Annotated in this window: 93 protein-coding genes (1 of these 93 running past the window's edge); 31 read left to right on the top strand and 62 right to left on the bottom strand. The window is 43.0% G+C overall.

Annotated elements, in window-relative coordinates; translation table 11 throughout:
• The 3 genes from ectA to phhA form a co-directional block, all read right to left on the bottom strand.
• Window positions 1-197, bottom strand: the 5' portion of a protein-coding gene (ectA, locus tag F9817_RS07060; RefSeq protein WP_161154250.1) for a diaminobutyrate acetyltransferase. 352 nt of this gene lie to the left of the window's left edge; 197 of the gene's 549 nt are visible here — the first part of the coding sequence; the start codon lies at window positions 195-197; its stop codon lies beyond the left edge, outside the window.
• A 532-nt stretch (window positions 198-729) separates the two neighbouring features.
• Window positions 730-1,071, bottom strand: coding sequence for a 4a-hydroxytetrahydrobiopterin dehydratase (locus F9817_RS07055; RefSeq protein ID WP_161154249.1), 342 nt, complete (start codon window positions 1,069-1,071; stop codon window positions 730-732).
• Between the two features lie 16 nt (window positions 1,072-1,087).
• Window positions 1,088-1,870, bottom strand: coding sequence for a phenylalanine 4-monooxygenase (gene phhA, locus F9817_RS07050; RefSeq protein WP_161154269.1), 783 nt, complete (start codon window positions 1,868-1,870; stop codon window positions 1,088-1,090).
• Between the two features lie 191 nt (window positions 1,871-2,061).
• Here phhA and F9817_RS07045 point away from each other — a divergent pair, with 191 nt between their 5' ends.
• Window positions 2,062-4,047: an acetoacetate--CoA ligase gene (locus F9817_RS07045; RefSeq protein WP_161154248.1), complete on the top strand. Its 1,986-nt coding sequence runs from the start codon at window positions 2,062-2,064 to the stop codon at window positions 4,045-4,047.
• Window positions 4,048-4,294: 247 nt separating this feature from the next.
• Here F9817_RS07045 and F9817_RS07040 read toward each other — a convergent pair whose 3' ends face one another.
• The 8 genes from F9817_RS07040 to F9817_RS07005 all read right to left on the bottom strand — a co-directional run bounded on the left by F9817_RS07040 (window position 4,295) and on the right by F9817_RS07005 (window position 11,410).
• Window positions 4,295-5,683: an ATP-binding protein gene (locus tag F9817_RS07040; protein WP_230389678.1), complete on the bottom strand. Its 1,389-nt coding sequence runs from the start codon at window positions 5,681-5,683 to the stop codon at window positions 4,295-4,297.
• A gap of 19 nt (window positions 5,684-5,702) precedes the next feature.
• Window positions 5,703-6,359, bottom strand: a complete 657-nt coding sequence (locus F9817_RS07035; RefSeq protein ID WP_161154246.1) for a response regulator — start codon at window positions 6,357-6,359, stop codon at window positions 5,703-5,705.
• The gene (locus tag F9817_RS07030; RefSeq protein ID WP_161154245.1) at window positions 6,359-6,997 is read right to left on the bottom strand and encodes a tetratricopeptide repeat protein; all 639 of its coding nucleotides are present in this window, start codon (window positions 6,995-6,997) and stop codon (window positions 6,359-6,361) included. The genes F9817_RS07035 and F9817_RS07030 overlap by 1 nt, the downstream gene beginning before the upstream one ends.
• Window positions 6,998-7,008: 11 nt before the next feature.
• Window positions 7,009-7,818: an SDR family oxidoreductase gene (locus F9817_RS07025; protein WP_161154244.1), complete on the bottom strand. Its 810-nt coding sequence runs from the start codon at window positions 7,816-7,818 to the stop codon at window positions 7,009-7,011.
• An 11-nt stretch (window positions 7,819-7,829) separates the two neighbouring features.
• Window positions 7,830-8,513 carry an iron-containing redox enzyme family protein gene (locus F9817_RS07020; RefSeq protein ID WP_161154243.1) on the bottom strand — a complete coding sequence of 228 codons (684 nt, stop codon included), beginning with the start codon at window positions 8,511-8,513 and terminating at the stop codon, window positions 7,830-7,832.
• 29 nt (window positions 8,514-8,542) lie between these two features.
• Window positions 8,543-10,003: an AMP-binding protein gene (locus tag F9817_RS07015; protein WP_161154242.1), complete on the bottom strand. Its 1,461-nt coding sequence runs from the start codon at window positions 10,001-10,003 to the stop codon at window positions 8,543-8,545.
• Window positions 10,000-10,617, bottom strand: coding sequence for a thermostable hemolysin (locus F9817_RS07010; RefSeq protein ID WP_161154241.1), 618 nt, complete (start codon window positions 10,615-10,617; stop codon window positions 10,000-10,002). Before F9817_RS07010 ends, F9817_RS07015 begins: the two co-directional genes overlap by 4 nt.
• Window positions 10,618-10,828: 211 nt before the next feature.
• The gene (locus F9817_RS07005; protein WP_161154240.1) at window positions 10,829-11,410 is read right to left on the bottom strand and encodes a class I SAM-dependent DNA methyltransferase; all 582 of its coding nucleotides are present in this window, start codon (window positions 11,408-11,410) and stop codon (window positions 10,829-10,831) included.
• A gap of 196 nt (window positions 11,411-11,606) precedes the next feature.
• Between F9817_RS07005 and F9817_RS07000 the strand changes: the two genes are divergently transcribed.
• The gene (locus F9817_RS07000; protein WP_161154239.1) at window positions 11,607-12,485 is read left to right on the top strand and encodes a LysR family transcriptional regulator; all 879 of its coding nucleotides are present in this window, start codon (window positions 11,607-11,609) and stop codon (window positions 12,483-12,485) included.
• 185 nt (window positions 12,486-12,670) lie between these two features.
• Window positions 12,671-13,564 (top strand): cation diffusion facilitator family transporter, encoded by an 894-nt coding sequence (locus tag F9817_RS06995; protein ID WP_161154238.1) that lies wholly within the window; start codon window positions 12,671-12,673, stop codon window positions 13,562-13,564.
• 33 nt (window positions 13,565-13,597) lie between these two features.
• Here F9817_RS06995 and yddG read toward each other — a convergent pair whose 3' ends face one another.
• The 4 genes from yddG to F9817_RS06975 form a co-directional block, all read right to left on the bottom strand.
• Complete coding sequence (gene yddG, locus F9817_RS06990) at window positions 13,598-14,518, bottom strand: aromatic amino acid DMT transporter YddG (RefSeq protein WP_161154237.1); 921 nt, start codon at window positions 14,516-14,518, stop codon at window positions 13,598-13,600.
• Window positions 14,519-14,601: 83 nt separating this feature from the next.
• Window positions 14,602-15,171 (bottom strand): sugar O-acetyltransferase, encoded by a 570-nt coding sequence (locus F9817_RS06985; protein WP_161154236.1) that lies wholly within the window; start codon window positions 15,169-15,171, stop codon window positions 14,602-14,604.
• Window positions 15,172-15,408: 237 nt separating this feature from the next.
• On the bottom strand, window positions 15,409-15,813 hold the full coding sequence (locus F9817_RS06980) for an OsmC family protein (RefSeq protein ID WP_161154235.1): 405 nt from the start codon (window positions 15,811-15,813) through the stop codon (window positions 15,409-15,411).
• Window positions 15,814-15,848: 35 nt separating this feature from the next.
• Window positions 15,849-16,427 (bottom strand): exopolysaccharide biosynthesis protein, encoded by a 579-nt coding sequence (locus F9817_RS06975; RefSeq protein ID WP_329604855.1) that lies wholly within the window; start codon window positions 16,425-16,427, stop codon window positions 15,849-15,851.
• A gap of 948 nt (window positions 16,428-17,375) precedes the next feature.
• Between F9817_RS06975 and F9817_RS06970 the strand changes: the two genes are divergently transcribed.
• Both F9817_RS06970 and F9817_RS06965 read left to right on the top strand, forming a co-directional pair.
• Window positions 17,376-17,849, top strand: a complete 474-nt coding sequence (locus tag F9817_RS06970; RefSeq protein WP_161154234.1) for a dCMP deaminase family protein — start codon at window positions 17,376-17,378, stop codon at window positions 17,847-17,849.
• A 170-nt stretch (window positions 17,850-18,019) separates the two neighbouring features.
• Window positions 18,020-19,849: a putative bifunctional diguanylate cyclase/phosphodiesterase gene (locus F9817_RS06965; RefSeq protein WP_237476196.1), complete on the top strand. Its 1,830-nt coding sequence runs from the start codon at window positions 18,020-18,022 to the stop codon at window positions 19,847-19,849.
• Between the two features lie 30 nt (window positions 19,850-19,879).
• Here F9817_RS06965 and F9817_RS06960 read toward each other — a convergent pair whose 3' ends face one another.
• Window positions 19,880-22,591, bottom strand: a complete 2,712-nt coding sequence (locus F9817_RS06960; RefSeq protein WP_161154233.1) for a hybrid sensor histidine kinase/response regulator — start codon at window positions 22,589-22,591, stop codon at window positions 19,880-19,882.
• Between the two features lie 669 nt (window positions 22,592-23,260).
• On the opposite strand from F9817_RS06960, the gene F9817_RS06955 reads away from it, so the two are divergent.
• Window positions 23,261-24,811 (top strand): EAL domain-containing protein, encoded by a 1,551-nt coding sequence (locus F9817_RS06955; protein WP_161154232.1) that lies wholly within the window; start codon window positions 23,261-23,263, stop codon window positions 24,809-24,811.
• A gap of 90 nt (window positions 24,812-24,901) precedes the next feature.
• Here the strand turns inward: F9817_RS06955 and F9817_RS06950 are convergent, their stop codons facing one another.
• Window positions 24,902-26,683, bottom strand: a complete 1,782-nt coding sequence (locus tag F9817_RS06950) for an ABC transporter substrate binding protein (RefSeq protein ID WP_161154231.1) — start codon at window positions 26,681-26,683, stop codon at window positions 24,902-24,904.
• Between the two features lie 576 nt (window positions 26,684-27,259).
• Between F9817_RS06950 and F9817_RS06945 the strand changes: the two genes are divergently transcribed.
• Window positions 27,260-27,967, top strand: coding sequence for a GNAT family N-acetyltransferase (locus F9817_RS06945; protein ID WP_161154230.1), 708 nt, complete (start codon window positions 27,260-27,262; stop codon window positions 27,965-27,967).
• Window positions 27,968-28,038: 71 nt separating this feature from the next.
• On the opposite strand, the gene F9817_RS06940 is transcribed toward F9817_RS06945, so the two are convergent.
• From F9817_RS06940 to F9817_RS06930, 3 genes are all read right to left on the bottom strand, one after another.
• Entirely contained in the window at window positions 28,039-29,289 is a 1,251-nt protein-coding gene (locus F9817_RS06940; protein ID WP_161154229.1) for an L-lactate MFS transporter, read from the bottom strand.
• Window positions 29,290-29,441: 152 nt separating this feature from the next.
• The gene (locus F9817_RS06935) at window positions 29,442-30,170 is read right to left on the bottom strand and encodes a LytR/AlgR family response regulator transcription factor (protein ID WP_161154228.1); all 729 of its coding nucleotides are present in this window, start codon (window positions 30,168-30,170) and stop codon (window positions 29,442-29,444) included.
• Window positions 30,171-30,173: 3 nt separating this feature from the next.
• On the bottom strand, window positions 30,174-31,814 hold the full coding sequence (locus F9817_RS06930; RefSeq protein ID WP_161154266.1) for a LytS/YhcK type 5TM receptor domain-containing protein: 1,641 nt from the start codon (window positions 31,812-31,814) through the stop codon (window positions 30,174-30,176).
• Between the two features lie 307 nt (window positions 31,815-32,121).
• Between F9817_RS06930 and F9817_RS06925 the strand changes: the two genes are divergently transcribed.
• A complete protein-coding gene (locus tag F9817_RS06925) occupies window positions 32,122-32,643 on the top strand; it encodes a DUF2058 domain-containing protein (protein WP_161154227.1) in 522 nt (173 codons plus the stop codon).
• A gap of 64 nt (window positions 32,644-32,707) precedes the next feature.
• On the opposite strand, the gene F9817_RS06920 is transcribed toward F9817_RS06925, so the two are convergent.
• From F9817_RS06920 to F9817_RS06905, 4 genes are all read right to left on the bottom strand, one after another.
• On the bottom strand, window positions 32,708-33,313 hold the full coding sequence (locus F9817_RS06920; protein ID WP_161154226.1) for a histidine phosphatase family protein: 606 nt from the start codon (window positions 33,311-33,313) through the stop codon (window positions 32,708-32,710).
• Between the two features lie 52 nt (window positions 33,314-33,365).
• Window positions 33,366-33,686, bottom strand: coding sequence for a hypothetical protein (locus F9817_RS06915; RefSeq protein ID WP_161154225.1), 321 nt, complete (start codon window positions 33,684-33,686; stop codon window positions 33,366-33,368).
• A 291-nt stretch (window positions 33,687-33,977) separates the two neighbouring features.
• Complete coding sequence (locus tag F9817_RS06910; protein ID WP_161154224.1) at window positions 33,978-34,769, bottom strand: hypothetical protein; 792 nt, start codon at window positions 34,767-34,769, stop codon at window positions 33,978-33,980.
• On the bottom strand, window positions 34,763-35,353 hold the full coding sequence (locus F9817_RS06905) for a Pvc16 family protein (RefSeq protein WP_161154223.1): 591 nt from the start codon (window positions 35,351-35,353) through the stop codon (window positions 34,763-34,765). The genes F9817_RS06910 and F9817_RS06905 overlap by 7 nt, the downstream gene beginning before the upstream one ends.
• 462 nt (window positions 35,354-35,815) lie before the next feature.
• On the opposite strand from F9817_RS06905, the gene F9817_RS06900 reads away from it, so the two are divergent.
• The 13 genes from F9817_RS06900 (at window position 35,816) to F9817_RS06840 (ending at window position 55,696) form a co-directional block, all read left to right on the top strand.
• The gene (locus tag F9817_RS06900; RefSeq protein WP_161154222.1) at window positions 35,816-37,375 is read left to right on the top strand and encodes a phage tail sheath family protein; all 1,560 of its coding nucleotides are present in this window, start codon (window positions 35,816-35,818) and stop codon (window positions 37,373-37,375) included.
• A gap of 76 nt (window positions 37,376-37,451) precedes the next feature.
• The gene (locus tag F9817_RS06895; RefSeq protein WP_161154221.1) at window positions 37,452-37,922 is read left to right on the top strand and encodes a phage tail protein; all 471 of its coding nucleotides are present in this window, start codon (window positions 37,452-37,454) and stop codon (window positions 37,920-37,922) included.
• A 78-nt stretch (window positions 37,923-38,000) separates the two neighbouring features.
• The gene (locus F9817_RS06890; protein ID WP_237476195.1) at window positions 38,001-38,459 is read left to right on the top strand and encodes a phage tail protein; all 459 of its coding nucleotides are present in this window, start codon (window positions 38,001-38,003) and stop codon (window positions 38,457-38,459) included.
• A 1-nt stretch (window position 38,460) separates the two neighbouring features.
• Window positions 38,461-38,640, top strand: coding sequence for a hypothetical protein (locus F9817_RS06885; RefSeq protein ID WP_161154220.1), 180 nt, complete (start codon window positions 38,461-38,463; stop codon window positions 38,638-38,640).
• A gap of 1 nt (window position 38,641) precedes the next feature.
• Window positions 38,642-39,292, top strand: a complete 651-nt coding sequence (locus tag F9817_RS06880) for a CIS tube protein (protein ID WP_161154219.1) — start codon at window positions 38,642-38,644, stop codon at window positions 39,290-39,292.
• A 13-nt stretch (window positions 39,293-39,305) separates the two neighbouring features.
• Window positions 39,306-41,096, top strand: a complete 1,791-nt coding sequence (gene vgrG, locus F9817_RS06875) for a type VI secretion system tip protein VgrG (protein WP_161154218.1) — start codon at window positions 39,306-39,308, stop codon at window positions 41,094-41,096.
• 15 nt (window positions 41,097-41,111) lie between these two features.
• Window positions 41,112-41,411 carry a PAAR domain-containing protein gene (locus tag F9817_RS06870; protein ID WP_161154217.1) on the top strand — a complete coding sequence of 100 codons (300 nt, stop codon included), beginning with the start codon at window positions 41,112-41,114 and terminating at the stop codon, window positions 41,409-41,411.
• A gap of 28 nt (window positions 41,412-41,439) precedes the next feature.
• Window positions 41,440-41,883, top strand: coding sequence for a GPW/gp25 family protein (locus F9817_RS06865; protein ID WP_161154216.1), 444 nt, complete (start codon window positions 41,440-41,442; stop codon window positions 41,881-41,883).
• Between the two features lie 3 nt (window positions 41,884-41,886).
• Window positions 41,887-45,852 carry a baseplate J/gp47 family protein gene (locus F9817_RS06860; RefSeq protein WP_161154215.1) on the top strand — a complete coding sequence of 1,322 codons (3,966 nt, stop codon included), beginning with the start codon at window positions 41,887-41,889 and terminating at the stop codon, window positions 45,850-45,852.
• Complete coding sequence (locus F9817_RS06855; protein ID WP_161154214.1) at window positions 45,852-46,688, top strand: hypothetical protein; 837 nt, start codon at window positions 45,852-45,854, stop codon at window positions 46,686-46,688. The genes F9817_RS06860 and F9817_RS06855 overlap by 1 nt, the downstream gene beginning before the upstream one ends.
• A gap of 5 nt (window positions 46,689-46,693) precedes the next feature.
• Window positions 46,694-49,072: a hypothetical protein gene (locus F9817_RS06850; RefSeq protein ID WP_161154213.1), complete on the top strand. Its 2,379-nt coding sequence runs from the start codon at window positions 46,694-46,696 to the stop codon at window positions 49,070-49,072.
• Window positions 49,069-53,241, top strand: a complete 4,173-nt coding sequence (locus F9817_RS06845) for a contractile injection system tape measure protein (RefSeq protein ID WP_161154212.1) — start codon at window positions 49,069-49,071, stop codon at window positions 53,239-53,241. Before F9817_RS06850 ends, F9817_RS06845 begins: the two co-directional genes overlap by 4 nt.
• Window positions 53,242-53,251: 10 nt before the next feature.
• Window positions 53,252-55,696 carry a hypothetical protein gene (locus F9817_RS06840; RefSeq protein ID WP_161154211.1) on the top strand — a complete coding sequence of 815 codons (2,445 nt, stop codon included), beginning with the start codon at window positions 53,252-53,254 and terminating at the stop codon, window positions 55,694-55,696.
• A gap of 608 nt (window positions 55,697-56,304) precedes the next feature.
• Here the strand turns inward: F9817_RS06840 and F9817_RS06835 are convergent.
• Complete coding sequence (locus F9817_RS06835) at window positions 56,305-56,661, bottom strand: hypothetical protein (RefSeq protein ID WP_161154210.1); 357 nt, start codon at window positions 56,659-56,661, stop codon at window positions 56,305-56,307.
• 708 nt (window positions 56,662-57,369) lie between these two features.
• Here F9817_RS06835 and F9817_RS06830 point away from each other — a divergent pair.
• Complete coding sequence (locus F9817_RS06830; RefSeq protein ID WP_161154209.1) at window positions 57,370-58,332, top strand: transposase; 963 nt, start codon at window positions 57,370-57,372, stop codon at window positions 58,330-58,332.
• 321 nt (window positions 58,333-58,653) lie between these two features.
• On the opposite strand, the gene F9817_RS06825 is transcribed toward F9817_RS06830, so the two are convergent.
• From F9817_RS06825 to F9817_RS06795, 7 genes are all read right to left on the bottom strand, one after another.
• Window positions 58,654-59,574: an RNase A-like domain-containing protein gene (locus F9817_RS06825; protein WP_161154208.1), complete on the bottom strand. Its 921-nt coding sequence runs from the start codon at window positions 59,572-59,574 to the stop codon at window positions 58,654-58,656.
• A gap of 41 nt (window positions 59,575-59,615) precedes the next feature.
• Entirely contained in the window at window positions 59,616-60,338 is a 723-nt protein-coding gene (locus F9817_RS06820; protein WP_161154207.1) for a hypothetical protein, read from the bottom strand.
• 406 nt (window positions 60,339-60,744) lie between these two features.
• Complete coding sequence (locus F9817_RS06815; RefSeq protein ID WP_161154206.1) at window positions 60,745-61,551, bottom strand: reverse transcriptase domain-containing protein; 807 nt, start codon at window positions 61,549-61,551, stop codon at window positions 60,745-60,747.
• Between the two features lies 1 nt (window position 61,552).
• Window positions 61,553-62,011: an eCIS core domain-containing protein gene (locus F9817_RS06810; protein WP_161154205.1), complete on the bottom strand. Its 459-nt coding sequence runs from the start codon at window positions 62,009-62,011 to the stop codon at window positions 61,553-61,555.
• 68 nt (window positions 62,012-62,079) lie between these two features.
• The gene (locus F9817_RS06805; RefSeq protein WP_161154204.1) at window positions 62,080-63,450 is read right to left on the bottom strand and encodes an ATP-binding protein; all 1,371 of its coding nucleotides are present in this window, start codon (window positions 63,448-63,450) and stop codon (window positions 62,080-62,082) included.
• 212 nt (window positions 63,451-63,662) lie between these two features.
• Window positions 63,663-65,060: an APC family permease gene (locus tag F9817_RS06800; RefSeq protein WP_161154203.1), complete on the bottom strand. Its 1,398-nt coding sequence runs from the start codon at window positions 65,058-65,060 to the stop codon at window positions 63,663-63,665.
• Window positions 65,061-65,291: 231 nt separating this feature from the next.
• Window positions 65,292-66,431 (bottom strand): ornithine cyclodeaminase family protein, encoded by a 1,140-nt coding sequence (locus F9817_RS06795; RefSeq protein WP_161154202.1) that lies wholly within the window; start codon window positions 66,429-66,431, stop codon window positions 65,292-65,294.
• A gap of 263 nt (window positions 66,432-66,694) precedes the next feature.
• On the opposite strand from F9817_RS06795, the gene F9817_RS06790 reads away from it, so the two are divergent.
• Entirely contained in the window at window positions 66,695-67,528 is an 834-nt protein-coding gene (locus F9817_RS06790; RefSeq protein ID WP_161154201.1) for an AraC family transcriptional regulator, read from the top strand.
• A 128-nt stretch (window positions 67,529-67,656) separates the two neighbouring features.
• Here the strand turns inward: F9817_RS06790 and F9817_RS06785 are convergent, their stop codons facing one another.
• The 5 genes from F9817_RS06785 to F9817_RS06765 form a co-directional block, all read right to left on the bottom strand.
• The gene (locus F9817_RS06785) at window positions 67,657-69,153 is read right to left on the bottom strand and encodes a DHA2 family efflux MFS transporter permease subunit (RefSeq protein ID WP_161154200.1); all 1,497 of its coding nucleotides are present in this window, start codon (window positions 69,151-69,153) and stop codon (window positions 67,657-67,659) included.
• A gap of 12 nt (window positions 69,154-69,165) precedes the next feature.
• Entirely contained in the window at window positions 69,166-70,356 is a 1,191-nt protein-coding gene (locus F9817_RS06780) for an HlyD/EmrA/EmrK family protein (RefSeq protein WP_161154199.1), read from the bottom strand.
• A 21-nt stretch (window positions 70,357-70,377) separates the two neighbouring features.
• The gene (locus tag F9817_RS06775; RefSeq protein WP_161154198.1) at window positions 70,378-71,826 is read right to left on the bottom strand and encodes an efflux transporter outer membrane subunit; all 1,449 of its coding nucleotides are present in this window, start codon (window positions 71,824-71,826) and stop codon (window positions 70,378-70,380) included.
• Entirely contained in the window at window positions 71,823-72,323 is a 501-nt protein-coding gene (locus F9817_RS06770; RefSeq protein ID WP_161154197.1) for a MarR family winged helix-turn-helix transcriptional regulator, read from the bottom strand. Before F9817_RS06770 ends, F9817_RS06775 begins: the two co-directional genes overlap by 4 nt.
• A 450-nt stretch (window positions 72,324-72,773) precedes the next feature.
• Window positions 72,774-73,151 carry a DUF1294 domain-containing protein gene (locus tag F9817_RS06765; RefSeq protein ID WP_161154196.1) on the bottom strand — a complete coding sequence of 126 codons (378 nt, stop codon included), beginning with the start codon at window positions 73,149-73,151 and terminating at the stop codon, window positions 72,774-72,776.
• Between the two features lie 294 nt (window positions 73,152-73,445).
• Between F9817_RS06765 and F9817_RS06760 the strand changes: the two genes are divergently transcribed.
• From F9817_RS06760 to F9817_RS06750, 3 genes are all read left to right on the top strand, one after another.
• Window positions 73,446-74,075 (top strand): helix-turn-helix transcriptional regulator, encoded by a 630-nt coding sequence (locus F9817_RS06760; RefSeq protein ID WP_161154195.1) that lies wholly within the window; start codon window positions 73,446-73,448, stop codon window positions 74,073-74,075.
• A gap of 95 nt (window positions 74,076-74,170) precedes the next feature.
• Window positions 74,171-75,370: a pyridoxal phosphate-dependent aminotransferase gene (locus F9817_RS06755; RefSeq protein ID WP_161154194.1), complete on the top strand. Its 1,200-nt coding sequence runs from the start codon at window positions 74,171-74,173 to the stop codon at window positions 75,368-75,370.
• A complete protein-coding gene (locus F9817_RS06750; protein WP_161154193.1) occupies window positions 75,348-76,763 on the top strand; it encodes a Na+/H+ antiporter NhaC family protein in 1,416 nt (471 codons plus the stop codon). The genes F9817_RS06755 and F9817_RS06750 overlap by 23 nt, the downstream gene beginning before the upstream one ends.
• Before the next feature lie 52 nt (window positions 76,764-76,815).
• Here the strand turns inward: F9817_RS06750 and F9817_RS06745 are convergent, their stop codons facing one another.
• Genes F9817_RS06745 through F9817_RS06680 form a run of 14 tightly spaced genes read right to left on the bottom strand, consistent with a single transcriptional unit; the run spans window position 76,816 to window position 88,307 of the window.
• Window positions 76,816-77,538, bottom strand: coding sequence for an HAD family hydrolase (locus tag F9817_RS06745; RefSeq protein ID WP_161154192.1), 723 nt, complete (start codon window positions 77,536-77,538; stop codon window positions 76,816-76,818).
• Between the two features lie 44 nt (window positions 77,539-77,582).
• Complete coding sequence (locus tag F9817_RS06740; protein WP_161154191.1) at window positions 77,583-77,996, bottom strand: YbaN family protein; 414 nt, start codon at window positions 77,994-77,996, stop codon at window positions 77,583-77,585.
• Window positions 77,989-78,558 (bottom strand): tight adherence pilus pseudopilin TadF, encoded by a 570-nt coding sequence (locus tag F9817_RS06735; RefSeq protein ID WP_161154190.1) that lies wholly within the window; start codon window positions 78,556-78,558, stop codon window positions 77,989-77,991. Before F9817_RS06735 ends, F9817_RS06740 begins: the two co-directional genes overlap by 8 nt.
• A complete protein-coding gene (locus tag F9817_RS06730) occupies window positions 78,555-79,091 on the bottom strand; it encodes a TadE/TadG family type IV pilus assembly protein (protein WP_161154189.1) in 537 nt (178 codons plus the stop codon). The genes F9817_RS06735 and F9817_RS06730 overlap by 4 nt, the downstream gene beginning before the upstream one ends.
• The gene (locus F9817_RS06725; protein ID WP_161154188.1) at window positions 79,092-79,934 is read right to left on the bottom strand and encodes a tetratricopeptide repeat protein; all 843 of its coding nucleotides are present in this window, start codon (window positions 79,932-79,934) and stop codon (window positions 79,092-79,094) included.
• 12 nt (window positions 79,935-79,946) lie between these two features.
• Window positions 79,947-80,891: a type II secretion system F family protein gene (locus tag F9817_RS06720; RefSeq protein ID WP_161154187.1), complete on the bottom strand. Its 945-nt coding sequence runs from the start codon at window positions 80,889-80,891 to the stop codon at window positions 79,947-79,949.
• Window positions 80,888-81,868 (bottom strand): type II secretion system F family protein, encoded by a 981-nt coding sequence (locus F9817_RS06715; RefSeq protein WP_161154186.1) that lies wholly within the window; start codon window positions 81,866-81,868, stop codon window positions 80,888-80,890. Before F9817_RS06715 ends, F9817_RS06720 begins: the two co-directional genes overlap by 4 nt.
• Window positions 81,868-83,232: a TadA family conjugal transfer-associated ATPase gene (locus F9817_RS06710; RefSeq protein WP_161154185.1), complete on the bottom strand. Its 1,365-nt coding sequence runs from the start codon at window positions 83,230-83,232 to the stop codon at window positions 81,868-81,870. The genes F9817_RS06715 and F9817_RS06710 overlap by 1 nt, the downstream gene beginning before the upstream one ends.
• Window positions 83,229-84,440 (bottom strand): CpaE/TadZ family protein, encoded by a 1,212-nt coding sequence (locus tag F9817_RS06705; RefSeq protein WP_161154184.1) that lies wholly within the window; start codon window positions 84,438-84,440, stop codon window positions 83,229-83,231. The genes F9817_RS06710 and F9817_RS06705 overlap by 4 nt, the downstream gene beginning before the upstream one ends.
• Window positions 84,441-84,451: 11 nt before the next feature.
• Window positions 84,452-85,093, bottom strand: coding sequence for a CpaD family pilus assembly lipoprotein (locus F9817_RS06700; RefSeq protein ID WP_161154183.1), 642 nt, complete (start codon window positions 85,091-85,093; stop codon window positions 84,452-84,454).
• 18 nt (window positions 85,094-85,111) lie between these two features.
• Window positions 85,112-86,545 carry a type II and III secretion system protein family protein gene (locus tag F9817_RS06695; RefSeq protein WP_161154182.1) on the bottom strand — a complete coding sequence of 478 codons (1,434 nt, stop codon included), beginning with the start codon at window positions 86,543-86,545 and terminating at the stop codon, window positions 85,112-85,114.
• A gap of 55 nt (window positions 86,546-86,600) precedes the next feature.
• The gene (gene cpaB, locus F9817_RS06690; protein ID WP_161154181.1) at window positions 86,601-87,512 is read right to left on the bottom strand and encodes a Flp pilus assembly protein CpaB; all 912 of its coding nucleotides are present in this window, start codon (window positions 87,510-87,512) and stop codon (window positions 86,601-86,603) included.
• A 14-nt stretch (window positions 87,513-87,526) separates the two neighbouring features.
• Entirely contained in the window at window positions 87,527-88,090 is a 564-nt protein-coding gene (locus tag F9817_RS06685; protein WP_161154180.1) for an A24 family peptidase, read from the bottom strand.
• A gap of 19 nt (window positions 88,091-88,109) precedes the next feature.
• Window positions 88,110-88,307, bottom strand: a complete 198-nt coding sequence (locus tag F9817_RS06680) for a Flp family type IVb pilin (protein ID WP_161154179.1) — start codon at window positions 88,305-88,307, stop codon at window positions 88,110-88,112.
• A 325-nt stretch (window positions 88,308-88,632) separates the two neighbouring features.
• Here F9817_RS06680 and F9817_RS06675 point away from each other — a divergent pair, with 325 nt between their 5' ends.
• On the top strand, window positions 88,633-89,301 hold the full coding sequence (locus tag F9817_RS06675) for a response regulator transcription factor (RefSeq protein ID WP_161154178.1): 669 nt from the start codon (window positions 88,633-88,635) through the stop codon (window positions 89,299-89,301).
• A 3-nt stretch (window positions 89,302-89,304) separates the two neighbouring features.
• The gene (locus F9817_RS06670) at window positions 89,305-90,681 is read left to right on the top strand and encodes a HAMP domain-containing sensor histidine kinase (RefSeq protein WP_161154177.1); all 1,377 of its coding nucleotides are present in this window, start codon (window positions 89,305-89,307) and stop codon (window positions 90,679-90,681) included.
• Window positions 90,682-90,762: 81 nt separating this feature from the next.
• Here the strand turns inward: F9817_RS06670 and F9817_RS06665 are convergent, their stop codons facing one another.
• From F9817_RS06665 to hutX, 8 genes are all read right to left on the bottom strand, one after another.
• Window positions 90,763-92,877, bottom strand: coding sequence for an HlyD family efflux transporter periplasmic adaptor subunit (locus F9817_RS06665; protein WP_161154176.1), 2,115 nt, complete (start codon window positions 92,875-92,877; stop codon window positions 90,763-90,765).
• A complete protein-coding gene (locus F9817_RS06660) occupies window positions 92,874-94,226 on the bottom strand; it encodes an efflux RND transporter periplasmic adaptor subunit (RefSeq protein ID WP_161154175.1) in 1,353 nt (450 codons plus the stop codon). The genes F9817_RS06665 and F9817_RS06660 overlap by 4 nt, the downstream gene beginning before the upstream one ends.
• Window positions 94,216-94,992 carry an efflux RND transporter periplasmic adaptor subunit gene (locus F9817_RS06655; protein WP_161154174.1) on the bottom strand — a complete coding sequence of 259 codons (777 nt, stop codon included), beginning with the start codon at window positions 94,990-94,992 and terminating at the stop codon, window positions 94,216-94,218. Before F9817_RS06655 ends, F9817_RS06660 begins: the two co-directional genes overlap by 11 nt.
• Window positions 94,992-96,698 carry a TolC family protein gene (locus F9817_RS06650; protein ID WP_202436371.1) on the bottom strand — a complete coding sequence of 569 codons (1,707 nt, stop codon included), beginning with the start codon at window positions 96,696-96,698 and terminating at the stop codon, window positions 94,992-94,994. Before F9817_RS06650 ends, F9817_RS06655 begins: the two co-directional genes overlap by 1 nt.
• 101 nt (window positions 96,699-96,799) lie before the next feature.
• A complete protein-coding gene (locus tag F9817_RS06645; RefSeq protein ID WP_161154173.1) occupies window positions 96,800-102,127 on the bottom strand; it encodes a beta strand repeat-containing protein in 5,328 nt (1,775 codons plus the stop codon).
• An 18-nt stretch (window positions 102,128-102,145) separates the two neighbouring features.
• Window positions 102,146-103,732 carry a hypothetical protein gene (locus tag F9817_RS06640; protein WP_202436370.1) on the bottom strand — a complete coding sequence of 529 codons (1,587 nt, stop codon included), beginning with the start codon at window positions 103,730-103,732 and terminating at the stop codon, window positions 102,146-102,148.
• Window positions 103,733-103,949: 217 nt separating this feature from the next.
• The gene (gene hutZ / locus F9817_RS06635) at window positions 103,950-104,507 is read right to left on the bottom strand and encodes a heme utilization protein HutZ (protein ID WP_161154172.1); all 558 of its coding nucleotides are present in this window, start codon (window positions 104,505-104,507) and stop codon (window positions 103,950-103,952) included.
• A gap of 16 nt (window positions 104,508-104,523) precedes the next feature.
• Window positions 104,524-105,027: a heme utilization cystosolic carrier protein HutX gene (hutX, locus tag F9817_RS06630; protein ID WP_161154171.1), complete on the bottom strand. Its 504-nt coding sequence runs from the start codon at window positions 105,025-105,027 to the stop codon at window positions 104,524-104,526.
• A gap of 539 nt (window positions 105,028-105,566) precedes the next feature.
• Here hutX and F9817_RS06625 point away from each other — a divergent pair.
• Window positions 105,567-106,985, top strand: a complete 1,419-nt coding sequence (locus F9817_RS06625) for an alanine/glycine:cation symporter family protein (protein WP_161154170.1) — start codon at window positions 105,567-105,569, stop codon at window positions 106,983-106,985.
• 82 nt (window positions 106,986-107,067) lie between these two features.
• Here F9817_RS06625 and F9817_RS06620 read toward each other — a convergent pair whose 3' ends face one another.
• Both F9817_RS06620 and F9817_RS06615 read right to left on the bottom strand, forming a co-directional pair.
• Window positions 107,068-108,633, bottom strand: a complete 1,566-nt coding sequence (locus F9817_RS06620) for a methyl-accepting chemotaxis protein (RefSeq protein ID WP_161154169.1) — start codon at window positions 108,631-108,633, stop codon at window positions 107,068-107,070.
• A 149-nt stretch (window positions 108,634-108,782) separates the two neighbouring features.
• Entirely contained in the window at window positions 108,783-110,657 is a 1,875-nt protein-coding gene (locus tag F9817_RS06615) for a hypothetical protein (protein WP_161154168.1), read from the bottom strand.
• 585 nt (window positions 110,658-111,242) lie between these two features.
• On the opposite strand from F9817_RS06615, the gene F9817_RS06610 reads away from it, so the two are divergent.
• Window positions 111,243-112,280 carry an outer membrane beta-barrel protein gene (locus tag F9817_RS06610; RefSeq protein WP_161154167.1) on the top strand — a complete coding sequence of 346 codons (1,038 nt, stop codon included), beginning with the start codon at window positions 111,243-111,245 and terminating at the stop codon, window positions 112,278-112,280.
• 516 nt (window positions 112,281-112,796) lie between these two features.
• Complete coding sequence (locus F9817_RS06605) at window positions 112,797-113,384, top strand: protein kinase family protein (protein WP_161154166.1); 588 nt, start codon at window positions 112,797-112,799, stop codon at window positions 113,382-113,384.
• 212 nt (window positions 113,385-113,596) lie between these two features.
• Here F9817_RS06605 and F9817_RS06600 read toward each other — a convergent pair whose 3' ends face one another.
• Window positions 113,597-115,057 carry a UbiD family decarboxylase gene (locus F9817_RS06600; protein ID WP_161154165.1) on the bottom strand — a complete coding sequence of 487 codons (1,461 nt, stop codon included), beginning with the start codon at window positions 115,055-115,057 and terminating at the stop codon, window positions 113,597-113,599.
• Window positions 115,058-115,343: the final 286 nt, after the last annotated feature.

The following is a 115,343-nucleotide window of genomic DNA, read 5'->3' as shown; positions in this document are numbered from 1 at the left end:
GCCATTACGCATGTTTTGCGAAAGTGCGTCGACTGAAGAAAATTACAGTAAGCAGAATTTTCATCGAGCGGTGAACACTGCGCAATCAACGTGTGGATGGCGTGCCCGTCACTACGCTCGGGAGTTCGAAATGTCCAAGACTGTTGAACATTGTGCATTGTTTTTGGATATGCAACCCATGGTGATGTTGTAATCATTATTAACCACTTTTGTTTTGAACTCTAAACAATGTGTTTATTACACTAACAAACACAAATCGATTTTCAACCCCGAACTGATCACAAAAACTCAACATAAACGTGTAACACATTGATTTTAACACACTTAAAATTATTAAAATAAAATAAGAACCTTTTGTTAAATGTTTTGACATATAAACAAAATACCATTCTAAAAAAGAAATACGAAACGTAATAGATATGTTAACCGTCACTAGCATTTTAGATAAATTCGCAATTTGCATTCGCAATTTGCAAACAAAAGTAAGAAGGGTAACGCTTAAGCGTCATTTTTTGGTAAAAAATAGCTAAAATAGAACGAAAATCGCCTTTAAAAAAGTTGGCACGGTATCTGCATTAATATTAGCGACCCTTATTAAGCCGAGGGTCACCTAGCCAACTGACGTTGTTAGTGAATAAAATTTGTTCACAAGTATATAAGCCAATCTTGATTTACGGTTGGCTCTTTTTTTATGTATTGTGGAATAAAACATCATCGAACCACACTCGATTAGAGCTTATCTCTTAGAGCATCTGTCTTCGCCGCACAGATAAAATCATTGGTATGAAGCCCGTGTACCGAATGAGTCCACCAAGTCACAACCACTTTACCCCATTCAAGTAAAATCGCTGGATGATGATTTTGTTGATCCGCCAAACCGGCAACTTGATCGCAAAATCGCCATGCTTGCTTGTAGCCATTAAAGGTAAATATTTTTTCCAAGCACGGCTGCTCGTCGGTGTATGTGATTTGCCAACCATTAAGTTGGCTCAGATACTCTTGCTGCTCTTGTACCGATAAAGCGGTTTCTCCTTTGCCATAGCAAGGGACACATTTTAGTTCACTTAGCATTTTCACAGCGCTCCTTTTAGCAAACCTTTTTGGCAAACAGAGGCTTAAACAGACCAAGCGCCTCTGCTTGATTAATCGCAGTGACTAAATCAATGTCACTGAGTTGATAAAGTTGTGCGATAGAATCTAGGTAATAATAGACAGGTTGAACAATATCGATACGATACGGGGTGCGCAAAATATCTAATAAGTTAAATGATCGACGCACCGCCTCTGATGACTCCAAGCTGTATAAGGTCTCCTTCGGGGATGAAAGGATCCCACCGCCATAGATACGAAGCTCACCAGCCTCTTTAATCAAGCCAAATTCAACGGTAAACCAGTAAAGTCGGGCTAAAAATACCCGCTGTTTATCGTTCAGCTTTATCCCGGATTGACCACACCAATGAGTAAAATGGGCAAAATCTGGGTTAGTCAACATTGCGCAATGACCAAATACTTCATGAAAGAAGTCCGGCTCTTGTAAATAGTCGATTTCATCTCTGCGGCGCATAAAGGTAGCAATAGGGAATTGCTGATGCGCCAATAAACTGAAAAATCGTTTAAAGTCGATTAGCGCTGGAACCGGTGTGACGCTCCATCCAGTGGCTGACTTTAACACTCGATTGATATCTGCAAGTTGGGGCGGCATTGCACTGGATAATTGCAATAAATCCAACCCATCAAGATAGGCGGTACATGCGCGCTCGGGCAAGAGCTTACTCTGTCGTTCAATTAAATAACGCCAGACTGACACTTCTTCATGGGTCCAAGTCATCTTGCCATCGCTGTCTATGGGTTTGGAATGGTACGTCGTCATCATCCCTCTCCTATTTTTTAATGCTGTATAAAGCATAATCCGGCTACAACAATAGTGATAAATTAGTCAATAAATTATTTACTGCTTGGATGTAAACAAATAGTGACATTGCGCAATATGGCTGTTTGACTTTAACCCAATCACCATCAACACTTTATCCATACATTCAGTCGAGTAGGAAAATAACCAATATGTCAAAGGCTTCACCGATTTGGACACCGAGTCAGGACAGGGTCGAACAGTCACTCCTATACGATTTTATGCAGATGGTAAGTCAACGCGAGAACCGCTCCTTCTCCTCTTATGATGAGCTGTATCAGTGGTCAATAACAGAGAGCAAAAAGTTTTGGCTCTCACTGTGGGAATATTGCGACATTATCGGGAATCAGGGTGAATGTATAACCGGAGATAATATTGTTTCTGAGCGAGATTTTTTTCCCGCACTCGACACAACTTGGTTTCCTCAAGCAAGGCTCAATTACGCGGAAAACTGCCTCTCTTATGCTTTTAGATCGCCCGAAGGAACGGCGATATGGTTTCGTAATGAAGCGGGCCAAACTCAGACCTACACATGGCAAAACCTCGAAGATCAGATTTCAAAGATTCAACAATGGTTGCTCCAAAATGGTGTTAATGCAGGCGATGTAGTCGCGGGCTATTTACCTTATATACCTCAATCCGTTATCGCTATGCTTGCAACAGCGAGCTTAGGCGCGATTTGGACCTCAGTGTCTCCCGATCTTGGCGTTGAGGCTGTCACCGCCCGATTTGGTCAAGTTAACCCCAAGATACTATTTTGCTGCAATGGCTACACATTTAACGGAACCGTACATCATCTAGAAAAACACAATGCAGACATTGTTGCGGCGATTCCAAGTATTCAAAATGTATGTCAGATTGAATACTTACAACAACGAAATGCAAAGACCGACGAATTTAACGACAGTTTTTCTGATTGGCATGCCATCTTAAATCGATATAACGGCAAAGGATTAGAATATAATCGTGGTAATTTTAATGACCCATTATTTATTCTTTATTCATCCGGGACGACCGGAAAACCTAAGTGTATCGTCCATTCGATTGGCGGCACACTGTTAAACCATCTCAAAGAACATCAGTTACATTGTGATATTCATCCGGAAGACAAAATATTCTATTACACCAGTTGTGGCTGGATGATGTGGAATTGGCATGTATCAGCGCTAGCCAGTGGAGCCACTCTGGTTATTTTTGACGGTAGCCCTTTCTATCCTCAACCTCAAGCCTTATGGCAGATTGCAGAAGAAGTCGGCGTGTCACTATTCGGAACGTCGGCACGATACCTCTCCGAACTACAAAGAAAGCAGTTTTATCCTGCCGATTACTACTCGCTCAACGCGCTAAAAACCCTTTGTTCAACTGGTTCTCCACTCTATGATGAGCAATTTGATTTTGTCTATGAACACATAAAAGGCGATTTGTTGCTGTCTTCAATGTCTGGCGGAACCGATATCTGTGGTTGCTTTGTCATGGGTAATCCTATAGCGCCCGTTTACCGCGGAGAATGTCAGTGTATCGGGCTCGGTTTGGATGTCACCGCCTTCGATAATAATGGTACTCCCGTGATTCAAGAGCATGGCGAATTAGTGTGCCGAAATAGTTTTCCCAACCAACCCATTGGCTTTTGGCAAGATAAAGGCGAAGCCTATTATAACGCTTATTGGCAGCGATTTCCTGGGGTTTGGCACCATGGTGATGAAATCGAGTTAACCTCACAAAATGGGGTGATTTTCCATGGCCGCAGTGACACTATGATCAATCCTCGTGGAGTTCGAGTGGGAACCGCAGAGATTTATTGTGAATTAAGACAATTTGAAGAGCTTGTTGATGCTATCGCCGTAGGGAAAAAAGAGCAGCAGGATGAAGTTATCCTACTGTTTGTGCAGTTAGATCCACAATTTACGTTAACTAATCAACTCAAAACGAGAATTTGCGAGCAACTAAAGACAAACCGCTCCCCTTACCATGTACCACAACACATCATTGCCGTACCAGCAATCCCCAAAACACACTCAGGAAAATTGGTAGAAAAGGCAGTCAAACAAGCTATCGCGGGTACCGATATCGACAATCTCAGTGCCATCGCTAACCCAGAGGCGTTAACCGAACTAATGAAAGCGTATCAAGCGAATTAGAAAATAAAAAGAGACCGACAAATATCGGTCTCTTTTTGATTTTGTGTTATTTAATTTTATTTCTAATGTCAATTCGACTAATAGCGCATAATCGGACTGCTATAACGACCTAGCCTGGTTGTTAGTGACAAATTAGATAAACCACAACAATGGTTCCATCGACTTTGTTAAGGCCAGATTATAAATAATCTTCAATAATTACGCAATTAAATTAATTAAATACTCAATTTACGATTTGGAAATCAAGTTATAAATTGTGTTTCTTAAGTGTGATTTGAAAAGTATTCCCTTTCAAATCATGATCTAAAAGAGCAACATTGCCATGGTGTAATTTTGCGATATCTCGAGTGATTGACATCCCCAATCCTGCTCCGTCGCCACGTTCAGAATTTGCTCGGTAAAAATTATCAAATAACTTATCCCTAACCTCTTGCTCAATAGGTTTGCCTGAATCACTCACGTTCACAATGAAATGATCATCCGATTCAGTTAATACCACACTAATAGCGGTACGTTTTCCAGAGTAACGAATCGCGTTATCCAGTAAATTTAAAAACAGTACTCGTAACAAAGCCGGATCCCCCATAATAACGGCAGGGTTTGCGTCCAAAGAAAGTTCTTGATCTTGCTTTAGTGCCATAGGGGCGATTTCTGCTAAAACAGATTGCAGAAACTCCGCTAACTCAATTTTCACAAACTGTAGTGATTTGACACTTTCAACCCGAGCTAACATCAATAATTGCTGAATCAAACGGTCTGTACGATCAATGCCAGCAAGTATGTGATTGAGAGAAGTGGTCAACTGCTCTTTCGTTGGCGCGTCAAACGCATTTTCTGCATTCAGTCGTAAAATAGTTAATGGCGTTTTAAGTTCATGCGCAGCCATTCTGGTAAACCGCTTTTCACGTTGCCAAGCTTCGTCTAGTTCTCCCAGCAATGTATTCAATGCAGCCACCAGCGGGGTTAATTCCGTCGTCGGGTGCTGGACATAAATCTTGTCCAACTTATTAATATTACGCTGGCTTATTGCACTGCGCAGTTCGGTAATCGGTTTAAAATTACGCTCAATCAATAGAGCCATCACTATCCCCAAGCAGGGAATCAATATTAACTGTGGCAAGGCCGTCGATAAGGCCAATTCATTGATCATTTCGTGGCGAATAGAGAGTTTTTCGGCGGTCACTACATAGTCATCAGAGTCCGGCATACGCAGCTGAAAAAATCGCCAAGTTTTACCGATATGTGAAACATAACCATAGCCATAATAATCTGGATTATGGTTAATCGCCGTCATCGATGGTATTGAACTCCAGAGCATCTTACCGTCACGGTAATATTGAATGAGAATATTTCGTTCATAAGGATGACCATAATCGGTAGGACCTTCACCGCCTTGTGAATCGGCTTGTTGGCTAAGTTGAGCCATCCAGTTTGATAACTGTTTTTTAGCCACTTTGTCATCCAAATTGTTGATCACGCTAGGTACGCTTAACAAAGCCATTTTCGCCGATTGCCCGAGACGAGCATCATAGACTTCACGAATTTCATGTCTTGATTCGAAGTAACTGAAGATAAGCGAAATTAAAATTAAGCACGTAGATAAAAGCACGACTGACCAAGTCAGGCGTTTTTTCATTGAAAAGACTTTATGCGCGTTATTTTTCAATGATATACCCTACTCCACGAATATTTTTGATGATATCTAGCGGCATTTTCTTGCGCAGATTATGAATATGAACTTCGATGGCATTATCACTGCCACCATCATCCCAGCCATGTAAGGCTTGTTGTAATTGATCTTTACTTAGCACTCTACCTGCAGAAGTCATGAGTGTCGCGAGCAACTTAAATTCTTTGTTGGTCAGTTTGAGCTTTTCGCCTTGAAATATCGCCGACTGCGTCGCTAACGACAGGGAAAATTCGCCGATAGACAACACCTCTTCACAATAGCCATTTTGCCGCCTGATCAATACACGCAAACGTGCTAATAATTCATCTAAGATAAAAGGCTTAACAAGGTAATCATCTGCACCGCCATCAAGCCCTTTCACTCGGTCTTGAATATCGTCACGCGCCGTCAGGATCAATACAGGAACGGTAAAACCTGCCTGTCTAACGCGACGTAGCACTTCAAGCCCATCGATATCGGGCAAAGTAAGATCCAGTACGATGATGGCAAATTGTTCCGTTTTGAGTGCAACGTCAACGCCACTTCCGCGTTCAAGCCAATCAACAGTGTAGCCATGACGGCGCAATGTTTCCGCCATGGATTCCCCTAATAACACATCATCTTCGACCAATAGTAATCGCATTACGACTTCAGTTCTCCCAATTTGGCGGCGATTTCAACTCTTCGTCCAGCATCAGCGACAGGACGATTAGGTCGTGGCGCCGCTTTTTGCGCTTTTTTCAGATACTGTATCGCTTCCTTGTCGCGGCCTTCCTCTGCCAAAAAGTCGCCATAAAAGTAATTAGGATCAATACCATTAGGATTGATTTCTAATGCTTTTAATAACATAGTTTCAGCCATGTCGTCATCACCAAATCCAACAGGCCATCCCGGTACTTTATAATATAGTGAACCTAAGCTGGTATACGCCGATCCGTCTAACGTATTTGGCGCCTCTTTAATTACTTCTTCAAGTAACACTTTGGCCTTTTTCACCAAAGAAAGTGCGCCTAGACCACCTTTTGCCCCCGCTAAAGAGGATTCACTGATCGCCAACCATACTTTCAATTCGTGCCGTTTAGGATCAGCATCCAACGCTTTTTGATTACGAGCGATTAAATTCTCAAAACAATAAATTTGATTATCTTTATCTTCAACTTGATACTGGCATTTCGCCCATTTATGTTGAATGGTGTCTAATGGGTCGGCGCCATTTGCCCATACACCGGCAGATAAAACGCCCCCTAATACGGCCAGTAGCCAATAACGATATTTGCTCATGCTGCCCCCAATTACACGTGTTTTTTTCGATTTGAAATGAATTGATGAATAGTGGCTTGCTGTTTACGGATCGATTTCGACACCACATTAGGTACAAGTTGATTGATACGGACGAAGAGCTTTTCTGGCCACCCTATCCAAAGTGATGCAATTTCGTCTTCTATCACTTTAACCACGTGTTTAGCCACGACATCAACGCTATCACTATGATTACCCAAGGCGCGGTTCATCTCCTGCACCGCATCATTATTTAAACGAGTATCTGTGGTTCTTGGCGCGAGGAACAACACTCGTATTCCAGAGCCATCGAGTTCACGGTCAAGCGCTTCACTAAACCGTTGCACACCGGATTTCGCCGCGCAATACGTGCTGTAGCCAGGATAGCCAATGGCTCCGAGCGTTGAACCGATATTTAAAATAATACCCGGTCGATTAATCCAACTTAACATTCCCTGAGTTAACAATATGGGGGCATTAAGATTAAGCGCTATCTCATGTTCAACCGAACTAGGACTGCGTTGCGATAGCAGCGAGAACTGGTTTGTTCCTGCGTTATTAATCACGACATCGATACCATGATCATCAAGACCATAGCGCAGAAAATGCAGTAAATTTTCCCGCTGTTCACCGTCGGTGACATCAGCAGCACATACTGCATGACTTTCAGGACGTTTAAGTGACTCTCGCAACGTTTCTAACGCTTGTTGATGACGAGCCACTAACACCAAGTTTGCGCCTCGTTGCTCTAATAATTGGGCCACTGCCTGGCCAATTCCTCCAGTTGCTCCTGTAAGAACGACCGTTTTGTTTTGTAAGTCCATGACCGGTACTCCTAAGCCACTTTCAACAAAGAACGTTCAGTTAAACCACGTAACATCTGACCATATAAAGCAAATATCATGTTGGCACTATCAATAATAGCTTGCTGGTCATCAGGTGATTCGATCTTATTCATCAGTTTTTCAAAAAATTGAATATGGTCTTGATCAAGTACACTATGGGAATTTAAATAGCTCATTGCTTTATCGGGTAGCGCCAGTGTGTGCTTGATAAGTGCTGCCATATCACCGCCAACACTCACACTGGTTCCTTCTAACACCCAAACCATACCAAATAATGCCAGTGGATTAGCCCGGTCTATCTGGTGATAGAGGTAAGCAACCATCAATTCTATGGCTTGGCTCGCCTTCCCTTCACCCATACTCTTGCGCACTAGATCAGCATCAGCACCACAAGCGGTAATATCATTTAAGATCCACTCTTGATGCCCCATTTCTTCTTCGATGTATTCGCCAATTGCGCTCCTTAACCATTCATAATCCGCCGTTAGACGCCCACCACACGCCATTAATAGCGGAACAGTATGTTTTACGTGATGATAGGCTTGGGTGAGAAAAGCGACATACTGCTCATGGCTGACTTGTCCTTGAGCACACTGCGTAAATATCGGAGCTTGCAACATCACTTGCTGTGCGGTTTTAGTCTCTTGTTGTAAACGTTTAAAAAACTCAGTCATGGTTATCTCCTCAATCGGCAAAAGCCAACTCATAATGGATAAGAACGAGCCATACCAGTGTGCTCGTTGGTGTTTATCCATTGACTAATTTGGTGACGTAATGGTTTACCATTGGGGGTAAAACACGTTTGTAGCATCTCACTATCAGTTTCAACCAAATAGATTTTGTCTAAGCGCGCATAATCGGGTAATACGCTGTTTAATTGTTGCGCAGCTAACATAGCCGGTTCGGGCTGTTGGCTAATCACCACCGCACTTAACTGCAATTCACCATCGCCAATCACGATCATACGGTGCAGCTCAGGGTATATTTGCGCTTCAACTTCAATCCATTCCGGTGACACGTTGCGCCCAAAAGCAGTGATAAGCTGATGTTTTCTGCGCCCAGTGACGGTTAGAAAACCTTGTTGATCGACAGTGCCAATATCACCGGTTGCAAGCCATTCATCAGTAAAAGGTTCCCCGATATAGCCAAGTGCAACATTTCCTTTGACTAAAATGTCGCTGTCATCGGTCAGCTTAATCGTTAGGTGTGGTAACACTTTGCCTGCCGAACCGGGCTGGTGAGCGAGCGGAGTATTTAAACTGACGACAGATGCACATTCAGATAGTCCATACCCTTCAAAAACAGGCAGTGACTTTTGGTGAGCCCGTTGTATCAACTCGGCAGAAACTCTCGCCCCACCTACCGCAACAAAACGCAGCGATAGTGCGATAGCTGGTACAGAATCGACCAATTGAATTAACGCCATCAATAACGCTGGAGTCGTCACTAAACTAGCGGGTTGATAACGAATAAGCGCATGAATGAATTGCTGAGGATCAAACTGGCTTGAGCCGCTTAGTCCAATCGATTCGCCAGATAACACAATGGAACGTTTACCCAACAAAATAGGCACATAAACTGCTGTGACATTTTCAAGCAAAGCTGCCAAAGGAATTAAAGAAAGATGCGAGCTATCTCCTTGCAAAGCCGTTTTAACCTGTACCGCTAATGAATCACTGACGCTCTCAAGGTTTTGCTCACTTAAACACACACCTTTCGGGTGACCCGTCGAACCAGATGTAAACGTGACTTTGATGGTGCCAGGCAATAATTCAGCGGGTTGATAGTCACCCAATGCTCGGCAAACGTTAAAACCGGCGATGGTCTCATTAGTCACCGTGGCTATCTCTGCAGCCCACTCTCCAAATAGCAGATCTGCCCCACAACTTTGCAACGTGTGCTCAACTTGCTGATCAGTAAAAAATGGCGCAACAGGGACGAATGGAATCTGCGCCAACATAGCTGCCAAATCCAGTACCGCCCACTGAACGCTATTTTCAGCGCGCAGTGCGATACAGCGAGGGGAAAGAGCGCTAAGTTGCTGCGCCACTGACTGTACCTGCTGCCAACATTGTTGGTACGTTAGCGTTTCGCTTCCTGCAAAAGCAATATCGTCTGGCTGCATCGCAGCACGCGTTGCCAAACACTGCAAAATTCGATTCATAACGCCAACCCCACTTTATGCCCCCCAGAATCGAGTACATTTTCTAAATGAGCTAAGGATGCAACCAAATCACCCGCCATAATTCTTGGTTGATTTTGATAGTATGACCCCCAGATTTGCGTCGCATTAGCAATGCGGTCGGCATCGGCCTCAACTATAACAACAGGCGCTAAGCCTAAACGGCGCATCATGGCAAATAGAGGATCCGTGGCGGTAAAAATACACCATCGATAACCTTGTTCGACCAGATACCGGGTCATCACGAGAAAATGATAAGGTGACATGCCTTTTGAAAACGCCGCTAATTGTCCAAACTCAATAAGTTCAGAGCGACATACGCTGCAACCGAGATATTGCTTTGCCATTTCTTCAGCGCAGTGATCTAAATACTGTTCCAAAAACAGGGGTTCTTGTTCAGCGCTACGATACCCGCATACGGATAAAATCGTTGTTCCTCTCATCAAAACTAAGAACACAGGCATAAATTGTTCGAGACGAGCGTCGAATGCGAGTTGGTAACGTTGCTTCACATACATTTCAACCTGTGAACGCATTGGGTGATGCTGACCGACAGCCAATAAATCAATCGATAAATTATCGTGAGAAAAGCTCATTGCATGTCTCCCTCGGAGTGATGCAATGAGAATAGAAAGGCTAACTTAAGAACACCTTAAGGATTATTAATTAACCCTATTAAGAGGTTAAAAAGAAGTGAAGTTAGGATTTCTTATCATCAGATAGATAAGAAAAATGCAGCACTGAGTGCTGCATTTTAAACTGGGTAGGATCTGAATATGCTTGATGATTTAACGGCCGAGAGGCCTGCTATTTTTTACCGACACCCATAATAACAGGCGCTAAACCTTGCGGTGTCTGTATTTTAAAGACTGTTTTAGTCACCACGTCACTGAATCCAACACGATTCAAGGCAGAAGCCACGTCTTTTTCGCTTAATCCAAACTCAGGATCATGATCATCTACCTGCCAATCCCAATGCACAAACAGGCCACCTTCATCCAATAAGCTATAGATAATATCGACGGCCTGCTCATAATCAGCTAGGAAACCACATACATTAGAAGCAACCACAACATCAAATTGCTTACGAAACGCTGGATGTTGAGCGACAAGACCACGCGTTAAAGCATCAACAACGGGTTCAACGTTAAATAACTCTTTTTTATCCAACTCTTCTATCATGGCCTCAGAGCTATCTAACGCCACAACATCCCTAGCATCAATTGCAATTAATTGGGTCAAAAGACCGGTTCCACACCCGAAGTCAAGCACATGCTTACCTTCAAGTGGCGTTAATTTCTGTAATTCTGCAAAAACCTCATGCGCAAAAGCAGTGGTCGAGTCGTCTTTTTCCCAATCTGCCGCGTATTCATCCCAGTTCTGCGCCATCGTGGCCTCCGTCTTACTTAATCTTATTCAGACAATACTGCCAAGAGTAAACCAAAATTGAAGAAAGTTCACCGAGTTAGCACGGATTCTTGAACTCAGGAGGATAATTTCAGTTTAATTGACGATAAATACATCAAATAGTCTTCTTTACGAAAATTGTTTATGATTTGAAGGTGTTCCATTAAATGGTTAATCCATGAATTTATCGCAAATTGAAGCGTTCTGCACTGTAGCAGACGTTGGCTCAGTCACTACTGCCGCATCTCAACTTGAGTGCAACCGGACTAAAATTAGTATGGCACTTAAAGCGCTCGAAAAAGAGCTGGGGGTTGCTTTATTTAATCGTACCGGCAATCAACTTTCTTTATCAGAAGCTGGCAAAGCAATTTATAAAGATTGTGAAAACATCATGCTGACGGCGAGAAGAATTAAATACACCTGCAGTGAAGTCTCCGGTGAATTTGCGGCAGAAATGTGGATTGCCCGCGACGATTCTCTGCCCGATACACTTTGGCAAGAATTAGCCCATCAGTTGAATAACTTATTTCCTAATACTTCCTTTAATTTGGTGTTAGCTTCGAGCGGTGATCTCGCCAACCTCGTTGCGACCCAACAAGTCGATTTTGCGTTTGGTGTTGACTACGAGCGTCTTGACGACCCTCGCATGATATATCAACCACTTGGGAAAATTCGCATGATGTCGGTATGTCGTTCATCGCACCCTCTGGCGAAATCAAAACGAGTAACAGAAGAAGAATTACGTAATGCCAAACAAGCCGTCATGGTGTACCTCACTGAAAAAGACAACCCAAGTCTTGAACCCTTTTCACGTCGTTATATCGGGTTCTCCAGTTTCGAGTATATTCTGAATACCATCTTGACTGACAATGCATGGGGCGTATTACCAGAACCTCTGATTCGTAAGCACCTACGTGAACAAAATTTGACAGTGATAAAACACACGTATGGGCTTACTCAAGAGGACTATTGTATGTTTAGCCCAGCAGGCAGCACCGAGTCTGCGGCCATGTCATGGCTCTCTGACAAGCTCAATGACTTTCTGTTCGACTTCTAACTACCTCTTTTGGCCAGGTTCGCTGAGCGTCAACTATTTTGACGCTTAAATCTTCACTTAAGTGAATGATTTAACAACGATATCTTAGTTTAGTGAATTTAACTCATTGGAATTCGGTTAAATTTGGATTGTATATTTTCCGCAAAAGGCCAGAATTAGCGTCAAGTTTCTAATAGGTCTTTATCATGTGTACTCAAACCACTCTCAATGAAAAACGCGTTTTAACGCTCTCTGCCTTAGTATCATCTGTATTTGCAGGTGGTGGGCTAGTGATTGGGTTACTGGTCGGGTCGCTGGTTATTGCATTCGACGGCGTCTATTCATCGGTCAGTATGTTGTTAACACTGCTCTCGTTAGCAGTCGCCAAATATTTAGAAAAGCCGCAAGATACTCGATTCCCTTTTGGCCGTGCTCTGTTTGAGCCGCTGGTAATTACTTTTAAAGGGTTAGTGATATTAATGGTGGTCGCTTATTCACTGTATTCAGCGGTTATCGATTTACTGGCTGGCGGTCATGCCATTGACACCTCAATTGCGACCCTGTTTGGCCTGATTAACGTGGTTGGTTGTGGCATTACTTGGTATACCATTGCTCGAATGAACCGCAAATACCCTTCAGGGTTGATCGGTGCGGAAATCAAACAGTGGCAAATGGATACCTTGCTCAGTGTGGTTATTACTGTCGCATTCATCATTGCTTGGGTCATGACATTAACACCACTTGCACCTTACGCGGTGTATGTTGACCCAATGTTGATGTTACTGATGTCGTTCTATTTTATAAAAGTGCCCGTGATGATGATCAAATCGGCTACCCGTGAAATGCTGTTGATGGCGCCAGATAAAGAGATTTGTCAGCGTGTTGATCAAGGTATCTTAGCGGCTAACGAAATGTCGACTCAAGAACTTGAATTAGCTGCGGTGACTAAAATTGGTCGCGAGTTGTGGGTTGATATCGATATTATCGCCGATAAAAACGACCAGATAGACATGCAAGACATCGAAGCAACACGTCAAACACTTGAGCAGCGACTGTCTAAATTACCATTCGAGTTGCAGTTAACACTCAATGTTGCATAACAAGATCGAAGAGCGAGGCGAAGACCTCGCTTTTTATTTTTCAATCAATTCCAATCTGCTACGACTTTCTACCGGTTCACGTGTTGCCCACCAACAGACTAATGACCCAATACTGACCATCATAACCCCTTGCCAAAACGCTAGGCCCAATACAATACCTAAGATGATGGATGAAAACAGCGCCGCAAATACCGGGGTAAAATAAGAGAGTGTGGCTAACAACATCATGTTTCCTCGCAAAATAGCAAGGTTCCATAGACCATACCCTCCCCCCATTACCGCACCGGTGATCATTAAATAAATCAAAGCATTAACGGATAAGTGTAATGACGCTTCGTCACTCAATCCGTACTGTATCCACAACACAGCTGCCGTTAGAGCACAAAACAAGGTAATTCCATTTTCACCATCAGAAATCTTTTGTGTCACTGTGCAGTACACCGCCCAGATGATCGCACCTGAAAACGCTAAACAATAAGTGAATGGATTGGTGGCGACATGGTGGCGAATTAACGCATAAGAAAGGGATTGACCATTGGTAATACACCAAACGACACCCGTAAAGGCAACCAGTACCCCGGGGAGTAACCAGAACTTCACTGGTTTGTGAGACGTGACCACGGTAAGAAGTACAGTTAATGCTGGCCATAAATAGTTAATGACCGTCATATCCATAACCTGATAACGATCATTCGCCATACCAATCGCCATTGATAAGCAGACTTCGTAAGCAGCAAATGCAACACCGGCCAAAAATAAGTAACGACAAGAAGCAACCGTGAATTTAGGCAGTCCAACAACAAAGAGCAAACATAGCGTTGAGACGGTATAAATCATAGCAGCGCCACCCAGCGGAGAAAGTAATTCCGTCACCGTGCGCATTAAGCCAATTGAGCTCGCCCACAGTAAAATGGCAGCAACACCAAACAAGGTGTACTTATGGTGATTCCACATAAAATGTTCGTCTAGATTTTAAATAAAGTGACACTGTAGCAAGATTCATTCTGTGCTATCGATAGATGACCCCAAGAGATAAATTACATTGTGATTCCATTCGTTTCTTTTAATGACTTAATTAATTTAGCGGGCGTTCCACCATATAAACTGTCGGCAGGTACATCATCAGTCACCACGGAATTAGCAGCAATCACAGAACGTGCGCCAATCGTTACCCCTTGCGTGATCACAACGTTCCCCCCGATCCAAACATCATCTTCAATCGTAATCGGCGAACAGACCACTTCCCAGTGACGACGTTGGCGGTAATCTAAGGAATGACTAGGGGTATAAAATTGCGTGTTAGGCCCGACTAAAACGTTATTTCCAATAGTGACTTTCGCCCCATCAAGCATAGTGACGTTCATATTCAAAAATGTGTGGTCACCGATAAATATCGTTTTACCAAATTCACAGTGAAATGGCAGTTGAACCATACTCCCCTCACCTAGGGCGCCAAACATCTGTTGTTGGAGGAAAAAGCGTTTTTTAGTATCGACACATTGATTGATCTGCAATTTTAATGAGGCCGTAGCAATACGTAGCTGTTCTAATTCGTTTGATGTGCCATCGACTTCTTGTCCTAACAGCATATTATCGAGGTCGCTCATTCTTTGTTCCTTATTTTATAACCATATTGATACTCAACTGACCTAAAGGTATTTGGGTATATGAGAACAGCTTAAACAACAAACTGTTAATTTACATAGTGATAAATCACATAATCCAGACAGTTTGCTGGTATCACTTGTTCGACTAAATAAAAAGCCAGATACTGTTGGGCATCTGGCTTGAAGCTATCACTCTTGCTAAGCGCTTCATCAATACGAACCGCTAAACAGCAATGATTAGTCAGCGATAATTTCGTAGCTGTGAGTCATTTCCACACCTTTACCTAGCATTAAACACACTGAACAATATTTGTCTAAAGAATCTGCCGTTACTTTGGCAACAATATCAGTATCAAGGTCAACGCCAGCAACTTCGAAATGAATATTCATTTTAGTAAACAACTTAGGAGCAGTATCACGACGCTCTGCACTCACACGTGCATTACACGATGTCACTTTCTGATTGGCGCTTTTTAATCCGTCCACTACATCGACAGAGCTGCAGCCACCAGCGGCCATCATTACCATTTCCATTGGGCTTGGTGCTGTTGCACCACCACTGCCATCCATCACAACAGAATGACCAGAATTTGATTGGCCGAGAAATTTAAAACCCTCAACCCATTTAACTTGAGCTTCCATGATCCCACTCTTTTATCTTATGAAAAACTACGTCGCTATATTACCAGCAACACTGAGGCAAAGGCTACACGCACTAGGAGATAACCAATCCATACGGCAACTAAACCAAGAAAGCCCCCAACTAAAATACAAATACCATCACGTTCAATAATACCCAGCGATAAACAGATGATGGCAAAGTTAGGTGCAAAGTTGACAAAGGGCAACGGTAATAAGGAGACAAAGGCGAGTACACAGATCATGATGCCAATCACTCGACGCACCATCAAAGTCGATAAAATGTCCCAGCGAGGTTTGACGTAATACTCCAATTTTTGCAGCCACGGTTGCAACTCTTGGATGAAATGTAACAACTTACCACAGTCAAGATTTCGCTTACGTGCAAATGCTGGCAGACGTGGAGCGTGAAAACCGATCGCCATTTGCACGCCCAAAAGAAAAACCGCAAAGCCAGCCAAAAATGAAATACCTGGAATCAACCCAACTAAACTAAGCATAATCAACAGTGCGCCGTAAGAACGGCGTTTTAGCAGTTCAAGTAAAGCTCCAATCGAAATTTGCGGTTCGGGATGTTCTTTAAGAATACGTAACAAAAAGACGGATGTTTTTTCCACACTACCACCGGTAAGAATAAAAAGATCTCTCGTCAGACGAAAGATGAATGCACGCACATTAGCAAGAGTTATTACCCTTTGGCAATACTGGATAACGTAAAGAATTAGCGAACATACTCTGCATCAGAATTTGATAAATCGACAGAACCTATCATTCAAACTACAATCATTGATAAGACAACACGCGCTCATATAAGAAAACCCCACTAGGCTCATGCCTAGTGGGGTCAGTTCTTACTTGCAGCAATCCAGCTACGATAGGTGCTCCCTGCATCTAATCCCTGATAGTTTGCTGTATCCTTCAGCGCAATCCATTTCATCGCCATCCTAGCGGTGTCCATGTCTCTGTCTTCCTGACAGACGCACTTTCTTCCATAAAAGTTTTACAACGTTAATTGATTTCAACCATCCTAGCTGAGCTCATGTTGTAATTTGCTATCCATGCCGACTTTTCATCCTGAAACGCCGTATCTTCGTCCTGAAGATGACCAATCCTTGGGTCTTTCCTGTTCCTTATCAGCGTCCTGCCGATGAGTTAAATTTACTCTTTTGCAGATTTTCGGCAACGTCGATATTTTATTTTTTTATTGCACCAAAATAGTTTTCTCTCAAATTCGTATTATAAACATCAAGTTAAGGAAGATAGCGCAAATCGACTAGCCATAAATAGTTAGATATCCCACGAACCTTGTGAGAGATCTCTTACAACTGTAATGGCCGTTTGACCATTATTCCCTATTGCAGTGCAAGAATGGATCAACAATGTGCGAAAATATCGGGCAAAACCTTGAAAATTTCTAGTTTTTATCCATATATACAGGTATACAACCCATAGTGGCTACTTACCCTGCAATACGTTAGGTGAGAGTTCACGTCTCTATTGACAACAGTGATAAGATATAGAGTAACCACCTTCTCGATTATCCGATTTACGTAAGGAACCTGATAATGATTTCAAAATGGGCTAAGCGATTCTCCCAAATGGCGGAACTGGTAGCGTCATGGAGCAAAGATCCATCAACGCAAGTTGGTGCCGTCATCACTAAACAAAACCGCATTGTATCGGTTGGGTTCAACGGCTACCCCCATGGCATCTCCGACAGTGCGGCGACGGATGAACGTGATATGAAGTATTTAAAAACGTTACATGCGGAAGAAAATGCGATTCTGTTTGCCAAGCGAGACCTTGACGGCTGTGAAATGTACGTCACCCACTTCCCTTGTCCTAACTGTGCGGCAAAGATCATTCAAACTGGCATGTCTGCAGTGCATTGCCCGGAACAAACCGAAGAGTATTTATCTCGTTGGGGAGAAAAAATTAAAGTAAGCCAGGAGATGTTTTTACAAGCCGGAGTTAAAGTAAACTGGTTACCTCGCGACGAGTTAGAATCGATCACTACTATCGAACCTATGACTGAGTAATATCAGTATTAAACATTGAGTGTCTTATCACTGAGACGCACTGATAAAAATTGTCAGAATATGCATAAGGTTTCGTCAGTTGTGCTGGTGTAAGCTCAACAACTGCCACTAGACTTGTTACAGTGCTCAGGCAGAAATCACTCTGCCTGCTCTTGCTAACAGGAAACGCAATGCCGATGCCATTTAAACCGACACAGCCCAAACAAAATGTATCGTTAAATTATGCGTTTACTGTTTTTTTCCTAATCGCACTGTCCTTAACAACCCATACATTGATTAGTCATATGCAGTTGTCTAATCACTTTCTTTTATCGCATATTTTTATTCTCTATCCCCTGTTTATGTTGGGAATCTTTTCTAGTACCAACGGTAAGATTAAACACTTATGTGTCGCGGCATCGCTATGTTTGTTAATTTTAGGCTGTCTCGATGATAGACAGCACAACGTCATACCTTCCGATGTTATATTACTTGCCCCTCTCTGTTATTTAGTGCTCTATCCTGGCTCGCTCTGGCCTATGGCCGTTGCTGGACTGCTTGTGTTATTTTTTATACCGACCGATCCCCTGCACATACAGGGTGATTTTATTGGCAATACGTTTGAGTTAATGACGATCAGTATTTTTGCTACGGTCAGTTTGTACTATCGGTTGCGTTTGAAAACTCAAATGGAACGGTTTCGTATAGAAAGTTTAACTGACTTTCTTACCGGTATAGGCAATCGCAAAGCGTTTAACGAAACATTACAAGAGATACGAACTCAGCCTCTCAATAAGCATCACTATTTTTCGCTACTTATTATTGACTTAGATAATTTCAAACGCATTAACGATACCTTAGGTCACCAAGTGGGTGATCAATTATTAAAGGAGATTTCCTTAAGAATTGATCACGTGTGCCAGCAACATTTACAGTACTCATCTGTATTTCGTCTAAGTGGCGATCAATACGCAGTGATCATTCAAGATAATGATATTCAGGTAGCCAGTGAACACTTAGCGCAGTTAATTGTTTCAAGTTGCACCGCAGAGTGTACGTTGGAACATAACTGTTACTTTACGACCATGAGCATAGGTATTGCGCTGATGCGCGATGCGGAACACAGCGTCAGTTTTTGGCACCGTAATGCCAACATTGCAATGTATCGAGCAAAACTGAACGGTAAAAATCGTATTCAATGGTATGACGACGATTTAAATAATGAAATGAAACGCCATTATAAAATTGAACGCGAACTGTCTTTCGCTTTAGAAAAGAACGAACTTTCACTTTATTATCAACCTAAAGTGAGTGTTGAAACCAACCAGATTCATCATGCTGAAGCGCTAATTCGCTGGCTACATCCAGAACTAGGAACGATAGCACCTGACGAGTTTGTTAGTGTTGCCGAGAAAAGCCAACAAATCATTCCGATTGGTCGTTGGGTCATTGAACAAGCCTGCCAGCAAGCTAAATATTGGCACGATCATAATCAACCTATCTGCGTTGCAGTTAATGTATCGACTATTCAATTCGTTTATGACGATATCTACCGTATCGTGACAGAGTTGTTGAGCAAATATCAATTGCCAGCCGAGTTGTTACAGTTAGAAATCACCGAGACAACGTTGATGACCGAACTGCAAAGTATTACTCATACTTGTCACCGACTACGTAAACTTGGTATTAAAATCGCGATTGATGATTTTGGAACCGTCTATTCCTCACTCAATTACTTACGCGAATTACCTGTCGATTCAATCAAAATTGATAAGTCTTTTATTGATGAAAGTTTGCATAATGAAGAGAGCCAAATGATTGTGCGCACGATTATCCAACTGGGTCATAATCTGGGTAAAGTGGTTATCGCTGAAGGCATTAATAATGAGGAACAATTAGCGATATTACGCAGCGAACAATGCGATTTGTATCAAGGCTATTTATGTGCCAAACCTTTGCCCGCGGATGAGTTTATCCACTTAGTCGCAACCAATAATCACTCAGAAATGCACGTATCGTAATGTTCAGTTGTCAACGAACTACTGGTGAGTTTATCCTTTCTCGAACACTTGTAACTCGTTTAAAACATCAAACAGTTGCTGAGATTTATAGGGTTTAGGTAGATAAGCATCCATTCCCGCATCAAAACAATTACTGATGTCTTCATCAAGCACACTTGCGGTTAACGCAATGATAGGAAGACGTTTCGATTCGTTGAGTTTTTCCCACTCACGTATTTTCCTAGTTGCGGTTAGGCCATCCATGACGGGCATCATACAATCCATTAATACCGCACAGAACACCCCGCCTTGTGTGACAATATCGACCGCTTCTTGTCCATTACTAACGATCACATAGTCTAAACCAGCTCGATCGAGGAAAAAGCTCGCAATCTTCTGATTCATCAAATTATCTTCCACAATCAAAATGCGATTAATTGCCGCAATATTGTCGAGAGAATTCACATCAATATCCGCAGCCTGAACCTCGGTATGGCTACTCATTACAATCGCCCTTTCCAAACGATTACCCAAAAATGGCAAAGTCACGATTGCATCAAACTGCGAAACCAGTTCTTTGTTAGTGAATAGATGATGCTGCAATAAAACTTGGTGCGTATTGGGGAAGAGACGTAAGATATTGACAGCATCTGATCGTGCACTGCGAGTGAGATTTTGACAATACAGTACAACCTCTGGGGCCGGGTTATCTGGTTTCAGCTCATCAATAGCGGCAACTTCTTGAACAATTAAGCCTAATCGTTGACACTCTTGATTCACTAACCGGCGATACTTGGAGCCATTATGAACCAGCAGAGCCCTCTTACTTAACGTCGTACTACTGACCGGATGTTCAACCATATCAACTGGAACGATAAATTCAAATACACTGCCTTTATCGACAATCGATGATACTAAAATCTCCCCACCCATTAGATCAAGTAACTGTTTACATATTGCTAGTCCAAGGCCGGTCCCACCATAACGGCGAGTAATACTGCCATCTTCTTGAATAAAGGGCTCAAAGATACTATCGAGCTTATCGTTATCAATGCCTTTCCCTGTATCACTGACGCGACAATGTATTTTGGGAGTACTTCCTCCCATATAAGTCAATTGAGTTCGTACATAGCCATCATTGGTAAACTTGACCGCATTAGACAATAAATTCATCAATATCTGTTTAATCCTAAACTCATCGGCGATGACATATTTGGGTAACGTTGGATCAATATCGATAGTTAATTCAATGTGCTGGGCAACGGCTTTGGAGTTAACCATATTTACCGTATCAAACACTAACTCAGCCATATTAAATTGGTGGGTACTCAGCGCTAAATTCCCAGCTTCAATTTTAGACAAATCAAGAATGTCGTTAATTAACACGAGTAATGAGTGTGATGAACTTTCTATATCGAGTAACACTTCCCGCTGATTAGTGTTTAATGACGTCGAACCCAAAATTTCCGCCATTCCAATAATGCCGTTAAGCGGCGTTCGGATCTCATGCGACATATTAGCGAGAAACGCGCTTTTCGCTCGATTGGCAGATATTGCCGCTTCTTTCGCAACCAACAGTTCGGTCTTATAAGCATGTTGGTCCGACATAAACTGATTGAGATCTTTAATAAAATCGGCTAACTCGTCATTTCCCTCTAATGGAATCGGTTCGGGTTTATACTTGTCTTTTCCCAAACGCATCATCGCTTCGATAATCGAGTTTAATTTCATCGAAATTCGAGTGAAGGTGCTAAATGCGATCACAACCGTACCGATTAAGACCAACATAATTAAAATACCTAAAGCCATGATCTGCTGTTGTATTTCATCAATACGATGAATGAAGCGATCATATATTTTTACGCTGGATTCTGTATATAAAGACTTTAACTGAGGAAAGTTCTTATGCCATTGCTCGAAATAGCTGGTTAGCTCCTGCGGATTAATCGCGGACGAAAAGCGCAGTGAACGAATCTGTTCTCGACCAAATGAACCATCCGTCATCAACTGCTGTAGCTGTTGTACTGTTTTATTAATGAGAGCCTGGTTATATCCTTCACTGACCAAGCTTTCTAACAAGATCTGCCTTTGATTCGTCGCTAAGGTATAGTTTTGTATCCATTTGATATATTGTTCGGACTTGGGTTCAGGTACATTACCTAATAGCCAAGCCTGCTTCATGCGCCAATAAAGAAATTGGCTAAAGGCTTCATGCCAAAGTAACAGTTTAATGTCAGATATGTCTGATAAAACCACATCCTTCACCGTAAACTGGTCAATCAGCTCTTGCAACACCATGAACCCTTGGGTGGCGTCTGCATTTAGAGCGTTACGAGGTGAGAATACCGCTTCTTGGGTGAGTTGGCGCAATTGGGAAATCTGGTTGTGAATCGCGACTTCTTGTTGCCACTTAGGTCTGATCTCTTCCAATATTGTGACTTGTTTTTCCAGTTTGAAGAAATCCTGCCCTAACGTCATAAAAGCATTCTCGTGACGGTTCGCTTTTGTCATCGCATTCAGCAACTGAAACAAGTCACTGGAAGATTGCAAAGTTAGGGATAAGGCTTTAGTTCGTTCCGCTACCCAATGATACGCCTGCTGTTGATTACGCTGTTGATTATAAATATAAGCTGCACCGCCCAAAATCAGACTCGCAGGAACAACACAAAGCAGAAACATTTTGACCTTAACAGAAAGACGTGACGCTTTAAGCATTGGATAGATTCCGTCCTTTTCGTAACCACCGAACAATGAGATAGGCAAACCGTGCCTACCTTCGAATTCATCCAGTTTAGGTCGGCCGATAGCTTGAATGTTTGTAATAAAGGATAGTAGTAAAGCTCTTAAATTGTAGAGAATTAGGCCAATTAATTAACGAAATTGATCTTTCGACAACTCAATCAACCATAATGATTTACATATGCATAGAAATGTCATTGGTGAGAATCAAAATGTATTTGAAATACTCTTTTTTTTCATACAAACTCTAATGTAATCGTTTACTTATTTAACTTTGCTACTGTTTAGTGATGTTGGACTCAATCATTGACCCAAGACATAAGTCATAGTTTTTATCTCATGGCTGTTGATTAAACGAACATTCAGTCACGTCGCTAAAGTGAATGGAATGTCGCGTTACTAATCGTTGGCAAGTGGATGGTGTGCTTATGGAAAATAAAAATAAGAGGCATCGTAGTCACTCGTATTTTTATGCAATTACACAGATAATTGCTAAGTGATATGTAATTCTCATTTTTGAGCACTTTTTCTCACATTTATAGAATTGACATCGCTTTTACATTGTATGAGTATGAATATTAAATATAACATTTTCAAAGGATTGAATATGACGTTGTCGTATCCTACGTGCTACAAAAACCCTCAATTTTTCCATGACAATGCATTCAATTCGAACTAATGGATCACCGCTTAATGACTACTGAGAGTTTTTCGTTACGCCGCACAAGGTCTTTATTAAACCTAGCGACGTTGAATACACACCTCATTCTGTTTTTCACTTCGTTCGCGGTCTATCTCTACATGGGAATTGCATTTAGTAATACGTATTTTAATCAAATCGGTGAACATGCCATCCAATACGTAGACCAAATCCTAGAAAACACGCGCAAACAAACATCGTACATTCTTGACCAATATCCTAAACTCCCGTGCTCAACCACTCGAGAAACGTTACGAGTAGCAACGTTCCATTCCGATTACGCAAAAGACATTGCACTCTTTAATCCTAAAGGCCAAATTTTTTGTACCAATGCAGCATCTGATGATAAATTCCATTTGTATCAAGATATACTGACTCGTTTAGATCAATCACCTAAAAACGAAACACTATCGTATACACAGGCGGCACTAACACGCCAATATTCGATTTTCTTTATCTTCAGAAACAGCACAAAGTATGGTCTGAGCATAAGCATTCCACCTCGTTATTTTACCCGCGATTTAAGCAATCGTTTACACGATACCGATATCTACTTTCAAGTTTTAGTTAATGGTAGGACAATAAAACCGATAAAAAGTGAAGCGATGCCCCTGCGTCACATGGCGTTTCATTCTAAGCAACACCCACTGGAAATTCACTTCGCACTTACCTTTTATACTTACCTCAATTATCTGTTTAAATACAGTTGGATTTTTGTCGTCCTTTATTTGATGGTATTGCTCAACCACTTACAAAGTAAGAAGAAGCAAATAGAAGAAAGTAGCCTAGAGCATTCCGTAGTGGGTGCCATTAAGAAACGAGAATTGTATGTGCATTTTCAACCCATTATCGACGCTAAAACTGAAAAGGTTTCAGGCTGTGAAGCGCTGATTCGCTGGAACCATCCAACCCAGGGAAATATACCACCAAGCATTTTTATCCCATTAGCTCAGCGTATGGGGCACATTCGCGAGCTGACCGACTTTGTACTAGAAACCTGCATGGACATGTACCAACGAAACCAGAGTATCATGCTCGGCAGATACATTAGCATTAACATTGATCGAGAATTACTGCTCACGCCCGATTTTACTGAAGATGTGGCAACACTTTGCAAGGAGTACCCATGCTTTCATCGCGCATTCGCTTTCGAAATTACGGAAAATGGCGATTTTACTGATGACGAATTGGTGGTGGTCGAACGCAATGTCGACACATTCCACAAACTGGGCATTCGTTTATTTGTCGATGACTTTGGCACTGGATACTCTGGCTTGAATTTTGTGCGCCAATTTCAATTTCATACTATGAAAATCGATAAGGTGTTTATTAAAAATCTTGGTCATGAACCCTATCTCACGATGTTGCTAGAATCTATGCTAACGATCTCTGATTCGCTGAATATGAAATCGATTATAGAAGGCGTTGAAACCCTAGAGCAGCTTACGATATTAAAACAGATGGGCGTCTCTTATATTCAAGGGTTTTATTTTTCTAAGCCGCTGCCTGAGACCGACCTAATTGAGTATATCCAGCGACAATAGCAAGATAGCAATTTTTTAAACCCCAACGGACTCAGAGATTAGTCAACAAGCTCAGGCAAAGAGAGATAAAAACAGAAATGACCATTTGTTTTAAACGTTATTGGGCATATGAAATGTCGCAACATCAGGATACTGCTGTCTAATAGCCACGAAATCATCAATATTATCGAGTACAAGTTGAGTCAGTTGAGGATCAAACTGTTTTCCTTTTTCTACAATTAACAAATCAATCACCCGCTCAATCGGCCATGCTGGCTTATAGCAACGAACACTTAATAGCGCATCAAATACATCAACAATAGTGGTAATTCGCGCATACAAGTGAATATTTTCACCGGATTTACCTAATGGGTATCCTGCCCCATCCCATCGCTCATGATGCTCTAGAGCAATAATTGCCGCATAATCTAGGAATTCGCCTTCACTGGCGCTCAAAATCTTATACCCGATATCAACATGCCCTTTCATGATTTCCCACTCATCAGGATCTAACTTACCGGGTTTTTCCAAAATCGATTCTGGAATCCCTATTTTGCCAATATCATGCATTGGACTAACGACTTCAATCACCTCACATTCATTGGGTGACAAACCTGTTATGCTGGCAAGTAAGGCCGACATTTTAGCAACCCGCTTGACATGATTCCCTGTTTCACCCGAACGTGTTTCAATCGCATCGCCCAACAAATGAATGAGTTCTTTTTGGACACCTACCGTTTTCTTTTGGAGTTGAAGTATTTTTTGGTTTTGCTGACTAATAATTTTTTTTCTTCTTAAAGAAAGAATCAAAACAAAAATAATGATGACCAGAACAGCAAAAATACTGCTAACAATAAGTACCAAACGTAAGTGTTCTCTTACAAACGATTGAGGTTCGCCAATTAAGACTCGATTTGAAGGTAATAAAGACTTATCAATAGCATGCTTTAACAAAGCATTAAAATCGAATACGTTTCTGTATCCTTGTGAAGCCATTTGTGCGTTATCGATGGGCATTCCATTTAATTGATGAATGACCAAGTTTGCCGCTAAGCTGCCAAGTTGGTAGGAATCGGTGACACTTCCCCCTAAAACACCATCATGAATATAGAATTTCCAAAAAACAAATACAGGAGCTCGGCTTGAATTACCGATTTGTTCTGCAACTTGGTTATAGTCGTGATAAACATTATTCTCAATCTCAGTATTATAGTGCGTAAGTAATACCGCATCATTAGGTGAAGCTTTTTCTAATAAGGTAGCGGCGTCTTTAAGAGGGAGGTCTCGTACTTCAATAAGATGAATGTTTGGGTAATGTTGCAGAATACGTTTGGTTTCAAGTTCAATAAGATTGGAAGTGGGACTGTGGTCAGCAAGATAATATAAGTTTTTTAGTTTTGGTCGCAGCTTCGCTATTAACTGAATTGTCTCGGCAATGCGGTCCTTTTCATAAATAATAGTGCCGAGTTGAGTTTTCGAACTTAATTCAGCTTGAAAATTGTTGATCCCGACAGCGGCTGTGGGCAAATTCTTCAAGTTATCCATATCTAGGCTATTGAAAAACTTCAACGCATTATCATCAGAGATAATAATACCGTTAAATGGATACCCTCGATATTTCTTCTCAAAATAATGACGGACACTTGCAAGATAATCGGCATTGAAAATTCGCTTGGTATCCAGATATTCGATAGACAGTTTTACATTGGTTCCATGGCTGACATCTTCAATGCCTTTTTGTAATTCTCGTGTCCAAGCATAGCTGGGAGAATAGGAGTGTAAAACGAGAATACGTGATGGTGTCGAACCTGCTGCAAACACAGAGAAAGTCACACTGTTAAAAATAACAGAAATGCAAATAAATAGTTTTAACCGAAAGGATAGATGATCCATGTTATCCAACACCACTCAACAAAACTTAATCACAGTGTAACTTAAATGCCTAATATTTCATAAGAAATTTAATTAAATAGCACAACATAATAAAGTAAAATATATCAATGAGAAAAAGTCTTTTTATCTCATTAATTTATTACTCAATAATGCGTTATATCAAAACTGTCTTTTATTGCATGTCAAAAACTAAGAAGTGGATCTTAATTTTTGTTAAAAGTGGATCTCAACGTCACCGCCCTTCCTCTTTATATTTCACCCAGATACTTTGCCATTTTTAATATACCCAAGTNACCTNAAGATACTGTTTNAGCGAGAATGTATTCGCTCTTAGGCAAGGCACTGATTTGAAGACATAGTCATTCTACGTAGAAAATCAGTAACACAGCCTAGGAGCGAATAAAACTCGCCCTTCGGGAGCTCATCAACAAACCTATTTCTGCGCCCAATCACGTTAAAAGGGAATGACCATTCCTGCCGTGATTGAGCTTGACCTAGGCTCGTTGATGAAGCTCTGAATCCTGCATCTTGAGGTCATTTGGGTATACTATTAATGATAGATAAGGAAGAATCGTCATGCCGGATAATCAATTTGGCCAACCGGTTGGTAACAACTTACTTAATTGGCAGCCACGCCAGCCACCACAGAATATGGTATTGCAGGGACGAACGTGCCGTATTGAGCCATTAAACGTGCCAAAACACCTCAATGATCTCTACGAGGCCTACTCTCAGGCGCCAGATGGCCGCGACTGGACCTATATGTTCGCCGGTCCATTTACCAACAAAGAAACATTTGCTGATTATCTTACTTCTGCTGCGGCGAGTTTAGATCCAAAACATTATGCGATTGTTGAGCTTGCCAGTGAACAAGCACTTGGTACTTTTTCTTTAATGCGGATTGACGTGCACCACGGTGTTATTGAAGTTGGTAACGTCGCATTCTCACCGCGTCTTAAACAAACCACTATGGCAACAGAAGCCCATTTTTTATTGATGCAATATGTCTTTGAACAATTGCACTACCGCCGCTACGAATGGAAATGCGACAGCCTTAACGCTCCGTCAAGACGCGCGGCATTACGATTAGGATTTACCTTTGAAGGCATATTTCGCCAAGCCATCGTCTACAAAGGGCGAACACGCGATACCGCTTGGTTTTCTGTTATTGATAAGGAATGGTCGGCGATGAAAACCGCCTTTAACTCTTGGTTATCACCGCACAACTTTGATGCTCAAGGTCATCAAATCAAGCCACTCGAAGAGATTCGCAAATCACAATAATCACCAAGAGTATACGAAAAGAGGCCAGCAATGCTGACCTCTTGTTATCTTAAGACTGAATGATCAACCAATCAGTTTTGTTGAACTGCCACATTAGATTGGCGCGCATGACTGGTTGAATCTTTTGGTGCACCCGGCAGTTTAATGGTCACCGCCATCACAATCGAAACAACAATCAAAGCAAGCATCAGGTAGAACGTTGCCACAAACCCACCGAATAGCGAAGCCACAATAGAACCGGCGAAGCTACCCACACCGAAACCGAGGTAAATCACACCGTAGTTTTTAGTGACATTGTTAAGGCCAAAGAAGTCGCTCACCAAAGATGGATAAACCGTGATAGTGCCACCGAAGCTAAACGCGATACACGCCACAGCAAAATAGAAACTTAGGCTGTTTAAGTGTAAGAACACTAACGAAGCAACACCAACGAAACAGACCACTAGCGCCAAAGCAATCACGCGAGTGCGCGCAATACGGTCAGACATAATACCTAACACCAAGCGACCTAGTAGGTTCGCTACGGCGATAATAGCCACAGCAGAGGCTGCCGTTTCAGCACTAAGATGAACGTAGTTTTGACCCACATCTTTCGCTACACCGATAACATACAGACCAGACATACAAACTGTTAGGAACATTACAGCTAGCATCCAAAATTGTGACGTTTTGATGGCTTGTGGCAGTGTATAGTCAAATACCTTATTATCCGTTGTCGCTTGTTGGTTATCTGCACTGGTTGCTTCTTGTTTTGGTGCATCGGTCATCATTAAACCACCGACAATCACCATCACCATCGCAATACCGCCCCAAAGATTGAATGTTTGCGACAACCCAAAGTGACTCAATAGGTAAACGTTAATAAATTTAAAACCTAAACTACCAAGGCCATAGGCGCCAATAGCACATGCTGAAGCAAGGCCTTTATTTTTAGGGAACAACTTCACACAGTTGGTTAGCGTCATTAGGTACCCCGTACCATCAGCATACCCCACTAACAAACCAGCGAATAGGTATAGCATCCACAGGCTGCTGGCATGTGACGTTAAAACCAAACTACCCCCTAATAGTAAACCAGCACCAATCGTCACATTGCGTACACCAAAACGCTCTTGTAACTTACCCGATAAAGAAGAGGCAACCGCCAAAGCCAAACTTAAGATACCAAATGAAAATGCGACTTGGCTGATTGGGTCGCCCAACTTGTCGGCGAGAGGTGAGTTAAATAGGCTCCAAGTATAAACAGAACCAAGTGCAAATTGGGTAAGAACTGTACCCGCTAAAGTAAGCATTTTTTTACTATTAGAAAGCTGTGTATTCATAGCAAAAACTCCGTGACAAGAGAAGATGTTCAGTGGCATAAACCACCTTATTTGCTTACAGAATACGATTCGAAACGAGGGATACAATAGGTTGAGAGAACTATAAAATGAAATGCAATTCACGGGCATGAATTGCATTATATCGGCATGAATTACAGTTTCATCTTTTCACGAAATGCTTTTATGTTACTGCGGCTCACTGGCACTTTCTCACTCAACCCGACAAGCTTAAGCATATAGGTGCTGTTCATCCAAGGGATAATTTCTTCAATGCATTTTAAGTTCACACAGTATGAACGATGGCAACGAAAGAACTGCTCTTCAGGTAACTTATCCATCAACTCACTAATGGTGTATGGCACCGAATATTCTCCGTCTTGTGTATAGACTTCGGTGATTTTTTCACTCGCTTCGGCGTAACACACTTCATCAACTGGCGTTATGCGAATACGGCCATCATGCATTAAATTGATTGAACCCGCCGCTTTAGTTTCTGCTGGTGCCACCGATTCCGGTGTCACGGCACTGGCTTCTAGTTTACTAAGCAATCGTTGCACACGTTCTTCATTCAATGGCTTTAACAGATAATCAAAAGCCTCAAGTTCAAACGCATCAACAGCAAATTCTTTATACGCCGTCGTGAAAACAATGTGCGGTTTTTCTGAGAATTGATGAATATTTCGCGCTAACAACATTCCATCGATGGATGGAATGTTAATATCAAGAAATACCACATCAACTTTGTGTTGTTGCAGGTATTTAAACGCTTCTAACCCATCTTCAAAAGAGGCCACCACATTGATATCGCTATATGTTTTGACTAGGTACTCCAGTTCTTCACGAGCTAAGTATTCATCTTCGACAATCAGAGCTTTTAACATAGATTAACCAATATTATTGACGTAAAAAGAAATTTCAGTGCCAGGGTGCAAACGTTGGATCGTCAACCCTTCACCATATAATAGAGCCACTCGCTGATGTACATTGACTAACCCAATGCGATGGCTATCCATTGTGCCTTGATAGACCTTGTTAATGATCTCTTGGCGCACACCAACGCCAGTATCTTTGATCATCACTTTCGCACTCTGGCCATCCTCTTGCTTTTTCACCGAGATAATCACCTGCGCTGGTGCGCCTAACGGCACTACTCCATGCTGAATAGCATTTTCCACCAGCGGTTGAATTAACAGCGGTGGAATAGAAAAGTTCACTGCATCGATATCGAAAATTACTTCAAGCTTATTACCAAAACGGGCTTGTTCAATGGCGACATAGTCGCGCACTTGTTGTAGCTCTTCTTGAATATCAATGAGATCATCGCCTTTCTCCAAATTGAAGCGTAGAAAGTCCGCTAAATTCGCGATCAACTGACGGGCTTTATCTGGCTTAATTCGTACTAATGTTGAAATAGCATTGAGCGCATTAAACAGAAAATGAGGATTAATTTTATTCTGCAACGCAGAGAACTCCGCTTTACTGGCCATGGTTTTAAGTTGGTCAATTTTCGACACTTCTATTTGCGTCGAGATCAATTGAGATAGACCTATAGCCATTTCGCGTAATGCTTGGCGGATGCGGTGCGGCTGACAATAAAAGATTTTCAATGTCCCAGTCACCTGACCATTTTCCCATAGAGGAATAATCAGTAATGAGTGAAACTCATGCACATTCAAATCATTACTGATAATCTGCTTACCTAAATTCACCGCTTGCTGAGTCATATAACTGATTTTATGATGCGCATCGAGAAAGTTTTCTTGCCCTATCCCAACGTAGGCTTTTACATCTTGAGTATCGGTAATCGCCACCGCATCAGCTTCGGTTTCTTGACGGATAATCGCACAGACTTTCGTTAATGAATCACGGTCTGACTTACGAAAATGGGGCAAGGTTTTGTTGGCAATATTGAGTGCCAATTTAGCCTGAATAGCGGCAACCTTGTCTTTCTCTTCATCAAGGTCTTGCACCAAGATAATAATTAACCCAATACAAACCGCGCCGAAGATCATCGGTAAACCGATTTCTTGTACAATCGATTTCGCCAGTGCGACGTCATCATTGAGCAGCAATATCAGTGTCATGGTAATCACTTCACAAAACATCCCTGCGGCAATTCCCCAATTGGCGTATTGCTTTTTCGGACAACGAATATGAATCCACGTGGCCAGCACACCTGCTAATATACTGGTAATCAAACAGGCGACTGAGGTTGGGCCATGAATATCAATCAAGTAGCGGTGAATTCCTGACACCAAGCCAGCAGGAATGCCAACCCATGGACCAAATAAAATTCCCCCAGAGAGAATCGCGATAATACGCACATTAACTAAAGACCCCGACACTTTAAGACCAGTGTAAGTGCTGCCAACCGCAAAAAAGATAAATAATAATGAGATGATTGACGTTTCAAATGGCCGACGGTGCCGTTTAATCACAATGGCTTGAAACAGGTGGGTACGCGTTAGCAAAAAAAGCGTCATCAGCATTAATGCCGCACGCTCAAATACTGCCAGCAACATCATAAATTGTTCTATATACACCGTAACCCCAGCCCATTTTTATTTGTTAGTGTGCCATGCTAAAGGAAAACTGTGATCCACTTCATGAGGTGTATCAAGAATTGTGTAAAATTATGAATAGAATCACGATTTGCCCTAGGGACTATTTTTTAAAGGTATAAATCAAACCGGTAATAATGAAGCCAAATTATGCCCCAGATTGCTTTGGTAACCACCTCTTTGCCCCTTTAATAATAGTTTCCCTACTTGCTTTATTTACCCTATTCCACAGGTTAAAATGCGCTATTGATTAAATGAAGATGAGTTCCCCATGGCAAAACTAACCCTACAAGAGCAAATGCTAAAAGCAGGCCTTGTTAACGAAAAGAAACTAAAAAAAGTAAAGAAAGGGGCCAAAAAGTCTCGGGTACAAGCTCGTGAAGTAAAAGCAGCCGTTGAAGAACAAAAACGTCAACAGCTCGAACGTGATAAAGCGTTAAATGCCGAGCAAAATCAGCAACGCCTTAACAAAGAAGTCCAGAGTCAAATTGCGCAACTTATTGAGATGAATAAACTCGATTTAAACAACGGTGAAGAAAAATATAACTTCACTGAAGGCACGATCATTAAGTCTATTTATGTCACTGAATTGGTGCGTAAACAGCTCGTGAAAGGTATTTTGGCTATCGCCAAACAAGGTGAAAGTTACGTTGTGATACCAAGTAGTGTGGCTGATAAAATCGCCCAGCGCGACGAAACTATTGTCATTGCGCAAAACACCAAAGAACCTGAAACAATTGATGAAGACGACCCATATGCAGATTTCGTCGTTCCTGACGATCTCATGTGGTAATTCAGAAAATAACGGAGCGAGCCCCACAATGGCTTGCTCCGTTCCATAGAACCTAAGTGAGCAATTAACTCTCTACTTCATCCAAAACGCAATTGACCCGCTCCAGTTGACCATCTTGCGCAATAAAGAACGCATCTTGCGGAATGGTTTGCTGCCAAATGTCGTCATAAGCTTGCGCGGTTAACATGCCACGTAAGGTTAGCCCTGTTAAACCGTGACTGATCACGACCACATCACACTCATCGTTGGGTAAATCGTCCAACCAATCAGTCAACCTTTGAGTCACATCATTATAAGATTCACCATTAGGCGCATGAATAAACCAATCACGTTGTTCAAATAGCTCAGGGGTTTGCTCTATGAGATCAGTAATGTGGTGCTCTTCCCAATCTCCTAACGAGTACTCTTTTATTCGAGGCTCGGAGATTAACGCATCATAAGAAACATTAATCTCATCACATATAAGCTGCGCAGTCTGAATTGCACGCCCAAGTGGGCTGACATAAATATCAAACTTCCCTGGTGTCAAAAATGATTTAAGGGTTGCCCCGACCGACCGCGCTTGTGAAACACCTAATTCAGTTAAAGGAGAATCACAGTGACCTTGTAACTTTCTTTGAGAGTTAAACAGTGTTTCGCCATGTCTTAAAATAAAAATTCTTCTACTCACTTTTTCTTTCCTTAACGAATTGATTCAAACCTATTTACGCGAATTATTGCCTCTACCATACCACCAGCTTAAAAATGACAAGAATAACAAATACCAACACCATACCCGACCAACCCAATACACGAGTTACCACTTCTGGAGATGTGCGATTGAGGTGGGGAAATAACACCGCGCCGAAGGAAAGCATTGGAACGCCTTGGTACAAAGCGCTCATATAGGTTGATCTTATATCAGGGAAAGGCGGAATAAATGTAAACACCACAAGATAAAATCCCATAAATATCATTGCGCTATATGCTTCTTTTGGCGGTGTATCACTGTTATTAAGATGAAAATAGAGACATACCAGAAAGGTAAAAACGAGCAAATTCATAGACTATAGCCCTACTCTTCTGTCCTTGAAGCGAGTAACACCGACATCACTGTCGCATTGCAAATTAACACCACAGTAATACGCTAAGTAGCTCATAATGCATCAAATAATGACTTGATGTTTGATCGGGTCCCACAAAATAGCACTCATATATTCCTATACACTGCAATAATGCACGTTAATCACGGCCATTATTAATGTACCCAAATAACCTCAAGATGCAGGATTCAGAGCGAATACATTCTCGCTGAAACAGCATCTTGAGGTCACTAGGGTAGAGCACAATTAAATCTAGTTAATATAAATATGAGATAAATAGGTTCGACCATTATCGGTGACAATCGCTGATAACTGCTCAGTTTCAGCGACAGGTAAGCTTTTAACAATCACTTTTCTGTCATTATTCAAAGCGTAGGTTGCTGTGTAGGTTTGGTGTAAAGCAATAGCCCTATCAGAGGTAAAAGTAACGATGTCTTTTCTGTTTAACTGTTCGATACTTGGGGTAAAGGTTGTGAAGTTTGAACTATCGGTAATCTGATACGTTTTACTGGTGTCTAACTTAAGAAAATAATATTTCCAGATAGCAGACATCGTTTCATATTTAATTGTTAACGATTTATTTTTCAGCGTAAGCACTTCTTTGTCCAAGGTAGCATTGACGATACCAATTAAATTCGCATCAAAAGTTTCAACACTATTATGACTAATATATTTAATGTATTCGTTCTTATCGAGCCACGTTTCGACAGGAACAGCGAGCTCAGTTTGGTCTTTAATGGTCGTATCAACTAAAGACACATCAAACTCATTAGGCATTTTAGTCACACTTCTTAGCCCAGGATGATGGCTCAATAAGAAAAGCTGCATCGGCAAGTTTTTGAATTCGGCCACCACTTCGTTAAACCGCGCAGTATCAGCAATCAGGTGCAACACACCACCCGATTTTAATAATACCCCCATCTGCGTGAGCATGATTAAGGTTTCTCGGCTTGGAATGAGCGTGATAGGAGCAAGGTGATTTGGCGATGTATTGTAATACTCATGTTCTACATAAATAGACATGAAAGGTTGATAATTTACCATCTAAACATCTCTTTTTTTACATTAGTATGAGTAAGGTGAATTCTGCCTGCTTGTCCCAAAATAGATTCACTATCAGGAACTTGAGCTCTCACCCGATATAAACATGAAGGCAAGTATTGCGACCCAAACACGCCCCACATTTGATTGATTTGATCACCAGGAATGGATTCCATTTCCAAAGTAATTTGTTCGATATTCGCGGGCAAATCGGGGGCATTTTGACCATTAAAAAAATTATTGCGATGAAAATAGGCCATCACATGTGACAGCAGTTTTAAACCATCAGTGTAATTATCTTGGGTAAAATTGGCTGCAACGGCCACGGTTAGCGTTAAAAATAGCGGTTTATTTTTAATGGTCGCTCGCCCTAAATTCACGCCTCCCTGATTTGGATTAAGTTTAGAAAATGGATCTTTTTCCAAATTACTAATGAACACAATGATTTTATTCTGTCTTTTACTTGCTTTGGCACCATCAATATCTAATGGAGGAGAAACCAGTGCAATATCATCAGAGACTTCAAAAGTCGATTTGATTGATTGGTTTAATCTCGAACATAAATAATTTAAACATTCATCCAGCATCTTACTCTCCCATCGATGGACAAAAATCATCAACATCTCATCCGTAACATACTCAATTAAGCACAGAGACGTCGTATCAATCCGGTATCAACTACTCTCGGTAAATCTAGAATCGTTTTAATCCCTAGCTGATACCGCAGTGATACTGAAAGCAGTTTCACTTGGATTTATATTTTCATCACCACATAACGGGTCAGTGCAATGGATTCTCTTATGTGTATGGGATGATATTAATTCCCAAAATTTATTTAATTTACACTATTTCTATCTGTCTAAATCGATGGAAATAAACTCAGACAAGTGACCGTATCTTAAATTAACGACAGTTCATTAATATCGCCACAGTCGCAGTATTAATACTGTTTAAATTCTGGATAAAAAATGCCCAACTTTATTGAAGTAACGATCTTCTTCAATAAAGCGAGCATGCGGTAGCCAATCAATTAGATAAAGGACTAGACTATGGGTGTAATGAAAACACCAGGTGTTTATATAGTGGAAAAGAATGCTTTTCCAAACTCAGTTGTCGAAGTAGCAACGGCGGTACCGGCATTCATCGGTTATACAGAAAAAGCTGATAACGGCGGTAAATCTTTAAAAAATCAAGCTTGGCGCATTACTTCAATGTCGGAATTTCGCCAATATTTCGGTGGCGAGCCTCAACACCAATTTGAAATTGCAGCAGTCGGTGAAGAGCCTGATCCAAACGTACGTGAAGCCTTTTCTCAAGGTGGAACAGCCTATCAAATCACACAATCCAACACTCGCTACCACCTTTATTACAGCATGCTGTTTTTCTTCCAAAATGGCGGTGGGCCATGCTACATCGTATCCGTTGGCAGTTATTCCGATGACATTGATGCCGGCGTTTTAAAAGCAGGTATCGCGCCACTCATTAAAGAAGCCGAGCCTACTATGCTTCTGATTCCAGAAGCCACTCAACTAGAAGAAGACGATTGCATCAATGTAGAACAAGCAATGCTTGGTCACTGTGGTGGTAAAATGAAAAGCCGCATTGCGATCTTGGATGTTTGGAATGGTTACAAAGACCGTCAACATCCTGATGGGGATTGCATCGAAAGCTTCCGTTCAAAGCTGGGGACCAATTACCTCGATTACTCAACCGCTTACTACCCTTGGCTCAATACTTCTATTGTCCAAGATAGTGACGTAAGTTTCCGTAACGTCAGTAACTTAGATAAACTGGTTGAGTTACTGAATGCCGAAGTAGCAAGCATGTTTATCGATCTAGAGGGTCTATCCGAAGAAGAACTGAGCTCTGGTGGTAACAAACTTCGCGCGACTCATAAACAAGCCATGCTCGATGAAATTGCCAAACTCAGTGGTGATCTATCCGGCGGTGAAGGCGTACTGCTGCATAAAATTCTATCGAATATCAGCCCGCTGTATCAAACCGTTATGGCCGATATTAAATTCCAGCAAAACATCTTGCCACCATCAACGGCAATGGCCGGTATTTATACCATGGTTGATAATTCGCGCGGTGTTTGGAAAGCCCCTGCCAACGTCAGTGTCAATGCTGTCGTTTCTCCTACTGTAAACATCAGTGATGATGAACAAGAAGATTTGAACGTTACCACTCAAGGTAAATCAATCAATGCGATTCGTCCATTCATTGGTGAAGGTACCTTAGTATGGGGGGCTCGTACCTTAGATGGCAACAGCTTAGACTGGCGTTATGTCAACGTACGACGCACCATGATCATGCTAGAGCAATCGGTAAAACTCGCTTCAAAAGCTTATGTATTTGAACCTAACGTTGCCAATACCTGGGTATCAATGGAAAGCATGATCAGCAATTTCCTCTATGGCATTTGGAAGCGTGGTGGTCTCGCAGGTTCCTCACCAGCAGAAGCGTACAGCGTCAGTGTCGGTTTAGGTAAGACCATGACCGCAAACGATATTTTAGAAGGTATTTTGCGCATTACCGTACTGGTTGCGATTGTTCGTCCTGCAGAATTTATTGAAATCACCTTCCAGCAAAAAATGCAGGAATCTTAATACGCTACCTCTTTCTATAGCTTGTTAACACGTAATTTTGTCGCTTAAGACACACATCACTATTTAGGAGAACATCATGGCAGATGATGGATCAGCGCAATCCGAAACCGTATGGCCTATGCCGAAATTTCATTTCGAAGTGAAATGGGATGGAGGTGCAGGCAAAGACATGGTTTCGTCATTTCAAGAAGTATCAGGCCTTGATACCGAAGCACAGCCAATTGAATACCGAGCAGGCAATAACCCTGTATTTTCAACCATAAAAATGCCAGGGCTGATTAAAAGCAGTAATGTCACACTCAAAAAAGGCATTTTTAAAGGCGATAACAAGTTCTACGATTGGTATTCACAAATCAAGATGAACACCATTGCACGAACCCCTGTCACCATCAGCTTATTAGATGAAGGCGGTGCCCCCATCATGAGTTGGAAATTGAAAAATGCTTGGCCAACTAAAGTCACTGGGACAGACCTGAAATCAGACAGCAACGAAGTTGCCGTTGAAACCATAGAACTGGCTCACGAAGGGTTAGAAATAGCCGTTTAATTCCATAACTGCAAATACACTACTGTAAATCACTGAATTAAATTCAGTGATTTACAGAGAATTTAAGCGAGGTGCGTTTTGAGTTCGAGTGAATCTACAACAGAATGGCCGTTACCAGCCTTTTATTTTAATGTAGCCATTGACTACGACATGAATGACATGGCATTCCAAGAAGTATCTGGAATTGAAACCCAAGTAGAAACTGAGGAATATTATGAAGGAGGAAATAATCTAATTTTCCACCTTCCAAAATCAATAAAATATAGCAATTTAGTATTAAAAAGAGCCATCGCAAATTATGATTCACCTATCATTAAATGGTGTAATTCAATTATTGATAACCAGTTATCAACATTAATAAATACCAAATCTATAATAGTCAGCCTTCATGATAGTGAAGGTGAACCGTGTAGAGCTTGGATATTTGATAATGCATATCCCGTAAAAATGAAAATTGACTCTTTTACCTCAACAAAGAACGAAGTAGCCGTTGAGGAAATAGAGTTTTGTTATAGTCGTTCAATGAGGGTTATATGATATGTCTATAAAAGTAAAACAACTATCTATTCAAGCTAAATCAGAATCTTCAAAAAAAGAAGGATTAACAGTAGAACAGAACATTAATAGAAGTTGTACAAAAGATATGCTATCAAAAATAGATTGCAAATCTTTAACCTCTTTACATTCAAAAATATTAGAAAACTATAGAGAACGTTAAAATGAGCGATACAGCAAATAAGTTAAACATAACCCCAAACGGTGGTACTGTTTATACACTTCAGCTAAACCCAAGCTCGTTAAAACATACCTTCAATATACAGTATTCTAATCCATGCGATGACAAACAAGCTGCTGGTTCATTAGCTAAAAAACTGAGCTTTTCACATTATGATTCGGAAACATTAACGTTTGATGCATTATTTGACTCCACTGGAGTCACTGAGTCTGCCAATGCGCAGATAAAAACCAAAATCGACGGTTTAAAAAAATCTGTTTATAAATATGATGGAAGCTATCATGAACCACAACCAGTAAACATTGTATGGGGAGCATTAGATTTTGACGGCCGTTTAACAACAATGTCCGTCGATTATACTTTATTTGATACAAGTGGCATTCCACTAAGAGCAAAAGTAAGTCTGGGTTTTAAAGGGTACATGACATTAAAAGAACAAGAAGCAGTAAAAAAGGCCAATTCACCAGACCTTACTCATATTATTGAATTTAAATCTGGTGATACACTCCCACTATTATGTAGCCAAGTATATAAAGATAGCAGTTTTTATATTGATGTCGCACGCGCAAATAATCTAGTTAATACTCGATTAATTAAGCCTGGCACCAAAATTTATTTTCCACCTTTAATATAAAATCAGGTTTATTATGGCAACGTCTCCAGCAACAAATAGTACTGGTGTGGTCACCTACGCTATTAAAGTTGATGGAAGTACAATTGATACTTCCATCGGTATTATTTCGATCGATATTTATTACAAAATAAATCAAATCGCAACCGCTGAAATTGTAATTAGTGATGGAGATATGGCCTCACAAACTTTCGATAACAGTGACGCCAGTACATTTAAGCCAGGCGCAGCCATCGCTATATCAGCTGGTTATGCCAGCACGGAAAATACCATATTTGAAGGTATTATCATTAGCCATGGTATTGAAATCACGTCAAATAACAGTTCAACACTCAATATCATGTGTAAAGACCAAGCGATCGCGATGACTATCGCAAAACATAGCCAATGCTTTCTCAAGAAAAACGATAAGCAAATAATCAGTAGTCTTTTATCTAACTATTCAGGTTTATCAAGTTCAGTCGGCGCTATGTCTAATACCCACCCTGAAATGGTTCAGTTTAATAGTAGCGATTGGGATTTTATGCTCACCCGCGCCGAAGCAAATGGATTTGTGATCACCAATCAGTCAAACAAAGTCACCGTAGATAAGCCATCAACCAGTAGTTCCCCCACATTGGTGGTCACTTATGGCACCGACTTAATCTCTTTTTCCGCCAATGTGGATGCACGAAACCAACTCAGTTCTGTCACCGCCACCTCGTGGGATTCGACTGAACAGAAAATGGTGACCGGAAAAGGTTCGTCTCAATCGATCAAAAGCCAAGGAAACCTCACAAGTAGCTCTCTAGCGAGTGTGTTTAACATCAGCGATTACACTCTACAAACCGCTTCTACTGTGAGTGCCGATGCACTCGCCAGCTGGGCAGATGGTCAGCAAGTCAAAGCAATGCTAAGCAAAGTTCGTGGCAGCGTAACCTTTCAGGGAAACTCGAAAGCCAGAATAGATACTCTGATTGAATTGGCCGGCGTCGGTGATCGTTATAACGGTTCCCATTATATAGGTGGTATTCATCATAGCATTGAAAATGGGCAATGGATCACCACGGCAGAGCTAGGACTATCACCAATGTGGTCCTCCGAGCATCGTGATCTTGGTGCGCCACCTGCCTCTGGGTATCTTCCCCCTGTCGATGGTTTACAAATTGGTGTTGTTACCCAATTAAACGAAGATCCAGGTTCTAACTATCGGATTCAAATCAAAATTCCGACACTCGATAGCGAGTCCAACTTAATTTGGGCACGTTTAGCCACCTATTACGCGTCGTCTGGATACGGCAATTTCTTTATTCCTGATGTCGATGATGAAGTTATTGTCGGCTTTATCAATCAAGACCCGGGTAACCCGATTATTCTTGGTTCGGTCTATAGCAGTAAAAACACGATGCCAAATGATCTAACAAGCGATAACTACATCAAAGGCATCGTCACCAAAAACCAATTGAAACTGACCTTTGATGATGAAAACAAAGCCATCACTTTAGAAACCCCCGAAGGCAACTCGATTGTCATGAGTGATACCGACAAATCAATCACACTCACTGACCAAAACAGCAATTCCATCAGCATGGGCGAAAGTGGCATCACGATTAAAAGCTCCAAAGACGTCACGATCAGCGCTGACAGCGCGATCAGCACCGAATCAAGCAGTGGCACCACCATTAAAGCCACGGGTGACGTAAAAATATCGGGGGCAAACGTCTCCGCTGAAGCCAAAACAGGATTAACGGTAAAAGGCAACTCAACGGCTGAGGTGTCTTGTTCTGGCATTACGACCATTAAAGGTTCAATGGTGAAAATTAATTAGATTTAGAGGTGATATATGCCGTTTGCTGCTCGAATTACCGATCTACAAGTTTGTCCTATGGTCACCACCGCCGTTCCGCCTATTCCTCACGTCGGCGGACCTATTATCGGCCCCGGAGTGACCACTGTATTAATCGGCAACCTACCCGCATCAGTGGTGGGTGACACCTGCACCTGTGTCGGACCGCCTTCCACGATAGCAAAAGGGTCGGCAACCGTACTCATTGGCGGAAAACCGGCCGCCCGCATGGGCGACAGCACTAACCATGGCGGCACCATCACCGTCGGATGCCCCACCGTGATGATCGGTGGTTAAACATATTCAACAAGGATGACAAATACGTATGGCACAACACAATGCATTTTTGGGCACGGGCTGGGCATTCCCTCCCAGTTTTAGCGGCCCTCACCACCAAGCTATTTTGAGCTCAGATATTGAAGATATTGAGCAAAGCTTGATGGTGTTACTTTCTACCACTCCGGGTGAACGGCCAATGACACCGGATTTTGGCTGTCGAATTAATCAGTTTAACTTCGAGCAAATCACTCGAACCACACTGACACAAATCGAACATGAAATTCGCCACGCCATTTTATTTTTCGAATCACGGATTGATGTTGAAGAACTGCATTTTTTGCCTGTTCAAGATTCAGGCAAGTTACTGATTCAAATTGACTACACCGTGATCACTATTAACACACGTAGCAACATGGTTTACCCATTCTATTTAAATGAGGGGACATTGATTTCACCTCAATTAATGCCGCTACCTAACGAGTGGATTTAGACAATGACTTCTCGCCAACAACAGCTTAATAACGCGATAAATCCATCAGTGTTTCAATGCCATGAACTTAGCTTTGAGCAACTTGTTGTTTGGGCAAAACAGTTTGCTCAACAATTACCTTTTCGAAACTTGCAAGATCAAGCACAAGGCACCTGGGGAAACCTATTCCAACACAATGAGATTGTCGTCTGCGCAGCAATACTGACCAGCGATACTAAGTACATCCAAACCCAGTTCAGACAAGTTCAACGCCAGGGCGAAGAAATGACAGCTCAGTTCTTGCTGGTGTTATTGAAACGGCTCCAAGAGTGGTACTTATATCTGCCTGGCGCACCAGAAAGCGCTTACCAGTTTAAATATTATTTACTCGATGAGTATCAAACACATTTATCCCTGCCAATAAGCTTGGTTATACCGCGCTTACCTGAACAATTTCGTGCTCGAGTGCAAGAACTGGATGCACTTTGGAACTTAGATGAGCATATGCTCGATACTGGTCCACAAACCTTACAAGATGCTGAATTTACTGACCAAGCGCGCCACTGTTTTGCCAAAATCATTTTTGTTATCGAGCAAATAAAACAGCAAAGTCAAACAGTGTTAAAAAGCGCCCTCTCACATCAACAGAATGGGCCGCAATTAGCGCTCTATTTTGCGTTTTTAAAACTGTTTGAACGGGCGCAAAACAGCCTTAATCAATTTACAGAAAAGCACCTTAATTTTTATTATCAAGATGTGTTGCAACAAGAAAAACAAGCAACAGCTGATGACGCTATTTTTCTAAAACTGTCATTAAACAATAAAACACACAATACCGTATCGTTTGCAAAACACGCCGAATTTAGCCCCGGTGATGACTCAGACTTCAAACCCATCATCTATCGCAGCCAATACCCAATAGAGGTCACTGATGCTGAAGTTACCCGCGTTTTCAATCTTACCTTACAACGAGATCCACTCGTTTCGCCTGAAAGAGAATCAGGTTACGCATGTGGTGTAAGTGCGCAACAACAGCAACTTGATATCACCGCATCAGGTGAAAACTTTCCGCTTGCTCAACAGTTTCCTTTTTTTCATAACGAACACTCGTCTGAAGATGAATTCCAGCCAATGGGTATGATCATTACCGACCCAATTTTTACCATGGCACAAGGTAATCGTTACATCGATATCACACTTCATCTCAAAGAACAGCGTGCCAACATTATCGAGCAAGAACTCATAAACGCCGGTGATGATGAAGCTATCATCAACGCGCTTACCAGAGTTTTTCATCAACTGTTAGCCACCCATGATCACTTGTTTGAAGAATGGTCTGCCATAATTAACGCCAATAACTTAGTCACACACATATCCGCTCACCAACGAACAAAATTACAACAATTAGAAGCAGCACCGCGAGTCAGTTTGGCCCGCAAACTGTTTTATTTTCAACTGCTCGACTTTGTGGCCTCATCGTTAACAAACGACAATCCGCTGGCGTTAACAAAAGTAGATTTACTGTTTCGGATCATTGGGCAAATTGTCAGTCGTCAATGCCTCTACACCGCAACGTGGCTAACCAAAGAAGACAGTGCACATATTCTCACAATAATTGCCCCATTACTGGGCGACGATTTGACCGCCTACACCACTATTCAAGACTTGTTATGTGAATCTTCAACGGCTGCGTTTTATCATATCTTTCAAGATGTTTTTGATATTGCAGTTACTACGGACGAGGGCTGGGAAACACTGTCAGAGATAGAAATACACCCCGGTAGCGAAGAAGATTGCCACATCGGATTCAAACTCAAATGTTACATAGATACCGGATTTGAAGCCATCGTTCCAAACCAAGCCACAAGGCCAGATAGTGCGTCATTAAAAATTACGTTAAAACCACAAAGTAACTGTTTTCCATATTCAATTTTTCGCGATTTTGAACTCGCACAGCTCACTATCAACACGCAAGTGAACGGTGTGACGCAATTGCAGTTATTTAATCAAGAAGGCCAAGCGGACACAAAACAACCCTTTTTCTTACTCGGTTCGCAACCTTATATCGATTCTTATGCTGTTATTGCCAGTGAAGAAATTGCCAGAAAGTCACTAACACAACTGTCATTTCACTTCACTTGGGGTGGGCTGCCGCTTGAAAAACAGGGTTTTGAGCAATACTACGCTCAGTACCCTTATGCCTATACAAACAGCTGTTTCAAAATTGCAGCCCAAGTATTAAATAGCGGGCAATGGACGCCAATTGGCCCCCTTCAACAATCGCTCTTTACTCCCGCACACGGCGCTCTGGATAACACTCGCAGTTTCTATTTTTCGGATATCGATAATAGTTATACCCCGGTGACGCGTCCATGGCCCGAGGTTCCTTACAACAACCAAACCAGTATCCGCAATGGACTATTTCAGTTAAAACTGACCGGTCCAGATACCGCATTTGGCCACAACGATTATGCGCCACTTTTTAGCGACATACTGACTCACAATGTGAAAAGTAAACATAAAAAGGCACGGCCAAACCAACCTTATGCACCATTAGTTAACCAGTTATCAATTAACTACTCAGCACAATCAGTGATTGATTTGCAAAATAACGTGCATAAAACCCAAAGTGAGCTTATCCATTTGCATCCCTTTGGACAAAGCTTAATCTACCCTCAAACACAAAGCCAACAGATGGATAAACCTCGGTTATTAGCTAATTATCAAGAAGATAGCCACTGTTTTATCGGCATTAAGGCCAGTGAGCTGTATGGGTATTTAAATCTATATTTTGCGTTTGATGGTAGCGCTAAGTTACTGATGCCTTATCCTTCTACCGCTTACAATTGGTATTACTTAGTCGACAACCAATGGCAGCCTCTAAACCCGAATAAGATTATTCACGATACCACCCAAAGCTTTCTCACTTCAGGCGTCGTGACCTTGGATATTCCGGGATCCATCAATAAAAATCACACCGTCATGCCATCAGGCCTGTTTTGGTTACGAGTCAGCACCAACAAAGGCATCGATCAATACCCCGTGTGTCAGCATGTCGCGACTCATGTGGTTCAGGTCAATGGCAAAGGCGCGCCAATGCAAGACGATGGCATAACTCCACTTTCTTTCTCGACATGGCGTAGTAAGCCTAAAGTGACAAATTTGGCCGCCATTGCGCAGCTAAATCCGATGACCCAACCGCCAGAATTAGAAAGTGATCAGCAATTTCAGATGCGAGTCAGTGAACGTTTACGCCACAAAAACAAGGTACTAACACCTTGGGATTATGAACACCTAATCCTCGAACACTTCCCCAAAGTGGGTGCAGTTCATTGTTTCCCAACTCGCTCTTTTTATTCACAGGAACGCGAACCGGGCAAAGTGTTAATCATCGTCACGCCGAGTGATATTCATTGTGATCATAAACCGTGCTTACCGAAAAAACTCGATGCCTCGTACTTACTGAGTATTCGCCAATTTTTGTTATCAGTATCTCGCCCACACGTACAAATAGAAGTACGAAACCCAGGCTACGAAAAAATCCAAATTCGGTGCAAAGTGACATTAAAAGAGGGCGTTAGCCATGGTCCAGCGCTGCGCAAATTAGAACAAGCAATCAAATCTCAGCTATGCCCTTGGGAGCCAAATTCACTCAATACCGGGCTAGGTTTTGGTTTGTCATTAGAGAAGCTGGGCGCGTTCATTCGTAGCCAAGACAAAGTGGTTAACGTCAGCAGTTTGTCCGCATTAAAAATCAGTATTGACGAAGATACCGATTACTCACTGCAAGACAGCGCCGCCACCCATCAACCGATCCAAGCCGCTTTCCCTTGGTTTCTGTTGATCCCCGAAGTACATCACTACATCCAAATCTCAACCGATAATCTGGCGCATGACCCCGAAGAAGCGGGCATTGGTGATCTGGTGATCGGCGAGCAATTTATCATTCATTCGACTACGACTTCGAATAACAAAGGAACGGAAGAATAATGGCTAAACGCAATCGAAGTACGCTTAAAAACTATTTCCGCCAAGGAACTATGCCATCGGCAGAACACTTCTCCGATCTGATCGACTCCTGCGTCAACCAGGTAGAAGAAGGCTTTATCAAACCCCCAGCAACTGGACTGCAGCTTAAAGCATTAGACCAAGAACATATCTTGAGTTTTTACCAGCAGAATCACCCCAATCTCCCGATATGGCACGTTGGATTCGCCCCTCAAGAGACCAATTTGCAGATTTTTTCTAACCCAAAAGCCAATCTTGCAGAAGACAGCGATCCATTTACGCAAACCGACCGAGAACCTGCCATCAATTTATCAATGACAGCGCAAGGACACGTAGGGATCAATACCGCCACACCACGCCAAACGCTGGATGTTAATGGCACCATTGCAGCACACGGCCGGATGGGAACCCAGTTGCTTGAAAGCCCAATTCCTGCGGATGGGCAATGGCACGACATCACACCAGAACTCGAAGGTTGCCATATATTTGAAGTGGTAGCGGGAATAGGGATTCAACACAGTGGTCGCTACGCTCTAGCACATGCACTCGCTATCAACACCTGCGCGCCTAATAAACACTGGTGGCAATGGCACGATAAAAATCCCATCAACGTCACACAAGCACATTTTCACTCAGCAGCCGACAAAATCAAATTTCGTTGGCGTCAAGACAACCATAAAGGCACCGTGCGCCCTTATGTTTTGCAAATGTGCACCAACACCTCCTTTGGTGAAAACCAGACCATTCAGTATCACATTACCCGGTTATGGAACGACCCATTTATGGAGCACTGCCAACTAACGTTAAAGGATGAGTAAGGTTAATGATGTCGACTACTATTTCGAAACAGAGCCATAATGATAACCCGAATAGTTTTGAGCACCTTTATCAGCTTGGCTTGACCTATATACAGCAGTTAAGCGGGCAGATTTGGACAGACTATAACCCGCACGATCCAGGGATGACTATTCTTGAACAGGTGTGTTATGCGATCACAGATCTGATCTATCGCTGTGAATTTTCGGTAACCGATTACTTATGCGATGAACGCGGCAACATCGATTACCCTGCCCATGGGCTTGCCTTAGCACAAGAGATTCTGCCGGCTTACCCACAACAACTGGCAGACTATGAGCACTGGTTGCTGAACAAACTGCCACAACTTGATAATGTTTGGCTACGCTGGAACGCGAATACCCCTTCTTTAGGCATTTACACCATCAATGCACAGTTAAACCATTTTTATGCCTTAAGTCAGCCAAATAAAACGGCAACGAACGGTATTCCAGATAAGCGCCAGTCGGCCATCAACGACATTTATCGTGAGTTTCACCAAGTGCGCGCTTTGGGAGAAGACCTCGCCGCAGTGCAATTAACAGGACAGCACCCACTGACCTTACATGCCACGTTCTATATTAATGATGAAATTACTAACGTCACCGAACTCGTAGCGAACATCTACCATCAGGTCAAATTATGGTTAGAAACAACAACGAAAACCACCACTGCCGATGTAATTAAAGAAACGCTTCTCGCCGAAGAGTCGATTCAACGCATCGATGCATTTCAATTCATTCAATACAGCGACGACGCTGGCCAAGACACGCCAGCCTATATTACTGAAATTGCACCTTTCTCTTACTTAAAACTGCCTGATTCGTCCGCCTCATTGGGTATCGAAATTATCCAACATCAACACCCCATTGAGATAGATTATTCAGACCTCACTATTCAGATAGAGCAACTGCAACATCAGCGACGAGCCAGTCAAGTCACCTCCACCTCGTTAGCGGCGCTCCCTAAAGGCCATTATGTGGATTTTAGTCAGTACGAATCGATCCAAACCCTATTTCCACGTAATTATCATTTAGCACCAGGCACACCTAACCGTTACGATGCCCAGCAACAAGGACAACGCTATCAACTGCGCGGCTATTTACTGCTGTTCGATCAATTCATGGCCAATTTTTGTCAAGATATCGAAGCCTTAGATAGCTTGTTTTCCCTGTCTTTAGAACCTCAAGCGACGTATCACCAGCACGTATTACAGCCGGATGAGTTTTATAACATTGACCAACATTACCCCAAAGAAGCGACAACACGCTTAGAGCAGCTTCGGGCACGTTTCGACAATTATCCAGAACGAAAAAATCGACTTTTCGACTATTTACTCGGGTTATACAGCGAACGGTTCCCTGATGAGTTGCATCGGCAATTTAACCCTTACTTTTCTGCTCAAGAATTGGAAAGGCAATTGCTCAAATATAAACAAGCATTTTTGCTCAATATCACCACCATGACCAACCAACGAAGCTTGGGAGATAACCTTTTCAATGCCGATCATCAAGGAGGGTATCGCCAACGTCTAGCTCTATTACTCGGCCTTTATCCTCACTCTACGCCAACGGTCACCAACAACCAAAGTTTGATTGAAGCTGCATTGAATATCATGCCCAGTGACACCTACTATCAAAGCGATATTGGTAAAGATATGGTGATATTACTGCCCGAAGACATGACGGCTTATTTACAACCATTAACGGACAATATCGTTGAAGAAAACATTTCTTCCTCCCAACGCGCCTACCTGCGTGAAACCTTACCTTTACTCAGTGCGCAAACACTGCCAGAAGAACTGTTGCAATATGGGATTGATAATCGCCGATACCGTCTTTTATATGACGAGCAAGAGAATGACTACCAGTTATTGTTTTGCATCGATCACCACAGTTCACAGGAATGGTTGTACATTGCTCATGATGAAAGCGCCGAACAACTCACCCAACTGTGTCATCAACTCCAGAACTGGCTTATTGAATTAAACCAAATCAGTGAAGGCTTATATGTTGTTGAACCAATATTGCTACGCACTCAACAAGACACAGCCAGACTCAGCACCTACGCCAATCGGATAACGATTGTGATGCCTAGCTATACTGCTCGATTTAGTCAGCACAAATTTCGTGAGCAGGCTGAGCAGCTGATTATCGCCAATAGTCCTGCGCATCTACTTATCCAATGCCAATGGTTAGAGTTTTACGCCTTTAGCCAATTTGAAACGCTCTATTCACTATGGCGAGACGCTAAAGCAAGTGCTCTTCAACACCAAGAACAACAACCGGATTGTGATTTAATTGCCCAAGAACTGCTTCATTTTCTGCATAAGTGTCATGCCCACGGTGTTGGAGAATCAGACCGATGAGCAACACACATAAAATCAATCAAACCCATATTGAGTTTGCTTTTGATCATCAACAAGATGTGGATACGTTCGAGCAACGAGCCCCCCAATGGGTGGTACAACACCTGCTATCAGAAATAGAAAGCGTGTTGGATGAGCTCTGCCCCGCTAATCAAACCATGGTCATTGATTCATTATCCCTCGAGCTCGGGGATATTAATGCCAACGATTTTTACCAACAAGCGCCGCAAAAACTCAAACAGATATTACGTGAAAAGCTCACCGAGCAATTGTATCTTACTAAACGCGTTGAAGACGATTACGTGCCTGCAAAAGCATCGTCACAAACACCACTTACGGCAAAACCTGAGCATTTCGTGGTGCTTTCTCAGGAACAACAAAACTGGAACGTATTGTGGACATTCTTAACTACTGGATTACTGCCCTGGTCTGTTTCCAATGAACAATCCATTGTTTCTCTTGGTTTGGCCGAGTCGGTGATTGACCACGCTAAGCAACTGGCCAATGCGCTAAACCAATCCAACCAGAGTGACCAGATCGTACAACGGTTAATCGAACAGTTCCCAGCATCATACCTAAACAAACTGTTTCCACAGCTATCTCTAGCTCAGCAATGGCAAATGATGCGGTTGCTACTGACTCATTCAAAAGGACACTCCGTAGAATTACGTCAATGTTTAGGAAAAGCTTGGTATCAGCGCATAACACGATGTTTAACACAACACGATTTAACGCCATTACATCCGCATTGGGCGATGCTTTTTGCTCAATTTACACCGCAGCTACTTAGCGCACTCCAGCAGCGAAATTCGGATCATCAGTTACCCAACGATTTATATCGCGATATTGAATTGGCCAATAGATTACAGCTTATTAAAGCGTTAACACCGCAAGAATACCCATTTTTAAGTTCAATATTAAGGGCGCCGCATTTATGGCAACAGCCCAGCCAAAAAGAAAATCCAGCGCAAACAGCCGTTGTAGAATCTGTTCAACCACACAATCCAGCCTTGTTATCTGAAGCTCATGTAGAACAGCACCTATGGCTGTTCACGTTGCACTATTTATTGAGTGATCATAGCAGTGACTTTAATCGGCAAGCCTATATGACGCAGTTAATTCACCATATGGCCAATGCACAAAATCAAAACACCGGAACGGTGCTAAGCGCACTAATAATGGCGGTGGGCACTGTGAATATCACTAGTGAACTGCAAGACCAACTACTCAGTTTACTGCATGTGATTGAATCCACTCTTTCGAATACCGATATCCTGCCCAGCGCTACACCAGAGCAGCAGCGGTCGCTATCAATCGAGGAATGGGTTACACCAGAACAACAAACACCCGCACACCAAATCGAGCCAGACAATACACCGGCCTTAGCTTATATTAACGAATTACTGATAGCCCTTAGCTCAGGAACAGAAGCCCAACTCCAATCTTACTGGCCAGACAATACCCTACAGTTTGCTCAACTCTTGCGTTGGTGCGGGCAACTCAGTGATGTGCGCCAGCACTGGTCAACTCACTACAGCGATAACACCCTGTTAAAGCTTATCGATGTGTTGGCTCCTACCGCGGTTCCCTTGGTGCAAATACTATTAGCGCCCACCAGCCTGTGGTTCACACTCCAATGGCCAACAACGACTCGCCAGCCTACAGCCAACGAAATTCGTACTCAATTATGGTGCATTACCTTTACTTACTTCATTGTGGAAACCCGTGGGCACGTGAGTCAAAACGACTACTTACGCTACCTCATCAAAACCATGGCCGATCGGTATCATCGTTCTTATCACGCTTTACTGCGAACAGTCACAGTTCAACTGAATAAGAGCCGCTTGTCGTCTCCAGTATTTGAAATCATCACCAAATACCTCAACCAACTAACTACTCACTCGCACAGTAAAAAAAAGATGCAAAACAACAGCCAACTTAACACTGTTCTAACAGCCTTATATACCCCTAGCATGCTACGCACCTTCTCTGAAGAGCAAATCTCTGATGTGGAAAACATCATTATCACATTGCAGCACGGTAACCTGACTCACTGGAAACATCATATCAATGTATGGCAGCGCGATTATTCCCAACAGTTACCCTTGATTATTCGCAAACTCGGGCAACACACTGCGGTTATTCGCCGCTGGGCAGCGAATCTCAACGACGCAGCACTACTCACCATCACCGCCATTCTCAATCCCAATGCCAAAGAGATGGTACACAGCATGATTTCTGAAAGTCATACACTGGGGATGGTGGTGAACAATGCTAAGAACGGCCAGCCAGATATACCTGGGAATGCAAGCAACACCAAAACCGCACTTTGGGAATTAACCTTGCACTATCTTATTAGCCAAGAAGGCAGCAAATTTAACCAATACCAATATTTATTAAATGTCACAGAGCAGCTTGCAGCCCGTTATCAGATTGAGATTGAAGTATTTATCTATGAATGGTTAACCCTTTGTGATAATAGCTTTTTATGGCGTGATCAGTTGCTATTTTTAATGGATCATCAAGCGCGCACAGTGCCGACCGCACCAGAATTACTCACACGAATACAAACCGCCAACCATTCACCCGTATTAGATCAACGCCAGCGTAGCGTGCTATTCCAATACGCAGCAATTAACGCAGCGGCTATGACAAGTCAGTTACATGCTTGGCACAGCAGCGAATTACAACGTTTAATCCGCGTGGTACAACCCAAGCTATCGGCACGCGTAGTTGCCATGACCCCGCTGCTACTTGCTATCGTACACTTGTTTAAACTTCCGATGCCTTGGTTTTATCAAGTGTTATTCAGCCACGATTGTCCCTCTACTGCCGAGCAATGGCTGCAACACTTACTGCAACACATCAACAAACATTCCACGACATCACAAGCCGACAACTACCAACAACTATGCCAATTGGTATTAACCAACAATACGATTCACGAAAGCCTTACTGAACGTCAACGTTGGCTGTTATCCATTGCCCCGGTAGATAGCTTACTCAACACGTTACAACAATGGGTGGAAGGTCAAGCTCCAGCTCCAAAAAACGAGGTCATCGCCTACTTAGCACAGCACGCTAAATACCCACTCCACCACTGGCTACAGCGTGCACTTATTGATCCAAATATTCTGCAACGCCTACTGAACGAGTGGCCATTAGATACCCATCAAACGCTATTTTTTCCAACGCTGACCAGTAATGCGATTGCACTGCTGATATTGCGCAATACGTTCAGTCAGCTATTCGAATCCAAACCACAAGGAGAACGTCTATTTTGGCAAACACTGTATCGCCAACATATCCTCAAAGGCATCGCCCTCGACAGCCATCTTTTCATGCATCGCATGCTTGGGGAATTAGGCCAACTTTGGGCTGGGCATACCCATGTCGATACCAGCACTCATCGCTCTGCTTTATCTCTATTGGTGAAAACATTGCAGCCTCTCGTCACCTCAAAACCTCTACAAGACACATTGAAACAAGTGGCGAACATGGATAAACCCGAACACTCAAACACGCCACTATGGCAATCACAACTGAATCAAACACAACCAGACATCAACAAAATCATGAAAAATATCGACATACCCAATAATAATGGTGGTTCATCTGACAACGGAATACCTTGGCAAGATCCGCAGGCGGAAGAAACCTCAAATGACGACCCAATCACTATTAGTAATTCAGGCTTAGTCATTATCTCCCACTATATCCCAATGCTCTTTGAGAGGCTGACGCTCACCAAAGGGCAGCAATTTATCAACAAGAAAGCGCAATATCAGGCACTATTTTGTCTGCAATATCTCATTACTCACTCTAGTGCGGCCCCTGAATATCAACTGCCATTAAATAAAGTGTTGTGTGGCGTAGACCTAGCCGAGCCTGTTCCCGAAGACATGCCACTGCCAGAAGGCGCCGAAGTGATACTTGATGGGCTAATGCATGCGGTGATCCAACACTGGAAAGCTCTCGGTAACACCAGCATTCAAGGATTACAAACCACTTTTATGCAACGTGAAGGACAACTGACCGATACGACCAAAAACTGGCATCTAGCAGTCGCGCCAGGCACGTTCGATATGCTTTTAGACCAATTACCTTGGAGTTTTCAAACCATTAAACACCCATGGATGGACAAACCTCTGTTTGTTATCTGGCGCTAAGGAAAAAACCATGAAAAACGTAAAATTCAGAGAAGTTCCACTTATTTGCAAACCAATACAGCTGCGTGCCAAACGTATGACTAGCTGGCTGCTCTGTTGTGGGCTGCTAAGTGGCATCTCCATCATCAGTAATGCAGCAGCCCCGACGGTCCCAATAGATAAAAGCACTGAGTTCATTACCTGTAGCCAGCAACTCACTAACAGTGACGACCGTTATTTAGGCAGTGTTATCCAAGCACAGCTCGCCACTTTGTATAAAGATAATCCCATTTATAAAGCGCAGCTCAAACAAAGCAATAAGCCACTTAACGATGGCATCGTTGGACCCAAAACTCGTTATTGGCTGGCCTACTACTGTGGCGAATTTTCCTTTACTGCCCCCAAAGTAGCAAATCTTCCGCATCATCATTTTATTCAGTCTTTGCTGCTGAGTTTAAGTCGCGCTTCACAGCGCAGCGTGCTATTCCCAACTTGGCGCGGGGCAATAACACCACCAGAATTGCTGCAACTCACACCGCAGCAAATCATGCAAAAATTGGCACTAAAGGCCTCAAAAACTTGGCACAACAGAGTGATCCCAGCAGCCGATACTGCGCCTTATTATTATGAGATTACAGAAAATGATTTGGCGAGTCTCACCTTACGCCACTCGGTTTTAAAAACCTTAGGTAAATTGGGCAAACAGCAGTTTGATTCACGCAGCCCTCTTTACAACCAACTCAGCGACCTATTTACTCAGATCAATATTCCCATAGAACCGCCATTGAATATTGATGAGTTAATTCAATCGCACACCATCGAAACTGAACCGCCGGCCAGCAGCACAAGTAAAGAAGGAGAAGCTCCGACACCGATGGCGACCGTACCCACGACTCAAATCGTATGGCAGTTAAATAATTCGGCACTGCAGCAAACCATCAAAAAACTTGGGATCAGCGCCTTGGGCAAAGAAGAACTGAAAGCACTTGCACCACTACAAGATGAAGTATTCCCCAGCCTGTATTTACTGAAAATGGCAATCAAACTGGCAGGGTTACCCCCTTCTGTTATGGAAAATAAAGGCGTGTTTTCCTTAGCGAAAAAAAGTGGGCTGAGCGAGCCACACCCAGTGCCGATGCAATGGAACGCTCCTGCCAATTGCGGCTGTGAAGACAGCCAAGACTCCATTTTTAGCCAAGCGACTTTCTACGGCTTTTATCCCTCTTGGTCTCATCCGCAAGCGGGGCAAACCATTAACTTCAGCCGACTAGACCGAATTGGTTATATTGGTGCCGTCATGAAACCAGAGGGACATAACAGTGTGTTAGACCTACCGCAAAACTGGTTACCAGCACCTAAATTTAGCCAGTTTATTCAAACGTCTCATCGTTACCGCAGTGATATTGATTTAGTGGTCTCTGCACCAAGAAACCTATCACGAGATCAACTCACCGAGTTATTTTCACGTGACATGGTAAAACGCTTGGTGAAAGCCGTTACGACACCGCTCAATGGGTATTTCACCAATCGTGTAGAACCTTGGATTACGTTAGGCTTTAAACAATTACCAACCATGGCTGATGGCATTACTTTAGATATCGATCTGTCCATCTTAAATACTCAAGCCAGTCGGCAAGCGTTTATTTCGTTTGTTCGGCAGCTTAAGCTTGCGTTACGTGCTAGCCACCCCTCACCATGGCACCTAGCACAGAACGCAATGCAAGCAGAAACAGACGACCGCTATTACGTTAACGTGGTGGTGCCCATTAAAGAATTAATTGAACCGAACCATTCCATTTTTAATTTTAAAAACCTAAATCAACTCGCTCCCATCACTAATTTGTTTATCATGCGGCCAAGCACTGCTGAAGCAGTGAAGCCTAATAACGAACTGACGGAAATACAGCAGTTGCAAGAATGGTTAAGCCATCAAGATAATCAAACCAAAGCTAAACAACTATTTAAACATATGGTGCCGATGTTAATTACCGAGCATAACCGCGATCGCCAAGACGATTTAGACCAGCTAATTAACCTCTCCAGTTGGAGCTTTTTAGGCGCTGCTTATTGGCCAGTACCACTTGGCATCGATAATCAAAAACTTATCGATGCCAACTTCTTCCCGACCAGTACGCCACTCCCTGCACCACTAAACCAACTGGTGAGCTCGGTGAATACCGTATTAAATTGGGTTTGTCCAAATCGCTGGTTATTGAGAATGGGCCTATTCATTTCTTTCACCTTTATCATTGTATTCTTAGTGCTATGTATGCAGCATTTTCCACTAAGAAAATACCTAAGCCAGATGCCCTTTGTCGCACTCACTGCGGCCTCCATCATTGGGCTAATGTTGGCCTTTATAGCCGACCCAGTTTTTAAAGATTATCAAGGCCCAATTTTACTGGTATTTATGCTGGTTATTGGGGCTGTGTTATACGCCGTTCGTATGGTTCGTAAGGAAGGCGATAAGCCTTAACGGCTCTGGAGATATAACGAATACCTCGACTCTCCTTTTATACCCAAATGACCTCAAGATGCAGAGTTCAGAGCTTCATCAACGAGCCTAGGTCAAGCTCAATCACGGCAGGAATGGTTATTCCCTTTCAACGTGATTGGGCGCAGAAATAGGCTTGTTGATGAGCTCCCAAAGGGCGAGTTGTATTCGCTCCTAGGCTGTGTTGCTGATTTTCAACGTAGAATCACTATGTCTTCAAATCAGCGCCTTGCCCAAGAGCGAATACATTCTCGCTGAAACAGCATCTTGAGGTTACTTGGGTATATTATTGATCAACCTAAATCCGAGTGTTTAACAACACTCGGATTTTTTGTCTCTCGAATATATTCTCTGCCAGTATCCATAAAAGAAAAAATATGGCCTGACCTCAGCCAAATTAATACAGTGCATTAAACTCGGAAATCGAGTAAAAAATGACGAAATAGGAATATGAAGAATGGTAGGGTAAATTGGAATGAAGAAGGCTCAATGGTATAACAAAGAGCCTATATAGGGAGGTAGTGGTTTTAATCAGGCTTAATCGCCAAACCAGGGCGATGCACATACAATTAAGTGGCAATTTTTAAATGTCAGTGCATGTATCTATCATCAAAAGGCTTAACTGATATGGCCAATTCTTTGGCATGGTGTTTATCTGAAAATCTGAGGAATTTTTGATATAAACTTTTTAAATCAGACTCTGAATGGACTTTCTCTATTGCTACTATTTCCAGAAATTCCGCGTCATCCTTTAAATTAACATTAGCCGGAATTAAATAATCATTTTCGACTAGTAATGCATCATCTAAAGTAATGTTGAGAAACTTGCAGATATTTGTGGCGGTTCTGAACGATACAGACTTTCCTAACTCTGCCCTCTTAATCGAGGACACCGACACGGCACAATGCTTGTCTAAACATTCTTCCGCCATTGTTTCCTGACTCATTCCTTTTTTTTTCTTAGGTCTTTAATTTTAGCTGAGTTAAGTTTAATTCCACTCATATGATTTCTTCCTTAATATCGATGTTGGCTCATTTGATTTAATGAGTATTTATTGGCAGGTCACGTCACTAGGAATACTCCAAGTAAACCGGCACTAGAAATCATATCCACAATGGTTTATTGAAACAGTGTCAAGTTGGTGTCATGTAATGTTTTTAAATGTATTCTTATATATTTAAAAACAACTATTTAGTATTGCCATTCTGTATAAAATATCGATTTAATATATTGATACATTACAATTGGCATATACATGATAATTATATTATTTATTAAATAATCACTCACAAATTCACTCAACAAAAGCGTATCACCTGTCATTTATTTCCTTTTTATTTCCAGCTCTTATCCTAATTCTAATAATTTCATTATTATGTTTCATATTTGAGATTGATTTTATATTTACCATCTTACATACTGTTTATAATTATTTATTTATATATGTTTTATTTTCATAGGAGTATTCATTACTTTACGTTATTCCGTTAAAAAATAACTGTTTTAACGAGGACACACACCCTATCATCGTCTCGTTTTCCAGTTCCTTTCACCTCCGTTTCTTTGATTTCACTCGTAAGTTTTCTTCTGCCGTATTTCGTATCTATCGTCAAATTGTCATGCTTGATAACGCCTATATTCTCAGAGATGACCTATGACGACAGCAAGATCTCAACTTATTTGCCCTGAAGTGACACCTTACTATCACTGCGTCTCGCGTTGTGTGCGTCGCTCTTTCCTCTGCGGCCAAGATGCTGCGACTGGCAAATCTTACGAACACCGCCGGGCTTGGGTTGAACAACGTATGCTGGCCCTAGCCTCGATATACTGCATTCGCATTTGTTCTTACGCCATCATGAGCAATCATTATCACCTCGTAGCATTTGTTGATAAAGAAGCCGCCGCTACCCTTTCTGACCTTGAAGTCGTAGAACGTTGGTGCAGTGAACATCAAACCCCTGTCATTATTCAGCGTTGGCTGGCAAACCAGCTCAAATCAAAAGCTGAATCACACACGTGTGACCACCTGATCGAGACTTGGCGTCATCGTTTGTATTCCCTAAGTTGGTTTATGAGAGAGCTTAACTACGATATTGCCGTGCAAGCGAATAAAGAGGACCGATGCACTGGCCGATTTTGGGAAGGGCGGTTTAAATCTCAGGCCTTATTGGACGAAAAAGCACTGCTTTCCGCCATGGCTTATGTCGATCTCAACCCTATAAGAGCAAAAATGGCGGATTGCCCTGAGCAATCCGATCACACTTCAATACAAGCGCGCTTAGGTAGCTTAGAACGTGGCGAAACCTGTACGCCGTCACTCGCTAACTTTCTCGGGTATGAACACCAAGATAAGCATCAGGGGATCCCATTTCGTTTGATGGATTATATTGAGTTGGTTGACTGGGTGGGTAGGCAGATTAGAGAAGATAAGCGCGGGTTTATTGATAACCGCATGCCCGAGATACTTGATCGTCTCTCTCTGCCCCAGCAAGAGTGTTTAACGCTATGTACCGAACTAGAAAAGAAACCCAAAGCATGGGTTGGCTCATCCAAAGGACTCGATAAAGCCAAAACCCAATTGGGCAAAAAACGAATGGTAGGATTACTGATTTCATAATGAAATGAGTGATAAATCGTCAGCTATAAACCATCGTTACCTCTGATTGTTCTCACATACCTTTTTCACTATAAATATCAATTACCTTCATTTCTCTACGAACGCACCACGTAGGATTTTATCGTCCAATATCTATAGCATCGATATCTTTGAACTGATTCCTGCTTAAGGTGTGTGTCCTCGTTAAATTCATACTGCTTAAGGTGTGTGTCCTCGTTAAATTTCTTCATACTACCGCTTAAGGTGTGTCCTCGTAACAATTAGGCTAAAAGACGTTTTCAATGGCTTTTAGGTTTTGTTATAGGTTTGAATGATTAAGGCTTAGAAAAAGGTACCCATTACATCTTCAGGGACTGTTACTTCAAGCTGTCCATCGTCTGATACGCTAACTTTCATATCCACTCCATTAGGAGGGAAAATTGTAGCAGGCTCCCGCACATCGTAGAATTCTAGATCAGATTTTTCTATCGCCTTTTTAGAATATTCCGCTAATGTTGTTGCTTTCCATTTGCAATCTATACTCCAATTTCCTCCAGCCCTTTTAGGGTCTGGAACTTTTTGGAGTTCAAAGATATATCCTGAATTTTTAACTGGTAACATTATTTCTGAACCAGCTATAACTGGTTTGATATCTTTAGGCGTCATTGACTGCTTGTGTTTCTGCCTAAGCTCAAGAATATCCGAAAAGATTCCTCCCAGATTATCCCCATACTCTGCAAGTATTCTTTGACCATTTTTAATCCAATATTGCATTGCTTTTTCAACTTTAATCTTGGCTGTAAATCTCGTTGCCCTATCTACTTTTGGTTCTTTTTCTACTCTTTCACGTAAATATTCATCATCTACAGCTAGATGTTTAGAGATTGAATGCGAGCTGCTTTCCTCTTCTACTGATCGCTCTTCTTTATGTATATATTCATCAATATTTGTTCTATTATTATAGAGATCCCGAATATCAAACACAAAGAAGCTGTTTTTCCCCTTCTCGTAAATCTCCTGAATCTGTGAGTCTGAATATTGATTTTTTGGTTTCACCTTTTTTATCTCATCAAACGATCTCCACTGTTTAATAAAATTGACCTGTTTATTGTATAGCGACTCACTGAAAACTCTTTGAACAATTGCTTTAGGCCGATTATCCACAAACCCAAAACCTTGCTTCCCATTACTTTTCTTTTGCCCAACAGAATTCACAACTGCCCAACTTTTATTCTCTTTTGTTTTCTCTACCTGTTCATACATATCTCAGACCTTTTAATTTTTCGTTAGTCATTGTTATGGGCTTATTCATCATCGTCCCAATAAGGATTTGAAAGTTCTGTATCTTCACTTGAGCCAGATTTATATACTTTTTCATCAAGAAAAGAAAAACTTGATTTGGATATTTCTCCGTCACCATCTGTTTGCAATTCTTGTATTGCGGTCAATGTAATCATATCCTTACGTTCATTTCCCAGCACATGAATATAGAATTCAAGTTTTCTGTAGTTATTTGGAGTCTTTTTAATGCTAGGAGGATCTACAAACTTTACAGTCTTGTATTCCACCTCTCCAACAACATTCTCCCAATCTGAGAAAACATTAGAACCAGCACCGATATTGGCCATGTTATTCCAACTATCAGCCTGCATAGAGGAGAGATATGGCTTATCTGTTTTTTCTAGCCAAAGCAATTCTTCTGGGGCTAATATTCCTAATTCGATTGTAAAAACATGACCAAATTGATTTTCGTCAACATAGGGCCGTATGTTCTTCTTAAAAATAAATGGTTTTTCTTCTACTTTAAGCTGTTCAAACTGATTTCTTTGAATGATAAATGATTGATTTTGTATTCCATTTTGCACGTTCGAAGTTTTCAGTTTACCTTTTAACCTTTGTTGTAAGATCAGTTCAGGTCGATTATCCACAAAACCATAACTTTGATTCATTTGATTTTTCTTCTGAGCAACAGAATGATCAACAGCCCTACTCTTATTCTCTTTCGGCTTCTCTACTTGTTCATACATGTCTCAAACCTTTTTTTTTAATTTTTTCATTGGTGGATGTTATAGGCTTTCTTCAGTTGCCTAATACACCCTCAGACACAGAAAGGCGACTTCCATCCCCCCTATCTCTTCATCAAATTCCGGTCTAACAACACTCATTTTTGTCGTTATTGAACCATCCGTTTAAATATCCATCCCATCCAATCGCGAACCGATATTATTCAATCCCTTGTCGTTACATGGATATACATCTCCGCCGTTTCCGAACTAGAACGTTCTCGCAGCGCCAAGACCTATGCAGTTCCAGTCCCTCTCATAATCAACGCGTTTTAAAAGAATGCCACGATGTTTTTTTAACCCCGGAAGCCTTTAACGCCAGATAACGATATGTGTCACCGCTATATTTTATTAATCAATTAAAACGCCATTAACGAATCAAATTCAGCAATGCACTCACATCATTCACAAGCACTCGACCATTAAAAATCTCACAGACTAAGTCGAGCTCGCTATTCATTACAACTTGATTCACCCCACTGTTGACCCATATCACCCAACGCTTCACATACTCCGCAACGCGTTGTAACGACGCGCCCTGCTCATAAAGCCGCAAGAGTTTGCTGCGATGCTTGGCAATGGTTGCCCAGGCTGGGGTTAACGCACGATTGGGCGTAAATCGGTAGCCAAGAAAATCAAATCCTGTCTCTTTGATTCGACCGATGTACGTTTTAAATGGGTGTTTGGTTTGCTTTACTTTGGCAAGGCTTTGATTCATCAATTTCACCACATGCCGAAGTTGGCGCCGAGTTTGACAAAGCACTATCCAATCATCCATAAACCGATAATATTGAAGCCCACGAGCCTCACAATAACCGCCTAAGCTTTGATCCATCTCCTGCAGGTACAACGCGCCCAAAAGGGGTGACAACGGGCTGCCTTTACTTAACCCAACCGTTTGCCAATTGAGCAACCCATCATGATCATCAACACGTTCGAGAGCACGTTTTAGTAACGCTAGTAACCCCTCATCCGTGACATGCTGCTTTAGTTGCTGCAATAAAATGGTTTGATCAATCGATGCATAATAGGAATCCACATCACTTCGGCAAACATATCGATAATGATTCACCGCCTGTTGTAACTGACGAACACACGATTTCGCACCTTTACCTTTGAGATGGTAACAATGCCTGCTCAAACTTGGCGTTAAATATGGTGTTAATCGAAGCAACACCCTACCCCATCACCCTCGCCTGCAACGCTTTCGCCCCCAAGGTATCCGCCTCGTGCTCTAGGGCGGGATTATCATTCACTGCCATGCCACCAACGGAGGTGGTGGGAGCCACGCGCCCCTGGGCTTGTTGCACCACATGCCCGAGTTCATGGGGTAAGTGTTTCTCTTGCCCCGAGCCTAAATGAATATCACTGCCTTGCGCGTAGGCATACGCTTGAACCGCAGCGGGTTTGGCCGAGTTGTAATGCACTCGCACATGATCAAGGCTCATGCCACTGATGTTCTCCATCCCGCTTTTTAAGTTATCGGGCAAGCCGGTTTTATTGGCCTGTCTTTGCACTGTGGCTGGGCGGTAATCCTCTAACGTTTGGGCAAATTGGCCCACTTTACGTTGGGTGATGGCCGAAAGATGCACCGCTTGTTTAGGGGTTGAATGGTGTTCTGCCTGTTGAGAAAGCATGGTTGTTGGTCCTCTTGCTTTACCGTGATATTCACAAGCCGTCATGTGCTAAATGACTGGCGACCGGCTTAAAAAAGCATTTTGTTCTCTTTTCTAAACTCTTGGCGAATACTGGTGATAATGTCGTTTTGATACACAATGCGTTCATTACGCACAATGGCGGTGAGCGCACACTGGCGCAACACATTGATAATTTGCCCGCCAGCCACTTCGTATTGTTCGGCGATTCGGGCTAAATCGACCTCTGGTGCGAGTTCGCACACCCCGTTAAACGCGTTTTTCCATAGCTGCAATCGCTCGCTTGGGCCAGGAATAGTGAATTCCACCATGCTTTGAAAACGGCGGGTAAACGCCTCATCCATATTGGTTTTTAGGTTGGTTGCAATAATGACCGTGCCGGGAAAATCTTCTATTTTTTGCAATAGATAACCAGTGAGCTGGTTTGCATGACGATCATTAGACGAACTGCCCTCTGAGCGCTTACCAAATAACGCATCCCCTTCATCGAAAAACAGCATCCACTCTTTATAACTGGCCGCTTCAAACACGCGTGAAAGATTTTTTTCTGTTTCGCCAATGTATTTAGAGACCACCATGGATAAATCAACACGATACACTTCTCGCCCCGTGGCTTTACCAAGTAACGCCGCCGTCAAGGTTTTTCCTGTACCTGGTGGGCCGAAGAAGACGGCGCGATAACCCGGTTTCACCTTATTGGCCAATTGCCACTCGCTCATCAAGGTATGGCCATGTTTTAGCCAGCCATGCAGTTCTTCAATTTGGTCCATGACCTCGTGTTCTAACACTAAATCACGCCATTCAAGAGGCGATTCCAATACATGCGCTGGGAAACTCGCACTTAATTCGGGACGTAACCGTTCGCCCGTCATAAAATAGTGCAGCCACTCGTCATTTAATCGGTAAATGCCCGCCCATTTGGGCACGCCCTCATCCACCCCCAATAATTGCGTGACCTGTTCGGCCATAAGGCGATGTTGGTTGGCAAGGATGGCACGCGTATAAATGCGCCACTGCGGGTCGTTGCCGCTAATTAGAAAATTCAGGGTTTGCCCAGTGGGAATAAACCCGCTAAACGCTTTATCACTCACACCACCAAATTCAGTGAAGGGACGATCTATCTGGCTGTTTAGACCAAAGAAGGTATCGAGCACATTGGGTTTCAGGCTGGGAGCCATGGCTAACGCTAATGCCAAGCGCTCAAAAATGTTGAGTTGCCAATCGATGATGATGTGCGCATAAGGGGTTCCAGAGAGTAAATCAGGCGGTTCAATATCCAGCCAATGCTGCTCATGCCCTTCTTGCTTTAAATAACTGCAAATCACTTGGTCAATGACTAACTGTAGCCACTCCATCTCCCGATAAAGCGCAATCACATTGGTGGCTTGATGTTCACTATCGATATCAGCTTGTGCTTGCATGGCTTATCCTCAGCATTAGCGATTTGTTAAGATCAGCATAGGTGTTTTGCCCGCGTGCAGCAGTATCACTATGGGTTGAAATACAAACGTTAGACTTGAAAAGAAAACCGCGGTGATATGAGTAGGAAGTAAGCACTATTGAGTGGTGATGTACTCAACAAGCAAAAACCCGCACGCAGCGGGTTTTGATTTTAAAGCGGTGGGAATGAACGTTAATCCATGTCTGGGGTAAATAGCCCGCGTTTCATATAAAACTTGACCCAAAAGACCGTGATAAGGCTAATTATGGCAAGCATTCCGCCGGTAATGGCAAACACCGTGTGAGTCATTTCTGCTGATGGTGCATTGTTTAACGCGACATACGCCATGGCGATAATGCCGACGATTTGTGGAATGGGATAAAACGGCGTGCGATAAGGGCGCTTATAATCTGGCAAGCGGCGACGCAATACCATGACATCAATATGGGCCACAATATACGCCAGTAACCAACTGGTGGTGGCAGCAATCACTAATACAATTAATGAATCCATATCCACAAGCAAAAATGGGATTGCGGTACATACCGCAATGGTCACAATACCTACCCATGGTGCGTTAAAACGGTTCACAGCTTTAAAGATAGGAAATGCTTGTTTCTCTTCTGCCATGCCGTGCATCATTTTAGGAATCGACGCTAACAAGGTATTCACGGTGCTGCATGTGGCAGCGAGCCCCATTAATGTAGCAATGGCTAACCCAGCACGACCAAATACCGCATGAACATAATCTAGGTATGGGATAGAACCATTAACAAGCTGATCCACATTTAGATATTCGCTGGCACCGTAAGAAAAAGCAAGGAAGATAAGAAAGATTAGGAGCAACGACCAGTGCATAGCACGAGGAATATTTTTCAGCGGCGATTTAACTTCGTTGATCATTGGGCAAATAAATTCCACCCCAACCATTAACCACATGGCTAATGCAATCAAACCGATAAAGCTGCCATTCCATACCCCAGTAAAGCTCCAATCAACAGACGCGCCGCTTAGCTGTGGATGCGGTTCACCTACGCCTGTCACCGCGCAAACACCGACTAGAATTAAGGCCGCGACCAAGATAAATGCTAGCGAGTTTTGTATTTTCGCAAACACATCCGTACCAATCAGGTTGGTGATACACAGCACAGCCAAAATGGTCAGCGGAACCACCTTCGCAGGAAAAACACCTGGTAGCAGTTTATCTAACATGGCGTCGACCAAAATCATCTCGACTGGTAGTGCTAACACCGCCACCACCACATAACCCGCAAACACAGAGACAATCGCAGGGAATTGACCGATCGCTCGTTTGGTGTAGGTAGCAAGCGTGCCTTCACCTGGAAACATTAATGATAATTCAGCAAAACTCATGGCATTAAACTGCGCCAAAACAAACGCACATATCATCGCAGCGATAAATCCCATGCCGCCTATGCCAATGCCTTGAATGGCCGAAATCATGGCACCCTGTACAATCACGAGGCCAATACAAATGCCCATCATGGTTGGCAAACCCATTTTACCCGATGCTTTATCTGGTGCTTTTTCAAACATTGCCAGCTTTGCTGACGAGATTGCTTTACTCATGTTACTCATCCTTTTGTAACAACCAACTCAAATCCAACGCATTTTGGCTTAAGTGCTGCTGACCACTTCCTATAGATCACACAGTACAAACCACGGCCAGCATGAACTTGTGCAGGCGAATGTTACTGAGCTACCCCGCGTATTATGCGGTCATGTTCAGTAAGGGAGGAGCGTTGATAGCGAAATGGCACGCGACCAACGCTGGTTAATTAATAACAAATAGAAAAGGGATCAGTTCAGTGCTGGGGTTTCCCAAAGATTAAGGGAGACACCAATGCCTTGTTCCAGCGCGTTGCGATACAGTTTGGTGCCCCAAGCTACATCTTCAACAGGCATTCCGCCAACAGACATGATGATGATTTCCTCATCATTTTTACGCCCTGGCGCATCCCCTGCAACGATCTTACCGATGTCTTCTAGGTTATCTAAGGTAATCAGCCCTTCTTCGATCATATCCATAAAGCGCACACCAATAATTGGAATATGGTGGTGAGCCGGTTTTGGCGCTTCTTCAAACCACGCTTGGTAAAGGCCTGTGTTATCCAGCACTTTACGTACATCGTTTTGTTCCATTGCCGCATCTAAACGGCAGTATGCTGGCATAGCAAGAAAAGCACCCGGTTTTACCCATTCACGTTTAACTTCTGGATAGGTGCTTGGGTCGCCAGTTTCACCTGAGTTACAGTAAGTGACAATATCGGAATCGCGCACAATCTCTTCAATGGTATCCACCACTTGAACGGTTTTGATTTGTGGGTAAGTGGCGGCGACCCAAGTCATAAAGCTGTCGAGACTTTTTTGTCCGCGGCCTTTAACTTTGATGGTATCAATCTCTGGGCATTCTGAAATAAAGGCAGCGACCGCTGTTTTGCCCATGACACCTGGACCAAGTAAACCGATCACTTTGGAATCTTTGCGTGCTAAATGACGTGCACCAACGCCCGGTACCGCACCGGTGCGATAAGCCGATAGTAAGTTCGCCGACATGTAAGCGAGCGGCGCTCCGGTTTCAACATCATTGAGAATAAACATCAAAATAGAACGTGGTAGGCCTTTTTCGCGGTTAGCGATGTTAGAGCCATACCATTTCACGCCACAGGTTTGAAAATCCCCACCAAGATAAGCTGGCATAGCCATTAAACGGCGATCGGCCGTTGGTTTAGGCATCATCGGAAAAGGAGATTCTTCCGGAAAGGTAATCATGGCTCCGTGCGAATCATTATTCGCGCCCGCCATGCGGTAATCACCTTTGTAGAGTAATTCGAACATCTCTTCCATTGCATCAACACATTGGGGCATGTCGGTAACCCCCGCTTTGATCATGTCGGGTTCTGAGAGGTAAAGAAAATCTATCTTGGTATTTGCTGACATACGTCCACCTATTGCACTTGTTATCCATCACTGACATGCCGTTCCTAAATTTGGTGATAGGGCTATAACTATCGCCAAAGACATGAGCCGTTATTGAGTTTGACAAGGTGATTTAGTGCTGTATTGAATTTTTGCGACATTGGCAGGGTGAAGTGAAGTTCAGAGAAATGGCCGCTAAATGGCGTGAAATTTGCTTAATTTACAGTAAGAGAAAAATAACCATACCGACAATGGCACACAAACAGGCCCACAAGGAGTGAATTATGGCTGACATTATCGCAAGGCAACATGTTGCGGGCATTCATTCAAAACAGCCTTGGTTTGTGCTTAGTGCATCGCAGTTTTATACCCATCAAACGCCCAAACATCCTTATATTTCCCATTTTTATAGTTTTACGATGGACAGCGAAGCAGGAGAAACCATCGCTATCCCTGATGGCTGTGTTGATTTACTGTTTGATTGTGATAATGAAAACCCAGCAAGTTTGGTATGTGGAACCACATTACAAGCGCGTGAAGTGCGCTTTAACCCTCACCATTCCTACTTTGGCGTGCGTTTTATTCCCGGTATTGTGCCCGATTTTCTCAATGTGATTGCGGCTGAATTAATCGAGCAACAGTCCAGCCTTACTGATGTTGTCTGTGATAGCAACTACATTTGTGAACAGGTGGTGAAAGCCGATTCGTTTATGGCTCGTGTCAATTTGATTAACTCTTTTTTAGAACAGAAACAGGCTCGTATCCCTTCACGTTTAACGTCGCAATTAGTTGCAAAGATTTGCGCGGAGAAAGGCAATATCCAAGTACAAGATTTAGAACGTTATTCTGGCTATACCACCCGCACCTTACAACGACAATTTCAGCAAGATATTGGCCTTACACCGAAGACTTTTATTCGGGCGATTCGCTGCCAATCTGCGGTATACAGCATTAATCATCTCGATAACGTGACCTTCACTGACCTTGCATCTGGCCTAGGCTTTAGCGACCAAGCCCACTTTCTGCGTGAGTTTAAAAAGCTGGTGCATGTCACTCCGATGCAATACCAACATAAAGTGAAGCAAAACCAATATCTCGATCACCTCACCACGTGGTAAATATTGGTGCAAATGCACCAATATAAGACAACAAAGCCTCGTAGAGACGAGGCTTTGTATGGTTTGCGCTAGAACCCATCACATCGAAAGAAAATACGCTTTCTTACGTGATGGCTGACCTACGCTCGCTAATGAGCGGCACTGGCTTTCTTCGTAAAGAAGATAAACGGCACCAATATCAGTAACATGACCATCAAGAACGTAAACAGATCAATCGTTGACATCATGTACGATTGATTGGTGATGGTGCCATTGATATTTTCGAGATATGACAAACCACCGTGCTGAACATCTTGCGCGACCAGTGGGTTATAACTCGAAATATGCTCTGACATCACGGAGTGATGTAACGCGGCATTATGCGCCCAAAACCAACTGGTTAAAGACGAAGCAAAACTGGCGCCGATGGTACGAATAAAGGTCGATAACGACGCAGCATCCGCCACATCAGACCCATGCAAATCCGACAGCAAAATGGTCGTCATTGGCATAAAGAACAAAGCAATACCAATTCCCATAAAGAGCTGAATCCAAGCGACCGTAGCAAAATCCACATCAGTATTAAAGCGTGCCCGCGCATAACAGGTCATGGCAATCACAACAAAAGAACCCGCCGCTAAAACGCGCATGTCCATCTTATGACCAAACTTGCCCAATATTGGCGTTAAAAACAGTGGTAATACCCCCATTGGTGCACAAGCTAGCCCGGCCCATAATGCGGTGTACCCCATATTACTTTGTAGCCATTGCGGCAAAATCAAGTTGATGCTGAAAAAGCCAGCATAACCACAGGTTAAGATGATCGTCCCAATGCAGAAATTGCGATTACGAAACAGTTTGAGGTTGATGATCGGATTATCATCCGTCAGCTCCCAAATCACCATAAACACCAACATAATAACCGCAAAGATAGAGCCACCAATAATCCAAGGGTTAGAGAACCAATCCAGATCATTGCCTTTATCGAGTACGACTTGCAGAACACCGACACCTAACGCCATGGTGGCTAAACCAATCACGTCGAGTTTCACAATTTGTGGTGTGTGTGGACGCCCTTTCATCTGTTGTAATACCACCAGCACGGTAAAAATACCGATCGGGATATTAATAAAGAAGATCCACGGCCAACTGTAATCATAGGTTAGCCAACCGCCTAAGATTGGCCCGAGTATCGGCCCAACCACCGCCACCATACCGATTAAAGCCAGCGCCATATGCCGTTTGTCTTTAGGAAAGATCGACATTAAAAGAACCTGACTGACCGGAAATAACGGTGCTGCTGCCAAACCTTGCAAGGTACGAAATACCACTAACTGGCTCATGGTTTGCGAGACGCCACACATCAACGACATCAGGCTAAATAGGATAAGAGCGCCGACATACAAACGCACTTCCCCTACCCGGCGACTTAGCCAAGCCGTGATGGGCAAACCAATCGCGTTACTGACGGTAAATGAGGTAATCACCCACGTACCTTGGTTAAGACTGACGCCCATGTTACCTGCGATGGTTGGCAGTGACACGTTGGCAATGGTCGAGTCGAGAACCTGCATAAATACGCCTAACGAAATGGCGAAGACACACAACGCCATGTTCGCGGGTCGAAATTGTTGCTGCTCACTCATAGCAGACCCTTATTACTCTTTTGCCAAGAATTTTTGCGTGGCTGAATCGTTTTCATCAATGATGCGATCCACCAGCGATTCAACACCGGCTAGTGACTGGCTGTAAACATCCGTTTTAAACAGCGCTTTATCAGAACTAGTACGCGACAGTAATGCCCCCTCTTTATTTGAGGTATCCACTTCTGCGGTCATGGATAAACCGATACGGAGCGGATGCGCAGTCAGCTCTTTAGCATCGAGTTTGATACGCACAGGTAAACGTTGTACTACTTTGATCCAGTTACCCGTTGCATTTTGCGCTGGTAGCACAGAGAACGCGCTGCCAGTACCGATACCTAGGCTTTCAACCGTGCCGTGGAACACCACATCATCACCGTAGAGGTCAGAAATCAGATTCACTTTTTGACCAAGGCGCATATCTGTTAACTGAGTCTCTTTAAAGTTGGCATCAACCCACACTTGATTCAATGGCACAACCGACATCAGTGTCGAGCTTTGTGAAATACGTTGACCGACCTGTACGTTACGTTGGGCAACGTAACCAGAAACAGGAGCGACTAACACGGTGCGGCGTTTGTCCAAATAGGTTTTCTTCACGTTAGCAATCGCCGCTTTTACCAATGGATGCGTTTCTACCGTCGTATTTTGTACCGCAGCTTTACGCGCTTGCAATTGCTGTTTAGCCGCGGCTAAATCTTGGCTTGCAGAGTTCATTACATCACGCGCATGGCTGAGTTCTTCGCGCGATAAGCCGCCCGCTTTGACCATGTTTTTACGACGATTGTAGTCACTTTGCGCTTGCTCTAAAGCAATCGTTTTGGTCTTGACTACTGCTTTTGCTTGCTCAAGATCGTTGAAGAGCGCGCGCACTTGGCGCACCGTTTGGCCTAAGTTTGCTTCAGCATTTTCAAAAGCGATGTTGGCATCAGCATCATCAAGGTAAACCAATGGCTGACCTTGTTTCACATAATCACCATCATCAACATTGATGCGTGTAACGGTGCCCGTCAACTCTGGCGTAATTTGCACTAAGTTGCCGTTCACATACGCATCTTCTGTTTCTTCTTCGCCAACGACAAAGTTGAAGTAGTAAAAACTACTTGAGATAGCAGCAATCAATAACACAAGCGCAAAAATGGTCAGGCTCTTTTTGCGTTTCTGTTGGTTATTCGTCACCGCGGGTTCGCTGTTGTTATCTTGCATAATATAAAACCTTAAAAATCATCAATGTGCTGCAGTGGATGAATCATCTGCGGGTTGAGTGTCATGAAAGCCGCCACCAAGTACTTTTACTAGGGCTACTTGCTTTTCTTGTTGTTGGTTTTGTAGTTCGGTTAAAGCCGATTCAGCTTGAAGTAAACGCTGTTCCGCCATTAGAACTTCGAGTTGACTGCCCATTCCAGATTGATAGCGCTTTTCTGTAATGTGGTAACTCTTCTCAGCCAAACGCACGCTGTTTTGCGCATCATTTAACTGATTGGCTGATGATTTCAGCGCTAAAATCGTGTCGGCAACATCCCCAAGCGCGTTAACCAATGTGCGATTGTATTGCGCGACCGCGCTGTCGTAATCGGCCGTATCGGAAATCAAATCTGCTTTTAAATGCTGAGTAAATATGGGTAATGAAATCGCAGGGGTTACACGCCATGAACGACTGACATCCTCAAACATGGCATCGCCCATTATGGCTTTAAAACCCGCTGTCGCGCTTAAATTCAGATTGGGATAAAACTTTGTTTTTGCCGCATCTATATTTTTAACTGCGGCTTCGACACGCCATTTCGCTGCAACAATATCTGGGCGATGAGCGATAAGATTCGCCGGCAAATTTGCCGGTAATGTCAGATCGGTACTCATTTCAGAACTTGGGCGTTGTATGGTTTTTGCGATATCTGGACCAGCCCCGACTAACGTTGCTAACGCATTCTTAAGCTGTTTGATTGCCAATGTGCGTTTTTTCAATGTTTGTCGCGCAGATGCCGCGTTACTTTGCGCCGTGTACAGTTTGTCTTTCGAGGTCAAACCGTTATCGAGTAAGCGCTTTGTAATCGTGACAATACCTTGCGTACGTTGCAGATCTTTATGTGCTAAATCTTTTAGGCGATACGCACTCGCTAGTTGAATATAGTTCGTCGTAATCGCACTAGATAACGTGATTTTTGCCGCTTGGTGATCAATCGCTGCTGCATGTTGTTGGTTAACACTGGCTTCCCAAGCATCACGTTCCCCACCCCATAAATCGAATGAGTAATTACCGTTTAAACCTAAGTTATAAACCGTACCATACTGATTACCCTGATAGCTGTAATCTTCTGAACGAGAGAGTCGAGTTCGAGCCAACCCTGCTTGCGCGTCTAGGGTAGGATCGAATTGCGCATCCGCCGCCATGACAGACGCTGATGCTTTCTTTAGATTCGCGTTAGCCAATTGAATTGAAGGGCTATTTTTAAGAGCACGCGCAATCAGTTGATTAAGCTGTGGGTCATTTAATACCGTCCACCAATCCTGTTTTGGCCAAGCGGCATCAGAAAGATGTGCGTGAGCCAAACTCTGACTATGTTCCAAAATCGATTTTTGGTTCATATGGTTAGTGGGTTTGATATTACTTGGCGCAGCACAGCCATATAAAAATGTGACAGAGAGAATGGCGGCCAAAGGCGTCAATTTAATCATTTTGTTCCCCGTTTTAATTGCTGCAAACAGACGTCATCGATGGACGACATCACTATTTTTCTAAGGCAGTGACGAAGTTGTTGTTTTTCTTCCACCGTTAACGCCTGTTCTAATTCATCTAATGCGTTCATAGCTAATGGCATCCCATGCTCCACGGTTAAGCGGCCCTTTTCAGTCAAATCCAAGAGAAACGAACGACGGTCATCCGGGTCGGGTAAGCGTTTAATCAGCCCTTTCTTTTCCAGACGGTCGATCATACGAGTGATGCTACTTTTATCGACATTGAGCATTTTTCCGATATCGGAAGGACGATAATTCTCAAATTTTTTAATTTGAAACAATACCTTAGCTTGCGTTGCCGTGAGTTCTTCAATCATTTCAGGCGAAGCGAGATACTGATCGAGCAAACGATCTTTTAACTGATCAGTTTTACCTAATAGGAAACCAATGTTGTCCAAAATGTAGGGAAAAAACTCGTCTTTTTCGTCGTCTGTCATGAAGAGTCACCTTTAGTTGTCAGTGCAATAGTTGCATTAGCAACTAAATATAGTGATCAAGATTGTATAAGTCAACGCTAATCAGCAAAAGTTAACATTGAATTTTGTGATATGAAACAAGACGCGAGCTAAGAGAAAGTTAATGTCTGGTCAAGACCAATTATCGAGCCTTTTATCAATTAAAATAGCTATTTAACAAAAGGCATGGTAATGCTAACCCAATGACGTTTTATCATTAAAAAAACCATCTCTACCCAATCACTTCAAGATGCTATTTCAGAGAAAATAGTTTCACTCTTAGGCAACGCGCTCATTGATCGACATAAAAAGCAGGATACGATTATCCATCGTATCGCCATCACGTAAATTCAGCGCGCTTTATAACGATTCACTCAGTAAGGGTAAAGTCGGCACAACAGTTATGAGCACGGTGTCATAATTTGCCAGTTTTTAGCTATCAAAACGAATCCAGCTGTGTACAGCCTGCAGCAGCGACTGGTGGTAAATATATAACACGACCACGGCGATGATATTGAGTAAGGTGCAAAGCCATAACCAGGTTTTAAATGGTTGTTTTTGTGTTTTATGGCGAAAAAGTGCCTGCCCTATCAACGCCCCAGGCCAACCGCCCAGTAATGTCCAACCATGCAATGTTTTTTCTGGCGTTCGCCAGCAGCCTTTGATCGACGCACGTTTATCCACGCCATAAATGACTAAGGTAATCAGGCTCATCAAGCCAAAATAGAGCGGAATGATCATCGGCCAGGCATAAAACCAATACAGCGCCACTAAGCCGCCAAGAAAAACGCTACTTAATAATACGGGCATAGTGATGAGTTACTCCAAATCAGCCACAAAAACGCTCACAGGATGACGGCATAGACTCGCGCCTGTGTCATCACTGCGTTGAAAGGAGGTTATTTATAGCAGAACTAAGCAAAAGGTGAATACTCCATTACGGCACAAATATTGATAACTCATGAATTAAGTGACAAATCAAAGCGCTTTTAATCATTAAGGCAAGTTATCTGCTCTTTTTGTGTGCATACGAACATAAAAAGGTGCAAGACAAGCCGCTAAGTCACTGACAGTTGAGAGGAACTTGTTGGAAATAAAACCATTATGAACAATCAGTTAGAACTATTTAAACGTATAGCAGCCTTTTTGGCACAACAGATGCAAAACTGTGAATTTGTGGTTCATGACCTGAGTAATTTAGAACATTCAATTACTTATATCGGTAATGGTCATATAAGTGGCCGAGAGATCGGCGATTCTGCAACCGACTTGGTGTTAAAGGTTTTGCGTAACAAGGATCATTTAACCCGTGATTATACCCAAATCTATAACAGCGCGGCAGAGAACAATACTCGATTTCATTCGTCGACATTTTTTATTAAAGAGCAAGATCACCTAGTTGGCTTACTTTGTATTAATGAGGATTTAACCCATTTCCAGAATGTCTTTGATGCGGTATCAAGCATATTAGGAAAAACCCAGCAGCAAGAAGCGCATGTTGTCTCTGAGCGCTTGGTGCCAACGATTGATAGCTTACCAGTCAATGTAATTGATGAGCTTATTCAAAAACGAATTCATAATATCAATCACTTGACCAAAGAAGAGCGAATTGACGTGGTAAAAGAACTCGATAAAAAAGGCGTATTTTTGATTAAAGGCTCAATCAACCAAGTCGCCAAAACACTGAAGGTGTCAGAGGCAACCATGTACCGATACTTACAAGCGATTAAATAATTTTTTTCGCACCTAAATGATAATTTTTTATCAACTTGAGAAAACTTTTATTACGCATGACGTGTAGCACACGTATTTAGTTCACGGAGGAATTCATGCAACAACACATTAAAGCCCCTTTTCATAACGTGACTGGCGGTTTATTCGATTCCGTCATCAAGGCAGATGTTGGTGAAGGTGCAGGTAAAATCATTGAAAGTGGCGGAACTATCCTTGCTTGGGCAGACCCTGATTTCCCTGACCCAGCAATGCCGGCGAGTGTACAACAAGCCCTGATAGACAGTGTCAACCATGGGGTCTCATCACACTATGTCATGCCAATTGGTCCTCGAGAACTTAGAGTAGCTATCGCAGATAAAATTCAGCGTCAAACGGGCTTAGATCTCGACCCTAGCCGCAACATCATTGTCACTCCGGGGTCTGATTCTGGCTTGTTTTATGCCATGTACCCGTTTCTTGAAAGCGGCGATGAAGTTCTCGTGCCTACGCCAACTTACCCAAATAATATGGTCAATATCTCGTTGATGGGAGCGAAAGCTATTGAGGTTCCCACTCAGGCAGAGAACAACTACCAAATTGAAAAATCTCAACTTGAAAAACACTTGACGCCAAACACTAAGATGCTGGTGATTTGTCACCCGAATAACCCAACATCCGTAGTTTATCGTAAAGAAGTAATTGCTGATATTGCTGAATTTGTTATCGAGAATGACCTTATCCTCATTTGTGACCAAGCGTTTGAAGATATTATTTTTGATGGGATTGAATTCGTCGCACCTGCCTCTCTGCCACAAATGCTAGAACGCACAGTTACGGTATGTTCTATGTCTAAAGGTTATGGACTTAGCGGTTTGCGCATAGGTTACATTTATACCAGCGATACCCTGATTGATAAATACTATGGGGCTGCAGTGAACATTCTTGGTGCTCCTTCACATCTTTCATGTGCTGGCGCGATAGCAGCCCTTCACGATGACACCATCATTAATGAACGTCAGGTACGACTAGCCAATCGTCGCGCGACTGTTTGCGAGATTTTTAACAGTATTCAAGGTGTGAGCTGCCAAGCACCAGAAAGCGGCATCCTACAGTGGATTAATGTCGAGAACATTGGTAATGGTGCTGATATCACTCAGTTTATTTTGCAAGATCAAAACGTTTTAGTTAATCCAGGAGGTCAGTACGGGAAAGGCTTCGAGGGTTATCTTCGCCTTATTTATGGCTGTTTCCGTGATGATGTTCAATTGTTCAACGCTTGCGAGAGGGTAAAAGATGGTCTCATTAACTTTAAATAAAACCAATGAGATCGTTGAAGATAACGATCTTCCTATTTTTAAAAACCAGCTAATTGCACTGCTACCACTCGCATTATTTTTTCTTTCCTGCATGGTGCTATTTACCCATTACATGACCTACGATATGCATGTATTGGCTGGAGCCGCTTTCCTTGGTTTAATGATTACTGGTCTTTTAGCAACCAATAAAGAGAAATATTGGGAGGCTGTATTAAAAGGAATTGCCAGCAAAGAAAGCGTCACCATCTTTTTGTTATTGCTACTGATTGGTATGTTTTCACAAATGATCAAAGTCAGTGGTTTATCAAATGGTTTGATTTGGTTCGCTCAATCTTTTCATTTTTCCGCAGTTGGGTTTATTGCCTTTACCTTTGTGGCAGTATGTATTGTTGCTACTTCAACTGGCTCCTCTATCGGTACAATGTTTGCTGCTTTTCCTGTGTTCTTCCACACGGGCAGTGCCATAGGAGTTGATGGTGCCATGTTAGCTGGGGCAATTGTATCTGGGTGTATTTTTGGCGATAACCTTGCACCTATTTCCGATACTACCATTGCATCCGCCTCAACACAGGTGATGCAACGATCTGGTAAATCATCAGATATCGGCGGAGTGGTTCGTTCCCGTTTCAAATATTCAATAATCGCCGCTGTTATCACAGTAGGTATTTATCTATTAATAGCTGCGCATCATGCATTGGATTATTCCAAGGCAATTGAACACGCATCTGCATTTAATCTATTAATGCTACTTCCAGTGCTGGTCTTATTGGTCATTTCTAAACTTACCAATAACATTTTTATCGCAACCAGCTTGGCGTTAGCATTTGGTATTGTATTGGGTTTGATAAGTGGAATATTCGATATCAATCAAGTATTTCACTCCGATGGTACTTTAGGTAATCACGCTACAGGTTTTCTTGCCGATGGTATTCAAAGCATGATGGGAACCGCTGTATTGGTCGTCTCCATTTTTGGAATCATGGGCATTATACGCTCTGCAAAAGTCGTAGAGTCATTAACTGATCGCTTAATGCGTTCATCCTTTTGCCAAACACAGCGTGGATTTGAAATTGTATGTGCTGTGGTAGTGAATATCGTTACCATCCTATTCGGTGGCGTTACTAGTGCGACGATTCTTACCGTTGGGCCAATCATTAACGAAGCGGGACAACGGCTTAATATCCATCCCTATCGGCGTGCAAATATGCTCGATGGTTTTGCTAACACCTTGGGAGTTGTCATTCCATTTTTCAGTGTGTTTGTTTTTATTTCATCGGCACTGAGTAGCGTCTCTCCCAATGCCGTAGCTGGCGCATTTATCTACCCAATAGTGCTGTTTGTCGTATTGCTGCTTTCGGTGCTAACTGGGTTTGGCCGCAAACCAGAATTTTAATCATTGCTAATGCAAAAATACCTGCATAATGCAGGTGTTTTTATTGGCCAAATCAAATAACTAAACCCAACAGCTCAGATAAGGATTGTATGACATAAGCTGGTGTTGGTAGCCCTGCTTGTTCGTGAAAACCAGCGAACCATACGGGATGCAAACCGGCATTGTAAGCGCCTTGCATATCATTTACCGGATGATCGCCAACATACACGCACTCATTTGGTTTAAAGCCGGCTTGGCTTATCGTCTCAAGGAAAATAGCGGGATCAGGTTTCTTCGCACCGAATTGCTCGGAACTCACGAGATGGTGTATTAGTGGAGAGAATGACGTGTCTGCCAGCGTATCGATTCGGCTTTGCTGGCCACCATTGGAAATAATCGCAAGATAGTAGCCTTTCTTTGCTAACTCATTTAGCACTTTTGTAGCATTGGGCATCTCAACGGTGGATTGAGGGAAATGGGTTTTCCAGTCGCGCTCTAGGTACTCAGCAGCTATGGGCTGTTGCCAACAAAGTTGCGTAGAGAGCTCAGACCCGATCGCCTGGGATATTTTTCGATAGCGGCGTTTATCACCAAGATAACCGCCGTTATCTATCGTCTTAATTAAAGTTGCCACTTGCTCGCAAGACACATGCCTTAGTAAACTCGCATAGCGCTGCACAAAACCCTCAGAAAAGCGATCAATGCTGGCATTTCTGTGCACTAAGGTATTATCTAAATCGAAATAGATGGCTTTGATATGAGACATTACCTGTCGCTGATTACAATCCCATTGCATGTGTATCTTCCGGTATAAGAATAACTATTAAACAATGAGTTATACTACAAAACTTTATCAGAGACCAAAGAGGCATGTTCAGGGCGGCGCCAAATGAAAAAAGCGCCAATACTCATACCAACGGCGGCAAGCAGTATCAATTTGACCGGTACATGCATGATGATAAGCACTCCCAAACAGCACAGCATTGAAATCGCGGATTGGATTTTGTTAGCGCGAGAAATCATGCCACCATTACGCCAATTGTCGATTATATTTTTAAAATAAGGGACCGACATAATCCAATGATGGATAGTCGGTGACCCTTTTGCTGCTGCCCATGCAGCCAACATAATAAACTCCGTGGCAGGCAGGCCAGGTAATAGAATCCCTAATACCGCCATACCTAAACTCAAAACAGCAATGATTTTGTAGATCCAACGCTTAAGCGCTGATGGTGAATTATCCTTATTATTCATCGTCATCCTCTTCATCAACACCTAACTCAGCCGCTAATGTTTTATCCACATCGATATCATTGTATTGCGTTCGGTTATACGCGGTGACAGCCATGACTTTATTGTCGATCAACGAGGCAAATGGCGTTAGCCCACCAGACTCACCACACAATTGAACCACCATAATGGCATCATCACTATTGTCACTGTCTTCTTCGGGTAAATCACTGCTGAACACATCTCCTGAATTTAACGTCGGGCATATGCCAGATAATTCTCCTCTTTGTAACGGCTTCCAATCCATACTTCGATCCAAATTTACTTTATAAATATGAAGTTCATAATCACCTATTTCCTTGGATGGTATCGCTGCGGACAATAGCTGATCGATGTCTTCCGAACTCAAATAACTTTGTACAGATAACACCGAAGCCAAGGTGTGTGAAATTCGATCGTACTCTCCTCGAGTGCGGTTAATCATATAAAGATCAGCAGCAACTGACATAGTGGCAACGAACATAGCCACCGTTAAAGTAAACTCTATCATTGCAAGGCCAGCAACGCGCTTTATTCGACGTTTCATGAGTCGTCCTCATCGTCACCATCGATCACTAAATCACCCAATATCTGCTGGAATTCATGTTGATAAGAACTCCCTAAATCAAACAGCTGCGGAAGAGGGGTTATAAAATCCTGATTAAGCGTTAATGTAATATTCAAGATCGGCGCATTGGCATACGTTGGCGTATCGTCATCATCATTTGCATCACGACTCCCACTACTGTCTGTAGTACCGGAAAAATCGCCTAAGGTGGCAAACGTATTAAGCTCTAATTCTAGATTCTTTTTATCCACTAAATCATAAGAATAACTCGCCACCCGCTCAACAATAAGCGAGTTCAATTGTGCCTCACCTAATGAATAAAAATCGTCATCACTACGCAGGTTTTGTACGGCTCTCTCGAGTGAGGTATTCACAACAGTAATCACTAACGCAATTCTTGCTAACTCGAAAAACATCACCAAAATAAACAGCAATACTGGAAATATCAGTGCGGCCTCTAACGATACAATGCCTTGCTGCTTTCGCCTTAAACAACGAATGGCCGTTCGCATTTAGTTCTCCTCCTCAAGTTGAATAGGCACTTGTGATAACGAGGCAATTTCTGTTGCTAATGGGCGCCCCTGTTGAACACGATGACGCAACTGCTCAAATTGAGCGATAACCCGTTCAGTCTTATCGGCAGGGAGTTCAAGATTCAATAATTTACGGGCCTGATCACTCCGTTCGTTTAGGATGTAAGCCAATGCTAGATTCAACTTACCTGACAAAGATAACCCTGCCCGGCGCGCATGTAATAATTCGATTGTTCTATCAGTCTCACCAGTCACCAAATAGGTCATGGCTAAATTATTTAAGACCATGTCATTATTGGGTTCGATTTTAATGGCCTTTTGTAACAACGCCCGTGCTTGCTTGGTATGACCATTGAGGTTAGCAATAACACTTAATCCATTGAGCGCTGTGACATTGTTAGGGTTAATCGTTAGTGCATGATGCAAATATTGACTTGCTTCTTCTCGCTGCGCCAACTGCAAATAAGCTCGTCCTAGACCGAGATCAATCGCTTCTTGCTGTTCAGGTTCGATGTGCCCTTTTAGGGTATCGGCCGCACGTTCAAATAACATCACGGCCTGACTCGGAGACACAACTAATGCTGCAACCGTCGCGAATTCCAAGACATAAGCATCTTTAAGTTGATGCTTCTTATCCATATTTTCATAAACTTCATAAGCCGCTTTGTATTTGGCGTTATCACGTAAAATATGCGCCAATTTCAACGCCTCTTGGGCGTTTTCTGGGCTTGATACGGTTGCATCCTTATTCAGACCAGAGTGACTCGCACACCCCGAAAGCATCAGCAACATGAGGCAAGCACTTGTCAGTAATTTATTCATTTCAATATCTCTTTAATTCGCCAGAATACGGACAATACGCACCATCGCTGGAGCGCCCATCATGGCAATGACTGGGGGAAGAATTAACGTCATTAATGGCACACTAAGCTGCGCAGGTAATTTACCCGTTTTTTCCTCTAGCTCAAGGACTAACGCTTTGCGGCTCTCTTCAGAAATGGTTTTTAACGCTTGAGAAAGAGGTGTGCCGTAACGCTCTGCTTGCACTAAGGTTGCCACCATCGCAGAGATATTATCGACCCCACAGCGCTCAGCAAGATTGAGCAATGCTCGGCGTCGATCACTGAGGATCTGCATTTCCATTTGGGTGTATCCCAGCTCCTGCGCGACTTCAGGTGCAGAAAAAGCCAATTCTTTGGACACAACTTGGAGAATACGAGCCAAAGGCAAGCCAGCCTCGGCACAAATCACCATGAGATCAAGGGCATCTGGTAAGTTATCTGACAAGCGCTGGCCGCGATGTGAAGCGCGAATTTTTAACCACATTTCAATGACAAATCCGCTTAAAAACATCAGCATCAAGCTACCCGCCAGTCCGGACATGCTCAGGCGGTGACCGCTGTCTAATCCGAAGGTAAGAAATAGCGCAACACTGAGCACACCCAACGCATATTTGCCGAACGTGAATAAACCGATATAGCGTCGGTCATGAAACCCCGCCATTGCCAGTAAACGGTGGGTTTTCATTCTATCGGTTTGAGTACCTGATAAGTGGTTACCCATACTGGAAAACTGCACTAATAGCGGATAGCGTTCAAACCATGATTCCCCTTGATTACGTGCAATGGCGTCATCTAAAGCACTTGTTTCATGGTGTATCACATTAAGGCGCTCAGCCAAACTGATTTGGCGAGTACGCCAATGCAGTCCTAACAGTAAAATTCCGATGGCTAAACAGATCAATCCAACGCCAATTAACATAAAAGCTTGTTCGTTCATCGTATAACTCGCTTAATCATGAAGTGAGTGATCGCTAATCCAAGCGAAACGCTGCATCCGGCATAAATTAATACGCTGTTGCCTGTTGGATCGTTAATTAAAAATTCGAAGTCTTTCGGTGAATTAAAAGACATATAAGCCAACGAAAGCGGTGCGAGTAATGCCACGATTGTTGCCGAAGCACGAACTTCAGAGGTTTTTGCTTTAATCTTGAGCGCCAACTCTTGACGAGCACGTAACGTCTCACTAAGACGTTCTAAGGTTTCACTCAATTTACCACCGGTTTCTTGGTTGATAATCAAAATCACGACAAAGAAGCGGTATTCATTTAATGGCACTCGCGCGGCGGAATCTCGCATGGCTTCACGCAGGGGAATCCCCACTTTTAGCCAATTATCAATTAACAAAAATTCGGCGGCCAATGGGCCTGGCAAGTTATCAGCAACCATTGCAAAAGTATTCGTCACGGGAACGCCGGCTCGCGCAGCCCGTATAATAGAATCAATCGCCTGAGGTAAATTTTGCTTAAACTCGGTTAAATGACGGCGCATCGCATGGAAATAAGCGATACCCACGATCGCGACAAATACCGTGATGGTTAAACAAAATGCTAATAACAAAGGTGAGGTTGACGATTTAGCGACACTTAAGGCGACCAACAGTGATGGAATCAGAATCACCGTCGCACGTTTTTTCCAAGTGTCTTGCCATCCCAATAACGACAAATCCGTCCAAAACCGTTGCGCAAATGTACCGATTAAGGGAAGGTGACTGAAACGATCATCTTCTATCAGGCGGCGAATTTCATCATTACTGTCGATATCAGCGTTAACTTCATCACCGATGACAATTTGCTTAAGATCAGCAAAGTATTGATCTCGCGCTTTACGCTCCTTGCCAGTCACATAAGCGTGGCGACCAGCGAGGATCGTGGTAAATAACAGCGCAAAGATGGCAAGAGTAATACCATCCCACATTAGTTATTCTCCCTAAAATAATGAGCGTGTGTGCTATAGAAATTTGGACGCTGTCCCGTTGATACGTAATCACCATGAACCTTGCCATGACCATCAATTTCTTTGGTGGCAAACGCGTACAATTCTTGAGTTTGAATCACGTCATCTTCCATACCACAGACTTCAGTAATCGATACGACGCGGCGGCCACCATCACTCATCCGCTCCACTTGAACAATAAGGTCAACGGCACTGGCGATTTGACGGCGAATGGCTTCGAGTGGCAACTGCATATTAGCCATCATCACCATGTTTTCCAGACGCATAATGGCATCACGAGGAGTATTGGCGTGCACCGTACAGAGCGAGCCATCGTGGCCAGTATTCATCGCTTGCAGCATATCGAAACTTTCCCCGCCACGAACCTCACCCAAGATGATGCGATCGGGACGCATACGTAGGGCATTTCGTACCAAGTCACGCTGATCCACTTTACCTGAACCTTCGGCGCTCACTGGGCGGGTTTCCAAGCGCACCACATGAATTTGTTGCAGCTGCAATTCCGCCGCATCCTCGATGGTGATAATGCGATCGTCGTTACTGATGTTTTGTGATAATGCATTGAGCAACGTAGTTTTACCTGCCCCCGTACCACCTGAAATAATCACATTCAAACGCGCGTTCATGGCCCGTTTGAGGACTGTGATCATCTCGTCGTTCATTGCACCTTTATCCGCTAGAATCTCTAACGACATGTTACGGCGCATGAATTTACGAATAGAGATGGTGGTGCCATCCAATGCTAGTGGATGGGTAATGATGTTGACCCGGCTACCATCTTCAAGACGAGCATCCACCATAGGGTGTGTTTCATCAATACGCCGCCCGACTCGTGCTGCAATCCGCTGAGCAATGTTAAACACGTGCTCTTCATCAATAAAATGAATGGGGGTTAGCTCCAACTTGCCGAAGCGTTCAACAAAGACTTGTCCCGCACCATTGACCAAAATATCGTTGACGCTTTCATCTGCCAACAGAGGCTGAATGGGGCCGATGCCGATCATTTCGTTGAACATGGTCGCACCGATATGGCGCTCTTCTTCCGCTGAAAACTGCAGACGATGCTCATCACAAATAGATGAGATAATCTCGTTAATTTGCTGCTTGAGCTTTTCAGGTGGCATAGAAGCCACCTTCATCGGATCAATTTGTTCGTACAGATAATCACGCACTAAGCGTAAATTGCTGTTTGTTGCTTGAGTATCACTGCTTTGCGCAGCCTGTGCACGATCCACTTTCGTTGCGACTTCCTCAGTGGGAACCTCTTTTATCTGCGGCTCCCGATTCGGCTCACGAAATTTTTTACGTGTCGCTTTCATCATCATGATGCTTTCCTCTCAAACGCAGAGGTCAACTTAGAGAGCAACGCACGCTTGCCCTTCTTGCTCGTTGGGCGACCACAAATAATATCGACTAACTCAGCCAGCGTATCACCAAACAGCCCTGTATTTTCAATATTTAACGGACCTTTAAGCAGCATTTGTTCAATGTTTTTTCCCGCCGATGGCAATTCAATATCGACCGAGCGTCCAATAAATTTTTCGAATTCATTGCGCGCGATAACTTGGCTACTTTCATGACGAGCATTCGCAACAATCACAATGCGTTGCCCTTCACTTTCATCACCAATTTCTTGAATCAAGCGCAGGGTATTGCGCGCGGCGGCTATGGTGTAATCAGCCACTAAAACTCTAGTGTGTGCACAAGCTAATACATCAATGCCACCTTGAGGTTGGCCCGCTGGGATATCCCATACTACTTGATTGAACATCTGACACAGCGTGCCTCCAAGACTCAGAACCTGCTCTTCACTCAGTAATTGCATCGCTGTTTGATAATCGGGCGTATGGCTCAGTAGAGACAGCTTGTCGGAAAGGCTCGTCATAGAGCGATTTAAAAATCGTACATCAATACTGTCGGATTTAAGTACGCCATCCAAACCACTTTGTTCTTTTAAACCGGCTAACAAGCCAAGACAGCCATTGGTACGGTCAAAATCAACCATACCGGTTGTCACGCGCTGCTGATTCGCTAACAGTTGTGCAATACCATAGGCAACGGTGGACGCGCCTACACCACCTTTAACTCCTGTAACAGCAATAGTGCGACCGATTAACTGCTCTTCAATCTGGCCTTTTTTCATACTGTTAAGGGTATTGGCTAAGCGATCTAAGGTCACCGGCTTTAACAAATAATCAAAAATGCCTTGTGCCAACATATTGCGGTACAAATCCAGATTGACCGCTGAGCCGAGCGCCACAATTTTACAAGTTGGGCCACACACCGTTCCTAAACGAGCCAAACTCTCCAAGGGGTACTGCTCTTGATCAATATCGACAAACATCGCTGCGGGAATCACGTTTGCCTTAACCCACTCAGTCGCTTTATCTAAATTGCCGATAAATACTTGCTCGCTATCATAGCCAAGGCGCCCGATGTGATCGGCATACAGTGCCGCTTCATCTTTCGTTGTGGTAAACAGCGTAACGGATGCAAGCTCTTCTGAATTATATTGGTAATTGTCTTCACTCATAACGTTACCCTCTAGTCTTCGTTAAAGTCGATATCGATGAGCTCTTTAAGATCATCTTCTTGATAACGTTTCACCGCTTGCAACGCCGCCTCGCCATCAGCCAGATCGAGCGATTTTGCTCGGATAAGGTCGGCAGGATCTGATACCATTTTGGCTAAGTTAGCTCTGGTTGCGCAGCCTAAAGGCCCAACAGATTCATAAGGTTTAGTTGTCCATGTATCTGGGTTGTGAATCTTACAATCGGGCACACTGACAACTAACGCCTGAGATTGAACACGCAAATCCCAATGATGCTTTTCTGCCTGATAAACTTTTGGCAATACGCGAACCTGTTTCGCCCCGATATTTTGTAAAACCACTTTTAACTTGTCAGCGAACTGCTGTCCCTGTGTGGTGTAAGGTTGAACAGTGATAGTCTGTCTTTCAATACGGCCTTGATTACCCAATAACGTATTGAGATCGTGCAGAGAAGTCGCACTTAAACCTTGATTGGGTGATACCGTTAAAGACACAGCAGACAGACTTGGAGCCACCTTAATTGGGTAATGCTCACCTGTTGCGGTCGTCTCGTTACCCTCTCGCCAATGATTAATCGTATGCTCACACCCAGACAATAAAACGCAAGCCAGTGCTAAAAAAAATGTTGAACGCATAAATAAGTCTCCAAATACTTAGAACAGATAGCCCGCAGTCGCTTGCTTAGGGGTAATATTATCGAGAGGCTTAATGCCTTTCCCCGGGGTCTGTAATTCACCAGCTTGAGTTGGGCTAACCACATAAGCGGTGGCAATAATGACCAATTCAGTTTCATCTTTGTCATGGGAAGAGGATTCAAACAGGTGACCAAGTAACGGAATTTCACGTAATCCGGGCACACCATTAATGGTTTCATTCACATTCGAACGTAACATCCCTGCGAGAGCAAAACTTTGTCCACTTGCTAGCTCAACGGTGGTGTCTGCACGGCGCACTTTAAACGCAGGAATGGTGTTACCATCAAGTTCAACAGCCCCTTCATCAGACAAGTCGCTGACTTCTGGAGCGATATGTAGGCTAATGCGATTTGGCGACAACAATGTTGGGGTCATACGCATGATTACCCCGTATTGTTTGTAATCAATAGTAATGTTGTTGTTGGTAGTGATGATGATTGGCACTTCACCACCGGCAGCAAATCCAGCGGTTTCACCTGACATCGCGGTTAAGTTCGGCTCAGCCAAAATACTGGCTAATCCATCGGAAGAGAGCGCAGATAATACGCCAGCAAAATTGCCACCGTGTGACACTCCGCCAAGTAGTGCATTTGACACATCACTTCCTGCGAAAGCGCCAGTCGAAGCATCAAACAATGATGAGCTGGTACTGCGCAAGAATGTGTTCCCATTGTCTAACAACGCTTCCCAACTAAACCCAAGCTCATTACTTAAACTGCGCGCGACTTCTACGATTCTCACACGAATGTTGATCTGAGCAGATAACTCCACTTTTAACTGATTCACGATACGAACGCTTTGACCACCGCCCCCTTGCGCGCCTTGGGCTCCCTGACCACCTTTACTGGATTTAGCATCAGTGCTCCCCCCAGTAAACGCTGCGATAGCATCCACCACTCGTTTCGCCTGTTGCGGGGTTTTTACGAAACCACGAACAATGATGCCATTCTCTGTCGAACTGAAAAGTTTGACTCTTGCACCTTCGATCTCGGTATTAATTTGCTTAGTCAATTGTGGAAGGTTAAAGCCCGCTTTAATCTGTGTGGCCAAAATCACCTGATCTTGGTCATTCAACGCGTAAAGTGTCGTTGTTCCTGCTTTTTTTGCAAACACAAACAAACTCGTCGAAGAAGGCATTTGGAAGCTGGCAACTGATGGGTTAGCGATCAATACCTTAGTGGCACTTTGGGGCAACGTCAGCAGTTGACCTTTGTTCACCATAAGTTGAACAGTCCCTTTCACTTCAACCTGACTAAACCGTTGAGCGGTAAGCGCTTTGACATCATTATTTTGGTTCATCGCCATTGCTGGCTGAGCCCACACCGCGCTAAACATTAAATTAGCTAACGCGATAAAGGCAAAAAACTTTCTTTTGTGCGAAAAAGTCTTCATTGATACAAATTCCTAATAGTCACAATACTGTGATAAATGAAGGCATTAGAATTAATTAACGGGTAACCGTTACTTGGGATGTTTTATCGCCCATATATTGGATGACTTGCGGCTCAGTTCCCTCGGTACGCAACGTAGTGTAGATACTGGTAGCGTCAGACATAGTAGTGACAGCGTCACTTACATTCACTAACGATGTTTGAGAAGAGTGACTATCAAAATCGTTCACAGCCCTTAAAGCGAGTTGTAATGTCCCGACTTCTTTCGCCACTGCTAAGATCTCTGCCTGTTTAGGGCTAACTTCTAGCGTTACCGTTTCAGGGTAGAGCTGCTTCTCTTGTTTCTTCGATTGGCCGTCGCGTACTTCAACTTCACTGCGTTCCCTATTATTCAGCGCTAACACTCGCACATTGGTCACTAAAGTCTGCGACGCAATTTGCGGAGCACTAATACGAGAGCTTGCTGAAGACGATGCATCCTTAGGGGGAGTAATGCCCAGAATCACATCAACATGGTCACCCGCTTGCACAAGGCCAGAGCTACTGGCAACAGCATTAGTAGGAATAGCCACCGCGCGTTTCCCTTTCGTCAGCACTGACGCAATAAAACCAGGTTGGCCAGGCTTGACGACCATGGCATAAGTCATCAACTGTCCTTTTTTGACACTGCGGCGAACGGTCGCACCATAATTACTCGCCAAATCTACCGAGTCCTTCATGATGTAAAGTTCTGTTGGGTATTTTTCGTCAACTTGATGCCAACGAATTTCACTACCATCGATAAAATCGCCTGGTTCGATATCACGAGTCGCCATTAACACTGGCGTATACACTGGAGCTGGCTGCTGCTTAACGACAGGATGCGTAACCTCTGGGCGCGGCTTGGTCATCATACCTCGCGCAACAAAAGCACCGCCAAGTGCGATAACAAGTGCACCAGAGACAAATAACACTGATGAAATTTTCATTGAAAATACAATCTCTAATGAGTAAGTGGAGTCGTAAGGGACAATACTGCACCAGCACTAATGGCTAACCCGTAAGGCAAGCCCGCCGTGGTCGGTTTACTATAGGCTGATTCAGGAATGGGGATTCTTAACCAAGGTACGAGTGCCGAAATTTGTAAAATACGTTTAGCACCAAGCACCTCAATAACACGTACGAAAGGCATCATAAACGCTAAAAAACCGCCCGCTAACGCTGTGATTAGCAAAAATGTCACTTGGTTCTCGCCACCAACCAACAAACATAACACCGCCATTAATTTCACATCGCCAGCACCCATTTGACCAATAGAAAACAGCGCAAAACCAATCACTAACACAGATAACGCTCCGATTAGCGACCAGCCAAACTGCGATGAAGCCTGCTGCCAGTTCAATTGGGCGTAACTCCCCGACCCCATAAAAAATAACGCGCCATTACCGATTACGATCAGCAATAACAAGAGAATTAAGTGGTTATGAATCTTGCGATAAAACAAATCACTAAAAACGACAATACTAAGAGGTACAATTAAGCTATTGAGTATAAATTGATTATCCATAACCACACTTAACCAACAATTATTTGGAATCAGTTGTTGCTGTATCAGTAATTTGGTCAGCGATTGAAGCAAATCGCTCTTTCAAGGCCGTCACAAACACACCGTCTGAACCAAAAATCACACCGATTGCAGCAGCCATCGCGGCAGCAAGAATGCCGTATTCAATTGCGGTGACACCACTTTCATCAGAGATAAATTTTTTAAGTTGAGCTTTCATTTTGTTCCCTTCCATTAATAAACACTGAGGCAATTTACAAATTCGCTTGCCTTTTGATGTCGTTATTAAGATTCATTCTCATTTGCATTTCAATAGAAGAAATATTAAGAATGCTTAATGATGTAGGAATTAGGGTTTTCTAATTGACTGTTTTTCCGTAAGTTATTAGGCATAATCAAATTCCTTTATTAGGGAAAACGACTCTAAACTTATTATCACAAATTATGAATTTGTTATGGTATATCAGTTGCTATTGATAACCATTATCATTACTATTGGCTCGTTTGTAACGTTTTGTCAGTTTTGTAAAGTAAGGGAAAAGTTCATGCGCGTCCTCGTCGTTGAAGATGAAATACCGGTGAGTCACTGGATAAGCAGCAAATTGCATTCACATGGCCACAACTGCAAACTTTCGGCTAACGGAAAGCAAGCTCTAGACTTAATTCAAAACGAAGTATTTGATGCCGTGGTTCTGGATAATATGTTGCCTGAAATGACGGGTATTGAAGTGCTACAACAGTTATCTGATGGCTCTCATCCCCCTATTTTGATTCTGTCAGCTAATGACCAAATATCTGATAGAATCAATGGGTTGAAAGCAGGAGCAGATGATTATCTAGGTAAACCTTTCGATTTTACTGAACTTTTATTACGCCTAGAACGTTTGTACGCACGTACCCACAAGAACAGCACAAGCTCAGCGTTAAAAATCGGCAGTGTATCCATTGATCTTGAAGAGCAAGAAGTCACCCGTGATGGGAAAAAGATATTACTCACCAGTAAAGAATTTAAATTATTGCAAGTTCTGGCTGAACATAAAGGCAAAGCTGTTACCAGAAATATGTTGTTAGAACGTGTATGGGGATATCATTTTGATCCACAAACGAACATCTTAGACGTTCATTTATCAAAACTACGTAATAAATTAAATAGTAGTCATGATGAGCAACCCATCATAAAAACCATTCGCTCAGTGGGTTATTCATTAGGATAAAACATGCCGGTAAAATTAATTATACATAGTAGCAGCTTTCGCCAAGCTGCTTATGTGGCGTTCTTTTGTCTCATTATTTCATCTGCATCTATTTTATTAAGTGACAAATTATTAAAAAACGTCATGCATGAACACGTTGAAGGCATTATTCTCGACGATATAAAAAGTAAGCAGACGATGAATCTGTTTAATAAAAGTCGTGAATTAAGCCAATATCTGAGCCAACGTGAAGTCAGCAACCAATATGATGAGTTAATTACCTATATTCTTAACGAATACGGCACGGTAATTTACAGTGACTCACAAATATTATCCGCTGAAGAGCTCAGTTCGATCGCCACATATCAACATAAACACATCGCTATGCTGACTTTTCACAAGCCCAAAAAAGAGCTGTTTGGTATGGTTATGCCTATTGCGGACGGCGGATATTATTACGCGTCTTACAACATGTCGCCCATGCTTAATAGCACGCGCATCATACCGTTAATGACAGGAGCGGTGTTGTTTACCGTCCTACTTTCTATTTTGCTGATCAGTTTACCCTTTAGTATTCGTAATCTATTACGGGTGAACCGTATATTGAGTGTTATGGGTGATTATTCCCAGGGCCGTCATGATGTGAGAATTCATGATCAAGGCTATAACGATGAATTTGGCCGACTCAGTAGTGAAACCAATTTACTGTTAAGCCGAACGCAACTGTTAATGGAGCAGGTTCGCACCGCCAACAGCCATATTGCCCATGAGCTAAAAACACCCTTAACACGTCTGAAAAATCGTTTAATTAATACTTCAGAAATGGTTGAAGGAAAAGCGTTAGATGAGCTTGATGCTGCTGGAATGGAAATTGACCGAATTTTGTATCTTTTTCGCGCGATCATGCAGCTAACAGAAATTGAAAATGGCCAGTTATCTCTGCAACGTAAACCGATTGATGCATACCACCTTTTATCCGAAGTCTATGAGTATTATGAGCCATTACTAGAGCAAAAAGGCATTGAATTAAAAATCAAAGCAGAAAAGAAACATATTTTTCATGCTGATTTTGCACTTATTTTTCAGGCAGTCGCAAATTTATTAGATAACGCGATTAAATATGCGCCGAACAGTAGCGTCATTAAATTGAAAATAGATAAACAACTGGATGTCACTTTAATTAAAGTCATCGATCAAGGTCCTGGTATTCCAACTGAACAGATGCCAAATGTATTAAAACGCTTTCAACGTTTACACAAAGAAAAAAGCATCGAAGGTTTTGGTTTAGGCTTGCCTTTTGTACAAGCTGTTGCTGAACGTCATCAGGGTCACCTCTCCTTGATAAATGGTCAAAAAGGACTGGTCGCCACCATCAGTTGCCGTGATTTGGTTTCAGGGTAATAACCCATCTTTTAACCATAAACTCCCCTAGTCACTCTGTGTTAGGGGATATTTTTATGGATGCTTCTCTGGCGCTAGGCGCTACATCACCGATTCTCTAATGACGACTTTGACTAACGCTTGCCATACTCTTGCAATCACACTTTCACCGTCACCATCGATGATCACTTGACCTCTCATTTGAAATTGAGGCGCTTGTTGTTGAGCGCTCTCTAACGTTGCAAGATAAAGTGCTTGTTTGGGTTCTGGTACCTGTGTTTGCCGATTGATGGTGGCAGCGATACTCCCTTGATAGGGCGAACTGAGCTCCGGATGAGCCTGCAAATCCGCAATTCTCCCTTGAGCTAATGTGTTCAATTCCACGCTCAGTGGCGCTTGATTCAGGTTTTCCGCAATGAACTTTCCCTTAGATCCAAGCTTAACTCTCGCTAACTGCTGCTCATCAATATACGCTTCAACGCGACTGTGTCCGGTACTGATGAGCGTCGCTAATGGTTGTCCTGTCATTAACCAATCGTTAGTAGCTAAGTGCGGGGTAATATCGACAAGCTTTCCAGACAATGGGGCTCGAACGGTCAATTGCTGTTTTAATAATACCTGCTGATCCAATTGTTGGCTTACCGCATGTAACTCATCTCTCACGATGCCCAATTCAGACGATGCTTTGGTATCAAATGGGTACGACCGAATCTGTTTGATTAAAGATTGTTTACGATAAGTCAGCTGTTCGATGGTTTGATCTAACTCAGGGGAAGACAATTCAAACAGTATCTCCCCTTTGTTCACCCTTTGGCCTTCCTGAACGCGTTGATTTAATAACTGTGCATTACGCGCGACAAACAGTGTTTGCTGCTTAGCGAGCCATACCGCTGGCGCCTTGACCGTTTGCTGCCAAGGAATCAATAACATCGCCAAGAGCAGCCCAGTAAAGCACAGCGTCAGTTTGGTTTGTATGTTTAACTTCATCTTTGATTTATTTTTTACCCAGATTTGAATTTCACGATAACAAGGCAGTAATAAAAAGAGTGCAATATCAATGATAAACAATAAGATACCTAGCGCTTTAAACGCTAAATGATAAACCGCTAACGCAATGCCAAAATACATTGTGATGCGATAAATCCACATAGCAAATGCGTAGCACAACACTATTTTTTGCCGCTTAGCCGACAACGGTTCTGGAGAATTATCTTGCCAGCCCCATAACCATTGACGAATCTTCCACTGGGCTATTTTATTAGCACGTTGCTGCAAATTGGGCATGTCTAACCAATCGGAAAAGATGAAATAGCCATCAAACCGCATTAACGGACTCAAATTGACAGACAATGAAAGCAAAAAAGACGTTGTCGCTAATGTAAGCAACACACTTTGTGCTAATCCCGGTGAACAAAAATTCCATAGCAGTAATGCCCAAGCAGCAATTATAGCTTCAGTTATCAGCCCGGCTGAACTGATGAGAATGCGCTGCTTTTTGTGTGGTATGCGCCAAGCTGTCGTCACATCGGTATATAACACCGGCCAACAGACAATAAAATTAATGCCCATGGTCGCAACCCGACCACCATATTTCTTACAACAAAAGGCGTGCCCTAATTCGTGGAGCACTTTAACGCAGACCACAGTCATGACTGAAATCACGATGCCTGATGTTGAAAATAGATAAGAAAATCCGTTGGTGAATTGTTGCCACTGATGTGAGGCTAACCACAATCCTAAACCACCAGCCAAACAGCTAATCGCCATAAACGTGCGCGTCATGAAGGGCAAAACAAAGGCTAAGCTTGATGTTAACCAACGATCCGGGCGGCACAATGGGATACGAAAGGATAAATGGCGTTGAAACAACCAACGATACCAAGTCACAGCCTGTTTACTCTGTTGATATTGCTTGTGAATCTGTTCTGCGGGTGCTTGCACCAACTGGTTCATCTGTAAAAAGCGCACGAACTGAGCGAGCTGCTCACTGTTTGGCTTTAAGGTTGTCCCTGCGCGGATCTTATCTAGTAATGCAGTGGGAGATTCGACCCAATGCGCAATCATTTCAGCTTCTAACCAACCCAGTTGGAAAAACTGATTACGGATCGGATCTTCTAACGTCCACTGTGGTGAACCATTGCTAGCAGCAGGCGCAGGGTGCAAGCGTAATTCTTGGCGCAGCACCGGCAAAGTTTGCAGAGAAGGTTGTGGCATCATAACCCACTCCACCACAAGCGAAGATGTGCCAGCGGGCGGCGAAATAGATAGTAAAACACCGATGTTTTCTCGCCATATACTTTTGCAATGCCCTTAAGTCCCATCGTAGGAGAGTGCTCCGGTGTGACTAGGCTGGCTTTCAATATAAATGCGTAGTGACCATCGTTTTGCAATGTTGAGCGGTACGCAACGGTTCTCAGTTTTGCATGAATGGGATCGGTTGGCCGACTATTAAGGAACAAGCGGACTTCATCACCGACGGCAAGATCCATACGATCTTCCACAGCTAATTGAACTTCGATTTCGGTTTGCTGCGGGTCCACAATATCCATAACAGGTTCACCTAAACGCAGTGCTCGCCCTACCCAATCACCTTGATCGGCAAACAGAGCAATTCCCCCTTGCTTAGCCAGAACCGTGGTTTGCGCGACTTTCTTTTGTAGATACACCACTTGAGAACGCGCCAAATTCCGCTTTCCTTCTAATACGGATATGCTCGCTTTACGGCTGGCATCATAAAAGGATTGTTGACGCGCCAAACGTAATTCGGCACTGGCAATTGACAGTTGTTGCTGAGCTTGCGCTAACTGGTCATTAAGCTGTTGTGAATCAAGATCAAATAAGGGCTGACCTGGTTTAACGACACTGTTAGGTTTGACCAATATCTGATCGATCAATCCGTCGATTGGCATTCGCACAGTCAGCGTGTGTGACGAGACTACCTCAGCGGGTGCCAATACAGTTTGCCTTACGGGAAGTGCCATTACACCGAGCAAAACTATGGCAAATACGGCAGCGACACGACGGTTTTTAACCCATGCAGGCAGTCGCTTTACATGGTTACGATTCATACTTTGCCACACATAACCGTAACTATCCGCGACAAAACTGAGTAGGCGTTTTTCACGAATCGATAGTCCATGTGGGCGAGAGAGCCATAAACCGGCCATCAACTCTTGATTAGAGTCGAGTAATGGCACCCAAATTAACTGAGCAGAAAAATAGTCGCGCGCTTCCCGATGTTCATCTTGACTCCATTTTGTCTGATCTACGCAATGTATTGTCGTGGCCAGCTCACCTTGCACAATCTGCTGACTTTGCCGCACCATAAACTGGGCAAACGGCGCCTGTTTATCCACGCTCATCACCGCTGAAGCACCGACTATTTCTCGCTTTACCCCATCCCACAACATAGCCTGATCATAGGTCACGAGTTCGTGGGTTTGATTAAGGATAATAAATTGCAGCTCCTTGATTGAACGTGCGGCGCGAACTTTTTGCTGCAACTGTAATACCGTGAGCAGTGCACTTTCAACGCCACTGCTAATTGACTCAACATTAGGACTCATCGCGCACAGCCTTTGTTTCTACTACGCTCAATTGTGCATTGCCACTCATACCCGGCATGAGCAATAGCCGATCTCGGTTTTTGATTTCACCAAAGACTTTAAATGACTGACTTAACGCATCAATCACGCCGCCTAATCGAGTAATGGTCGCGGGATAGGTTTTGCCGGTTTCGTCTAAATGAATATGAAACGTTTGGCCAACGTTTAATTGCCTCACCCAACGCGATGGCACAATCATCTCTACTTCGTAGGCTTGGGTGCTGTAGATGTTAAGTAATTTTGTTCCTTCACTAACAAATTCACCGGGTTCGACCATTCGCTCGGACACTCTTCCTGAAAATGGCGCTTTAATATGACAACGGTCGACCATCACTTTAGCAATGTCTTGCTCTGCCTGTGCTTTATCTAAATCGGCCTGAGCTTGCCCAACTTCTAATACGCTATTCGATTCTAATTTATTTAATCGTTTCGCAATGTGGTATTTCTGCTGCGCTAATGTGGTATCCGCCACAGTATGACGATATTTCGCCTGATAGATGGCACATGCCACACCGACGATTTCTTGTCCCTTATTAAATCGGTCCCCTTCTTTAAAGGGCAAATCACTTAAGCGCCCTGAAATTTCGCTCGAGACCACCATTTGAGCTTCTGGTTTTAACTGAACGCGAATACCTTCGCTACTTACCTCAGGCTGCGCCTGAACGATAAAAGAGCTGCATAATGAGGCAGCCATGACGACTGCCAAAGAAAGGCGACGGGCTACCATTACTTCGCTTCCTGCGTTGGTTGGCTCGTGTAATCTTTAATGATCGCTGTTTTTAAAGATCCTAGAGCTTCAAAAGCAGAACCGTATTCAGATTCAGGCAACGTCGGCTTCGCAGCGACGTGCTCTTCAGCGATGACTTTCGAATCAGCCTCAGATGGATTCAACTCAGCTAGCCACTGCTGTTGCTGCTCCGTTAATTTCCCTTTAATGAATCCTTGGCGCTGCTGCGCAATCGCTTTTGATAAGGTATCAACAGAACGATCGTGAATTTTTGCCGGTAATGGATCCAGACCTGCTGCTTGATAAATCGCCCCATATGCCGTGTACGCTTGCGCCAGTTGCTGATCACGATGACGAGTAATTAACGCCGTTTCAGTGAGCATTTGTATCTGTTCTAAACGAGATTTCATATCGCTTTGGAAAGCACTTTGCGTCTGTTTAGCAATACTAGTTTGTAACCGCAGCAATTCGCTCGCTTGTGCATATTGCAGTTGTGATTGGCGATATTGTTGCCATGCCACGTTGACTTGAGTCAACACCGCCATACGCAATGCTTGACGGCGTAAAGTCGCTACGCTTTGCTTCGCCTTACCTGCGTCTTTGATCGATGAATATGAGAACACATTCATCAAGTTCCAGCTAACCCGCACCCCGGCATCAGCCCAGTGCTGATTAACCAAAAAGCTATTACTGTCGTAATGGCCTCCAACAAACAGTGACGCGCCCGGTAGCAAGTGAGTTAATTGCGAACGGGTTTCTAACACGGCATTACGCGCTTTATAAATTTCCTCGTTGATTTCCGGACGGTTAACCATGGCTAAACTTTCAAGATTATCCAAACTGTAACCGACGCTCGGTAGCTGAGTCGTTTCTGGTTTAATAGGGGCAAGTTGGTACTTTGTTCCTGGCGCTAAATTCATCAACGCAGCTAACTGCGCTTTTGCCATGACCAACTCACTGGATAGATTCTGCAATTGGCTGATCATTTGCAGTAAACTTTTTTGATATTTTAACGCATCAACTGGGGCGACAAGACGTTCTTTCTCCGTCAATTTCGCTTTAGCTAACGCCAATTGGGCTTGTTTTAATGCCTGTGTCACGCTGGGTTCCAATTGCTGTGCGGTCGCCGCTGCCCAATACGCTTTGCGCACTTTTTGGATAATATCCGACACAACCGCGCGTCGTTGCTCTTCTGCGGCTAACACGTTGTTACCTTGCGCTTTAGCGGCAAAATATCCAATTCCGAAATCAAGCACATTCCAGCTCATTGATAAATCAGCATTTGCTAGCTGCTTTTCTTGGCTGGTTGATGCCTCCAATGACTCCGTGCCGGTTGATACCGATTCACTTGATGACGCCGCTTTATTATCACGAGTTTTCCAACCGGCATTCGCTGCGATAGAGGGCAACAAATCATAACGTTTAGTATCAAGCAGTTGATTTTCATACGCATGTTTCATCAGAGCTAATCGTTGTTGCAGATTATATTTCACTGCTCTAGCCATCGCCTCTTCAAGGGTAATTGCATGAGAAATGGGCTCTTGATGAGCAAACATGGCTAATTGATCTTGTTGCAATAGATCGAGTTTCTGCTGATCAGTAATACTTTCAGGGGTTAAGGAACAACCCGATAAACCGATACCCACCAAGGCGGCAACAGTAAGACTTAATGCGGATTTTTTTAAATTAAGAGTTGTATTTTTCACTAAGGGTTACCACTACGATTAAGGCTGACGTCTAAAAGACGGCAACAAACAAGTTATTGAGGCGCATGGTTCGCCATGCACCTTGTTGATAGAAAATAGTGTTATACGTGAGTTAGCTCCGCTAACCAGAGTTGATTGTTGTGCTGTATTGATTGCTGGCTGGTCTGTTGTGCCTGCTGTTCTAATGACGCTCCCATACCCGTTTGAGCATGTTTTACATCGGATATGTCGACTTTGACCTGATGACGATGACCTTGAGCATCTTGAACAGTGACAGTAATTGCATGACCATCAAGCTGTTGTAACGCTTGTGGCGTCACGGTGATAACGCCTGTTTGAGGATCAATCCACACACCAGCCGGCAGTGGTGCGCCATTATCTTGAGTAACAGCAATGACAGAACGCCCCTCTAGCTGAGAGAAGAGATCGACCTCGATGTTATTTGCATCTTCAATCCGGTCAGACTCAGCTTCTGCGGTGATAAACGAAGAATCATCTTGGGTCACATTGTACAAATCCTGCAACCATTGGGTTGTTTGCCCAACTGAAACAATGGCATCTGACACTTGATTGGCGATACTTGCTAATACCTCACTATTGTTGGAAACCATCGAAGTGAGTTGCTGAGAATGTTCATTGATACGGGGGCGGTTTTGCTCAGCACTATGAGCGTCATTGAGCTCTTCACGCTGCTGCCAAACGACAAGGTCTGCGTCTGAACTAGAGTGTTGACTCGTTTCTGTCGCCACCGTTAAAGTAAACGTAAATGAGGTACTCAACCCGGCACTGTTTACAACGTTGATCGTCACAGCATAGCGCCCACTTTCCGTCGTTTCGCCAGATAAGGTTAAGGTGTTCGCATCGAAAGTAACCCCATCAGGTAAGCCACTAGCACTCCAAGTTAAATCCAGATTTTGTGGATCAGTCACCGCATTAGCAGAAAACTGATAGGAGAATGACTCGCTTGGTTGAGTCGTCACGCTTGGGTCGTCAATCTTAACTTCTGGAGTGGCATCCGCCTCTGATAGTGCAACAGCTAAAGTCAATTCAAAGCTGGTCGATTTACCGCTACTGTTTGTCACCGTAAAGGTCAAGATATAATCACCAACAAGCGTTGGGCTGCCCGTTATCGTTTGCGTATCTGCATCAAAGGACAAACCATCTGGCAGGCCATCTACAGACCAAGTGAACTCCAATTGCGCGGGGTCGGTAACAATATCATCAGGTAATGTGGCACTGTAACTTTCGTGCGTTTGTCCTGCACTTAACGTGTAATCGCCCAGCTCAACCTCTGGAGCTTCTACTTTAGCAACCACATCCACTGTCCAAGTATTGCTTGTCTCACCACCTGATGAATCATTCATGGTGATGGTAAACGCAATACTGTCGCCGATCGCTGCGTTATCGGCAGCGGTATATTGCACACTTTGCAGTAACGTATTAACGTTAGATTCGCTCAATGCCGCGGTGATGGTTAATACAAAACCGCCTTCAGAAGAGTATTCATAGGTTGCGACCTCCTCACCCTGATAGCTGATTGTGCCATCATTAGCCGTGTAACCAGAATCACTATTTAAGCTGATATTGTCACTCGATAAGATCGTATTTGATGCTGTTACACTAAAGACAAAGTTTTGGTAAGAATCCGTCAATGCTTCATCTGCATCCGATACAGAGATGATTGGCATTAAGGTTGTACTGCCGCCGACTTCAACATCTAAGGTGTAATCCGCTACTTGATAATAGGTAAACTCTGCATCACCAACGAGCAAATCACCATTGTCAGTAACCTTTAACGTTGCATCATTAGCGTTGATCGCGGTGCTGTCGATGACCGTCAGAGAACCATCACCATCGATACTAAAACGAATGAGTTGGCTATCACTGGTTGAGACATACAAAATCTTGCCATCAGCATAAAGAGCCGTATCAACAATATCACTTAACTCTAGACTGGAACTCGCTGAAAAACTCTCACTCTCTGTATCAAAGGAGTAAATCGTAATCCCCGAACTGGTGGATGCATAAATAGTGGAGCCATCTGCAGAAGATTCTAAATCGATGATACTACTGTTAATTGAGATCGAATTACCATTACTGTCTGTGTTTCCATCACGGATGTAACTCACCCACTCTAGGCCATCTGTTGTGATCTTATAAGCGATTAAGGTCGAGGAGGAATAGTAATTCGTCGTCACAAACAGATAATCACCCGATGTTGTGATTGCGGTTGGACCATAAATATAAGGTTCACTCCAAGCACTACTGTAATTGCTAACGCTCGTCAGTTCGCCACTCGCACTGTCAATTTGGTACGCATATAAACTGTAACTTGATGTAAAGAAAAGATAGCCACCATCATCGGACAAGGTAAAGTTAGCCATCGCTTGGTAAACAGCATACGTACTTTGTGTTAATGAAACGACTTGTACCTCGGTAAATGTCCCATCTTCACTCACGCTGTATACCGTGATTTCACTGTAGGTAAAACCATCACTATCCACTTCTGATTTGATGACATAAATATCACTGCCATCATCATTAGTCAGCACTGAATCCACTGCGGTGTCGGTGCTAGTCGCGGTATAGGAAAGATAAGTTAAGGCACCCGTTTCAATATCAACGGAATAAATCGCTACATTGCCTGAACTGTCTGCAATATATAACCGTTTGCCATCTTCACTAATGACTGAATCTGTAAGGTCAGTCAATTGATCTAAATCCGATGAAGAGGTAATAGCACTCAGAACGCCTGTCGCATACAGTTCACCGAGCGATGCTTCTGGGACATCATTTTCATTGGTAAAATTGATCGTAACGCTATGTGTTTCCGACTGATGACCAAAGCTGTCTGTGACTGTCAGCGTTACGGTAGAACTGTCCGGCAACGCATCAGAATCGTTAGTGTAGGTGATCAAGCTCAGGATATTATTGACATCATCTGTGGTTGGAACGGTTTGGTACTCTTCTGTAAAAGTAATGGTTAACCCATCGTCCGTCGATTCAACCGTCGCGATAACCACACCATCTTTAAGAATCTGTTGTTCTTGATAGGTGTAAGTCGTGTCACTATCGATCGTCAAGTGACCATCAGTACTTGAATTATCTGTCGTGACCGTAATAATGGCTCCCGAGTAGTTACCTTCTCCCCCATTACGCGCATCCATCTCAGTATCAGAGAGCGTGGTACCCGATAAAATAGTAGTCTCGCCACTATTTTCGGTGTAAGTCACGTTGTTATTATTCACCGTGATATCGGTTGTCTCATTAGCGTTTGTGCTAGCAGAAAGAGACACCAAACTATCGATGCTGCTTGAGCTAGTAGTCCCATCACCTTCAACGACAGATAAACTAAATGATACATCACCGACGCGGTCTTCTGTGGTTGTGCGATAATGGATGTTGTTGATCAGCGATTCCGTCGAACTTGCATCTGCAGAAACAAAAATAACCACGGTATAGACACCATCCGTTTCCATGACTTGGTAATACAAGCCATTCACAGTTTGAGGTGCACCGCTAGTTGTGTTCAAAGTAATGATGTTTCCATCTACATTTAGAGTATCCGTTGAATCAGCACCCTCAACCGTGATACTTAGTTTCCATATCTGCTGTCCCGCTTCAACGGTATCGATGCTCGCATCAGAAAATAGTGTCACATAATCATCCCCAGAAACCATATCGATCGTTTTTCCTGATCCATTAAGCACGGGAGCATCGTTGATATCGGTAAGGTTTAACGTCATATTAAGCGTTGATGTAGCGCCATCACCATCATCAAGCGTGACATCTAATGTGACTGATGAACCTGCGGCATCTGGGTCATCACTGGTATTTTGATACGCAATCTGGCGTAAAACTGACTGAGCTGTTGCCTGAGAAACCGCCGCAGTAAATGTAATAGAAACGCCTGATTCACTGGCAGTCCATGTCGCAACCGCATTACCATCGAGATAAATTTGTCCATTATCCAGAGTAAGACCATTGTCTTCCAAGAAAGTATAACTATCACCGCTGGTATCAGACGTATCATCTCGGTTTATGGTAATAGTCGCGCCGTTATAATCGTCCAGAGCATCTAATTCTGAATCACTTATGACACCAGAAGGAACAATGGCTACGGCCTCATTACCTTCTGTGTAATCAACACTTGCCGTGCTGTAGGAATACACACTAACTGCATCGGCGGTAACGGTAATGATTTCATCACTATCCGCGGCGTAAGCAACCGTTGTTACCCCACTGCTAATTTTGGCTGCCGACGAATCCATTGTGGTGCTAGTCCCTAGCGAGCCATCGCTTTCTACTGCATAACTGACAACCGAAGTACCAAAAGTAAACAGTGTTGACTCATCCGAACTTAAAATTAGCTGGGAAGTATCATCAGCGACTGTTTCGGTATCGACCACTTCGTAATCACCCGTTTCTTGGTTAAGAGACAGGGTAATAACTTCAGTCGCATCGCTACCCACTTGCAGTGCATACACTACACTGCCATCGTCGCTTGCGACCAAGGCATTCACATAATACTTTTCACTACCGGTCACAGCTCCTGAATACGTTAATGAACCATCTTGGTTAACAGCAAAAATGCTAACAACTTGGTTATCGCCCGTGCTACTGCTAACAAATAAGGTACTGCCATCTCCAGAGAACGTTAGCGTGTTGTTCCCGCTGATACCTTCAACGTCGTTTTCTCCTGCCGTTTCCGTATCCACCAAGCTGAGTGATGAACTATCTTCACTACTTTCTAAGACATAAACACTGTCTCCAGCCGTCACATAAAGATACCCATTATTGTCTTGAATATCAGACAGCGCAGCAGTACCAATAATATCGGAAAGATCTGTCGAGCTAGTGTAGGTCAACTCGCCGGTCTCTGAGTCTCGACTAAAAGTCAGTAATGTTTGATTAGTTTCGCTATAAATAGTGACTTGAGATTGATCGCTGGAGAATTCAACTAAACTGACACCACTGATACCATCCGTTAATACGTCTGACAGATCGCTATTATGAAGGTTTTGCACAAGTGACAGTGACCCATCATCAGCAATAGCAAATACCGATACAATTGAATGACTGTAGGACACGGCATAAGCATAATTACCATCAGAAGAGACAACAAGATCATCAATGCTGGAGGTCACATGATCGTAAATATTGTAGTCGTAGATGCTTTGTGAGGAAGTTGATTGAGCAGTAATCGTATCTTGGTCAGTGGTGATTTCTGGTGCACTGTTGTCAACGTCTGACGCACTGGAAGACGTTGCCTCATCAGTTGTCGCGGTAGTTTCTGTATCGGCAGTGGTGGTCGATTCATCTGAAGCCGATGCCACTTCAGAACTTGTCACAGCGACATCGGCGTCAAATACAATCCTAGGCTCTAACGCAAATGCGTGTAGCGATGTGTCAGTCAAAAACCCTTTCATATTATTCCCTAGTCAATATTAGTTAATAAGGTGCACGTAATAGTTACGACGTATATCTTGAGCGATATCTTCTAAAGCACTTTCAATTTGGGACTCACCACCAGAAAAACTGCTCGCGTCAGCAAAATACATATTGTCTGTACCTTCCGTACAAGTGAGCATTCCCGGGCCAGCCACTTTATCGAAAAGAACGCGACCAAATTCAGTAGGGTCCCCCGGACGCACACCGATGAAATAAACATGAATGTTGTTCTGTCGGATACTGCGACATAAATCAATAAAACGTTGGCGAGCGAACCCAGTCACGTCATCGTTCACTTGATCGTCGACAGAAAAGTTGTAGCTGTCCGTATCAAACCAATCCCCTGTGGTATTGGCCAACATAATAATGGCTTTGTAACGTTGGCTATCTTCGCCAAAATCGAGGGGTAATTGAGAATCTCCCCAACCATTACTACCACGCATCTGGGGTGAAAGACTGGCAGCAGCCCAACCAAGCGCAATCGCATAGTTAACGTTAAACCGAGACGTCATTTCATCTAAACGCTCATCGATTTTGTCAATATCATTAGTTAAAGGAAGTAACGGCGCATTAGGACACCCTTTATCAGCAACGATCCAGCGAGTATCTACTGCGGTTGAACCAGGATCGTCAGGGTTAGTCCCTACCCAAGAGATAGGATCGGCTCCTGGGCTACCATTCTCTGGTAAATCATGGCGATAATAGATACCAAACTGACCGACTGGCGATTGATCCCAATAGAAGTTCTCCCCGGCCCCCAAGCCGCGAAACATGCACAATAAGTGCGCTACGCGATCTGGAAAGCGTTCGTCGGCTAAACTATTAACCTTTCCGGTACGAAACAAACTTCGTAATTCACTCGGATTCAATGCGCCTGACGCTGCCCAACGAGTAATACGATCAGTATCACTGTCGTCATAAACATTGACAGACTGGCTGAAAGGAACGAGTGACAACCACCTTTTTTGATCAGAAGAATTGCCACTGCTAGAAGATTGAATAAAATCATCAGCAAAGGATTTTCCTAATCGTTTCAATGCTGCGATATCAGCATCACTTTCAGAATTGGTATTTGGCAACATCATCGAGATTTCAGTGGGTCTTGCCATCACTTCGACAGTCGATGAAATCGTTTTATCGTCTAACTCTTCACCAAGCTGCACCGCCTCAACTTTGACATCGACACTCACTTTATAAGTGATGGCACCATCGCTGGTGGTCCCCGTCTGAATTTGCACGGTAGACAAATCCACTTGTTCTTGGAGCAAACTATCCATGCCCAAGTTATTGCTAATGTAGTCGCGCGCTATGATAAGAAGATCTGCCTTACTATCATTGTTACTGTTGGCCAATTCTTTGTAACCGATCGCCATGGCCGCAGCGTCAGTCGCGCGCTTCACTTGAGAAATGCTATCCACGGTGCGAGTCGTATCAAAACTGTACGCCATCACAGCAATGGCACCAGCAAAGACCAAAACCGGGAAAGGCATCACTGAACCAGACTGAGAAGACATAAAGCGTTTAATTCGTTCTAAAGAACACGCTACCAATTTGTGGATTACTAATCGTTGCCCAAAAGCCATGAAAGGAATCATTCGCTAATACACACGCCATTCAATAATGAAAATTCAATGATGAAGATGATAAGCATTCTCAACAAAAAGCGTAGTGGCGAATCATTAATATTCGTTAATATTTAATGAGTATCAATGCAGAAGCAGAATGAAGCGGGAAAGAAAAATCAAAAGGAGCATGCGCTCCTTTCAATGAATAGATGTTACAAGATAAAACTGATCGCCCTTACGCGTTTTGCAGTGCATCCAATTCCGGAATTGGCGACATCGCTTGGTGCCCTTCATCTAGATGCACAAAATCCACCAAGTCTTCGTTAGAGACTTGGTAAGCTTTACCAAACCCTTTAACGTAGAGACCTTGCTCCGGTGTCAGTTGATAAAGTTTGAAATCGCTCATTTTGCTTAATGTGCTAACAATGTCACCGAAACGTTCTGCAAGTTGAGCGAGTACTCGAGTCCAAAGTTCACTATCGCGTTCAACAAAAGAAGCTTGGGCGTCAAAGCTCAACCGTTTTCTGGCATACAGTTCTTTTGATTCACTTTCGTCTTCAATCATCATCATCGAAACTGCAGGATTACTCTTCACATTGCGAGCATGCTGCGCAATTTCTGAGATAAACACGAAATAACCCAGTTCATTATGCACAAACGGAGCATAACTGACGGTAGGCTTGCCCGATTCATCAACCGTGGCTAATTGTAGTGTTCGGCGAGTTTGGCGAAACTCGGCAATTTCTGGCTCTAAGCGATTTTGTAAACGCTGCTGCTTAACACTTTGGTCCATATCTAGACTCTCCGAATTAGAAATTAGTATTATTTTTAAGTTTTTGAAAAGCTTCTACTTGTGCAGGAATAAGTTGTCTATTCTCATCACGCCCTAAGTAAATTTTAAAAATACTGTCACCTTGCGGATCAAAAAAACCAAAATAATGGCTCTCTTTGCCCATGAATGCTTTACTCACCAACGCGATATGGGCCACGTTATCTAATAATAGATGACCATGTAGCTGTCCCGCTTCGCCCATTAAATTAAAGTAACCCCGAGCAAAACTGCCTTTGGGTAAAGGCGCTTTTATTTCAAATATTGAACCACCAGAATGAACAATGACCGTGACACTGGTTTGCCAATCAGCAATCGTCGTCAATATTTGCTCAGCATGGCAACCGTCTATCAACCTTGCCATCTCGGCAGGAAAAGCGGCGACCACTTCTTTTTCGCTCACCTGCAGCTGTTTTGCGATATCAGAGGGTAACGCTCGAGGATTCTCCTCTAGAGCTTCCGCAACCTTTGACTCAATACTCATTGGTGTTCCTTTTGTCTTTATTTTGTGCCGATAGAGGACTGCACAGACGAATTATCAACTCTGCTATTGGTGGCACTCTCACCACTTAATCTAAACATAGCATATTGAATATGATAACCATTCTCAACAAAATACCGGTGGATATTTATTAATATTCCTTAATACTCTAGTATTTCAACTCACTGTTATTTATATAAAATTGACTTTATCGCCCCTCAATTCACCTAACCACTTTGCTTACTATTTAAACCACAATAACAATAAGTTGTTCTCATTAGTTATTCATCAATTATTCAATTCATTGAATAAATTCCAACTATTTAATCATTTATATTCAAAATTGATTAAAAATAAACGTTTAAAATTACACGATAGTTAAGTATGATTCGCTGCCTGTTTGCGCAGGATTGCAGTTTATCTCTAATGATGGAGATAAAATCAGAAGATGACAGGTAATTCTTTATCCGCTAATTACCATTAAAAATACTATTAACGTCTCTTCTCGCAAACAGGATGTAAAACGACTTCAAGGAGAGCAGATGGAATTTTTACAATCCTTTTTTGGGTTAATTGGTGACCTTACCTGGGGCACGTCACTGATCCCGTTCCTAGTAATTTTTGGCGTGTTCTTCACTATCGTGACGGACTTTGTCCAATTCCGCTTTTTTAAACGCATGTTCAGCGTTTTGAAAAAACCCGCTCAGACAGGCAATAAAGACACCATTTCTGGCCGTGAAGCACTGTTGCTTTCAATTGGCGGTCGTGTTGGTGGTGGTAACATCGCTGGTGTTGCAGTCGCAATCACTCTAGGTGGCCCTGGTGCCGTATTCTGGATGTGGGCGATTGCTTTGGTCGGTATGGCAACCAGTTTGGTTGAATGTACCCTAGCGCAATTATATAAACGCAAAGACGGTAACGAGTTCCGTGGTGGCGCATCGCGTGCCATTGTTCACGGTTTAGGTAAAAACTACCGTTGGTTAGCAACCGCATACTCTGTATGTCTTATCGCATCTTTTGCTCTTGGCTTTAACGCGTTCCAAGGTAATACCGTTGCTGGTGCCGCTCAAGACAGTTTAGGCATTGATCGCATCTATACTGGTATTTTCCTAGCCATCGTTGTCGCCTTTATCATTTATGGTGGCATCAAGCGTATCGCCAAAACGGCTGATGTGATCGTACCGATCATGGCTGTCGCGTATGTTGCTATCGCTATTATCACTATTCTTATGAATATTACGCATATTCCACATGTTCTTACTGAAATTTTTGAAAATGCATTTGGCATTAAAACAGCAGTAAGTGGTGGTATGGGTGCAGCGATTGCACAAGGTCTACGTCGTGGTCTGTTCTCAAATGAGGCAGGTCTTGGCTCAGCACCTAACGTTGCAGCAACAGCCGATGTACCTCACCCAGTGAGCCAAGGTATTGCACAATCACTTTCTGTATTCATTGATACTATGGTGGTATGTTCGTGTACCGCATTCATCATCTTACTTGGTGATGTATATGTACCGGGTGCACAAGGGATTGACGGCGTTGTATTAACTCAGCAATCACTCGTGTCGCACTTAGGTGGTTGGACACAGTATTACCTGACGTTTGCTATCTTGCTGTTTTCTTTCAGCTCAGTAGTTTACAACTATTACTTAGGTGAAAACGCATTAACATCAATGACTCAGAAGAAATTGCCTGTTCACGTGCTTCGTTGGGCAGTGGTTGCACTCGTGTTTATTGGCGCAGTTGCACCTTCAGCGACCGATGTATTCTTCTTCTCAGATCCATTGATGGGTGTATTGGCGATCATTAACTTGCTTGCACTGATCATGTTGTTCCCAACAGCAATGCGTCTGCTACAAGATTATCGTAAACAGTTAAAACAAGGAATTGAAGAGCCTGTCTTTAACCCAGACGACTTTAAAGATCTTGATATTGACCGAGAAGCTTGGGTTAAGCAGTAATATTCTGCGCCCCTTTTAACCTAGCAAGAACAAGTAAAGCCAGTCTGTGAAGACTGGCTTTTTATATATACCCATTCATGCATTACTTCTCTTCAAACCGCTCGGCAAGTTTACGAAACTCATCAACCTTACCCCGCATCACCTGACTGGATTCATGCACCGACGACGTTGCCACCAGATTTTGCTCTGCCGTCGCAGCGATAGAATGGATATGCTGTTTAAGTTCACTGGTCAACGTATGTTGGGATTGAGCAGAATTCGCCATGCTTTCAATCTTGTCATGCAAATTAACGAGGAGCTTTGACACTTGTTTAAGGCGCTGCTCACTTTCTAATGCATCAGCACTGCAAGCTTCCGTTTGATCCCGGCTGGCAACAATATCTTCGCGCCAATCATCAATCGTTTTCAGCATAACGGTAATACTGTGCTCAATTTGTTGAGTTGCCTTTTGAGTGCGACTTGATAAGGCTCGCACTTCATCGGCAACGACAGCGAAACCTCGTCCTTGCTCACCTGCCCTTGCGGCTTCAATGGCGGCATTTAACGCGAGTAAATTGGTCTGCTCGGCAATACCACCAATTTCACTCATTAACGTGCTTACCTCGTGAGCTTGCCCATTGAGCTTTTCTGTTGTTTGTGTCGCTTTACCCGCTTGGGCAGCAAGACTTTCGAGATTGTGATGCGTTTTCTCGATACTCGTTTGCGTATGTTGGCACTCCCGATTAACCTCTTCAATCAGGGTGTAAGCATCATCCGTAGAGTGAGAAACCGTATCCGCGGCCGCTTCAACATCGCTAATTGCAGCTGTGACTCTCTGAATATCATTGGTCTGCTGTTTTAAGGCTGCATTCACTTCCTTCGCGGTATTATTTAAATCTTCTGATAACGAATAGAGTGGCTTGGCTGAATCCACAAAACGCCCAAGCACAGTGCGAATTTTTGCAGACGCCATTTTTAAATGGTAATCCGCGTAAGAAAAAGGATCATCGCCAGAATAAATTAAGCGGCTGATACTATCGTATTGACCACGTAAACGTAGTAGCTGCTTTGGCGTATCCACCAACTCATGGCGAAAAAACAGCGCAATGGATGCAATAGGAAGTAAACTCAAAATCCAGTGAATCGTGTCAGTGCCTAATATTAAATTAGCGACGAGTGGAACAATGAGCGCAGTGAGTAACAGCGCATACCGAACTGCCGCATTCAAACGCATTGAGAAATGGTACTTCCCTTCTTCGATAGCACATAAATCTCGATACGCTTTCGTTGCCTTATTTACCCAACTACGCTGTGCTTTCACTCGCACCGATTGATAACCACAGATTTCACTATGCTCATAAATCGGTGTGACATAGGCATCAACCCAGTAAAAACCACCATTTTTGGTGCGATTTTTTACAATTCCTCGCCACGGATGCCCTTTTTTTAGATGCGCCCACATATCCGCAAACGCTGCTTTAGGCATATCTTTATGACGAACAATATTATGGTTATGATTAAGCAACTCTTCTCTTGTGTAACCAGCTACACGGCAAAAGGTATCATTACAATAGGTAATGACACCTCGTAAATCGGTAGTAGATACCAGTTGTTCGTGATCTTCTATTGGTACTTCTTCATTGGTATAAGTCTGATTTCTGCGTGACATATGCCTAGCTAACCCATAACCCAAACATCATAGTAACTAAAGCATAGTTCATAATCATGACCGCGATTTAGCACACCGCGAGTTGGTTCAAGAAATTGCTAACTCAAACCAACAATCCGCCCGAAGGCGGATTGCGTTAATGTGGGCGTTTATAAGTTTTCTTGGTCAGGATTATCTTGCTGTCTAATGTACCCTGCAGCATTATCTAAACTTTGTTGAGCTCCATCATGAGTCGATCGAGATTGCTGGTTGATATCATGAATTTGTGACGCATTACGTAAATCACGTTCACTGGTTATTGAAGCGATAGATTCGCGATCTTTCAAAAAACTCACCATATCTTGCTTGATACCGTTTAGCTCTGGCTCATTTTTATGCATCTCAAGAATATAGCGCGGATATTCCAGATTTTTCATTCCAGTTGAGGCAAAAGTACTCGAAATAACCTTTGAAACAATCACCCATGGAGTAATGCTAGAACGAACTAATACATTTTCAGAGCGGGTTGAATCATTGATTCCAGCCCCTGTCGAAATTTTAGACTCGGTGAACGTCCCCTCTACTTTGATATAAATGAGGTTACTTTCAAACAACATTTCTGCGTAAAACAGATGCCCTGTTTTTGATAGTATCAACCCAAAAGTTCTCACCAATAGCGCTGCCAATAATACGTCAATAATAATTGCAGCATGATGTTGACCTAGTAAGGTGAAGGTTTGCATTAATGAATGTCCACTCCCCAGAGATTTCGCATCTAAGTAGGCATTCACCACACTATTGGCTAACCATAAGCTAAGTAGAGCACCGATAACAAATAATACACGCCCAACAATGACTGCGTTTAATCGTATTAAATTAAACCCGTGTCCAAGATCCATTTCTTTAATCTGAGGTTGAACTTCTTGTGTCATCTCGCCACGGAATGATCCTTTGCCATCAACTTGCTCATTTAAATTAGGTTCCAACATTTGATATACACGGTTAGGCACTTCTTTATAACGGCGATTGGCCATGACCAAATTATCAAGGTTGATAAATACTTCGTTGGGATGTACCGATTCCTGCCAGTTTTCTCGTAACTCTGACACTTCAACAACGGGCTCGCCATAGCTTAACCGAGCTTTCAACAATACCGCACCTACCCCACTTACTATTGCCCCAGCAATAACGATGCTGATCATAAACCAATAAGGGTGAATACTGGGCCACTCACTGATAAATTGCTGTACTTGATGAAGTGATATATCCAGCATGTCAAATGTCATTTGCAGACCAAAGCCAATCACGGTTGGAATTAAAATTGCCCCAGCAATTGTTTTAGCGATATCTTTGACCGCTAATGTCTCTGCGGTTTTTTCCACATTGCGCTGCACTCCAATGTAGCGACTAGCTTGATACCAAGTTACCAATAAGTGAATCACCACCACTATCGAATAGACAGGGAAAATATAAGCACCGACTTCACCAGCAAACCCAGCCAACGTCACAAAAGCGACCAACGCATAAACAATAAAAATAAGCGCGGTTTTTACCCAAGCGGCAAAAAGGTATTGAGCAAGATTACGCACCATATACGGCATGTAAGTTAACCGGGGGAAAAAGCTATGTAACAGTCGGGCGACGATGCCTTGAGGCTCAGTGAACGTAATGTTTTTCCGCCCCATCAACATTTCGGGTAGTTCTGCATTGCTATACGCAACATACGCTGATTCTTGTTGCGCTGTTTGCGACTGTGAATCACTTAAGTTCCGAGCTAACGATGTTGGGTGATTACGTCCAACAAAGTAGCGTAACATGGCGATAATGCCTTTCGCTAAGGTAATAATACCACTGGTAAGAACGCCTAAACCGAACAACGCTAATATCCAGCCTGCGAAGACTTCTGTTTTAACTGAGGATGCGGCATCAATCAGCATATAGATGCCCACGCAAGCCCCGACTGCACCACCGATTGTATTGATGAGACCTTCTGTTTTAAAAGGATTTTTTATTCCAAGATCTATCGATCCATAATCAAATGCCATTATTAACCCTTATACACCTAACGCGTTGCCTATCGCAGACAACGTATCAATCTGACTGTTGAATTTGTTACCTGTGAATTTTGGGCTGGAACACAACAGATTGATAGAGTTGAACACCATCAATGGTGAGACGTTGAGCCCAAAAATGAGGTTACCAACGTTTCTCTGACCATAAGAATGAAAATGTATTTACACCAATCAGCGTCAGGTTATTCACTATTTCCTCTCTCATCTCGTCGACGTTATCATCACGCGGCCATAACTTAGCGTTCACTCAATAACTTAGCGCATACGGAAATTATTTCGGTTAGCGTATGGTAAGAGCCCTTATTACATCAATACTCATCATAAAATGCAGTGCCACTATTAAGTCACTATTGGTTAAATAGCCCCCTAAAAATCTCTAACAGAACTCTTAGAATCCTAAGCAAATCATTGCATAGAAATGACATTTCTTCATGAACTTCAACCAATACTAAATACGAAACATAAAAAAACACCGTTCTAAATACCGTGTATTCGGTGAGTAATGGACACAGCACAAATCACTCAACATGTGCTTATTAACAAGAGAAAGGTATTCAGATGAAAAAAAATATCACCCTTACGCTTATCGCTGGTCTAGTGGGCAGTGCACTGATGGCTCAAAGCGCATTTGCAGATGTGTACGTCGGTGGCCGTGCGGGATATTCATTCCTTGATGATGCTTGCTATCAACCTAGTGGCTGTGACGATGATGATGGTGCAGCTGGCCTATTTTTAGGCTATCAAGCCAACGATTGGTTCGGGGTAGAACTTGGCGCTGATTGGCTCGGCAACCATGACGTCAATTACATGGATAATGGATCATTAAGCCGTAGCAATCACAATTTATCTGCTATCTCTTTAGCGCCTAAATTTACCTATAACATTAATCCTAAAGTGGATGTTTTTGCCAAAGTAGGTGCGGCATACATGCAATTTGGAGATGATAATGACACCGTACCAACAGCGGCGGTAGGTGCTGAATATCATCTGACTAAGCAATGGGATGCGCGTGTTTCTTACCAACGCTACCAGGACATGTCTGACGACGTATTTCACGATATGGACACGAACTTAGTCAGCGTAGGCCTCAGCTATAAATTTGGTCAATCAGAACCAGCACCCGCCCCTCAACCAGCTCCACAACCTAAACCTGAGCCGATTGCTAAAGCTGAGCCAGCACCTCAGCCTGCGCCAAAACCGCGCTGGGTAATCAAACAACATGGCACCGAAAGCGACCAAAGCCTATTCGCTCTTGAAAGTGCTGAACTGACAGAAAAAGGCAAAGAAGCATTCACACCACTGTTAGAGACGTTACGTCAATATCCAAATGCAGAAGCAACCATAACGGGTTATACCGATTCAACGGGTTCAGAAAAATACAACCAGCAATTGTCTGAAAAACGCGCTCAAGCAGTTGCTAACTTCTTAATTGAAGGAGGCGTTCAGGCAGATAAATTGACAGTCAAAGGTAAAGGCGAAAGTAATCCAATTGCATCCAACGCTACCTTAGCTGGCCGTAAACAAAACCGTCGTGTGGAAGTTGATATTCCTTCATTCGATTACAAAGTGAAACAGACACCAGCAACACAATCATAATCGACTACTGTTGTGTGATATTGTGAAACTAAGGCCCCTTGATTGGGGCTTTTTATTATTACTAGAGCGGTGTACTTTTCTCTAGGTTATATAAAACGCAACCGACTTTTTATCCTGCCAGATCCAAGCACCACACCAATAAATCACAAAACCCCATCTTTCACATTGACATTTACTGACAATTAAATTGGCAACTTATCGTCTCTTTGGGAGCAATATAGCTACTTTTGTACGCCAAATTAAAAACTCCTAGACCTTAATTGTATTTTTAGTAAAAAAAGTTGTAACATATCGTTACATTTTGTGAGAGCACATAATAAAAGATTGCTTGAGCCTCCCAATTATCGCTCAATCAATTCGTCACTTAGCTGTGTAATGTTGTCTATTCTGCTGGTGTCCACTTCTAACGCTCCCAAAATGTCATAATGACATCAGCCCTTTTATCAATTGATTCAATTGGTATTTATCACTGGTTCATTCTCCTAGGCTTTTAGGAGTTTTGTGAAAGGGTCAATCATGACTATAAAAAATATAAAACGCTCCCCTATCAATAAAAGGGTGATTGATGGGGTATATGAAACTAACAAAATGCTTTTAAACGTCGGTAAAACAACAGTAACAAAGCTTTTTAAGCCCCATAAATCGAGCTCAGCTCGTCGTTACAAACTGGAAAAAGAGTCGCTAACACGACTTAAGGGTGTCAATGGCACACCAGAGTTGTATGGCGCTGATGATGCTCAGTTCACCCTAAAAATGTCACGTTTACCTGGAGTGTCTGCAGAAACATTAACCCCTGCAAACATTCAAGCGTTGGCGAAAATTGTAAAAGACACTTTAGCCGCTGGCGTCGCTCGCCATTCAATGCCAATACGCGATATTGTGATTGATAAAGAGGGACAGCTGGGCTTGGTCGATTTTGAACGCGTCACTTTAAGAAAGTGGTCTTGGCGTCCAGATTGGATCGTAGCTTGCTGGGTTTCTTATTACCATTTAGCGCGATTGATTGCAGAATATCAACCGCAGATGTTAACGCGTAAACAGGAAAAACTGGTGAGATTCGGGGCACATTCACGCTCCCTAGTCCGTTTTATACACTCCCTTTAACAGGGTAGCTCGAATGTAAACTAATCAAAAGCGGCGGTAACGCCGCTTTTTTATTCTCATAATGTCCGACAATCAACCCACTTTCTTCAACAAGGACACACATCTGTTTAAACGTGTGTCCCTGATAAATAAAAAGGACAGACACGCTAACCGTGCCTGTCCTTAATGTTAGTAAAACAAATTAATCATAATGTTAGGGATGATTAAAAAACTTACTCCCAGTTATCGATCACTTTTTGTTGCAGCTCTTCTGGGTATGCGCCAGCGAACGAACTGTGATTTAAACGGCCTTCGCCAGCAGCCGGTTGTAGACAGTCATGAACAACGCGAGTTGCGTTGTGGTCATGACACTCTTCAGGATCGTAACAGTTCAGTAATGGTAGAATTTCACCAAAACTTTCCACACGATGACGCGTTGGGTGAACACGAGTGGCTAATGCCCACAACACATCTTTGTAATCTGTTGGGTCAATATCGTTATCTAGAACGTAGATCATTGGACAGTTTGGACCGTATTTAGTATCCCAAATTTTTTCACCAATACGTTTGGTCAATTCTTCACTGCTAACACCTGGCAGTTTTTCGCGCCAATCTTCATCAACCGTTACCAATAACCAGTGCACAGCAGTTTCTAATGGAGACCATGCCATTGTGACAGGTAAACCTGATTGATTTAAGCTGTCTAGGATTTCAGCGCTCATAGCCACACCTACCGCAGTATGAAACTCGTCTACTGGACGGCCTTCTGGAATGAATGGCCAAATGGCATCATCGCGGTAAGTAATACACTCTACAGTGTAAATAGGTTGCATGCTGGTGCCTTTAACTGCATAGCCAGCATATTCACCAAATGGCCCCTCTTCGGCTCTCTCTTCAATAGAAATGTGGCCTTCAATCACCAACTCAGAGCTGGCTGACACTTCTAGATCAATGGTTTCACAACGAACCGTTTCAATGGCTTCACCAAAGTGGCCGCCAAGGTAATCGGCTTCATCAACCCAATCACCAAGTGGCATAGAAGAGACAATTGGTAAAGCAGGCTCACACCCTTGAACCAAAGCGTAAGGCATTGGCTTACCAATTTTGCGCCATTCGTTCCACACCATCGCAATATGCTGTGGCATCAGAATCAGTCCGGTCATGTGTTTGCCGTCCAATTTTTGGATACGAGCAATCGACCAGTTGGTCCATTTACCATCTGGGGTACGCGCAACAATTGTGCCCCAAGTATTGGAATATTCGCCACCATCTTCTTGATGTAGAAATGGAATTGGGAATTTATCCAAATTGGCATCATCCCCATGGAGAATATTTTCTTTGCATGGTGCTGTATCTAAAATTATCGGTTTCACTGGTTCATTATGTTTAGACTGGGCAAGACTCTTAACGATGTCACTCCAACTCGCGGTGTGATCTAAACCAACAGACAGAGCAACACGAGCGGCAGGATACTCTGGTAAAGAACTCAGTGATGCAGGAGCCCCCATAGCTCTTAAGCCAGGCAACTTACCCTTAATATTATTGAAAATTGGGGCTGGCGAACAAAGATCATAACTACGACGTGTAATAGCCGCCATTTCCAGATACGCATCTACTTCCCGCGAAATTTCGACAATATCGCCAAGTTCGTTTAATTGGGAAATATAATCGCGCAGGTTTTTAATTCTTTTCATAATACCCCTTATACTTACATCGTTTATTACTTTAAAGTATGGGCATCGGTAATATGTTATCTTGCCGGTGCTCTATTACATATATTTAGTTTAATTACTTATCATATCGGCACTAAAGATATCATAAAAAAGTTAGATATATCCAGCAATTAGAGAAAAACACCACGTAAATTATAGATGTGAATAATTTAGAATATTAATTATAAATATCTATTACATTACCTCGATAAAATAACAAATTTTTATCTCGAAAAATATAACATTTCACCTTTAATCAAATTTAAAT

This window comes from Vibrio eleionomae, from assembly GCF_009874545.1.
In the GTDB taxonomy this organism is placed as follows: domain Bacteria; phylum Pseudomonadota; class Gammaproteobacteria; order Enterobacterales; family Vibrionaceae; genus Vibrio; species Vibrio nitrifigilis.
This window is presented reverse-complemented; position numbering and strand designations above follow the sequence as displayed.

Excerpts from the sequence above, each read along its gene's own strand:
- F9817_RS06645 (WP_161154173.1), bottom strand. The coding sequence starts at position 102,127 with ATGAAAGGGTTTTTGACTGACACATCGCTACACGCATTTGCGTTAGAG.
- F9817_RS06600 (WP_161154165.1), bottom strand. The coding sequence starts at position 115,057 with ATGAAAAGAATTAAAAACCTGCGCGATTATATTTCCCAATTAAACGAA.
- yddG (WP_161154237.1), bottom strand. The coding sequence starts at position 14,518 with ATGTGGAATCACCATAAGTACACCTTGTTTGGTGTTGCTGCCATTTTA.
- F9817_RS07055 (WP_161154249.1), bottom strand. The coding sequence starts at position 1,071 with ATGCTAAGTGAACTAAAATGTGTCCCTTGCTATGGCAAAGGAGAAACC.
- F9817_RS06655 (WP_161154174.1), bottom strand. The coding sequence starts at position 94,992 with ATGGTAGCCCGTCGCCTTTCTTTGGCAGTCGTCATGGCTGCCTCATTA.
- F9817_RS06800 (WP_161154203.1), bottom strand. The coding sequence starts at position 65,060 with ATGAGTAAAGCAATCTCGTCAGCAAAGCTGGCAATGTTTGAAAAAGCA.
- F9817_RS06695 (WP_161154182.1), bottom strand. The coding sequence starts at position 86,545 with ATGAAGACTTTTTCGCACAAAAGAAAGTTTTTTGCCTTTATCGCGTTA.
- F9817_RS06850 (WP_161154213.1), top strand. The coding sequence starts at position 46,694 with ATGATGTCGACTACTATTTCGAAACAGAGCCATAATGATAACCCGAAT.
- F9817_RS06845 (WP_161154212.1), top strand. The coding sequence starts at position 49,069 with ATGAGCAACACACATAAAATCAATCAAACCCATATTGAGTTTGCTTTT.
- F9817_RS06705 (WP_161154184.1), bottom strand. The coding sequence starts at position 84,440 with ATGAGTGAAGACAATTACCAATATAATTCAGAAGAGCTTGCATCCGTT.
- F9817_RS06935 (WP_161154228.1), bottom strand. The coding sequence starts at position 30,170 with ATGTTAAAAGCTCTGATTGTCGAAGATGAATACTTAGCTCGTGAAGAA.
- vgrG (WP_161154218.1), top strand. The coding sequence starts at position 39,306 with ATGGCAACGTCTCCAGCAACAAATAGTACTGGTGTGGTCACCTACGCT.
- F9817_RS06965 (WP_237476196.1), top strand. The coding sequence starts at position 18,020 with ATGCCGATGCCATTTAAACCGACACAGCCCAAACAAAATGTATCGTTA.
- F9817_RS06790 (WP_161154201.1), top strand. The coding sequence starts at position 66,695 with ATGGCTGACATTATCGCAAGGCAACATGTTGCGGGCATTCATTCAAAA.
- F9817_RS06755 (WP_161154194.1), top strand. The coding sequence starts at position 74,171 with ATGCAACAACACATTAAAGCCCCTTTTCATAACGTGACTGGCGGTTTA.
- F9817_RS06945 (WP_161154230.1), top strand. The coding sequence starts at position 27,260 with ATGCCGGATAATCAATTTGGCCAACCGGTTGGTAACAACTTACTTAAT.
- hutX (WP_161154171.1), bottom strand. The coding sequence starts at position 105,027 with ATGAGTATTGAGTCAAAGGTTGCGGAAGCTCTAGAGGAGAATCCTCGA.
- F9817_RS07005 (WP_161154240.1), bottom strand. The coding sequence starts at position 11,410 with ATGGCGCAGAACTGGGATGAATACGCGGCAGATTGGGAAAAAGACGAC.
- F9817_RS06610 (WP_161154167.1), top strand. The coding sequence starts at position 111,243 with ATGAAAAAAAATATCACCCTTACGCTTATCGCTGGTCTAGTGGGCAGT.
- F9817_RS06830 (WP_161154209.1), top strand. The coding sequence starts at position 57,370 with ATGACGACAGCAAGATCTCAACTTATTTGCCCTGAAGTGACACCTTAC.
- F9817_RS06770 (WP_161154197.1), bottom strand. The coding sequence starts at position 72,323 with ATGACAGACGACGAAAAAGACGAGTTTTTTCCCTACATTTTGGACAAC.
- F9817_RS06795 (WP_161154202.1), bottom strand. The coding sequence starts at position 66,431 with ATGTCAGCAAATACCAAGATAGATTTTCTTTACCTCTCAGAACCCGAC.
- F9817_RS06855 (WP_161154214.1), top strand. The coding sequence starts at position 45,852 with ATGGCTAAACGCAATCGAAGTACGCTTAAAAACTATTTCCGCCAAGGA.
- F9817_RS06955 (WP_161154232.1), top strand. The coding sequence starts at position 23,261 with ATGACTACTGAGAGTTTTTCGTTACGCCGCACAAGGTCTTTATTAAAC.
- F9817_RS07000 (WP_161154239.1), top strand. The coding sequence starts at position 11,607 with ATGAATTTATCGCAAATTGAAGCGTTCTGCACTGTAGCAGACGTTGGC.
- F9817_RS06670 (WP_161154177.1), top strand. The coding sequence starts at position 89,305 with ATGCCGGTAAAATTAATTATACATAGTAGCAGCTTTCGCCAAGCTGCT.
- F9817_RS06715 (WP_161154186.1), bottom strand. The coding sequence starts at position 81,868 with ATGTGGGATGGTATTACTCTTGCCATCTTTGCGCTGTTATTTACCACG.
- cpaB (WP_161154181.1), bottom strand. The coding sequence starts at position 87,512 with ATGAAAATTTCATCAGTGTTATTTGTCTCTGGTGCACTTGTTATCGCA.
- F9817_RS06625 (WP_161154170.1), top strand. The coding sequence starts at position 105,567 with ATGGAATTTTTACAATCCTTTTTTGGGTTAATTGGTGACCTTACCTGG.
- F9817_RS06880 (WP_161154219.1), top strand. The coding sequence starts at position 38,642 with ATGAGCGATACAGCAAATAAGTTAAACATAACCCCAAACGGTGGTACT.
- F9817_RS06760 (WP_161154195.1), top strand. The coding sequence starts at position 73,446 with ATGAACAATCAGTTAGAACTATTTAAACGTATAGCAGCCTTTTTGGCA.
- F9817_RS06745 (WP_161154192.1), bottom strand. The coding sequence starts at position 77,538 with ATGCAATGGGATTGTAATCAGCGACAGGTAATGTCTCATATCAAAGCC.
- F9817_RS06840 (WP_161154211.1), top strand. The coding sequence starts at position 53,252 with ATGAAAAACGTAAAATTCAGAGAAGTTCCACTTATTTGCAAACCAATA.
- F9817_RS07020 (WP_161154243.1), bottom strand. The coding sequence starts at position 8,513 with ATGACTGAGTTTTTTAAACGTTTACAACAAGAGACTAAAACCGCACAG.
- F9817_RS06730 (WP_161154189.1), bottom strand. The coding sequence starts at position 79,091 with ATGCGAACGGCCATTCGTTGTTTAAGGCGAAAGCAGCAAGGCATTGTA.
- F9817_RS06665 (WP_161154176.1), bottom strand. The coding sequence starts at position 92,877 with ATGATGCCACAACCTTCTCTGCAAACTTTGCCGGTGCTGCGCCAAGAA.
- F9817_RS06930 (WP_161154266.1), bottom strand. The coding sequence starts at position 31,814 with ATGATGTTGCTGGCAGTATTTGAGCGTGCGGCATTAATGCTGATGACG.
- F9817_RS06925 (WP_161154227.1), top strand. The coding sequence starts at position 32,122 with ATGGCAAAACTAACCCTACAAGAGCAAATGCTAAAAGCAGGCCTTGTT.
- F9817_RS06950 (WP_161154231.1), bottom strand. The coding sequence starts at position 26,683 with ATGGATCATCTATCCTTTCGGTTAAAACTATTTATTTGCATTTCTGTT.
- F9817_RS06865 (WP_161154216.1), top strand. The coding sequence starts at position 41,440 with ATGGCACAACACAATGCATTTTTGGGCACGGGCTGGGCATTCCCTCCC.
- hutZ (WP_161154172.1), bottom strand. The coding sequence starts at position 104,507 with ATGGACCAAAGTGTTAAGCAGCAGCGTTTACAAAATCGCTTAGAGCCA.
- F9817_RS06680 (WP_161154179.1), bottom strand. The coding sequence starts at position 88,307 with ATGAAAGCTCAACTTAAAAAATTTATCTCTGATGAAAGTGGTGTCACC.
- F9817_RS07035 (WP_161154246.1), bottom strand. The coding sequence starts at position 6,359 with ATGCGATTACTATTGGTCGAAGATGATGTGTTATTAGGGGAATCCATG.
- F9817_RS06810 (WP_161154205.1), bottom strand. The coding sequence starts at position 62,011 with ATGCTTTCTCAACAGGCAGAACACCATTCAACCCCTAAACAAGCGGTG.
- F9817_RS06980 (WP_161154235.1), bottom strand. The coding sequence starts at position 15,813 with ATGGAAGCTCAAGTTAAATGGGTTGAGGGTTTTAAATTTCTCGGCCAA.
- F9817_RS06970 (WP_161154234.1), top strand. The coding sequence starts at position 17,376 with ATGATTTCAAAATGGGCTAAGCGATTCTCCCAAATGGCGGAACTGGTA.
- F9817_RS06900 (WP_161154222.1), top strand. The coding sequence starts at position 35,816 with ATGGGTGTAATGAAAACACCAGGTGTTTATATAGTGGAAAAGAATGCT.
- F9817_RS06860 (WP_161154215.1), top strand. The coding sequence starts at position 41,887 with ATGACTTCTCGCCAACAACAGCTTAATAACGCGATAAATCCATCAGTG.
- F9817_RS06640 (WP_202436370.1), bottom strand. The coding sequence starts at position 103,732 with ATGGCTTTTGGGCAACGATTAGTAATCCACAAATTGGTAGCGTGTTCT.
- F9817_RS06910 (WP_161154224.1), bottom strand. The coding sequence starts at position 34,769 with ATGGTAAATTATCAACCTTTCATGTCTATTTATGTAGAACATGAGTAT.
- F9817_RS06735 (WP_161154190.1), bottom strand. The coding sequence starts at position 78,558 with ATGAAACGTCGAATAAAGCGCGTTGCTGGCCTTGCAATGATAGAGTTT.
- F9817_RS06870 (WP_161154217.1), top strand. The coding sequence starts at position 41,112 with ATGCCGTTTGCTGCTCGAATTACCGATCTACAAGTTTGTCCTATGGTC.
- F9817_RS06825 (WP_161154208.1), bottom strand. The coding sequence starts at position 59,574 with ATGTATGAACAGGTAGAGAAAACAAAAGAGAATAAAAGTTGGGCAGTT.
- phhA (WP_161154269.1), bottom strand. The coding sequence starts at position 1,870 with ATGACGACGTACCATTCCAAACCCATAGACAGCGATGGCAAGATGACT.
- F9817_RS06685 (WP_161154180.1), bottom strand. The coding sequence starts at position 88,090 with ATGGATAATCAATTTATACTCAATAGCTTAATTGTACCTCTTAGTATT.
- F9817_RS06775 (WP_161154198.1), bottom strand. The coding sequence starts at position 71,826 with ATGATTAAATTGACGCCTTTGGCCGCCATTCTCTCTGTCACATTTTTA.
- F9817_RS06605 (WP_161154166.1), top strand. The coding sequence starts at position 112,797 with ATGACTATAAAAAATATAAAACGCTCCCCTATCAATAAAAGGGTGATT.
- F9817_RS06895 (WP_161154221.1), top strand. The coding sequence starts at position 37,452 with ATGGCAGATGATGGATCAGCGCAATCCGAAACCGTATGGCCTATGCCG.
- F9817_RS06915 (WP_161154225.1), bottom strand. The coding sequence starts at position 33,686 with ATGAATTTGCTCGTTTTTACCTTTCTGGTATGTCTCTATTTTCATCTT.
- F9817_RS07040 (WP_230389678.1), bottom strand. The coding sequence starts at position 5,683 with ATGAAAAAACGCCTGACTTGGTCAGTCGTGCTTTTATCTACGTGCTTA.
- F9817_RS06740 (WP_161154191.1), bottom strand. The coding sequence starts at position 77,996 with ATGAATAATAAGGATAATTCACCATCAGCGCTTAAGCGTTGGATCTAC.
- F9817_RS06725 (WP_161154188.1), bottom strand. The coding sequence starts at position 79,934 with ATGAATAAATTACTGACAAGTGCTTGCCTCATGTTGCTGATGCTTTCG.
- F9817_RS06940 (WP_161154229.1), bottom strand. The coding sequence starts at position 29,289 with ATGAATACACAGCTTTCTAATAGTAAAAAAATGCTTACTTTAGCGGGT.
- F9817_RS06805 (WP_161154204.1), bottom strand. The coding sequence starts at position 63,450 with ATGCAAGCACAAGCTGATATCGATAGTGAACATCAAGCCACCAATGTG.
- F9817_RS06620 (WP_161154169.1), bottom strand. The coding sequence starts at position 108,633 with ATGTCACGCAGAAATCAGACTTATACCAATGAAGAAGTACCAATAGAA.
- F9817_RS06780 (WP_161154199.1), bottom strand. The coding sequence starts at position 70,356 with ATGCAAGATAACAACAGCGAACCCGCGGTGACGAATAACCAACAGAAA.
- F9817_RS07010 (WP_161154241.1), bottom strand. The coding sequence starts at position 10,617 with ATGAGCTTTTCTCACGATAATTTATCGATTGATTTATTGGCTGTCGGT.
- F9817_RS06765 (WP_161154196.1), bottom strand. The coding sequence starts at position 73,151 with ATGCCCGTATTATTAAGTAGCGTTTTTCTTGGCGGCTTAGTGGCGCTG.
- F9817_RS06985 (WP_161154236.1), bottom strand. The coding sequence starts at position 15,171 with ATGAGCGACCTCGATAATATGCTGTTAGGACAAGAAGTCGATGGCACA.
- F9817_RS07025 (WP_161154244.1), bottom strand. The coding sequence starts at position 7,818 with ATGGACTTACAAAACAAAACGGTCGTTCTTACAGGAGCAACTGGAGGA.
- F9817_RS06675 (WP_161154178.1), top strand. The coding sequence starts at position 88,633 with ATGCGCGTCCTCGTCGTTGAAGATGAAATACCGGTGAGTCACTGGATA.
- F9817_RS06710 (WP_161154185.1), bottom strand. The coding sequence starts at position 83,232 with ATGATGATGAAAGCGACACGTAAAAAATTTCGTGAGCCGAATCGGGAG.
- F9817_RS06905 (WP_161154223.1), bottom strand. The coding sequence starts at position 35,353 with ATGCTGGATGAATGTTTAAATTATTTATGTTCGAGATTAAACCAATCA.
- F9817_RS06820 (WP_161154207.1), bottom strand. The coding sequence starts at position 60,338 with ATGTATGAACAAGTAGAGAAGCCGAAAGAGAATAAGAGTAGGGCTGTT.
- F9817_RS07030 (WP_161154245.1), bottom strand. The coding sequence starts at position 6,997 with ATGAGCAAATATCGTTATTGGCTACTGGCCGTATTAGGGGGCGTTTTA.
- F9817_RS06750 (WP_161154193.1), top strand. The coding sequence starts at position 75,348 with ATGGTCTCATTAACTTTAAATAAAACCAATGAGATCGTTGAAGATAAC.
- F9817_RS06885 (WP_161154220.1), top strand. The coding sequence starts at position 38,461 with ATGTCTATAAAAGTAAAACAACTATCTATTCAAGCTAAATCAGAATCT.
- F9817_RS06720 (WP_161154187.1), bottom strand. The coding sequence starts at position 80,891 with ATGAACGAACAAGCTTTTATGTTAATTGGCGTTGGATTGATCTGTTTA.
- F9817_RS06835 (WP_161154210.1), bottom strand. The coding sequence starts at position 56,661 with ATGAGTCAGGAAACAATGGCGGAAGAATGTTTAGACAAGCATTGTGCC.
- F9817_RS06615 (WP_161154168.1), bottom strand. The coding sequence starts at position 110,657 with ATGGCATTTGATTATGGATCGATAGATCTTGGAATAAAAAATCCTTTT.
- F9817_RS06660 (WP_161154175.1), bottom strand. The coding sequence starts at position 94,226 with ATGAGTCCTAATGTTGAGTCAATTAGCAGTGGCGTTGAAAGTGCACTG.
- F9817_RS06785 (WP_161154200.1), bottom strand. The coding sequence starts at position 69,153 with ATGAGTGAGCAGCAACAATTTCGACCCGCGAACATGGCGTTGTGTGTC.
- F9817_RS06995 (WP_161154238.1), top strand. The coding sequence starts at position 12,671 with ATGTGTACTCAAACCACTCTCAATGAAAAACGCGTTTTAACGCTCTCT.
- F9817_RS06700 (WP_161154183.1), bottom strand. The coding sequence starts at position 85,093 with ATGCGTTCAACATTTTTTTTAGCACTGGCTTGCGTTTTATTGTCTGGG.
- F9817_RS07045 (WP_161154248.1), top strand. The coding sequence starts at position 2,062 with ATGTCAAAGGCTTCACCGATTTGGACACCGAGTCAGGACAGGGTCGAA.
- F9817_RS07015 (WP_161154242.1), bottom strand. The coding sequence starts at position 10,003 with ATGAATCGAATTTTGCAGTGTTTGGCAACGCGTGCTGCGATGCAGCCA.